Annotated in this window: 86 protein-coding genes and 7 tRNA genes; 46 read left to right on the forward strand and 47 right to left on the reverse strand. The window is 63.8% G+C overall.

Going from position 1 to position 96,396, the window contains the following annotated elements; translation table 11 throughout:
* Positions 1–90: 90 nt before the first annotated feature.
* The 4 genes from IH615_RS06445 to IH615_RS06460 all read right to left on the reverse strand — a co-directional run bounded on the left by IH615_RS06445 (position 91) and on the right by IH615_RS06460 (position 6,359).
* Complete coding sequence (locus IH615_RS06445; protein WP_291360899.1) at positions 91–879, reverse strand: ScpA family protein; 789 nt, start codon at positions 877–879, stop codon at positions 91–93.
* A 117-nt stretch (positions 880–996) separates the two neighbouring features.
* The gene (locus IH615_RS06450; protein WP_291360788.1) at positions 997–3,306 is read right to left on the reverse strand and encodes an SPOR domain-containing protein; all 2,310 of its coding nucleotides are present in this window, start codon (positions 3,304–3,306) and stop codon (positions 997–999) included.
* An 86-nt stretch (positions 3,307–3,392) separates the two neighbouring features.
* Positions 3,393–5,138: an arginine--tRNA ligase gene (gene argS, locus IH615_RS06455; RefSeq protein ID WP_291360789.1), complete on the reverse strand. Its 1,746-nt coding sequence runs from the start codon at positions 5,136–5,138 to the stop codon at positions 3,393–3,395.
* Between the two features lie 30 nt (positions 5,139–5,168).
* Positions 5,169–6,359 carry a deoxyguanosinetriphosphate triphosphohydrolase gene (locus IH615_RS06460; RefSeq protein WP_291360790.1) on the reverse strand — a complete coding sequence of 397 codons (1,191 nt, stop codon included), beginning with the start codon at positions 6,357–6,359 and terminating at the stop codon, positions 5,169–5,171.
* A gap of 93 nt (positions 6,360–6,452) precedes the next feature.
* Between IH615_RS06460 and IH615_RS06465 the strand changes: the two genes are divergently transcribed.
* The 4 genes from IH615_RS06465 to xth are packed head-to-tail and all read left to right on the forward strand — an operon-like array spanning position 6,453 to position 9,927.
* Positions 6,453–6,803, forward strand: coding sequence for an iron-sulfur cluster assembly accessory protein (locus IH615_RS06465; RefSeq protein WP_291360791.1), 351 nt, complete (start codon positions 6,453–6,455; stop codon positions 6,801–6,803).
* A gap of 58 nt (positions 6,804–6,861) precedes the next feature.
* The gene (locus tag IH615_RS06470; RefSeq protein WP_291360792.1) at positions 6,862–7,962 is read left to right on the forward strand and encodes a serine hydrolase domain-containing protein; all 1,101 of its coding nucleotides are present in this window, start codon (positions 6,862–6,864) and stop codon (positions 7,960–7,962) included.
* Between the two features lie 23 nt (positions 7,963–7,985).
* Positions 7,986–9,098, forward strand: a complete 1,113-nt coding sequence (locus IH615_RS06475) for a serine hydrolase domain-containing protein (protein WP_291360793.1) — start codon at positions 7,986–7,988, stop codon at positions 9,096–9,098.
* 49 nt (positions 9,099–9,147) lie between these two features.
* Positions 9,148–9,927 (forward strand): exodeoxyribonuclease III, encoded by a 780-nt coding sequence (gene xth / locus IH615_RS06480; RefSeq protein WP_291360794.1) that lies wholly within the window; start codon positions 9,148–9,150, stop codon positions 9,925–9,927.
* 175 nt (positions 9,928–10,102) lie between these two features.
* Here xth and IH615_RS06485 read toward each other — a convergent pair whose 3' ends face one another.
* Positions 10,103–10,912 (reverse strand): tetratricopeptide repeat protein, encoded by an 810-nt coding sequence (locus tag IH615_RS06485; protein ID WP_291360795.1) that lies wholly within the window; start codon positions 10,910–10,912, stop codon positions 10,103–10,105.
* Between the two features lie 629 nt (positions 10,913–11,541).
* Between IH615_RS06485 and IH615_RS06490 the strand changes: the two genes are divergently transcribed.
* Positions 11,542–13,392: an ABC transporter ATP-binding protein gene (locus IH615_RS06490; protein ID WP_291360797.1), complete on the forward strand. Its 1,851-nt coding sequence runs from the start codon at positions 11,542–11,544 to the stop codon at positions 13,390–13,392.
* Positions 13,393–13,408: 16 nt separating this feature from the next.
* Here the strand turns inward: IH615_RS06490 and IH615_RS06495 are convergent, their stop codons facing one another.
* The 6 genes from IH615_RS06495 to IH615_RS06520 form a co-directional block, all read right to left on the reverse strand.
* Positions 13,409–14,419: a CorA family divalent cation transporter gene (locus IH615_RS06495; protein WP_291360798.1), complete on the reverse strand. Its 1,011-nt coding sequence runs from the start codon at positions 14,417–14,419 to the stop codon at positions 13,409–13,411.
* Positions 14,420–14,429: 10 nt separating this feature from the next.
* Entirely contained in the window at positions 14,430–17,189 is a 2,760-nt protein-coding gene (locus tag IH615_RS06500) for a valine--tRNA ligase (protein WP_291360799.1), read from the reverse strand.
* 120 nt (positions 17,190–17,309) lie between these two features.
* Positions 17,310–18,044 carry a DUF2497 domain-containing protein gene (locus IH615_RS06505; protein ID WP_291360800.1) on the reverse strand — a complete coding sequence of 245 codons (735 nt, stop codon included), beginning with the start codon at positions 18,042–18,044 and terminating at the stop codon, positions 17,310–17,312.
* Positions 18,045–18,297: 253 nt separating this feature from the next.
* Complete coding sequence (locus IH615_RS06510) at positions 18,298–19,665, reverse strand: TolC family outer membrane protein (protein ID WP_291360801.1); 1,368 nt, start codon at positions 19,663–19,665, stop codon at positions 18,298–18,300.
* Between the two features lie 132 nt (positions 19,666–19,797).
* Positions 19,798–20,442, reverse strand: coding sequence for a protein-L-isoaspartate O-methyltransferase (locus IH615_RS06515; protein ID WP_291360802.1), 645 nt, complete (start codon positions 20,440–20,442; stop codon positions 19,798–19,800).
* Between the two features lie 219 nt (positions 20,443–20,661).
* A tRNA-Cys gene (locus tag IH615_RS06520) sits at positions 20,662–20,735 on the reverse strand.
* A 227-nt stretch (positions 20,736–20,962) separates the two neighbouring features.
* Between IH615_RS06520 and pcaQ the strand changes: the two genes are divergently transcribed.
* Complete coding sequence (gene pcaQ / locus IH615_RS06525) at positions 20,963–21,880, forward strand: pca operon transcription factor PcaQ (protein WP_291360803.1); 918 nt, start codon at positions 20,963–20,965, stop codon at positions 21,878–21,880.
* On the opposite strand, the gene IH615_RS06530 is transcribed toward pcaQ, so the two are convergent.
* On the reverse strand, positions 21,881–22,714 hold the full coding sequence (locus IH615_RS06530; protein WP_291360804.1) for a helix-turn-helix domain-containing protein: 834 nt from the start codon (positions 22,712–22,714) through the stop codon (positions 21,881–21,883).
* A gap of 86 nt (positions 22,715–22,800) precedes the next feature.
* Here IH615_RS06530 and pobA point away from each other — a divergent pair, with 86 nt between their 5' ends.
* The 4 genes from pobA (at position 22,801) to IH615_RS06550 (ending at position 26,093) form a co-directional block, all read left to right on the forward strand.
* Entirely contained in the window at positions 22,801–23,964 is a 1,164-nt protein-coding gene (gene pobA, locus IH615_RS06535; RefSeq protein ID WP_291360805.1) for a 4-hydroxybenzoate 3-monooxygenase, read from the forward strand.
* Between the two features lie 113 nt (positions 23,965–24,077).
* Complete coding sequence (locus tag IH615_RS06540; RefSeq protein WP_291360807.1) at positions 24,078–25,286, forward strand: benzoate/H(+) symporter BenE family transporter; 1,209 nt, start codon at positions 24,078–24,080, stop codon at positions 25,284–25,286.
* Positions 25,283–25,930, forward strand: coding sequence for a molybdenum cofactor guanylyltransferase (locus tag IH615_RS06545; RefSeq protein ID WP_291360808.1), 648 nt, complete (start codon positions 25,283–25,285; stop codon positions 25,928–25,930). Before IH615_RS06540 ends, IH615_RS06545 begins: the two co-directional genes overlap by 4 nt.
* Before the next feature lie 87 nt (positions 25,931–26,017).
* Positions 26,018–26,093 (forward strand) — tRNA-Asn (locus IH615_RS06550).
* Between the two features lie 59 nt (positions 26,094–26,152).
* Here the strand turns inward: IH615_RS06550 and IH615_RS06555 are convergent.
* Positions 26,153–26,377, reverse strand: coding sequence for a DUF2188 domain-containing protein (locus IH615_RS06555; RefSeq protein ID WP_291360810.1), 225 nt, complete (start codon positions 26,375–26,377; stop codon positions 26,153–26,155).
* 128 nt (positions 26,378–26,505) lie between these two features.
* Here IH615_RS06555 and IH615_RS06560 point away from each other — a divergent pair, with 128 nt between their 5' ends.
* From IH615_RS06560 to IH615_RS06585, 6 genes are all read left to right on the forward strand, one after another.
* Positions 26,506–27,717 (forward strand): MFS transporter, encoded by a 1,212-nt coding sequence (locus tag IH615_RS06560; protein WP_291360812.1) that lies wholly within the window; start codon positions 26,506–26,508, stop codon positions 27,715–27,717.
* 56 nt (positions 27,718–27,773) lie between these two features.
* Complete coding sequence (locus IH615_RS06565; protein ID WP_291360814.1) at positions 27,774–28,238, forward strand: SRPBCC domain-containing protein; 465 nt, start codon at positions 27,774–27,776, stop codon at positions 28,236–28,238.
* Between the two features lie 50 nt (positions 28,239–28,288).
* Positions 28,289–29,695: a deoxyribodipyrimidine photo-lyase gene (locus IH615_RS06570; RefSeq protein WP_291360816.1), complete on the forward strand. Its 1,407-nt coding sequence runs from the start codon at positions 28,289–28,291 to the stop codon at positions 29,693–29,695.
* Positions 29,696–29,889: 194 nt separating this feature from the next.
* Positions 29,890–30,933 (forward strand): cysteine synthase A, encoded by a 1,044-nt coding sequence (locus IH615_RS06575; RefSeq protein WP_291360818.1) that lies wholly within the window; start codon positions 29,890–29,892, stop codon positions 30,931–30,933.
* A gap of 72 nt (positions 30,934–31,005) precedes the next feature.
* Positions 31,006–32,457 (forward strand): cardiolipin synthase, encoded by a 1,452-nt coding sequence (cls, locus tag IH615_RS06580; protein ID WP_291360820.1) that lies wholly within the window; start codon positions 31,006–31,008, stop codon positions 32,455–32,457.
* 8 nt (positions 32,458–32,465) lie between these two features.
* A complete protein-coding gene (locus IH615_RS06585) occupies positions 32,466–33,182 on the forward strand; it encodes an alanyl-tRNA editing protein (RefSeq protein WP_291360821.1) in 717 nt (238 codons plus the stop codon).
* Positions 33,183–33,188: 6 nt separating this feature from the next.
* Here the strand turns inward: IH615_RS06585 and IH615_RS06590 are convergent, their stop codons facing one another.
* From IH615_RS06590 to IH615_RS06610, 5 genes are all read right to left on the reverse strand, one after another.
* Complete coding sequence (locus tag IH615_RS06590) at positions 33,189–34,220, reverse strand: transporter substrate-binding domain-containing protein (RefSeq protein ID WP_291360823.1); 1,032 nt, start codon at positions 34,218–34,220, stop codon at positions 33,189–33,191.
* Between the two features lie 112 nt (positions 34,221–34,332).
* Positions 34,333–35,133: an amino acid ABC transporter ATP-binding protein gene (locus tag IH615_RS06595; RefSeq protein WP_291360824.1), complete on the reverse strand. Its 801-nt coding sequence runs from the start codon at positions 35,131–35,133 to the stop codon at positions 34,333–34,335.
* 5 nt (positions 35,134–35,138) lie between these two features.
* Positions 35,139–36,236 carry an amino acid ABC transporter permease gene (locus tag IH615_RS06600; protein ID WP_291360900.1) on the reverse strand — a complete coding sequence of 366 codons (1,098 nt, stop codon included), beginning with the start codon at positions 36,234–36,236 and terminating at the stop codon, positions 35,139–35,141.
* A gap of 39 nt (positions 36,237–36,275) precedes the next feature.
* Entirely contained in the window at positions 36,276–37,814 is a 1,539-nt protein-coding gene (locus IH615_RS06605) for an ABC transporter permease subunit (protein WP_291360826.1), read from the reverse strand.
* 111 nt (positions 37,815–37,925) lie between these two features.
* A complete protein-coding gene (locus tag IH615_RS06610) occupies positions 37,926–38,942 on the reverse strand; it encodes an amino acid ABC transporter substrate-binding protein (RefSeq protein WP_291360827.1) in 1,017 nt (338 codons plus the stop codon).
* Positions 38,943–39,167: 225 nt separating this feature from the next.
* Here IH615_RS06610 and metC point away from each other — a divergent pair, with 225 nt between their 5' ends.
* From metC to IH615_RS06635, 5 genes are all read left to right on the forward strand, one after another.
* Positions 39,168–40,355, forward strand: a complete 1,188-nt coding sequence (gene metC, locus IH615_RS06615; RefSeq protein WP_291360828.1) for a cystathionine beta-lyase — start codon at positions 39,168–39,170, stop codon at positions 40,353–40,355.
* Between the two features lie 186 nt (positions 40,356–40,541).
* Positions 40,542–40,618, forward strand: a tRNA-Pro gene (locus IH615_RS06620).
* Positions 40,619–40,658: 40 nt separating this feature from the next.
* A complete protein-coding gene (locus IH615_RS06625; RefSeq protein ID WP_291360830.1) occupies positions 40,659–40,964 on the forward strand; it encodes an ETC complex I subunit in 306 nt (101 codons plus the stop codon).
* A gap of 69 nt (positions 40,965–41,033) precedes the next feature.
* On the forward strand, positions 41,034–41,777 hold the full coding sequence (locus IH615_RS06630) for a sulfite exporter TauE/SafE family protein (protein ID WP_291360832.1): 744 nt from the start codon (positions 41,034–41,036) through the stop codon (positions 41,775–41,777).
* Positions 41,778–41,811: 34 nt separating this feature from the next.
* Entirely contained in the window at positions 41,812–42,684 is an 873-nt protein-coding gene (locus IH615_RS06635) for a TraB/GumN family protein (protein WP_291360834.1), read from the forward strand.
* Positions 42,685–42,734: 50 nt separating this feature from the next.
* Here the strand turns inward: IH615_RS06635 and IH615_RS06640 are convergent, their stop codons facing one another.
* From IH615_RS06640 to IH615_RS06675, 8 genes are all read right to left on the reverse strand, one after another.
* On the reverse strand, positions 42,735–43,886 hold the full coding sequence (locus IH615_RS06640; RefSeq protein WP_291360836.1) for a Gfo/Idh/MocA family oxidoreductase: 1,152 nt from the start codon (positions 43,884–43,886) through the stop codon (positions 42,735–42,737).
* A gap of 123 nt (positions 43,887–44,009) precedes the next feature.
* On the reverse strand, positions 44,010–45,065 hold the full coding sequence (locus tag IH615_RS06645; protein ID WP_291360837.1) for a sugar phosphate isomerase/epimerase: 1,056 nt from the start codon (positions 45,063–45,065) through the stop codon (positions 44,010–44,012).
* Between the two features lie 143 nt (positions 45,066–45,208).
* The gene (locus IH615_RS06650) at positions 45,209–46,348 is read right to left on the reverse strand and encodes a Gfo/Idh/MocA family oxidoreductase (protein WP_291360838.1); all 1,140 of its coding nucleotides are present in this window, start codon (positions 46,346–46,348) and stop codon (positions 45,209–45,211) included.
* A gap of 1 nt (position 46,349) precedes the next feature.
* Positions 46,350–47,099: a sugar phosphate isomerase/epimerase gene (locus IH615_RS06655; protein WP_291360839.1), complete on the reverse strand. Its 750-nt coding sequence runs from the start codon at positions 47,097–47,099 to the stop codon at positions 46,350–46,352.
* Between the two features lie 185 nt (positions 47,100–47,284).
* Entirely contained in the window at positions 47,285–48,370 is a 1,086-nt protein-coding gene (gene ugpC, locus IH615_RS06660; protein WP_291360840.1) for a sn-glycerol-3-phosphate ABC transporter ATP-binding protein UgpC, read from the reverse strand.
* 4 nt (positions 48,371–48,374) lie between these two features.
* On the reverse strand, positions 48,375–49,304 hold the full coding sequence (locus IH615_RS06665) for a carbohydrate ABC transporter permease (protein WP_291360841.1): 930 nt from the start codon (positions 49,302–49,304) through the stop codon (positions 48,375–48,377).
* A complete protein-coding gene (locus IH615_RS06670; RefSeq protein WP_291360842.1) occupies positions 49,301–50,260 on the reverse strand; it encodes a sugar ABC transporter permease in 960 nt (319 codons plus the stop codon). The genes IH615_RS06665 and IH615_RS06670 overlap by 4 nt, the downstream gene beginning before the upstream one ends.
* A 114-nt stretch (positions 50,261–50,374) precedes the next feature.
* Complete coding sequence (locus IH615_RS06675) at positions 50,375–51,613, reverse strand: ABC transporter substrate-binding protein (RefSeq protein WP_291360843.1); 1,239 nt, start codon at positions 51,611–51,613, stop codon at positions 50,375–50,377.
* A gap of 227 nt (positions 51,614–51,840) precedes the next feature.
* Here IH615_RS06675 and IH615_RS06680 point away from each other — a divergent pair, with 227 nt between their 5' ends.
* The 5 genes from IH615_RS06680 to IH615_RS06700 all read left to right on the forward strand — a co-directional run bounded on the left by IH615_RS06680 (position 51,841) and on the right by IH615_RS06700 (position 54,383).
* On the forward strand, positions 51,841–52,917 hold the full coding sequence (locus IH615_RS06680) for a LacI family DNA-binding transcriptional regulator (RefSeq protein WP_291360844.1): 1,077 nt from the start codon (positions 51,841–51,843) through the stop codon (positions 52,915–52,917).
* Between the two features lie 58 nt (positions 52,918–52,975).
* Positions 52,976–53,052, forward strand: a tRNA-Arg gene (locus IH615_RS06685).
* Between the two features lie 110 nt (positions 53,053–53,162).
* Positions 53,163–53,456: a hypothetical protein gene (locus tag IH615_RS06690; protein ID WP_291360846.1), complete on the forward strand. Its 294-nt coding sequence runs from the start codon at positions 53,163–53,165 to the stop codon at positions 53,454–53,456.
* Between the two features lie 44 nt (positions 53,457–53,500).
* The gene (locus IH615_RS06695) at positions 53,501–53,932 is read left to right on the forward strand and encodes an acyltransferase family protein (protein WP_366484862.1); all 432 of its coding nucleotides are present in this window, start codon (positions 53,501–53,503) and stop codon (positions 53,930–53,932) included.
* 169 nt (positions 53,933–54,101) lie between these two features.
* A complete protein-coding gene (locus IH615_RS06700; protein WP_291360849.1) occupies positions 54,102–54,383 on the forward strand; it encodes a PilZ domain-containing protein in 282 nt (93 codons plus the stop codon).
* Here the strand turns inward: IH615_RS06700 and IH615_RS06705 are convergent.
* Positions 54,380–54,781 carry a metalloregulator ArsR/SmtB family transcription factor gene (locus IH615_RS06705; protein ID WP_291360850.1) on the reverse strand — a complete coding sequence of 134 codons (402 nt, stop codon included), beginning with the start codon at positions 54,779–54,781 and terminating at the stop codon, positions 54,380–54,382. The two genes, IH615_RS06700 and IH615_RS06705, sit on opposite strands and share 4 nt — an antisense overlap.
* Positions 54,782–54,966: 185 nt before the next feature.
* Here IH615_RS06705 and IH615_RS06710 point away from each other — a divergent pair, with 185 nt between their 5' ends.
* Positions 54,967–55,650: a hemolysin III family protein gene (locus IH615_RS06710; protein ID WP_291360851.1), complete on the forward strand. Its 684-nt coding sequence runs from the start codon at positions 54,967–54,969 to the stop codon at positions 55,648–55,650.
* On the opposite strand, the gene IH615_RS06715 is transcribed toward IH615_RS06710, so the two are convergent.
* Entirely contained in the window at positions 55,651–56,133 is a 483-nt protein-coding gene (locus IH615_RS06715; protein ID WP_291360852.1) for a DUF192 domain-containing protein, read from the reverse strand.
* 12 nt (positions 56,134–56,145) lie between these two features.
* Entirely contained in the window at positions 56,146–56,769 is a 624-nt protein-coding gene (locus IH615_RS06720) for a cold-shock protein (RefSeq protein WP_291360854.1), read from the reverse strand.
* Positions 56,770–56,944: 175 nt separating this feature from the next.
* On the opposite strand from IH615_RS06720, the gene IH615_RS06725 reads away from it, so the two are divergent.
* From IH615_RS06725 to IH615_RS06740, 4 genes are all read left to right on the forward strand, one after another.
* On the forward strand, positions 56,945–57,361 hold the full coding sequence (locus tag IH615_RS06725) for a VOC family protein (protein ID WP_291360856.1): 417 nt from the start codon (positions 56,945–56,947) through the stop codon (positions 57,359–57,361).
* A gap of 141 nt (positions 57,362–57,502) precedes the next feature.
* Positions 57,503–57,979: a D-Ala-D-Ala carboxypeptidase family metallohydrolase gene (locus IH615_RS06730; protein ID WP_291360857.1), complete on the forward strand. Its 477-nt coding sequence runs from the start codon at positions 57,503–57,505 to the stop codon at positions 57,977–57,979.
* Between the two features lie 71 nt (positions 57,980–58,050).
* Positions 58,051–58,125 (forward strand) — tRNA-Glu (locus IH615_RS06735).
* Between the two features lie 50 nt (positions 58,126–58,175).
* A tRNA-Glu gene (locus IH615_RS06740) sits at positions 58,176–58,250 on the forward strand.
* Positions 58,251–58,340: 90 nt separating this feature from the next.
* Here IH615_RS06740 and IH615_RS06745 read toward each other — a convergent pair.
* The 5 genes from IH615_RS06745 to IH615_RS06765 all read right to left on the reverse strand — a co-directional run bounded on the left by IH615_RS06745 (position 58,341) and on the right by IH615_RS06765 (position 65,602).
* Positions 58,341–59,576 (reverse strand): cyclopropane-fatty-acyl-phospholipid synthase family protein, encoded by a 1,236-nt coding sequence (locus IH615_RS06745; RefSeq protein WP_291360859.1) that lies wholly within the window; start codon positions 59,574–59,576, stop codon positions 58,341–58,343.
* A gap of 189 nt (positions 59,577–59,765) precedes the next feature.
* The gene (gene recJ, locus IH615_RS06750; RefSeq protein WP_291360860.1) at positions 59,766–61,556 is read right to left on the reverse strand and encodes a single-stranded-DNA-specific exonuclease RecJ; all 1,791 of its coding nucleotides are present in this window, start codon (positions 61,554–61,556) and stop codon (positions 59,766–59,768) included.
* Positions 61,557–61,731: 175 nt separating this feature from the next.
* Complete coding sequence (glpX, locus tag IH615_RS06755; protein ID WP_291360861.1) at positions 61,732–62,718, reverse strand: class II fructose-bisphosphatase; 987 nt, start codon at positions 62,716–62,718, stop codon at positions 61,732–61,734.
* 38 nt (positions 62,719–62,756) lie between these two features.
* The gene (locus tag IH615_RS06760; RefSeq protein WP_291360901.1) at positions 62,757–64,097 is read right to left on the reverse strand and encodes a homoserine dehydrogenase; all 1,341 of its coding nucleotides are present in this window, start codon (positions 64,095–64,097) and stop codon (positions 62,757–62,759) included.
* Positions 64,098–64,387: 290 nt separating this feature from the next.
* Positions 64,388–65,602: an LL-diaminopimelate aminotransferase gene (locus IH615_RS06765; RefSeq protein WP_291360862.1), complete on the reverse strand. Its 1,215-nt coding sequence runs from the start codon at positions 65,600–65,602 to the stop codon at positions 64,388–64,390.
* A gap of 457 nt (positions 65,603–66,059) precedes the next feature.
* Here IH615_RS06765 and IH615_RS06770 point away from each other — a divergent pair, with 457 nt between their 5' ends.
* On the forward strand, positions 66,060–67,382 hold the full coding sequence (locus IH615_RS06770; RefSeq protein WP_291360863.1) for a glycosyltransferase: 1,323 nt from the start codon (positions 66,060–66,062) through the stop codon (positions 67,380–67,382).
* A 14-nt stretch (positions 67,383–67,396) separates the two neighbouring features.
* Here the strand turns inward: IH615_RS06770 and IH615_RS06775 are convergent, their stop codons facing one another.
* From IH615_RS06775 to IH615_RS06795, 5 genes are all read right to left on the reverse strand, one after another.
* Positions 67,397–67,753: a VOC family protein gene (locus IH615_RS06775; protein WP_291360864.1), complete on the reverse strand. Its 357-nt coding sequence runs from the start codon at positions 67,751–67,753 to the stop codon at positions 67,397–67,399.
* Between the two features lie 100 nt (positions 67,754–67,853).
* On the reverse strand, positions 67,854–68,489 hold the full coding sequence (locus IH615_RS06780; RefSeq protein WP_291360865.1) for a hypothetical protein: 636 nt from the start codon (positions 68,487–68,489) through the stop codon (positions 67,854–67,856).
* A 99-nt stretch (positions 68,490–68,588) separates the two neighbouring features.
* Positions 68,589–69,071, reverse strand: coding sequence for a 30S ribosomal protein S9 (gene rpsI / locus IH615_RS06785; RefSeq protein WP_291360866.1), 483 nt, complete (start codon positions 69,069–69,071; stop codon positions 68,589–68,591).
* A gap of 1 nt (position 69,072) precedes the next feature.
* Positions 69,073–69,537, reverse strand: a complete 465-nt coding sequence (gene rplM / locus IH615_RS06790; protein WP_291360867.1) for a 50S ribosomal protein L13 — start codon at positions 69,535–69,537, stop codon at positions 69,073–69,075.
* Positions 69,538–69,878: 341 nt separating this feature from the next.
* Positions 69,879–70,940 carry a COX15/CtaA family protein gene (locus IH615_RS06795; protein ID WP_291360868.1) on the reverse strand — a complete coding sequence of 354 codons (1,062 nt, stop codon included), beginning with the start codon at positions 70,938–70,940 and terminating at the stop codon, positions 69,879–69,881.
* A gap of 77 nt (positions 70,941–71,017) precedes the next feature.
* Between IH615_RS06795 and IH615_RS06800 the strand changes: the two genes are divergently transcribed.
* Positions 71,018–71,224 carry a DUF2842 domain-containing protein gene (locus IH615_RS06800; protein ID WP_291360869.1) on the forward strand — a complete coding sequence of 69 codons (207 nt, stop codon included), beginning with the start codon at positions 71,018–71,020 and terminating at the stop codon, positions 71,222–71,224.
* Between the two features lie 9 nt (positions 71,225–71,233).
* On the opposite strand, the gene IH615_RS06805 is transcribed toward IH615_RS06800, so the two are convergent.
* The 3 genes from IH615_RS06805 to IH615_RS06815 are packed head-to-tail and all read right to left on the reverse strand — an operon-like array spanning position 71,234 to position 74,901.
* Positions 71,234–71,587, reverse strand: a complete 354-nt coding sequence (locus IH615_RS06805; protein WP_291360870.1) for a hypothetical protein — start codon at positions 71,585–71,587, stop codon at positions 71,234–71,236.
* A gap of 11 nt (positions 71,588–71,598) precedes the next feature.
* Positions 71,599–72,639 carry a polysaccharide deacetylase family protein gene (locus tag IH615_RS06810; protein WP_291360871.1) on the reverse strand — a complete coding sequence of 347 codons (1,041 nt, stop codon included), beginning with the start codon at positions 72,637–72,639 and terminating at the stop codon, positions 71,599–71,601.
* A gap of 6 nt (positions 72,640–72,645) precedes the next feature.
* Positions 72,646–74,901 (reverse strand): GumC family protein, encoded by a 2,256-nt coding sequence (locus IH615_RS06815; protein ID WP_291360872.1) that lies wholly within the window; start codon positions 74,899–74,901, stop codon positions 72,646–72,648.
* A 171-nt stretch (positions 74,902–75,072) separates the two neighbouring features.
* Between IH615_RS06815 and IH615_RS06820 the strand changes: the two genes are divergently transcribed.
* From IH615_RS06820 to IH615_RS06835, 4 genes are all read left to right on the forward strand, one after another.
* A complete protein-coding gene (locus tag IH615_RS06820) occupies positions 75,073–75,624 on the forward strand; it encodes a polysaccharide biosynthesis/export family protein (protein WP_291360873.1) in 552 nt (183 codons plus the stop codon).
* Between the two features lie 6 nt (positions 75,625–75,630).
* Positions 75,631–76,758: a glycosyltransferase family 4 protein gene (locus IH615_RS06825; protein WP_291360874.1), complete on the forward strand. Its 1,128-nt coding sequence runs from the start codon at positions 75,631–75,633 to the stop codon at positions 76,756–76,758.
* Positions 76,759–76,830: 72 nt separating this feature from the next.
* Entirely contained in the window at positions 76,831–78,354 is a 1,524-nt protein-coding gene (locus tag IH615_RS06830; protein ID WP_291360875.1) for an undecaprenyl-phosphate glucose phosphotransferase, read from the forward strand.
* An 80-nt stretch (positions 78,355–78,434) separates the two neighbouring features.
* Positions 78,435–79,637: an O-antigen ligase family protein gene (locus IH615_RS06835; protein WP_291360876.1), complete on the forward strand. Its 1,203-nt coding sequence runs from the start codon at positions 78,435–78,437 to the stop codon at positions 79,635–79,637.
* On the opposite strand, the gene IH615_RS06840 is transcribed toward IH615_RS06835, so the two are convergent.
* Together IH615_RS06840 and IH615_RS06845 are read right to left on the reverse strand one after the other, a co-directional pair.
* On the reverse strand, positions 79,634–80,605 hold the full coding sequence (locus tag IH615_RS06840) for a phosphotransferase (RefSeq protein ID WP_291360877.1): 972 nt from the start codon (positions 80,603–80,605) through the stop codon (positions 79,634–79,636). The two genes, IH615_RS06835 and IH615_RS06840, sit on opposite strands and share 4 nt — an antisense overlap.
* A 67-nt stretch (positions 80,606–80,672) precedes the next feature.
* A tRNA-Pro gene (locus IH615_RS06845) sits at positions 80,673–80,749 on the reverse strand.
* A 187-nt stretch (positions 80,750–80,936) separates the two neighbouring features.
* Here IH615_RS06845 and IH615_RS06850 point away from each other — a divergent pair.
* On the forward strand, positions 80,937–81,896 hold the full coding sequence (locus IH615_RS06850; RefSeq protein WP_291360878.1) for a sensor domain-containing diguanylate cyclase: 960 nt from the start codon (positions 80,937–80,939) through the stop codon (positions 81,894–81,896).
* Between the two features lie 12 nt (positions 81,897–81,908).
* Here IH615_RS06850 and IH615_RS06855 read toward each other — a convergent pair whose 3' ends face one another.
* Both IH615_RS06855 and IH615_RS06860 read right to left on the reverse strand, forming a co-directional pair.
* Entirely contained in the window at positions 81,909–84,008 is a 2,100-nt protein-coding gene (locus IH615_RS06855) for an adenylate/guanylate cyclase domain-containing protein (protein WP_291360879.1), read from the reverse strand.
* Positions 84,009–84,011: 3 nt separating this feature from the next.
* Positions 84,012–84,986 carry a helix-turn-helix domain-containing protein gene (locus tag IH615_RS06860; protein WP_291360881.1) on the reverse strand — a complete coding sequence of 325 codons (975 nt, stop codon included), beginning with the start codon at positions 84,984–84,986 and terminating at the stop codon, positions 84,012–84,014.
* Positions 84,987–85,033: 47 nt separating this feature from the next.
* On the opposite strand from IH615_RS06860, the gene IH615_RS06865 reads away from it, so the two are divergent.
* The 5 genes from IH615_RS06865 (at position 85,034) to IH615_RS06885 (ending at position 91,455) form a co-directional block, all read left to right on the forward strand.
* Positions 85,034–86,308, forward strand: a complete 1,275-nt coding sequence (locus IH615_RS06865) for an extracellular solute-binding protein (protein WP_291360883.1) — start codon at positions 85,034–85,036, stop codon at positions 86,306–86,308.
* Positions 86,309–86,410: 102 nt separating this feature from the next.
* Positions 86,411–87,304 carry a sugar ABC transporter permease gene (locus IH615_RS06870; RefSeq protein ID WP_291360885.1) on the forward strand — a complete coding sequence of 298 codons (894 nt, stop codon included), beginning with the start codon at positions 86,411–86,413 and terminating at the stop codon, positions 87,302–87,304.
* The gene (locus tag IH615_RS06875; RefSeq protein ID WP_291360887.1) at positions 87,301–88,176 is read left to right on the forward strand and encodes a carbohydrate ABC transporter permease; all 876 of its coding nucleotides are present in this window, start codon (positions 87,301–87,303) and stop codon (positions 88,174–88,176) included. Before IH615_RS06870 ends, IH615_RS06875 begins: the two co-directional genes overlap by 4 nt.
* Positions 88,177–88,188: 12 nt before the next feature.
* A complete protein-coding gene (ugpC, locus tag IH615_RS06880) occupies positions 88,189–89,268 on the forward strand; it encodes a sn-glycerol-3-phosphate ABC transporter ATP-binding protein UgpC (protein ID WP_291360889.1) in 1,080 nt (359 codons plus the stop codon).
* A 177-nt stretch (positions 89,269–89,445) separates the two neighbouring features.
* On the forward strand, positions 89,446–91,455 hold the full coding sequence (locus IH615_RS06885; RefSeq protein WP_291360902.1) for an aldo/keto reductase: 2,010 nt from the start codon (positions 89,446–89,448) through the stop codon (positions 91,453–91,455).
* A 156-nt stretch (positions 91,456–91,611) separates the two neighbouring features.
* Here IH615_RS06885 and IH615_RS06890 read toward each other — a convergent pair whose 3' ends face one another.
* Positions 91,612–92,505, reverse strand: a complete 894-nt coding sequence (locus IH615_RS06890; RefSeq protein WP_291360891.1) for an alpha/beta hydrolase — start codon at positions 92,503–92,505, stop codon at positions 91,612–91,614.
* 138 nt (positions 92,506–92,643) lie between these two features.
* Here IH615_RS06890 and IH615_RS06895 point away from each other — a divergent pair, with 138 nt between their 5' ends.
* The 3 genes from IH615_RS06895 to IH615_RS06905 all read left to right on the forward strand — a co-directional run bounded on the left by IH615_RS06895 (position 92,644) and on the right by IH615_RS06905 (position 96,160).
* Positions 92,644–93,363 (forward strand): WYL domain-containing protein, encoded by a 720-nt coding sequence (locus IH615_RS06895; protein ID WP_291360893.1) that lies wholly within the window; start codon positions 92,644–92,646, stop codon positions 93,361–93,363.
* 267 nt (positions 93,364–93,630) lie between these two features.
* Positions 93,631–95,586: a hypothetical protein gene (locus IH615_RS06900; RefSeq protein ID WP_291360895.1), complete on the forward strand. Its 1,956-nt coding sequence runs from the start codon at positions 93,631–93,633 to the stop codon at positions 95,584–95,586.
* A gap of 109 nt (positions 95,587–95,695) precedes the next feature.
* Complete coding sequence (locus tag IH615_RS06905) at positions 95,696–96,160, forward strand: hypothetical protein (protein WP_291360897.1); 465 nt, start codon at positions 95,696–95,698, stop codon at positions 96,158–96,160.
* The last annotated feature ends 236 nt before the right edge of the window (positions 96,161–96,396 follow it).

Genomic DNA, 96,396 nt, shown 5'->3' on the forward strand with positions numbered 1-96,396 from the left:
CATCGAGAGGCTCGCCTGACGCGAAAAGGATAGCTTCGAGCACACGCAGGTTGCGCTCCAGCACCTCGCTGCGATTGTCGGAAACCTCGCTCACGGCCGGTCCGCCTTGCGGCGGCGCATGAACAGCGGACCGAACGTCTCGGTCTGCCGCAGGTCGATCTGGCCGGTGCGGACCAGTTCGAGGCTCGAGGCAAAGCTCGAGGCGCGGATGGTGGCGCGCTCGGCCGGGGTGCCAAGATAATCGGCCAGGTAGTTGTCCATCGACACCCATTCGAAACTATCACCGATCAGGCGCTGGAGGATATCTCGCGCTTCCTGCAGCGACCACACAGTGCGCTGGATGGGCGAATAGTCGGTAGTGACGCCACGCTCCCGCTGGCCGGCATAGGCCTTGAGCAGGTCGTAGAGGGTGGCTTCCCAGAGGCTGGTGCGGTTGACCTCGATCGGCTCGGGCATGCCGCGGGCATAGACCTGGAAACCGAGACGCGGCCGGTTCATCAACTGGCTGGCGGCACGCCGCATGGCCTCAAGGCGCTTGAGACGGAACTGCAGCATGGCGGCGAGCATCTCGCCTGAGGGCTCATCGTCGGACGGCGCCTGCGGCACCATCAGGCGGCTCTTGAGATAGGCAAGCCAGGCCGCCATCACGAGATAATCGGCGGCAACTTCGATGCGCTTCTCGCGCACGGTCTCGATGAAGGCGAGGTATTGCTCGGCCAGCGCCAGGACGGAAATGGCGGCAAGGTCGACCTTCTGCCGGCGGGCCAGATCGAGCAGCAGGTCGAGCGGGCCCTCATAGCCGCCGACATCGACATACATGACATCTTCGGCCGCCGGCTCAGCGGGCGTGTCAAACCAGTCGGTCTGGGCAGTCGTCATGAACTCGGTGCCGCGCTGCAGATAGATGAGGCCATCCTTGGCCGCTGGGTTCACGGGCGTCAAGCGTCGGAGCCATGACGCGCAGGAATGTGCACCGGTCCCTCGGGACCGGCGCGACTACATCAGGACGCAATCGCCACCGGCGGCCACGACATTGGTGCAGATATTGCTGGCCGCTGCGGCGGAATCGGCCGGTACGCGAACGCGGTAGTAGATGCCGCGCGCACCGAGATCGACACGCTGCACTTCCATGTTGGCGCCGCCAAACAGCGGACCGAAACGGGCGACCAGGGCCTGGGCCGCCCGGCGCGCCTCCTCTTCCGTGCGCAACGAGGCCAGTTGGGCGTAGGCGGGCGCGGAATTGGGCAGTGCTTCGACTTCGACCGCCCCGGGGATGCTGACGGCCGCCGCCGGCTCGGCCGGGGTGGGCTCGGCCACGGCCTCGGGCTGAGTGGTGGCCGCAGGCTGGGCGGTGGGCAGTGCGCCCAGCGTCGATGCAGCAGGCGGCGGCGGCAACAGGTTGCCCGTAGCGGCCGGCGTTTCGACGGCGGCGTCAACGGGCGTGGCCGCAACGGTGGGGGCCGTGGACTGGACGAGACCGGCCGGGCGCTGCAGCGGCACTGGCGCAGTCTTGCCGGCGAGCAGATTGCCGGCGGCATCCACGGCGGGCACGGTGGAGCCAGGCTCGACGGGCGTGACGGTCGCGGCAGGGGCCGTCGCAGTTGTGTCGGGCGCAGGAGTCGCCGCCGCCGCGGGCGTGGCGGCCTCAGCACCGGCACTGGCCAGCAGGTCGGCGCTGGGGGCTGCGGCCCCGGGCACTTCGGGCACAACGGGACGATCCACCGGCAGAATGGCGCTGCCGGCAACGCTGTCGTCACCGCTGACAATGGTGCCATCCGGCCGGACGGTGACTGTCCGCACCTTGCGATTGGCCAGACCCTCTTCACTCAGATCGGCAGCGGCCGGCACCTGGGTGACTTCGTTGACGTCGGCCTGATCGCGCGACACGAGCTGTTCTTCGGCGCCGGGCACGACGCCATCAATCTCGTTGAACACGACGGATTGCTGGGCGGCGGTAGCATCAGGCTGCACCGCCGGTGTTTCCTTGGTGGGGCTCGCATCGGCGGTCAGCAGCGGTGCCGGGCCGGATTCAGGGCCCAAGCCAAGCACCCAATAGAGACCGAAGCCAGCCGCCAGCAGCAGTGTCACCGCCACCAGCGGGCCGGCGACGGCACGGGTCATGCCCAATGAGCGGCGCGGACGCGGCCCTGCAGCGGGCGCGGCAGATTCGAGTTCGTTCACCTCCGGCGCCTCGACCCAGCCAATCTCGACCCCGGTCGCCTCGGCGGCAGCCAGGATGGCTTCGTCAGCACCGGATAGTGCGCGTGGCGCAGGTGCCGGGCTCTCGGTGGATCGCGCAGTTGCTGTCGGCACAACCGGAGCCACGGGCGTGGCGAGCGTCCGCAGGGCCGGACTGGGCGCGGGACGCGCTTCAGCTGCCAGCGCGGCAGGCTCAACGGGAGTGTCGAATTCGACACGCATGGCGCGGCCGATCAGATCTTCGATCTCGTCTATCGGATCGCGGCCAAAGTCATTGTCCCGCGCGCGTGGTGTCGACGGCATCTCGACGGCAGGGGACGGCTGACGGAGCGACGGCTGCGGCACATCCGGGGTCGCGGTCGGGGTCGGGACCGCAGCGGGAGCCGGCGTCGGTTCGGTGAATTTGGACGTAGCAGGCTTGGTGCCAAGGCCAAAGACTGGCGGTACCTTGAAGCGGTCCTGCTCCGGCCTGGATACCGGCTGCAAATTCAGAGCGCGGAGCGCCGGGCGCGGCGACTGATCTTGACTACCAAGGTTGGGTACGACGGCAGCGGGGGTCCAGCCCGAACCGGGCTGCGGAGCCGGGCGCGCAGCGACAGGCGCGGGCGTCACCGCTGCCGGGGGCTCCATGGCAGGCTCGAATGCTGGCGCCGGCTCGGTCGAGAGTTCGGCGGCGATGAGATCGGCAATGCTGTCGTGATCGACCGTGGACTCGGCGGCAACCGCCGGCTCTACCGGCTTGGGAGCGGTCGCGGCAGGCGCTTCAACCGGCGCCGCTGTCTCTCGCTTGAGCGGGCCAAGGTCAAAATCGAAATGGAACGGTTCAGGCGCCGGTTCCTCAGCCTTGGGAGCGGCCGGCGCAGCGGCGGCAATCGGCGCCTGCGGCGGCGCTGCAGCCGGAGCCGTCGTGCGCGCAATATCGAAGTGGGGAACGGGCTCGGGAGCCGGTGCGTTATCTCCGCCTGGGATGCGAACGGAGAAACTGGGGGTGATCACCTCGGCCGGGCGGTTGCCATTTGCGTCCTGCGCCATGAGCTTGGCGAGCTCGGCGATCAGATCATCTGCGGCGTCGGATTGTCCGGCCATCGGCTGCGGTTTCGCTGTCATCAAGCAGCGCCCTCTAAATTACGACTTTTACTACGGAGCCTGAACTCAGACATCGTCGCGCGAGTCATCATAGTATTGCGCCCGAATTATGAAAGCTCCTCGGGGGCGGAGACGCCCAGAATTGCTAGTGCGTTGAGGATAACCTGACGCACGGCATCAACGAGCGCGAGTCTAGCCAAAGTCAGCATTGGATCGTCAAAGTTAACAAATCGTAACTGCGGGTCATCCTTGCCCTTGGCCCAGAAGCCATGGAAGGCCGCGGCGAGCTCATGAACATAGAACGCAATACGATGCGGTTCGTGGGCGACGGCCGCCGCGGCGACGGTGCGCGGCCATGCGGCAAGGACCCTGACCAGGTCCAGTTCAGCCGGCGTAGCGATGCGTTCGATGTCGGCTGCGGCCAGGGCCGACCGCGAGACATCGAGCGCCGGCAAGTCGCGGGCCGCGGTCTTGAAGATCGAGTGGGTCCGGGCATGGGCATACTGGACATAGAAGACCGGGTTGTCCTTGGTCTGCTCCTTGACCACGGCGAAATCGAAATCCATCGCCGCATCATTCCGCCGATAGAGCAGCATGAAACGGGTGGCGTCGGCGCCCACCTCCTCGACCACGTCGGCAAGGGTGACCAGGTCGCCGGAGCGCTTGGACATCTTGAACGGCTCGCCGTTCTTGAGCAGCCGCACGAGCTGGCAGATGCGCACGTCCATATCGGCGGCGTTGAGTGAGACAGCCTTGGTGGCCGCCTGCAAGCGCTTGACGTAGCCGGAGTGATCGGCGCCCAGCACGTTGATCATGTGCTTGAAGCCGCGCAGGAACTTGTTGCGGTGATAGGCAATGTCGGCGGCGAAATAGGTGTAGGAGCCGTCCGACTTGATCAGCGGGCGATCGACATCGTCGCCATAATCGGTGGCGCGGAACAGGGTCTGCTCGCGATCCTCCCACTCGTCCGGCGTCTTGCCCTTGGGGGCCTCGAGCCGACCCTCGTAGATCATGCCCATTTCGCGCAGCCAGGCGAGGGTGAGCTCGATATCGCCGCCGGCCCCGTGCAGCGTGCGCTCCGAGAAGAACACGTCATGGTGGATATTGAGCTGGGCGAGGTCGGCCCTGATAAGGTCCATCATGGCGGCCAGCGCCTTCTCGCGGGCGATCAGGGCAGCCTCATGCTCGGGCATATCGAGCAAGGACCGGCCATGTTCTGCCGCGAGTGCCTGCCCGACCGGGATCAGGTAATCGCCGGGATAGAAGCCAGAGGGAATTTCGATGGTTTCGCCCAGGGCCTCGCGGTAGCGCAGCAGGGCGGATCGGCCCAGCGTGATCGTCTGCCCACCAGTATCGTTGATGTAGTATTCCCGCGTCACTTCATAGCCCGAATAGGCCATGAGGGAAGCCAGCGTGTCGCCGAAGACGGCGCCGCGGGTGTGTCCGACATGCATGGGGCCGGTGGGGTTGGCCGAGACATATTCGATATTGACCGCCTCCCCCTGCCCCAGGGTAGAGCGACCATAGTCGTCGCCCAGCTCGGCGATGGAGCGCAGGACCTGATGCCAGATCGGCGCGGCGAGGCGGAAGTTGATGAAGCCCGGGCCAGCAACCTCCACGGAGGTCACGTCGGCATCGTGCCGGAAATGCTCGACCAGCGTATTGGCCACCTCGCGCGGGTTCATCCCCAGCGGCTTGGCCACGACCATGGCGGCATTGGTCGAGAGATCGCCATGGGCGGGATCTCGCGGGGGCTCCACCACGATACGGGCCAGCAGGTCCGCCCCGGCCTGGGGGAAGAGAACCTGCATGGCATTGCCGATGCGTGCGGAAAAGAGCGCGAAAACGTCCATGGTAGACCTGACTATTAAAGTGGGCCGGGGTTAACGGAAATCCGGGCGAGCGTCAAACAAGCGCTGGTATTCGTCGAGGGCATAGGGGTCCGTCATGCCGGCGATGAAATCGGCGACGATGCGCGCGAGATGGGCGATATCGGGCGCGGCGGCGGCGGCCACGCCCCAGCGGCCCGGCAGATCGCGGGTAGCGAGGTAGCGGGCGAAGAGATCGGTGACGACAGCCTCGCTCTGGCGCACCGGCACCATGACCGCCTCGTGGCGATAGACCCGCTCGAACAGGAAAGCCTTGAGGCCGCGCTCCGCCTGCGCGGCTGATGGCGAGAAAGTCACGAGCGTGCGGCCGGCATTGCGGACGTCCTCAGCCGTCTTGACGCCGGCTGCGGCGATATTGCCCGACGTGGTGGCGATGACATCCTCGATGGCGCGGGTGATGAGGCGGCGCTGGACTTCGTGCGCCTGCCGCTTGGGCGCGACGTCGGGATAAAGGGCCAGAACCTCGCGAACGATTGGGCCGGCCAGCGGCACGTCGGCGAGATCGGCAAGGACGATGAGGCCGGCGCGTAGGGCATCGTCGATGTCATGAGCATTGTAGGCGACGTCGTCGGCGATGGCGGCGGTCTGCGCCTCCAGCGAGGCGAAGCTGGAAAGGCGCAGGTCGGCAACCGCGGGGATGTCGTCGAGGCCACCAGGCAGGCCCTCCTGGGCATATTTGCCATAGGGGGTGCCGTCCGGATTGGTCAGCGGACCATTATGCTTGAGGATGCCTTCGAGCGTTTCCCAGGTGAGGTTCAGCCCGTCATGCTCGGCATAGCGGTTTTCCAGCCGCGTCACGACCCGCATGGCCTGGATATTGTGGTCGAAGCCGCCATAGGGCGCCATGGCGGTGTGCAGCGCGCGTTCTCCGGCATGGCCAAAGGGGGTGTGGCCCAGATCGTGGCTGAGGGCGATTGCCTCGGCCAGGTCTTCGTCCAGCCGCAGGGCGCGCGCCATGGACCGGGCCATCTGGCTGACCTCGAGAGTATGGGTCAGCCGATTGCGGAAGTGCCCGCCATATTGCAGGAAGACCTGGGTTTTGTGCTGCAGGCGCCGGAATGCAGTGGAATGGATGATGCGGTCGCGGTCGCGCTGGAACTCCGAGCGCGTAGGGCTTGGCCCGGTGCCGTTGACGCGGCCGAGAGAGTGTTCGGGCTTGCTGGCGTAGGGAGCGGTATCGCTCATCGGTGATGACAGCTCAGTTTTTTGGCCCTTTTCATTTCCGGCAAGAGTTACTATTTTAGCCTGACCGTTATGACATTACGTCGTGGAACTCTCATGACCGCAACCGCCCTAGCTTCAACCGATGTCGTGCTGACCGATCGCGCCGCCAAGCGCGTCGCGCGTATCCTAGCGAAAGAGCCGGAAGGAACGGTGCTGCGCATCTCGGTAGCGGGCGGTGGCTGCTCCGGATTCCAGTATGAATACAACCTCGTACAGGAAAAGCCGGCGAGTGACGACATCGTTCTGAGCAAGGGCGACGCGGTGGTGCTGATCGATTCGATGAGCCTGGAATTCATGGGCGGCGCCGAGATCGACTTCGTCGATGACCTGATCGGACAGGCGTTTCAGATCAAGAACCCCAATGCGGTGGCCTCCTGCGGCTGCGGCACCAGCTTTGCGGTCTGAGCCCGGTTGAAATCCTGACGCACAGGTCATAGCGTCCTCCGGCTTGTCGGAGGAAATCATGAGCATAGTGGAACGCGTGAACGCGGCAGTCGATGCCGCGCTGGGGCAGCGCATTGTCGGCTGCGTCATCCTGATCAACAAGGATGGCGAGGAAATCTATGCCCGTGCCGCGGGCCTCGCCGACCGCGAGGCCAATGTGCCGATGCAGCGCGATGCGATCTTCCGGCTGGCTTCGGTGACCAAGCCGATCGTGGCCACGGCCGTGCTGCGGCTGCTGGACCTGGGGCTTATCGGCCTCAATGACCGGGTGACCCGCTACCTGCCGTGGTTCACGCCGGCCAATCCCGATGGCAGTGTGGCCGATATCCGCATCCACCACCTGCTGAGCCATAGTTCGGGCCTGACCTATGGCAACCTGCCTGCCGATGCCAGCGGCGGACTTTCGGGTGTCGTCAACTCGCTCACCGAGACATTGCAGAACATTGCCCGGGTGCCGCTGGCCTTTGCGCCAGGCACCGGCTGGGATTATGGCACCAGCATCGATGTGCTGGGCGGTGTACTGGCGGCGATCAACGGGTCCAATGTCGAGGACGCGCTGGCCCGATACGTCACAGGCCCATTGGGGATGGCGGACGCACATTTCTACGTCACCGACCCCGCGCGGCTCGCGACGCCCTATGCCGATGGTACGCCGCCGGTGCGCATGGGCGAGCCGCATGGCATCTGGGACGCCGCCGGCACGACCGTCACCACCTTTTCGCCGTCGCGCATCTTCAACCCGGCCGCACCGCAGAACGGCGGCGCCGGCATGGCGGGCACCGCCGACGACGTGATGAAAATGCTGGAAGTCTATAATGGCAGGCCGGGCCTGCTCGAGCCGGCAACCGTGGCCACGGCTCTGGCCAACCAGATCGGCAACCTGTCGCGACGGGAGCAGGATGCCGGCAAGCGCTTCGGCTTCATCGGCGCCGTGCTGGAGGACAAGCAGGCGGCCAAGAATCCCGCGCCCGCGGGAACTGTGGATTGGGGCGGCGCGTGGGGGCATAACTGGGTCGTCGATCCGGCCAACCGGATGACGATCGTGGTGTGCACCAACACCACGTTCGAAGGCTGCAACGGCCCGTTCCGGGACGACATCCTGCGCGCGGTCTACGCCTGAACATCGGCGTCGGAGGAATGGATATGGAGACGCGTCTCGATGCGGTGGTGAAGCGTGCGCTGGCCGAGAACCGGATCGTCGGCACGGTGCTGATCGTGCGCCGGAACGGAGAGCTGGTCTATGAGACGGCGCAGGGCCTGGCCGATTGCGAAAGCGGCCGGCCGATGTCGCTGGATACGATCTTCCGGCTGTCATCGCTGACCAAGCCGATCGTCGCCGCGACGATCCTGGCGCTGGCGGATGCTGGCAGGCTCCGCCTCGACGACCAGGTCACCGATCACCTGCCCGATTTCCGGCCGCGGCTGGCGGATGGCGTGGCGCCCGACATCACCATCCATCACTTGCTGACGCATACGTCCGGGCTCAGCAGCGCCAGCATCCTGAGCGCCGATGAACAGGCAGCTGGTGTCAATCGCTGGCGACTGGGCACCGGCGAGATTTTCGACCGGCTTGCCGCACTGCCGCTGTTGTTTGCGCCGGGCGCGGGCTGGTCCTATGGGCCTTCGATCGATGTGCTTGGGGTCATCGCGGGCAAGCTGGTGGGCGGACTGCCCGAGGACGCCATCAGGCAATATGTAACCGACCCGCTACGGATGATCGACAGCCGCTTCGGCGTCACCGACCCGGCCCGGCTGGCCGCCGCCTATGCGGACGGGGCCAGCGGCCCGGTGCTGATGGGCGACCCGCATACAGTGCCCAACCAGTGGGGGAGTACCACGACCTTCGACCCCGGCCGGATTTTCGATGGGCAGGCCTTTCAATCGGGTGGCGGCGGCATGGCGGGCACCGCGCCGGACTTCATGACTCTGCTGGAGACACTGCGGACCGGCGGCGGGGATATTCTGCGCCCCGAGACGGTGGCCCAAGGCCTGGCCGACCAGACGCCACAACTGGTTCACGCCCAGGGGCCGGGCTGGAAGTTCGGCTATTTCGGCGCCTGGCTCGACGATCCGGCACTAGCGCAATCGCCAGCGCCGCGCGGCACCGTGCGCTGGGGCGGCATTTACGGGCATAACTGGTTCATCGATCCGACCAACGGCCTGTCGGTGCTGTCGATGAGCAATACCGGGCTTGAGGGAAGCGACGGCGCCTACCGGGACGAGGTGCGCAACGCTGTGTACGAGGCGCTGGGCTAGTTGCCCCCTGCCCGACCGACCGCTAGCCTGCGGGCAACGGAGACTCGTCATGCGCATCGCCACCTGGAACATTGCCGGCGTCAAAGCCCGGATCGAACTGCTGCTGAAGTGGCTGAGCGAGGAAAAGCCGGATATCGTGGTGCTGCAGGAGATCAAGACGGTCGATGAGGCCTTTCCGCGGCTCGAAATCGAGGCGCTGGGCTACAATGTCGAGACGCATGGGCAGAAGAGCTGGAACGGCGTGGCCATCCTGTCGCTGCTGCCGTTCGACGAAGTCACGCGCGGCCTGCCGGGCGATGACAGCGACGAACAGGCGCGGCTGATCGAAGGCGTGTTCTCGGTGGAGACAGGTGCCGTTCGCGTGTGCGGCATCTACCTGCCCAACGGCAACCCGGTCGACAGCGAGAAATTCCCCTACAAGCTGGCATGGATGCGGCGGCTCGAAACCTTCGTCGATGGCCGGCTTGCGCTGGAGGAACCGTTCATCCTGCTGGGCGACTTCAACATCATCCCCGCCCCGATCGACGCCCATAATCCCGAAGGCTGGTGGGGCGACGCGCTGTATCGGCCGGAGAGCCAGGAGCGGTGGCGGTCGCTGGTCAATCTGGGGCTGACTGACGCCCTGCGCTCGGTCACGTCGGAGCCTTCATACACATTCTGGGACTTCCAGGCCGGCGCCTGGCGCCGCAATGCCGGCATTCGCATCGACCACCTGATGCTGTCACCGCAGGCGGCCGACCGGCTGGAAAATGTCGTCGTGCACAAGGATGTGCGCGGCTGGGACAAGCCCAGCGATCACGTGCCGGTCGAAGGGGAGTTCAGGTTTTAGGGCTTTGGAGAGGGTAGCCTCTCCTAGATGGAACCTGATGCCGTTCTGACACCGGCCGTCACCCTCGGGCTTGACCCGAGGGCTCTTCACTTGCCGGTCCAAGGAAGTGCAACACCCTGGGTCAGGCCCGAGGGTGACGATCTATGGGCGGCGCCGGGCGGTGCTCACAAGACGCTCAAAATCCGGCGAACTGGGGCGCAATGCTCTGGGCCAGGGCGAAGGCTTCGGCCTGCTGTTCGGGCTGGGCGATGGAGACCGCACGGTTGAGCAGTTCGTCAATCCAGGCCGCATCGCCCGTGCCGGCGCAGCGCTCATGGGCGATGGCCAGCCACATCAGGCCCTCGACAGGCTGGGCCTCGATGCCGTCGACGCCGTTGAAGAGCATGTCGCCAAGCTGAGCCTGGGCTGGGCAATGGCCCTTGCGGGCGGCTAACGAGAACCAGCGCGCACTCTGCAGCGGGTTCACGCCCATTTCCTCTTCCTGCGTGTAGAGCAGGCCGACCCGATATTGTGCGTCTGCATCGCCGAAATAGGTGGCGGCATGCAGCAGCAGGGCATGGGAACGCTCCGCATCCGCCGGGATGCCGGCGTCGGGAAGGCCTTCCTTGTAATAATCGCCGACCTTGACGAAGGACTGGGCCACGATATCGGCCTCCACGCCCCTGGGCGCGGCGTCGGCATGCTGATTGGCAATCTGGGCGAAATAGCCGAAGGCCTTGACCGGGTCGCGGTCGACGCCTTCGCCATTCTCATACATGGTGCCGAGCTGCCACATGGCCATGGGCTGGCCGGCATCGGCAGCATCCTCAAGCGCGGCAAGCAGGTCGTCGCCGGAGACACCGCCACCAGCTCCATCGAGCATGTTGGCCATGTTCAGCGCCGCGTCGGCCGCGGTCTGGGCGTGCACGGGCAGGACCGACACCGCCAAGGCGAGGAAGGCTGCCGTTGTCACGGAAATCAGGGAATTGTCCCTAATGGTCCGCATCTTGCTCCTTTGTGCCTGCCTGCGGCAGGCGAACCTTGTTTGCGGAACCAGCCAACCCGGCTCCGTAGCGGCGCCGCGGCCAGGGCCGCGCTCCGGTCACCAGCTTTGCCCATGTGCGTTGACCGGGAAAGCGGACGTTAATAATTCGGTAAACTCCGTTTGTGACCGCATTCAGCCGGGCTCGTGGCGAACCGGAGGCATTGCCTTGATGGCAATAATGCAGGCACGTCGTCGTTTCACCGTACAAGGCCAACCATCCGCACGTCACCAGGGCGCGCCGACAGCCTCTGCTCAGCAGTGGGGGAGGAAATACGCAAGCGCGCGGCCTTACCACGTCGCCTACAGGCCATCCGCCCCCAGATGCCTATGCCGTCTCGTTTAGGGTGAGATTGTGGCGACAAACATCGCCAAATGGTTGCCGCAAGGCTCGGCAAAATCGATTCACAAACGTTGTTGCGGAATCGTCACAGACTCCGCCACGCGACGCCCACCATGGGGCCCTGATCTCGCCTGTGTGGTTGCCCTCACGAGCCAGACAGTCATACTCGGCCGACTGCGAACCAAGGAGCAAACCATGAAAACCCTGTCCATGACGAAAGGAGCACATCTTCAACAGGACATGATCGTTCATGCATTCGCGGATTCCCAAACCTGGGCAGTACACAAGCGCAAGCCGTAGCCCGCACTTTTTCAGACTTCCCGCCTGGCTGACCAGAGGCCGGGACACGAATACCGCCCGGGCGACGGCCCGCGCGCGAAAGTTTGTCGCCTATTACCAACCCTATGTTCCGCTGCTGCTGGCGGACCTCGCCTGCGCCGTGCTGGTGGCGGCCGGGGCAATCGCCCTGCCTCTTTGCGCCAGCTACATCACAGCGCGCCTGCCTGAGCTGGCCCAGAGCGACGATGCCATAATGCAGATCCTGGCCATGGGCGGGATCATGCTCGGCGTGTTCTTCGTCCAGTCGCTGGCGACATTCTTCGTCGACTATCAGGGACACGTCATGGGCGCGCGCATCGAGGCGGATGTGCGCAAGGAACTGTTCGAACACTGCCAGAAACTGTCGTTCGGTTTCTATGACCGGCAGCGCGTCGGCCAGCTGATGAGCCGCATCAGCAATGACTCACTGTGGCTGGGCGAACTGTTCCACCACGGACCGGAAGACCTCGCCATCGGGCTGCTCAAGTTCGGCGGGGCGATGACGGTCCTGACCATCATCGACCCGGTGCTGGCGGGGCTGATCGCCCTGCTCGTGCCCTTTGCGGTGCTCTATGCGCGGCACTTCAACAGCCGGATGAATGTGGTGCTCAAGACCAGCAAGGAGCGCATCGCCGCCGTCAATGAGCGGGTGGAAGACGCACTGGGCGGTGTGCGCGTGGTGCAGTCCTTTGCCAATGAGGCGGAGGAGCTGCGCCGCTTCGAGATCGAGAACCAGAGCTTCTTCGAGAGCCGCAGGGAGGGCTATCGCAGCGAAGCCCTGTTGTGGGTCGGCATGGATGGCTTTGCCCAACTGGTGACGATCATGGTGATCGTGGCCGGGGCGATCCGGATCCTCCATGCCGAGCTGACCGTGTCCGAGATGCTGACCTTCCTGCTCTGCGTTGCGGTGCTGGTGGACCCGGTGCGCCGACTCGATAACTTCATCCGCCTCTGGCAGGAGGGTGCGACCGGCTTCGTGCGGGCCATGGAACTGCTCGAGGAAGAGCCTGATATCGCGGACCGGCCCGGCGCGGTCGATATCGGGCGGGTGGCGGGCGCCATCAGTTTCCGGGACGTGAGCTTTGGCTATGGCGAAGGTCAGGGGCCGGTATTCAACCGGCTCTCGCTGGACATTGCTCCGGGTGAGTTCGTGGCCCTGGTGGGGCCATCGGGCGTGGGAAAGAGCACGCTTTGCGCCCTGATCCCGCGCTTCTACGAGATCAGCGGCGGAGCCATCACCATCGATGGCAAGGATGTGCGGGACGTCACATTGGCCTCGCTTCGCCGCAGCATCGGGGTGGTGCAGCAGGATCTCTACCTGTTCAGCGGCACCGTGGAGGAAAACCTGCGCTATGGCCGACCCGGCGCCACGGACCAGGAGGTGATCGCAGCAGCCAAGGCCGCCAATGCCCATGACTTCATCATGGCCCTGCCCCACGGGTACAAGTCCAGCATTGGCCAACGGGGCATGAAGCTATCGGGCGGCCAGAAGCAGCGACTGACGATCGCCCGGGCGTTTCTCAAGGACCCGGCCGTGCTGATTTTCGACGAGGCCACCAGCGCGCTGGACAATGAGAGCGAACGCGCCGTGCAGCAGGCTCTGCTGAGCCTGGCCAGGGGGCGGACCACCATCGTCATCGCCCACCGGCTTTCGACCGTGCGCCATGCCGACCGCATTCTGATGCTGACGCCTGAGGGTATCGGCGAGGAAGGCACGCATGACGAGCTGATGGCGGCCGATGGGCTCTATGCCGGGCTGCACAAGGTGTCGGCCAGCATATAGGCCGTGCGGCCGCCGCCTATAGCCAGCGGCGGCCGCGCATCCACCAGACGATGCCGAGTGAGAGAACGAACAGGGCCGCACAGACAGCCCAGAAGGCGTGCGGGTTATCGGCAAAGGGAATGCCCGCCACGTTCATGCCAAGCGCGCCAGTGAACAGCGTCAGCGGCATGAACACCACCGTAACCGCAGCGAGGATGAGCATGGTTCGGTTCATCTGCTCGGCGCGGGCGTCGATAATCTGTTCATGCACCAGCACGGCGCGTTCGGACAGGGCCTGCAACTCGTCCCCGATGCGGGCCGACCTGGCCGAAGCCTCGCGCAGGCGCAGACGGTCGCGGGGCGTAAAGTGGCTGAGGTCTTCGATCTCGAGCGTATTGAGCACGTCGCGCTGCGGCCAGACGATGCGCCGGAAGCTGATGAGATTGCGGCGCAGCTCGGCCAGGCGGGCGTTGGCCTTGGTATTGTTCTGGACGATGAGCGCCTCTTCGATATCGTCCAGCCGATCGCCCAGCATCTCGACCAGCGGCTCGAGGCGGTCGGCGGCGCGCAGCCCCAGCCGCGCCACTAGGTCGGCCGGCGTTGTTGGGGCGTGGTGGGAGGCCACCCATTTGTTGAGGCCCAGGAAATCGAGGATGTTGAGCTCGGACGCGATGATGACGCGGCCCTTCTCGATCCATAGCGTCAGCAATTGCCGACCGATATCATGGGGTTCGGCACCGGGGCGCGCCACGCGCAGGACCACCATGGCGCGATCCTCGATGACGGTGCAGCGCGAGCGGGCGCTGGGGACGGTCAGCAGGTCGGCATTGAACTCGCCCAGTTCCTGCTTGAGCCACACCTTGAACTCGGGCGACCTGGAATTGCCCGCGATGAGCTTGAAGCCGCGCACCGGCACCTTGGGCTCCTCGGCGGTCGGCTCGTGCCTGACCACGCCACCCTTGCCATCAAAGACCAGCACGGCGCCGACCCCGACCATGCCGTTGGCGACATGGCGGGCTGGCGGTTCGCGCGGGATGATGTCGTCCATGGCTTCCGACCTAGCTCAGGCGCTTGAGCGCTTCCAGGATGTAGTGACGACGTTCGATGGCGGCTTCACGACGAGCCTTCTGTTCCTCGATCACCTCTTCGGGCGCCTTGGCGACGAATTGCTCGTTGCCGAGCTTCTTGTCGATCTGGGCGATTTCGGCGTCGAGCTTGGTCACTTCCTTTTCGAGGCGGACCTTTTCGGCTGATATGTCGATGACGCCCGCCAGCGGCAGGGCCCAGGTGGCTTCGCCGACGACGAACTGGGCAGATTCGCCAGGGACGGTCGATTGCGGGGAGATTTCCTCGAGCCGGGCCAGGCGCGTGATCAGCGAGGTGCCGGCGACGAGGCGGCGCAGGGTGGTTTCCCCTGCCCCGACCACGACCATCTGCAGCTTGGCGCCGGCAGGGACGTTCATCTCTGATCGGACCGAGCGGACATTACTGATGACGTCGATAAGCCAGGTGAGGTCGGCGTCAGCCTCGGGGTCTTCGAGCCCAGCAAGGTTGGGCCAGTCGGTCAGGATCAGCATGTTGGCGCGCGGGGCGCCGAATTTGCCGGTTTCCACCCACAGCTCTTCGGTGACGAAGGGCATGAAGGGATGCAGGATCGTGAGGATCTGGTCGAGGGCCCAGGCGGCGGTCGCACGAGTCTCGACCTTGGCGGCTTCGTCCTCGCCCAGCAGCACGGGCTTGGCGAATTCGACATACCAGTCGCAGAAGGTACCCCAGACGAAGTCGTAGGCGGCATTGGCGGCTTCGTTGAACTTGTAGTCGACGATGCCCTGGGTGACGGCGGCGGCACCGCGCGCCGTGGCCCCTACGATCCAGCGGTTGAGCGGCAGCCTGTTGGCCTTGGGATCGTAGCCTTCGACGCGGCGGCACTCGTTCATTTCGAGGAAGCGGGCGGCGTTCCAGATCTTGGTGACGAAGTTGCGATAGCCCTCGACGCGCTGGATCGAAAGCTTGAGGTCACGGCCCTGCGCAGCCATGGCGGCGAGGGTGAAGCGGGTGGCGTCGGCGCCGTATTGGTCGATGAGTTCGAGCGGATCGATGACGTTGCCCTTGGTCTTGCTCATCTTCTGGCCCTTCTCGTCGCGGACCAGCGCATGCATGTAGACCGTGTGGAACGGCTCCTCATCCAGGAACTCAAGACCCATCATCATCATCCTGGCAACCCAGAAGAAAATGATGTCGAAGCCGGTGACCAGAACGTCGGTCGGGTAGTAGCGGCGCAGCTCGGCGGTGTCGTCCGGCCAGCCCAGGGTCGAGAACGGCCAGAGGGCGGAGGAGAACCAGGTGTCGAGCACGTCCTCGTCGCGCTTGAGGGCGACGGGCCGGCCATAATGGGCGGTGGCGAGCGACTGGGCCTCGGCTTCGTCATAGGCAACGAAGGCCTCGTTGTCCGGGCCATACCAGGCGGGAATCTGATGCCCCCACCAGAGCTGGCGGGAAATGCACCACGGCTTGATGTTTTCGAGCCAGGCGAAATAGGTGTTTTCGTATTGTTGGGGCACGAACTTGGTGCGGCCTTCGCGCACAGCCGCGAGCGCGGGCTGGGCGAGGATGTCGGCCTTGACCCACCACTGGTCGGTCAGGAACGGCTCGATGACGACGAGTTTGGACTTCTCGTCATGGGGGACCATGATCTTCTTGTCCTCGATGTGATCGAGGCCACGGGTGGGGTTTTCCTCCGCCAGGGCCGTCAGCCTGGCGACGATGGCCTTGCGGGCAGCGAAACGGTCGAGGCCGCGCAGGTCTTCGGGGATGAAATCGGCCGAGATGATCGCGCCGTTGGTGGTGAAGACGTTGATCTGCTCGAGATCGTTGCGGACGCCGACCTCGAAGTCGTTGAAGTCGTGGGCCGGGGTGATCTTGACCGCACCGGTGCCGAGGGTCGGGTCGGCATAGTCGTCGGCCACGATGGGGATGCGGCGGCCGACCAGCGGAAGTTCCACGAACTTGCCGACCAGCGAGGCGTAGCGCTCGTCATCGGGATGCACGGCAATGCCGCTATCGCCCAGCATGGTCTCCGGACGGGTGGTGGCGACGATGATGTAGTCGCGGGTTTCCCACTCGGTCGGCTTGCCCTCTTCGTCATGGGCGATGGGGAACCGGTAGGTGACGCCATCAGCCAGGGGATAGCGCAGGTGCCACATGTGGCCCTTGATCTCGATATTCTCGACTTCGAGATCGGAAATGGCGGTCTCGAGGCCCGGATGCCAGTTGACCAGGCGCTTGGCGCGGTAGATCAGGCCGCGCTTGTGCAGCTCGACGAAGACCTTGGTGACGGCCCGCACCATCTGGTCGTCGGCGGCACCCTGCTCGCCCATGGTGAAGCGCTCGCGGGAGAAGTCGGCCGAGGCGCCCAGGCGCTTGAGCTGGTTCATGATGGTGCCGCCGCTCTCGGCCTTCCATTCCCAGACACGCTCGACGAACTTCTCGCGACCCATTTCGCGGCGGCCGGGCTGCTGGCGCTCCATCAGCTGGCGCTCGACGATCATCTGGGTGGCGATGCCCGCATGGTCGGTGCCCGGCTGCCAGAGCACATCCTTGCGCAGCATGCGATTGAAGCGGATCAGGATGTCCTGGATGGTGTTGTTGAGCGCGTGACCGATATGAAGCGAGCCGGTGACGTTGGGCGGCGGAATGACGATGGTGAACGTCTCGGCGCCGGGTGCGGCCCCTGCCCCGGCGGCAAAGGCGTTGGCCTTGAGCCAGTCGGCATAGATGCGGCCTTCGACCGCTGATGGCTCATAGGTCTTTTCAAGCATTGGTCACTCGCAACAGCAGCGACCCGCCAGGATGATCATGGCGGGCCGGATAAACAGGTTGGCAGACTTCAAGCAAATGCGGGATGCGGGGTCAACTGGAACCGCGCAGCCCCGGGCCGATCACTCGCCGCGGGAGATGCGGGAGATTTCGCGTTCCACCATGCGCTCGACGACGGAAGGCAGGTTTTCGTCCAGCCATTCCTTGAGCATCGGGCGAAGCATGTCGCGCATCAGCGATTCGATGGTCGCACCGGTATTGCCGAGGCCGAGGCCGTTGAGCTTGGTGATGGAGCTGCGAACGGCCGCCTGGGTGGCCGGCTCGAGCAACTGATCGGCCATGTCGCTCGACAGCGTCGGATCGGGCAACGGCGCTGCCTGGGCAATGCTGGGCTGCGGGCGCGGAGCCGGTTGTGGCTGCGGCGCCGGCGCTGGCGCAACGAAGGCCTTTGGCGGTGGGTCGAAGGCAGGAAGTTCTTCCTCTTCGGCGGCAGCACCCATGTCGAAGGTGATGTCGTCGGGATCGACCAGTTGTGGCGCGGCGGCAACCGGCTCGTCGTCGACGGCGGTATCGGCCAGGATGGAATCGAAACTGAAGCCACCGACATCGTCGTCATCGCTCTTGTCAACGATCTGGCTGGGCGACAGCGCCAGCGGCTCGATATCGTCGAGCATGTCGCTCAGGTCGCGATCGAGCGATTCAGCCATGGGGCGAGCCGGAGTGGCCTGCATGGGGGGGGGAGCCGCCTGAATGGCCGGTCGGCGTGGCACCCCGGCAGCATCGTCATCGGCAATGATCTGCCGGATGGACGACAGGATTTCGTCCATTGAGGGTTCTTTTGGAGCCGGCTTGTTCATCAGTGCCTCTTACTCATGCGCCCGAACCAGTCCGCGGCCTCCGCCAATGCGGCCAAACCTGATTCGTCACGACTACCTTAACGCCAGCCGCCGCAATTAGGAATCGCCGCAGCGGGGCACAAGCCCATCTTCCACTAAAACTTGTGGCCGGGCATGACCCGGCCACCAAGTCTCGATTCAATGTGGACGCAAGGCGTTGCCGAAGCACGAAGGCGACCTGACGCAGTTTACCGAAAACCTGCGCGCGGGTCGATCATTCGGCGACGGTGCGCAATTCCTGCCAGACGTCTTCGACGGCCTGATTGTAGCGCACGGCAGACTTGACCTCGACGGCGAGGCCCAGATCGGTCGCCGTCAGGCGGCCCATGGCCGACAGCAGCGAGAACGTGGCGATGACCTTGTTGGTGGAGGCATTGATGAGCCCCTCGCGTGCGGTGGTCAGTTCGGCCTGGGCATTGAGGACATCGAGCGTGGTGCGAGTGCCCAGATCACGCTCCTGGATAACGCCATCGAGCACGGTGCGACCGGCCGACACGGCGGAGTTCGCCGCGGAAATCTGCGCATCGGCGCTCTGGATGCCGGCCCAGGCGGAAATGACCGCCTCACGGATCTGATCATAGGCAGACATGGCGTCCACCTCGGACTTGATCTGCTCGATATTGGCCTTGCGCACATTGGCGCCGATAGCGCCGCCCGCATAGAGCGGAATGGTGATCTGGAAGCCGATGGAGCCGCTGAGGCCGTCCTGCGGACTGCCACCGACACTGAAGCGACTGCCGACCGAGCCGGTAACCGACGCGGTTGGTCCGAACGCCGCCTGTGCAGCATCGGTGCCGGCCTGCGCAGCCCGAATGGCCGCCTTCGAAAGCAGGATCGCAGGATGGCCGGTCTCGGCTTGGGAAATGGCAGCTTGCAGGCTGGAGGGAACCAGCCGGCCGTAATTATGCGAGGAATCAAGGTTCTGCGGGGCTGCGCCGACGTAACGCTGGAACGTGGCCTGGCTGATTTCGAGGCTGCTCAGCGCCGCGCGATAGGCGGCGTCGCCCTGCGCCAGCCGGGCCTCGGCCTGGGCGACGTCGATGCGGGTGCCCTCGCCTACATCAAGACGATCGCGCGCCGACTGCAGCTGCGCCTGGAAGAAATTGACGTTTTCCTGACGCAAAGCAACCAGTTGCCGGTCGCTCAATACCGACATATAGGCCTGAACGACGGCGAGCAGCACATTCTGCTCGGTATTGCGGATTTGATACTCGGCCGCTTCAGCACCGGCGCGCGCTGCCTCGACCTGCGCGTCGGTCTTGAAGTTGTCGAAGATGGTCTGGTTGTAGGAGACGCCGGTGGTGAAACTGGTGCTGTCGACCCACTCAGTGCTGCCCGAAGCAAGGGAAAGACTCTGCGTCCCGCTCAGCGACGCCCCGATGGTCGGCCGTTTGCCGGCCTGAGCCAGGGCAACATTTTCCGCCGCTGACTTGGCGCTGAGCAAGGCTGCTTGCAGATCGGGCGCGTGATCATAGGCCACCGTCAGCGCCTGGGTGATCGACTGCGCCTGGGCCCCGCCCACCGACGCGGCCGCCAGCACCAAAGCCAGCGCACTGGCGACCAAATTTACGCGAAAACCCATGCCCGCCTCCGACGACCCCGAAACACTATGCGCGGCACATGGGGTACACAACCTGCCGCGACAATCCCTACCAGCACCCAAAGTGCGATTAACTCGCCTACGTGCCCCAAGGGCAACAGGACGACTATCGCGCTAAAATGTGAATTCCTCGTTCGGCCGCTGCACCAATGGCGGCAGGAAGGCATTGAACTCCGCGCGCGCCGTAACGCCGCGACCCGATTTTACAAAGACATGGGCCACCGAGACGGCGCCATTTCGAATCAAGGCAACCAGCCGCCCACCCTCGTTCAGCGCCGCGAGGAAGGCATCGGGGACACTGTCGAGGGCCCCCTCTACGATGATCGCGTCAAAGCGAGCCAGGCCCACTTGATCGATATCCCCGGCGACAATGCGCGCATTGGCCAGGCCAAGTGTGGCAAGGTTGGTGGCAGCTGTGGCAGCCAGGGCAGCGTCCTGTTCGAGCCCGGTGACCGAGGCGGCGAGGCCGGCAATGACGGCGGTGGAATAGCCCGAGGCCGCGCCGATATCGAGCACGGTGTCGTCGCTGGTGATTTCCGCGAGTTTGATCAGCTTGGCCAGCGTGGCCGGGGCCGCCATGAAGCGGCCGTTGCCCAGCCACTGGATATCGTCCGCATAGGCGAGCTCACGACGGCCGGGATCGACAAAATCCTCGCGCGGAATAGACCGCATGCAGGCCAGGATTGGCGCATTGGTGACGCCACCAGCCCTGAGCTGGCTCTCCACCATATGTGCGCGTGCGCGCTGGAAATCGACCATGCAGAGTTGCCCGCCCGGGTGAATTCATATGACGGACGTGAATATAGTCGGTGGCTGGACATGGCAAGAGCCGACAGGGAATATGCGATAATATGCAGGCGCATGAGGGGCATGCATATTCGCGGGTGACGGGATTGGACGGGCGGCACCAGCGGGCCGGTACGGCACCCCCGGGGCGCGCCCAGGTCGAAGATCACGAAACTCTGTCGCTGGGAATATTGGAGGCCTCGTCCGGAATTGAACCGGAGTACGCGGATTTGCAATCCGCTGCGTCACCACTCCGCCACGAGGCCTCACGTCCGCAGTACGTATTGGACGGCAATTGCTTATGCAATACCCCGCCTAACGGACAGTGAATTTTCTGAGTGGTGCGCGCCCGGATGAATAGCTGGCCCATCGCCAACCAAATGGCTAAAGATGATGGCAGTATAACCTGACACCCCGGAGTTGCCGGCCCACCGGCGCATCGCCTGGGGTAAAGCAGGCTGTTTCATAACCGGAGGTGCATGTGGCGCCGCGCATGATCGATCCCAGAATCAAGCTCCGCCACCTGGTATGCTTCCTCGAGGTGGCGCGGCTGAAGAGTGTGGGCAATGCCGCCGACCTGCTCCATATCAGCCAGCCGGCGGTGTCCAAGACCATCCAGGAACTCGAACAACTGCTCGGTGGCAGCCTGTTTGACCGCAGCAAGCGCAAGCTGTTCCTGACGCCGTTCGGGGAGGTGTTTAACCGCTATGCCTCGACCAGCCTTGCCGCCTTGCGCCAGGGCATCGACGTAGCGCGGGGGACGCATGAGGCCACCACCGTCAGGGTCGGGGCGCTGCCCACGGTTTCCGCCCGTATCCTGCCCGATGCGGTGGAGGCGTTCACGGCGACCGGCACGGGCGTTCATACAAGGGTGATCACCGGCCCCAACGACTACCTGCTCACCCTGCTGCGAACGGGAGACGTCGATTTTGTCATCGGGCGCATGACCGAACCTGACGCCATGGTGGGGCTGTCGTTCGAACACCTCTATTCGGAGCGCGTGGTGATGGCAGTCCGGCCCGGGCATCCCCTGCTGGCAGAACGGCCGTTCGAGCTGCCGATGATCGAGGCCTACCAGACCCTGATGCCGACGCCCAATTCGGTTATCAGGAACCTCGTGGACCGGATGCTGCTGGCGCACGGCATTACCCATTTGCGGGACGAGATCGAAACGGTCTCGAACGCTTTCGGCCGGGCCTATGTCCGCCAGACCGACGCCATCTGGATCATCTCGGAGGGCGTCGTGGCCGTCGATGTGGCAGAGGGCCAGCTGGCATTGCTGCCGGTGGATACCAGCGAGACTACCGGGCCCGTGGGCCTCACGACGCGGACCGACATGGTGTCCACCCTGGCCGCCGACAGCCTTATGCAGGCCGTGCGCGACGTTGCCGCCCGCATCCGCCGCGGATGACTATCGGTCGGCCTGCCGGCGAAATGTCAGGGGCGGGACGCCGAGGACGCGCTTGAGCATGCGGGTGAAGTAGGCGGGATCGTCATAGCCCAGCCCTGCCCCGATCTGCTTGATCGACAGGGTGGAGAACAGGAGTTGCCGCCGCGCCTCGAGGGCGATGCGCCGCTCGATCACGGTCAGGGCCGAAGCGCCCAGCACCTGCCGGCAAACCCGACTGAGATGGGTCTGGCTGATGCCGAGCGCATCGGCGTAGTCGGCGATGCGGCGCGTTTCGCGAAATTTCTCATCCACCAGCAGGCGGAAGGCGCCGACATGCACGCGAGCCCGCCCCTCAGATGCACCCAGGGAGGCCGGCAGGCTGCGGGCGCGGTGCAGCGCCACCTGCAGCAAGGTGATATGGGCGCGCATGGCCAGATCGTGCTGCTCGCCCGGGCGATCGGCTTCGGCGAGCAAGCCATCCAGCGCGCGATGAACCGGGTCGGTGCCCGTGGCGATCACGCCAGCGGCGAGGCTCTCCATGCCCTCGGCCATGTCACGCGCCATCAGCGTGACGATCACCCCCTCCACGTCCCGGCTGAAGTCGTAACCGTGCACCGTCAGGGCCGGCACGACCACGATTGCCGGGGGTGCCAGGCCGAACGCAGTGCCATCCAGCGTCACCTGGGCCCGCCCGCCGGTGAGGCTCAGAATCTGGAAGAACTGCTCGTGCCGGTGCGGCGCGATGCGATAGCGATGCAGCCGGCTGCGCGACTGGATGGTTTCCCAATGCAACCAGTCATGCTGCCGGTCACTGACCGCTTCTCCATAGAGCGCATATGTCAGAACACCTTTCATGTTCGGATAGTGCAAGCAATTGCGCCAGCTGTCCATTCCCGACTGCCCGGGGGCGGAGCATGCTGGCGCGAAAATGTGGAGGAACAATGCGTCATCAGGTTGTGATTGTAGGGGCGGGTCCGGCCGGCCTTATGCTCGGGCGGCTGCTCGAGCTGGCCGGCGTCGATGCCGTTATCATCGAGCGCAGGAGCGCTGACTATGTGCTGGGCCGCATTCGCGCCGGCGTGCTGGAACAGGGCAGCGTTGCACTCATGGACCGCGCCCAGGCCAGCCAGCGCATGCATGCGGAGGGGCTCATCCACCACGGCATTGAACTCAGCTTTGACGGCGACAGCCATCGCATCGACTTCTCGGAGCTGATCGGCCGGCAGGTCATGGTCTATGGCCAGACCGAAGTGACCCGCGACCTGATGGGCGTGCGCGAAGCGACCACGATCTACGAGGCCGAGGATGTGGCGCTGCATGACCTGGATGGGCGACCATGGGTCACATACACCAAGGACGGCCAGACGCACCGGATCGACTGCGACTTCATCGCCGGCTGCGACGGCTACCACGGAGTGGCGCGGCAGAGCGTGCCGCAGCAGGCGCTGACCACGTTCGAGCGGGTCTATCCGTTCGGCTGGCTGGGCGTGCTGGTGGACCGCCCGCCGGTGGCGGATGAGCTGATCTATGCCCATCACCAGCGCGGCTTCGCCCTGTGCTCGCAGCGCTCGCACAGCCGCAGTCGCTACTATGTGCAGGTGCCCGCCGACGAGCAGGCCAGCGCCTGGTCGGACGACAGGTTCTGGGACGAATTGCGGGCAAGGCTAGACCCGGCAACGGCCGAGGCGCTGCAGACTGGCCCCTCGATCGAGAAATCGGTGGCGCCGCTGCGCAGCTTCGTCGCCGAGCCATTGCGCTTCGGGAGCCTGTTCCTGGCGGGCGACGCGGCCCATATCGTGCCGCCTACGGGGGCCAAGGGGCTGAACCTGGCGATGAGCGATGTCGCCGCGCTGGCCGATGCCCTGATCGAGAATTTTGTCGAGAAATCGGCCGCCGGCATCGACGCGTATTCGGCCAAGGTGCTGTCGCGCATCTGGAAGGCGGAGCGGTTCAGTTGGTGGATGACCACCCTGCTCCACACCTTCCCTGAAACTGGCGCTTTCGGCCGGCGCATCCAGCGGGCGGAATTCGACTACCTGGCCGGCTCCCGCGTCGCCCAGCAGGGCCTGGCCGAGAACTATACCGGCGTGGTCACCTGGGAATAGCCGAGCCGCCGAAACGGTCTCGCACCCGGAAAATGCTCAGCGCGCGTGGTTTGGGCCTTCACCGGCAGGGCGGGCTTGCTTAGGTTGCTGCCGCAACCGAGCGGGGACAGGCAGTGAGTCAGTGGACGGAGAGCGGCGGCAGGCGGGAACTCCTGCAGCCGGTGATGGCGGGCGCGCTAGCGGCCATCGTGGGCTATGCCAGCACGTTCACGCTGGTGCTGGCGGCATTGACAGCAGGGGGCGCTTCGCCGCAGCAGGCCGGCTCGGGCCTCATGTCGGTGTGTATCGCCATCGGCATCCTCAACATCGTGGTCAGCGCGCAGGTCAAGCTGCCGGTGAGCTTTGCCTGGTCGACACCCGGGGCAGCGTTTCTTCTGACGGTGGGCGAGCCGGTGGGCGGATTTCCAGCCGTGGCAGGCGCGTTCCTCGTAGCAGCGGCGCTGATCGTGCTGACAGGCTTGATCAAGCCGCTGGCCCGCGCCGTTGGCGCCATTCCTGCTCCAATCGCCAATGCCATGCTGGCGGGCATGCTGCTGACCCTGTGCCTCGCGCCGATCACGGCGGTGGCACAGATGCCGGCCCTGGCGCTGCCGATCCTGCTGGCCTGGATCATCGGGCTGCGGTTCGCCAAGCGCTATGCCGTGCCGATCGCGGTGGTAGTGACCGGAATCATGCTGGCAACAACGACGCACCTGCCGCCGGGCGCGCTTGACGGCAGCTGGCCGAGCCTGGTGCCGGTCATGCCGGTCTTCACGCTGGACGCGATCGTGCGGATCGGGCTGCCGCTCTATGTCGTCACCATGGCGTCGCAGAACCTGCCGGGCCTCGCGGTGATGCGGGCCAATGGCTATGTGCTGAAGCCGGCGCCGCTATTCATCATCACGGGCCTCGCCAGCGGTGCCACGGCCCTGTTTGGCGGGCATAGCAGCAACCTGGCGGCAATCACGGCGGCGATCTGCGCGGGACCGGAGGCCCATCCCGACAAGGCGCGCCGGTGGCCCGCTCCCGTGTCGGCGGGCGTGGTCTATCTGCTGCTGGCGCCAGCGGCGAGCCTGGCGGCGGCATTCGTGGCGGCGTCGCCGCCGCTACTGATCCAGGCGGTAGCGGGCCTCGCGCTGCTGTCGAGCCTGACGGCGGCACTGTCGGGCGCCCTGGTTGCCGAGGAGACAAGGCTGCCGGCCATCCTGACCTTTGTCACCACGGCATCGGGCATCACCATTGGCGGCGTCGGGTCGCCGTTCTGGGGGCTGGTGGCCGGCATCGGCATGATTCTGCTGCTGCGTTTCGGCATCCGGCCTGAACCGGTCAGCACTGGCAAATGACCCTGCCCCATGCCGTGATCATCGCCGGGGGCCGGGGCGAGCGGCTGGGCGGCGTGCGCAAGGCGGATCTGCGGATCGGCGGCCGGCGGCTGGTGGACCGGGTCGCGGCAGCGCTGGGTACGGTCGACGGGCCGCTGATGATCGCCACCGGACCCGGCGACAAGAGGTTTCGCCTGCCGGCCGGGGCAGTCGCTGTTGCCGACCTGGACGCGCCTGTGGGCGGTCCCCTGGCGGGTCTGGCCGCGGCTGTCGAGGCGCTGCGAACGCGGGGCATCGGGACGGGCCTGCTGGTCACTGTTGCCGTAGATACGCCATTCCTGCCGGCAGATTTCGTGACAGTCATGAGTAAGGGACTGGGAAGCGCCGCAACTGCCTATGCCGCCTGCGGCGACCAGTTTCATCCGCCCAATGCCATCTGGCGCCTGGAGGCGCTGGCGACGCTGCCGGCACAGGTGCGGGCAGGCAGCGCGGCGCCCAGCCTCAAGGCGCTGCAGAAAATGCTGGGCGCTGCGCCAGTAGACTGGGCCAGTGTTGCGGGCGCGGACCCGTTCGCTAACGTCAACACTATGGATGACCTCATCGCCCTCGGGCGGATCGCGGGGAACCACGGGCCGTCACCACTTATTCACATGCCGGGCAATTGAGGGCTTGGCAAAGCAAATCAAGTCCGCTAAACGGACCTCGCTTCCCCATGGGAAGCCCGACAGGGCTCCCACGGGAGGCCTTGGTGTTCCGCGATAGCTCAGTTGGTAGAGCGTTCGACTGTTAATCGAATGGTCGCTGGTTCGAGTCCAGCTCGCGGAGCCAATTTCCTGAAATCATTGCACTTCTTGCAGCTGCCGGATGGCAGTGTCGGTCTGGCGACACTAGGTCCCCGGCCCATTAGTCTGACCGCTGCGCCAGACGGTTTCGGCTGTCACATCGGCGTCGCGAACCACCACCTCCACATCGGCGTTGCTGACCTTGCCGGCGGCCTGGATAGCGGCGCGGATGGCATCGGCCTTGCTCGTGAACGGGCCCGTCACATCGCCACGGAAGCTGAATTGCCAGACACTGTCGCGCTGCGAGATCACGAAGTGATTGTTGATCATGGCGATGGTTCTCCTGTTCAGGGAAACGCCGGTCCGTGCGGGGACGTTGCATTGCCGGCAAGCATTGCCAGAGGAGACGGAGCGCGCTAGGGGTGCGCCCATATTTCTGGCATTTTGGACTCCCCGTCATGGACGCCGTTTCGGCCAAGGCTGCACCCGCAGTGCAGCGGACATCGCTCGCTATTATCCTGGCGGTCAGCGCCTCGCATCTGCTCAACGACCTGATGCAGTTCCTGCTGCCGGCGCTCTATCCCCTGCTCAAGGACGCCTATGGGCTGGACTATATGCAGATCGGCCTGATCACGCTCGCTCAGCAGATGACAGCGTCGATTCTGCAGCCGCTGGTGGGGTATTACACCGACAAGCATCCCATGCCCTATGCACTGGCGGCCTCCATGCTGTTCGCGCTCGCGGGCATCATGCTGATCGCGACCGCGAACAGTTTCGGGCTGCTGGTCCTGGCCGCGATGATCGGCGGCGTCGGTTCGGCAATCTTCCACCCGGAGGCCTCGCGCGTGGCGCGGCTGGCTTCAGGCGGAAAACTGGGATTTGCGCAGTCGCTGTTCCAAGTGGGCGGCAATCTGGGTACATCGATCGGCCCCCTCGCAGCAGCCTATTTTCTCCTGCCGCGGGGCCAGGCCAGCACCGCCTGGTTCGCCATCGTCGCGGTAACCGCTCTGGTGATCCTGACGGCGGTAGGGCGCTGGTATGCTGCACACCAGCGGGCCCATTCGGGCAAGGCCGTGCTCAAGGCGGCACAGCAAATCCTGTCGCGGCGGCGGCTGACGGTGGCGTTCCTCGTCATCGGCGCCCTGCTGCTGAGCAAGTATGTCTATATTTCCTCGATCACCAGCTACTACAGTTTTTTCCTGATCGAGAAGTTCGGGCTTACCGCGCAGGAAGCACAGCTTTACCTGTTCCTGTTCCTGGGTGCGATCGCCGCCGGCACCTTCATCGGCGGCCCCGTGGGCGACCGGTTCGGGCGGCTGACCGTCATCTGGTGCTCGATCGTGGGCGCCCTGCCCTTCACGCTGCTGTTGCCGCATATGAACCTGTTCGGCACGGCGGCAGTCAGCGTCCTTGTCGGACTGATCCTGTCCTCGGCGTTTTCCGCCATCGTGGTCTATGCGCAGGAACTGGTACCAGGCAAGGTTGGCATGGTAGCCGGCTTTGTCTTTGGTTTTGCCTTTGGCGTCGGAGCCATCGGCGCGGCGGTGCTCGGGGCGTTGGCCGACCGGATCGGCATCGTGGCAGTCTTCGGTCTCTGCGGCTTCCTGCCGTTTCTGGGCTTTCTCACCATCTTCCTGCCGCGGCATGCGGAACTGCACCGGGCCGGCTGAGATTGAGCAATAGCCGCCCCATACAAAACTCAAACCCGCAACAGAAGGAGCCGGCAATGAGCAACGGCAATGGCATTGATCTCGATAGCGAAAGCCAGATCACGCTGACGCGGACCATCGACGCCAATATCGACGACGTATTCGCCGCCTGGACCGACCCGGCGCTGATCGAGCAATGGCAGGCCGACGAGGCCGAGCTCGATGCGTTTGAGGGTGGCGAATACAAGTTCACCACCTTTGGCGACGACGAGGACCCGGAAGACCATGTGGTCAGCGGGGAAATCCTGCAATTTGTGGAGAACGAGAAGCTGGTCATGTCCTGGGTGCATCAGGACGGCGAGGGCGAAGATGCCGAGGAGCTGATCTTCGTGCTCGAAATCGCCTTCAAGGCGCTGGGCGAGGATCAGACCCAGATCACACTCACCGAGCGCGGGCTGGCCCATTCGGACCCGGAATCCCGCATTTTCTCCATGGAGGCATGGAGCGCCGCGATGGAGCATCTGGCCGAGGTGATGGAGTAGGGTGAAACCATCTTGTGCTCCGGCTCGTATCGTTAGCCGGAGGCTACAGAATGGGTTCGACCTACATTGCATGGCTGCGCAACGACCTGCGCATTGCCGATAACCCGGCGCTGAGCGCGGCTGTCAAAGCCGGCGAGACCGTCGTTGCCCTCTATATCCACGAGACGACAAAAGGTATCCGTCCGCCCGGCGCCGCGGCGCGCTGGTGGCTGCAACAGAGCCTCGACACATTCGGCGCGGCCCTGGCGGAAAGGGGCATTACGCTGGTGGTGCGCGACGGCGACGCGCTGACCCTGCTGCCCGGCGTCGTTGCCGAACTCAACGCCAAAGCAGTGTTCTGGAACCGCCGCTATGCCCCTGGCGAACGCGACGCGGATACCGCGATCATGACGCGTCTCAAGTATGACGGCGTCGCCGTACGTTCCTTTGCCGGCAACCTACTCATCGAGCCTTGGGAAATCGCCACCGGTCAGGGCAAACCCTATTCGGTGTTTACGCCGTTCTGGAAAACGCTGCGCGAGATGGCGATCGCCGTGCCGCTCGGCAGGCCAGATGGCGGCGAGCCGATTGCCCACAAGCCGGCCGACGGGAGCTATCATGCCCCCGGTTGGAGCCGAAAGCTGGCGCAGCACTGGACCATCGGCGAGGCCGCGGCGCAGCAGCGGCTGGTCGCCTTTCTCGACGAGCAGCTGGATGATTATGCCCAGGGCCGGGACTTTCCCGGCAAGGATGCGACCTCCCGGCTCTCGCCGCATCTGCGGTTTGGTGAAATCAGCGCGCGGCAGGTTTGGCATGCGGCGCAGGCCATCGCCCATGCCGACCATCGGCGGCAGGCCGCGGTCGACAAGTTCCTGTCGGAGCTGGCATGGCGCGATTTCAGCTACCACCAGCTCTATCACCGGGACGATATTGCCAAGGTGCCCATGCAGCCCAAATATGCCGATATGGCGTGGCGGGATACGGGAACGGACCTCGCCGCCTGGCAGCAGGGGTGCACCGGCCTGCCCATTGTCGACGCGGGTATGCGCGAACTCTGGGCGACCGGTTATATGCAGAATAGGGTGCGCATGCTCACCGCGTCGCTACTGACCAAGAACCTGCTGATCGACTGGCGACTGGGGGAGCAGTGGTTCTGGGACTGCCTGGTCGATGCGGATGTGGCGAACAATCCGGCGAGCTGGCAATGGGTCGCCGGCAGCGGGCTCGACGCTGCCCCCTATTTCCGCATCTTCAATCCGGCGGTCCAGGGCGAACGCTTCGATGCCGATGGCGACTATATGCGGCGCTGGGTGCCGGAACTGGCCGCGCTGCCGGATGCGTGGATCCACCGACCAGCGGAGGCACCGCGGGAGGTGCTGCACAAGGCTGGGGTTGCCATCGGGGAAACGTATCCGAAACCGATTGTCGACCTCAAGGCCAGCCGATTGCGGGCGCTGGAAGCGGCGGGTGCGCTCTAAAGGACCTCGTGGTGAGCATGAGGGCCACTGCCGCGACATGGGTGGAATGATATTGCGCCGACCCGCGATAGGCGCGCTGGCGTTGCGCGGGAGGGCCGAATGGCGAAAAGCCGTGCCGCCAGAGGCGCTTATAGCTTGCGGGCGATTGGCGGGGCCCCTAGCATAGGCATTCCTCGCCCCTGCAGATTGCCCCTATGTCCAAGCACAAAGACCTGATCTCCGCCATCGGCAACACGCCGCTGATCCGCCTCAACCGGGTTTCGGCACTCACGGGTTGCGAGATCTGGGGCAAGGCCGAGTTCCTCAATCCGGGCCAGTCGGTCAAGGACCGTGCGGCCCTGTTCATCATCCATGATGCCGTCAAGTCAGGGGCGCTGAAGCCGGGCGGGACGATTGTCGAGGGAACCGCGGGCAATACCGGCATCGGGCTGACGCTGGTGGCCAATTCGCTTGGCTTCAAGTCGGTGATCGTCATCCCCGATACGCAGAGCCAGGAGAAGAAGGACGCGCTGCGCCTCTATGGCGCCGAGCTGATCGAGGTTCCGGCCAAGCCCTACAAGAATCCCAACAACTACATCAAGATTTCCGGCCGACTGGCCGAGAAACTCAATCGCGAACTGCCTGGCGGCGCGGTGTGGGCCAACCAGTTCGACAACACGTCCAACAAGCGCGCCCATGTCGAAACGACTGGGCCCGAAATCTGGCAGCAGACCAATGGCCGGATCGATGGCTTCATCTGCGCCGTGGGCTCGGGCGGCACGCTGGCCGGCGTTGCCGAGGCGCTGCGGTCGCGCAACCCTGACGTGAAGATCGGGCTGGCGGATCCCGAGGGCGCGGCGCTCTACAACTACTATGCCCATGGCGAGCTCAAATCGTCGGGTAATTCAATCACCGAGGGCATTGGCCAGGGTCGCATCACGGCCAATCTGGAGGGCCTGACGATCGACAATCCGTACCAGATTTCAGATGCCGAGGCCCTGCCCTACATTTTCGACCTGCTCGAGCATGAAGGATTGTGCCTGGGCGGATCGAGCGCCATCAACATCGCCGGTGCAGTGCGCATGGCGCGTGACCTGGGACCGGGCAAAACCATCGTCACGGTGCTCTGCGACTATGGCAACCGCTATGCCAGCAAGATCTTCAACCCAGAATTCCTGCATGGGAAGGGCCTGCCCGTCCCGGTCTGGATGGAAGGGCGCACGCCGATCGACATTTCCAGCGTGATCGAGCCCGAATAGGCCACCTACGCAACGGATTGTTCAATCGCCCTAGGCTGATAAAGTGGCGCCGCACGACTCTCCGGAGGCGTTTTGTACGGCATCGACGACATCTTGAGGGCGATCATCGCCGACCTGCATATCGTGGCGGCGATAACGGCGGCGTTTTACCTGCTCGCCCTGGTCTGCGCGGTGCGCGAGGTCATGAATTCACGCACCTCGCAGGGCTCCATCGCCTGGATCCTGGCGCTGGCGCTGCTTCCGTTTCCGACGACCCTGCTCTACCTGGTGATCGGCTGGAAGGCCTTTGACGACTATGCCACGGACCGCATCCGCAACGGCCGTGCCGCGCGGCCGCTGCGGGCCAAGGACCTGGCGCTGATCGACCGGGAAACCAGCCAGAAGTGGCCAGTGCAGGTGAAAGTGTCGGAAGTGCCGTTTCTCAACGGCAACGACGTCGAACTGCTGGTCGATGGCAGGGCGACGTTCGACTCGATCTTCGAGGGCATCGCCAAGGCCAAGGAATACCTGCTGGTGCAGTTCTATATCGTGCGGGACGACAGGCTGGGCCAGGAGCTGGCCGAGCGGCTGATCGAGCGCGCCAATGCCGGGGTCAAGGTCTACCTGCTCTATGACGATATCGGCAGCACGGGCATGCCCAAGCGCTACCGGGCCGAGCTGCGCAAGGCGGGAATCAAGGTGGCGGGGTTCAATCAGCGCCACAAGTTCCTGCGTGTCTATGGCCCGACGCGGATCAACTATCGCAACCACCGCAAGATCGTGGTGGTGGATGGTGAACACGCCTGGGTCGGCGGGCACAATGTGGGCGTTGAATATCTGGGCGAGAACCTGCGCTTCGGACGCTGGCGCGATACGCATGTGCGGGTATCCGGGCCGGCGGCCCTGGGCTGTGCCCTGCTGTTCCGCGAGGATTGGGAATGGGCCACCGGCGAAACTCTACCGTCCACTCCGCCAGATACGGTGGCAACCCCCGGGGACCAGTCGGTGCTGGTCATGGGCAGCGGGCCGGCCGACAAGCTGGAAGAATGCGCCATCGCCTTTACCGACATTATCGGCCGGGCGCGGGAACGGCTCTGGATCGTCAGCCCCTATTTCGTGCCCGATACCGATATTCGCACGGCGCTGTTTGCGGCCAAGCTGCGGGGTGTGGATGTGCGGGTGATGCTGCCCAACGAGCCCGACCACAAGACGGTCTGGCTGGCGAGCATCGCCCATGCCGACGCGATGATCGAGCATGGCGTATCGGTCTATCGCTACCAGGATGGCTTCCTGCACCAGAAGGTGGTGCTGATGGATGACCAGATCGCCACTGTCGGCAGCGTCAATTTCGACAACCGATCCTTCGCCATCAACTTCGAAATCACGCTGTGGTTTGCCGATGGGAAGACGGTTGCCGATGTCGAGGCCATGCTGGTGGAAGACTTCAGGCTCTGCCGCCAGGTCGACATGGCCGAGGTCAAGGGTCGGTCGCTGCCCATGCGCTTCCTGACCCAGGCCGCCCGCCTGCTCTCCCCCCTGCTCTGAGTATTGCCATGACCGAATTCCTGTTCCGCGACGACAGCTACCTGCCTTCGACAGAGGCCCGGGTGGTGGAGGTCACGGCGGATGGCGGCATCGTGCTGGATCGGACGGTGTTCTATGCCGCATCGGGCGGGCAACCAGGCGACCACGGGTCGATCATGCAAGCGGATGGCAGCGTGATTGCCATCGCGACCGCCGTACACCCGGAGGGTGACAAGACACGCATCGTGCATATGCCGGTGGAGGCGCAGGGCTCGCCAACAGTCGGCGAATTGGTGACGGCCACGATCGACTGGGACCGTCGCTACCGGCTGATGCGCATGCATACGGCGCTGCATCTGCTGTCGGTGGTATTCCCGTTTCCGGTGACCGGCGGCTCGGTGGGCGAGGACAAGGGCCGGCTCGATTTCGACATGCCGGAGGTGCCAGGTGACCTTGCGGGGCTGGAGGCCAAGCTCAACGAGATGGTCGCGGGCGACCATGCGGTGACGCAGGAGTGGATTACCGACGCCGAAATGGCCGCCAATCCGGACCTGATCAAGACCATGAACGTCAAGCCGCCCATGGGCCAGGGCCGCGTGCGGCTGATCCGCATCGGCGACGTGGACCTGCAGCCTTGCGGGGGCACGCATGTGTGCAATACGCAGGAAATCGGCAGGCTTGCTCTCGGCAAGATCGAGAAAAAGGGCAAGCAGAACAGGCGCGTAAGCCTGGTGTTTGCCAACTAGATTCCGCTACCGTACCGGCGCGGCGTAGAGCAGTCCGCCATTGCCCCAGAGGGCATTCTGCCCGCGCAGCAGCGCGGCGCCGGTCTGCGGGCCGAAATGGCGGTCGTAGAGCTCGCCGTAATTGCCGACGGCGCGGAGCACATCGGCCATGAAGGACGGCGTCAGGCCCAGCGCCGTGCCGAAATCGCCATCCACACCCAGGATGCGACGCACGGCCGGCGTGCGGGCTGCGAGCAGGGAATCGACGTTGAGCTGCGTGATGCCGACTTCCTCAGCGTTGATCAGGGTGAACAGCGTCCAGCGCACGATGTTGAACCATTGCGTATCGCCTTCGCGCACCACCGGGCCCAACAGTTCCTTGGAAATGCGCTCCGGCAGGATGCGATGGGCTGACGGATCGGGCAGTGCGCGGCGGATCGCCTGGAGCTGACGGCCGGAAGCTGAGACGACCTGGCAGAGACCCGCCTGATAGGCGACTGCCAGATCGGCCACGTCCTCATATGGGACCTCGGTATAGCTCGCCTGGTTGGTGAAGAAGAACTCGGCGACGCGCTCAAGCTCCTCGCCGCCATCGATGATGCAGACGCTGATATTGTCGAGTTCAAAAGCGGAGACCACCCCCATCGACTGGGGCACCAGGAATGCCTGGCCATCGAAGAACGCCGTGCCGGTATAGGCGGCGCCGTACAGGGTGTCGCGACGCTGGGTCCAGGGGCCACTGCGCGTCAACACGTCGACCATGCCGGTCTGCAATGGCGCGAAACGCGCCTCGCCGCGCAGCGAGCGGAATTCTATCTTGTCTGCATCGCCAAGTACGGCGGCCGCGATGCCGCGGCAAAGATCAACGTCAAAGCCCGACCAGCGGCCCTCACCATCCTGCTGGGCAAAGCCGGGAAGCGGATTGGTCGCCCCGCAGATGAGGAAGCCACGATCGCGCACCGTCTGCAGCGTCTGCGCGCCGGCCGGTACAGTGGCAAGCGTCAACGTGCAGGCAAGGCCTGCCACCAACGGCAGCAATCGCTTGAAAAAACGTGTCAAATCGGGTGGCTTCCCTGCCTTGCGCTCACATATTGGCAGCCGCATAGACCGGGTCAAGCCGGGAAGCGGATTGCCCTGTGCATTATCCCGCCAGGGCAATCCGGCTGCAGCCTCAGTGAAGAATCTGGCTGAGGAAGAGCTTGGTGCGTTCGTGCTGCGGGTTGGAGAAGAACGCCTCGGGTTCGTTCTGCTCGATGATCTGCCCCTGATCCATGAAGATGACGCGATTTGCCACCTGGCGCGCGAAGCCCATTTCGTGGGTCACGCAGATCATGGTCATGCCTTCTTCCGCCAGGGAAATCATGACCTCGAGCACTTCTTTGACCATTTCCGGATCGAGAGCCGAGGTGGGTTCGTCGAACAGCATGATCTTGGGCTGCATGCAGAGCGAGCGAGCGATCGCCACGCGCTGCTGCTGGCCGCCGGAAAGCTGGCCGGGATATTTGAGGGCCTGTTCGGGGATCTTGACGCGTTCGAGATAGTGCATGGCGGTCGCCTCGGCCTCGGCCTTGGGAATACCGCGGACCCAGATCGGCGCCAGGGTCAGATTTTCGAGGATGGTCAGGTGCGGGAACAGGTTGAAGTGCTGGAACACCATGCCCACTTCGCGGCGCACCTCGTCGATGCGCTTGAGGTCGGCGGTCAGCTCCGTTCCGTTGACGATGATCTGGCCTTCCTGATGCTCCTCGAGCCGATTGATGCAGCGGATGAGCGTCGACTTGCCGGAGCCAGAGGGACCGGCGATGACGATGCGCTCACCCTCCATCACCTTGAGGTTGATGTCGCGCAGCACATGGAAGTCGGAATACCACTTGTGCATGCCGATGACTTCGATCGCCACGTTGGTCGACGACACCTTCATGTGAGACGTGTCCACCGGACGATCGACGGTAGTTTCGGAAACCTGAGACATTGGAACTACCTCTTGTAGCCAGTATTGAGACGGCGCTCCATGTACATGGAGTAGCGCGACATGCCGAAGCAGAAGACCCAGAACACCATGGCTGCAAACAGATAGCCGGTGGTGGCTGTATTGGCGGACTGCCATTCGAGAGCGGTATCGTTTTTGGTCTTCACCGCCTCGAGCAGGTCCTTCATGCCCACGATGTAGACGAGCGACGTATCCTTGAAGAGCGAGATGAAGTTATTCACGATGCCCGGGATCACGTGCTTGAGGGCCTGCGGCAGGATGATGAAATACATCCGCTGCCAGTAGCCGAGGCCGAGCGACGCGCCGGCCTCGTATTGCCCGCGCGGAATGGCCTGGAGGCCGCCGCGCACCACTTCGGCCATATAGGCCGAGGTGAAGAGTGTAACACCCACCAAGGCCCTGAGCAGCTTATCCACCGTCGTGCCCTGCGGCATGAACAGCGGCAGCATGATCGAGGCCATGAAGAGAATGGTGATCAGCGGCACGGCCCGGATGAGCTCGATGAAGGCGATGCAGAGCGTCTTGATGACCGGCATCTTGGATTGCCGCCCCAGCGCCAGGATGATGCCCAACGGAAAGGAGCAGGATATGCCGACTACCGAGATGATCAGCGTGACCAGCAGGCCACCCCACTTTTCGGTCGGAATCGGCTTGAGGCCGAATACGCCGCCGGCCAGCAGGAAATAGCTGACGACGGGGAAGACCAGCAGGAACAGCACGGCATTGGTGCGCTTGAACGGCACCTTGGGGATCAACAGCGGAATGAGCAGCAGAGCGCCCAGGGCAAAGACGATGTTGGGACGCCATTGCTCGGGGATGTCGTAGAAGCCGTAGATGAAGAACTCCATCTCGCTGCTGATATAGGCCCAGCAGGCGCCGGCATTTTCCAGGCGGCATTCCTCGACGGTGCCGCCGGGACCAACGGCATGGCCGATGAAGAAGTTGTAGAGCGGCGGCACGATCCAGACCAGGAAGACCAGCCCAAGAATGGTCAGCACGCCATCCAGGGGGGTGGCGAACAGGTTCTTGCGAAACCAGGCCCCTACCCCGCTGGTGTTGATCGGCGCCGGTTTGGACGGGACCATGTCTGCACGAACGAATCCAAAATCTGTCATGGCGAGTTCCTACCGCTCCACCAGGCTGACGCGGGCATTGTACCAGTTCATGATCGCCGAGGTCAGCAGAGACAGGGTGAGATAGACCAGCATCACCATCGCAATGCATTCGATGGCGCGGCCGGTCTGGTTAAGTGACGTACCTGCAAAGACGTTGACCAGTTCGGGATAGCCGATGGCGGCGCCAAGCGAGGAGTTCTTGGTGAGATTGAGATACTGGCTGGTCAGCGGCGGGATGATGACCCGCATGGCCTGCGGCACGACCACGAGGCGAAGCCGGTCACCGTCCTTGAGACCCAGCGACTGCGCCGCCTCTGTCTGCCCGCGGCTCACGGCCTGGATGCCACCGCGGACGGTTTCGGCGATGAACGCCGCCGTATAGATGGTCAGGCCAAAGGCGAGCGCCACGAATTCCGGGGGCAATTGCAGGCCACCCACGAAGTTGAACCGCTGCAGCACCGGCACCTCGAAGACGAGGGTGGCACCGGTGAGCCAGTAGACCAGGCCCGGCACGCCGAGCGCGATCAGCACCAGCAGGGCGAGCGGGAAACGCGCTTCGCTGGGGGGGCGTGAAAGCGCGCCCACATAGCCGACGCGGGCAATGGTGAGCGCGATCATGGCGCTGAGGACCGACACCAGCAGGGAGGGCACCCAGGCGAACATGGCGCCGACTATGGTGTCGAGCAGCACGAAGGCGATCAGGAAGGTCAGCACTCCCCTCGAAATGGCCGCGAACCGCGTTAGCGAAAATGCGGCCAGCACGACTGCGACAACAGCTGCGACTAGGGGCGCATGCGACAGGGGGAAAGCCACGCTGAACAGTATGAACAGCGCAGTGAAGGCTACGAGGAAGGTGACGCATGCATCGGCCACTTTGCCGGCCAGCACGACCTCGCGCGGATATTTTCCGGTCAGGGTACGGACCCGCGTCGCCCAGATGCCCAGCGCGATGGCGCCGGCAAGCGCAAGGCCGAAGGTCACCAGCACCCAGGTGAATTCCTGGTCCGGCGTGGGTCGCGGCACCATCAGGCCACGCTGGTTGATGAAGATGTCGAGTGGCAAAGCCAGCGATTCGCGCACGGCGGGCATCGCCTTGAGAACGGCGAAATACCAGAAGAAGAGCTGCAGCAGCAGCGGGATGTTGCGGATCGTCTCGATGTAGATCGTCGCCAACCGCGCCACGATGAAGTTGCTGGAAAGGCGCGCTATGCCGATGGTGAAACCGAGCATGGTTGCCAGGATGATGCCGATGAAGGCGACCAGCAGCGTATTGGTGATGCCGACGAGAAATGCTTCCCAATAATAGGACCCGCGCGACCATGGCAGCAGGGAGAAGCTGATATCGAAGCCTGCGGTCTTCCACAGGAAGTCAAAGCCGGTCGTCTTGTTCTGCGCTGCAAGATTTGTCGCAGTGTTGCCAACGATCCAGGCAATGAACGTCACCAGCAGGACGGCGACGACGACCTGGTAGATGATGCCGCGGATTACCGGGTCGTTATAGAATGCAACCCTGGGGGCCGCAGCGGGCCCCGTATCAAGTGTGGTCATGTTACAGATGTCCCCGGGCCGTAACGGCCGTTCCACGCGTCTCTGCGATGCAAAGAGCGACGGAACAGAAGCGCCCGGCACTCCACTGGGGAGCGCCGGGCCTTGTTCAGTTTAGCGGATCGGCGGAGCGTACTGGATGCCGCCGTCGCGCCACAGGGCGTTCAGACCACGCTCAAGTCCGATCGGGGTTGCCGGACCAACGTTGCGCTCATACGATTCGGCATAGTTGCCGACGAGCTTGACGATCTGGTAGGCCCAGTCCTTGGTCAGGCCGAGCGGGGTACCAAAATCACCTTCGACGCCGAGCAGGCGCTTGATGGCCGGGTTGTCCGAGCCGAGCATCTCGTCAACATTGGCCGAGCTCACGCCCAGTTCCTCAGCTTCGAGCAGTGCGAAATAGGTCCAGCGGGCAATGTTGAACCAGGCGGAGTCACCGGCGCGGACCACAGGACCGAGCGGCTCCTTGGAGATGATTTCCGGCAGGATGATATGATCATCCGGAACGGCGAACTTGGAGCGTTCAGCGGCCAGGGCCGAGGAGTCAGTGGTGTACACGTCGCAGCGGCCGTCTTCGTAGGCCTTCACGACTTCGTCCTGGTCGACGAACACAACGGTGTTGAACTCGAGGTTATTGGCGGCGAAGTAGTCGGCCGCGTTCAGCTCGGTGGTGGTGCCCGATTCGATGCAGATGGCGGCGCCGCTCAGGTCGAGGGCAGAAGCAATGCCATCGGCCTTGCGGACCATGAAGCCCTGGCCATCATAGAACATGGTGCCCACGAAGCTGATGCCGAGCTGCGTATCGCGGCTCATGGTCCAGGTGGTGGTGCGCGACAGAACGTCGATTTCGCCGGCGGAGAGGGCGGTGAAGCGCTCCTGGCTGGTCAGCGAGGTATAGCGAACGGCGTCGGCGTCATTGAAGATGGCGGCGGCCAGAGCGCGGCAGTAGTCGACTTCGAGGCCGGTCCACACGTTGTTGGAATCGGGAGCGGAGAAGCCCGGCACACCGCCGGTGACACCGCACTGCACGTAGCCCTTGGCCTTCACGTCATCGAGAATGGCCGCCTGTGCCGTCGTCGCCGCGAGGCCCAGCGAGGCCGCGAGAGCGATCGTTACGAGCGTTTTTTGCATTGATATTGCCTTTTGTTTCCTGACCCTGTGTCCCGGAGCTCATCAGGCACTAGAGCCAGCGTCCCCGGTGGCACCGCCGCCTTTGTGTGGCGGTTGTGATGCTGCTAAGCATGCAAGCGTCTATTGAACCGTGCGTCAAGGGCTGATGGGCGCATGGGACAGCAAACCTGTCGCTTATTTAGACACACATACCCAGTTGACCGGATTTTGGGCATAGAGCTTAGTATGATTGACAATAAAAGCGGCAGCATTGCCGCCCCTTCCGTGGAAACAGTGCTGACCCACTCTGGCCGCGAGCCCGATGACCAGTTTGGTTTCGTCAACACGCCGGTTTATCGCGGCTCGACAATCCTGTTCAAAACGCTGGATGATATCGAGGCGCAGCAGCAGCGCTTTCTCTATGGCCGTGCCGGTAACCCCACGACCGAAGGTGTCGAGGCCATCGTTACTGAGCTCGAAGGGGCGTATCGCACGCGCCTGGTGCCGTCTGGCCTGGCGGCCATCACCATTGCGCTGCTCAGCTGCGTCAAGGCCGGCGATGACGTGCTCATCAGCGACAGCGCCTATGAACCGGGCCGCGTGTTCAGCGACGGTTTCCTCGCGCGCATGGGCGTGACGGCGCGCTACTACGACCCGCGAATCGGGGCCGGCCTGGCCGATCTGATGCAGCCCAATACCAGGGCGGTCCTGGCGGAAAGTCCGGGATCGCTGACCTTTGAGGTGCAGGACATTCCGGCGCTGGCCAGGGCGGCTCATGCCGGAGGCGCCAGGCTGATTGTCGACAATTCCTGGGCCAGCCCGCTCTATCACCGGCCCCTGGCGCTGGGTGCGGATCTGGTGGTGCATGCCGGCACCAAGATGTTCGTCGGCCATTCGGACGCCTTTGCGGGCACCATATCGACCACCGAGGCCGCCTGGCCGGAAGTGGAGCGGACCCGCGCGCATCTGGGCTTCTTCACCTCGGGCGACGACGCGTTCCTCGTGGCGCGCGGCTTGCGGACACTGGCGATCCGCATGAAGGAACACCAGGCGCGGGCGCTAGCCATCGCAACATGGCTGGAGCAGCAGGACGAAGTGGTGCAAGTGCTGCACCCTGCCCTGCCCAGCCATCCGGACCACGCCTTGTGGAAGCGGGACTTTACCGGGTCGGGGAGCCTGTTCAGCGTGCTGCTGGCCCCTGCCCCGCGGGCTTCAGTCGCGGCATTCGTGGATGGGCTGAAGCTCTTCTCCATGGGTTATTCCTGGGGCGGGTTCGAGAGCCTCTGCCTGCCGGTTAGGCTGGGGAAGAACCGCACCGCCCGACCGTGGACGGCCGAAGGAAACCTCTTCCGCCTGCATGTCGGGCTGGAAGGGATCGACGATCTCAGGGCCGATCTCGCGGCGGCGATCGAACGCTATGCCCGGGCGCGCTGAATGGCACGCGCGTGATGGCGTCGAGCGGGCGCGCCACGTTGCGCCCGTGAGGCCCAACGGCCGGCGTTTGGTGAGATCGAACAGGTGTGTTTCCGGGATAAGCGGCCCCGCCCCGTCAATAGTGTCCACAGCCGCATCGGGCTGCTTGCCCTTTGGAACCGAACACGGTAACGGAATGGGCGATCTCGGAGTGTAGCTCAGCCTGGTAGAGCACCGGTTTTGGGAACCGGGGGTCCAAAGTTCGAATCTTTGTACTCCGACCATCGCATCTTAAGCGTAAGCGCATCGTGTTGAGGACCTTGCATGACCGCCCGTATCTACCGCCCGGCCCGTAACGCCATGCAGTCGGGCAAAGGCAAGTCCAAAAGCTGGATACTGGTGCACGAGCTGGCTGAGTCCAAGAGCATCGATCCCCTGATGGGCTATACGACTTCGGGCGACACCCGCCAGCAGGTACGCCTGAGCTTCGACACCCAGGAAGAGGCAGAAGCCTATGCGCAGCGCAATGGCATTGCCTATTCGGTGCAGCCAGCGCATGACGCCACGCCCAAACGCGTGAGCTATCCGGACAATTTCCGCGCCGATCGCAAGACTCCCTGGACGCATTGACCCTGCTCCCACGTTGATTCCGCGAAGCGCCGCAAGCGATTGTGGCGCTTTTGTTTTTTGGAGCCGACCATGGAACTGTCGCTGCTGATCGTGCTGGCCGGGGCCGCCGCCGCGGGATTTGCCCAGGGTGTTTCGGGCTTTGCCTTTTCGCTGGTGGCGTTGTCGGTCTGGGCCTGGGCGGTTGAACCGCAAATGGCCGCGCCGATGGCCGTGTTCGGAGCCCTCACCGGGCAACTGGTCGCCCTGCCCTGGGTCTGGCGCGGCTTCGACCTGCGCAAGCTGTTGCCCCTGGTGATTGGCGGGCTGATCGGCGTGCCGCTGGGGGCATTCCTGCTGCAATGGCTCGACCCGGTCCTGTTCCGCTTCAGCCTTGGCCTGTTTCTCCTGGTCTATTGCCCACTGATGCTGTTGCTGCCGGCGGACTTCAACTGGCCGCATGGCGGGCGGCTCGCCGACGGTGCCTCCGGCTTTGCAGGAGGCGTGCTGGGCGGGTTGGCCGGAATATCCGGACCGGTGCCGACGCTGTGGACGACGCTGCGCGGCTGGGACAAGGACACCCAGCGCGGCGTGTTGCAGGCCTTCAATATCGCGATGCATATGGCAACCCTGACGGCCTACGCGCTATCAGGCGCCATTACCGGCGAGACGCTGGTGATGTTCGCCTGGATAACCCCGGCGTTGGCAATTCCCGCAGTGCTGGGCGTCCTGCTGTTTCGCCGGCTGGCCACAAGGACATTCCGCCGCCTGATTCTGCTGCTGCTCCTTGTGTCGGGGTTGACGCTGGTATGGGGTAGCGTGGCGCAGTGGCTGTAGTCGCGCCATACGTGCCGCCCACAGGAGAGCCACCATGACGCTGATCGCCCGCCGCCTGCTCGCCGCCATCGGGTTCTCGCTCGGCCTGGTTTCCCTGCCCGCCTTGGCGGCGCCTGCAATGTGGGAGATACGCGACGATGACAGCACCATCTGGCTGTTCGGTTCGTTTCACGTCCTGCCCGAAGGTACGGCCTGGCGAACAGGCCTGTTCGATCGAGTACTGACCGAAGCGGAGCAGGTGGTGTTCGAGGCGGACATACGACCCGCGGCCGTGGCGCAGATGGGCGCCGAGGCCTTCGTGCGCGGCGTCTATGTCGACGGCACCATGCTGACCGACAGGCTGGACGACGCCGTCGAAAGCCTGTTGCGCGAGAAGGCCGCGGCGATCGGCCTGCCCATGGGCTCGATCCTGGCCATGCGGCCATGGATGGCAACCAACACGATCACGATACAGGCCCTGGCCGCCGAAGGTTATCGTGCGGAAGGCGTTGAATTCGTGCTGCAACCCGACCTGCAGGAGGGGCGCCTCAGTTTTCTGGAGAGCGGCGGGCAGCAGCTTGACGTATTGGCCGGCGCCCCGGAGGACGAGCAAGTTGCCATGCTGGCAGCCACGCTCGAACAACTCGAGGCGCTGCCCAAGCTGATGGACAAGATGCTCGACAGCTGGGTGGACGGCACGCCCGAGGCGTTGGGCGATCTGTTCCTCATGGAAATGGGTGGCTTCGAGGAGGCGTTCCTCGATCGTCTGATCTACCAGCGCAACCGCAACTGGATGGTGCCGCTTGAGGCGATGCTGGCCCAGAACCAGGAAAACCTGGTCGTCGTGGGCGCGGCGCATCTGATCGGAGCTGGCAGCGTGCTCGACCTGCTGGAGGACGCGGGCTACGAGGTTGAGCGCATTCAATAAAAAGGGCGCCATGCGGCGCCCTTCTGCGTGCGGCTATGGTGCGATCGCGATCAGACGTCGCTGAGCTTGGTCCACTTGCCGTCGTTCTTGCTCGATTCGACCGAGGCCACGATGAACTGCATGCCTTCGACGCCGTCTTCGAGGGTCGGCAGCAGGCCTTCATAGGCAGCGCCGTCGCCGCGGATGATGGCGGCGAATTGGCTGTAGAGCGTGGCAAAGGCTTCCAGATAGCCTTCGGGATGGCCGGAGGGGATGCGCACATTCATGGTGGAAGCAGCATTGCCGGAGATGGCGCCGCCGCGGGTCAGCAACTGCTTGGGTTTGCCGAATTCGGTGAACCACATGTAGTTCGGGTTGTCCTGGCGCCATTCGAGGCCGCCCTTGTCGCCATAGACGCGGAGCTGGAGGCCGTTCTCGCAGCCGACAGCGACCTGGCTGGCCCAGAGCATGCCCTTGGCGCCGCCTTCGAAGCGCAGCATGATATTGACGTTGTCATCGAGCTGGCGGCCGTCGACGAACGCCGTCAGGTCGGCCGAGACTGCCTGTGTTTTCAGACCCGTGACGAAGCGTGCCAGGTTATAGGCATGGGTACCGATGTCGCCGATGCAGCCGCCGGCGCCGGAGCGGGCGGGGTCGGTGCGCCAGGAAGCCTGCTTGTTATCCTCGGCCGCCGGCTCGGTCAGCCAATCCTGCGGATATTCGGCCTGGACGACGCGGATTTTGCCCAGGCGGCCGGACTCGACCATTTCGCGCGCCTGACGGATCAGCGGGTAGCCGGTGTAGTTGTGGGTCAGCAGGAAGCGGGCGCCCTTAGCGGGCTTGATGGCGGCAAGCTTGCGGGCATCTTCCAGCGTGCTGGTGATCGGCTTGTCGCAGATGACATGGATGCCGGCTTCGAGGAAGGCCTTGGCCGGACCATAATGCATATGGTTGGGCGTGACGATCGACACGGCCTGGATGCCATCCGGACGAGCGGCTTCGGCGCGGGCCATTTCCTCGTAGGAGGTATAGATGCGGTCTTCGGCGAGACCGATATTGCGGCCGGATTCCTTGGCCACGTCGGGGCGCGACGACAGGGCGCCGGCCACCAGTTCGTAATCACCATCGATGCGGGCGGCGACGCGATGGACGTAGCCGATAAAGGCCCCCGTGCCGCCGCCGACCATGCCCAGACGAATGCGCTTTGCGCCGTTTTCAGCCATTGATGCCTCCTCAAGTCTTGTGTTGTAGCCAGCCCGGGAGGGTGGACGGGTTTGCGCAAGAGCGGCAACGCCCCCGCACCCCCACCCCTCCCCTCAAGGGGGAGGGGAGCCGACGTTCAGAGTTTAGCTCAACCCCAGCATCTTGCGATTGGCGGCCGTATCGGTGCCTGATGACGCGAAGTCGTCGAAGGCCTTCTCGGTGACGCGGATGATGTGGTTCTTGATGAACTCGGCGCCTTCGCGGGCCCCGTCTTCGGGGTGCTTGATGGCGCATTCCCATTCGAGTACGGCCCAGCCGGCAAAGTCATATTGCGCCATCTTGGAGAAGATGGAGGCGAAATCGACTTGGCCGTCGCCCAGCGAGCGGAAGCGCCCTGCCCGGTTGATCCAGCTCTGGTAGCCCGAATAGACGCCCTGGCGGCCGGTCGGATTGAACTCGGCATCCTTGACGTGGAACATCCTGATCCGCTCGTGATAGATATCGATGTAGTCGAGATAATCGAGCTGCTGCAGCACGAAGTGGCTGGGATCATAGAGCAGGTTGGCGCGCGGATGGTTGTTCACGCGCTCGAGGAACATCTCGTAGGTGACGCCGTCATGCAGGTCCTCGCCCGGATGGATCTCGTAGCAGACGTCGACGCCATTTTCGTCGAAGGCATTGAGGATCGGGGTCCAGCGGCGAGCCAGCTCGTCGAAGGCTTCTTCGACGAGGCCCGCGGGACGCTGGGGGAACGGGTAGAGGAAGGGCCAGGCAAGCGCGCCCGAAAAGGTCGCGTGTTCGGTGAGGCCCAGATTCTTGGAGGCCTTGGCGGCCCAGTGCAGCTGCTGCACGGCCCATTCCTGTCGAGCCTTGGGGTTGCCGTGCACCGATGCGGGCGCAAAGCCGTCGAGCATGGTGTCATAGACCGGATGCGCGGCGACGAGCTGGCCCTGAAGATGGGTCGAGAGCTCGGTGATGGCGAGGCCGTGCTTGGCGGCGGTGCCGGCCAGTTCATCGGCATAGGTCTTTGACGTCGCGGCCTTTTCAAGGTCGATCAGGCTGCCGACCCAGGTCGGGATCTGCACGCCCTTGTAGCCGTAATTGGCGGCCCAGCCGCAAATGGCGTCCAAGGAATTGAACGGCGCCGCGTCGCCCGCGAACTGCGCCAGAAAGATTGCCGGCCCCTTGATGGTGCGCATGTCGTTTCTCCTCGTGTGGGCGCTTCGCGCCTTGGTCTTTTGCCGCTTCATGCAAACAGGCGGCGGGTGTCCGCCGCCTGTCTGGCTCATTACATCGCAATGTTGACCGGCTGGTGATGCCTGTCAATGAGGTACGCACCTCATTACTTCAGCAGGGCCTGGGCCTGTGCCGGCGTAAGGGCCAACGGCCGTTCGCAGGTGGTCGACAAGGTCAGCACCTGGCCGCTTTCGCCGGCCTTGAGCAGGCTGGTCATCACGTCCACCGCATGCAGCGCGACATCGAGCCCGCAGCGGGCACGGTAGCCTCCATCGATGGAGGCCATCATGTCGGCGAGGCCGGCAGCGCGATAGTTGGCGCGCGGCTGGTCGGTATCGAGGCCCTGATTTGGCTTGCCGAAGGGATGATCCCAAGGGGTGACCTTGGAGCGTTCGCCGGCAATGTTGGCCGTGACCAGGTCGCCGCCGAAGAAGTTAGGATCGGGCACGAAGATCGAGCCATCGGTGCCGTAGAGCTCGATATTGTGGTGGCCATGAGCCGCCACATCCCAGCTGGCGCCGATGGTGACGATTGCGCCGGAGACGAATTCGAGCACGCCGTGGATGGTCGTGGGCGTACCCACCTTGACGAAGGTGCCCTTGTAGGGACCTTCGGCGGTCACTTCACGCTCTGATCGGGCCATATTGGTGAAGGCCGACAGGCGCTTCACCGGTCCGAGCAGGTGGATCAGGTCGGTGACATAGTAGGGGCCGAGATCGAGGATGGGGCCGGCACCGGGCTGGAAGAAGAATTCCGGATTGGGATGCCAATGCTCCATGCCGCGGCTCATGACATGCATGGTGCCGCTCATGATCTTGCCGAGCTGGCCGCTGTCGATGATCTCACGGGCCTGCTGATGAGCGCCGCCCAGGAAAGTATCGGGAGCAGAACCGACCTGCAGGCCACGATCGTCTGCAGCCTTCTTGAGCGCCATGCCCTCTTCGAGCGACAGCACGAAGGGCTTTTCCGAATAGGCGTGCTTGCCCGCCGAGACGATATCCATCGACACCGAATAGTGGGTCGCCGGGATCGTGAGATTCACGATCACGTCGATTTCTCTGTTCTTGAGCAACTCGTCGGGAGTCTGCGCCTTGACGCCGAATTCCTCGGCGCGCTTCTGGGCGGCGGCGGGGAGAATGTCGGCGACGGCGCGGACCTCGAGCCCCTTGAACAGGGGCGCGAGGCGCAGGTAGGCACTCGAGATATTGCCGGCACCCATGATGCCGACGCCAAAGGTCTTGGCCATGCTAAACTCCGTAGCCCTTGAGGGTTGCCATCGACGTCCGGGCAAAGCGAATGGCGTCGCTCGGCTTGTCATGCTCGAGAACGAAGTACTTCGCCTGCGTCTTGGCCTTCACTTCGGCAATGTAGTGCTTCCAATCCAGTGTGCCGGTGCCAACGTCGGCCCAGCCATCTTCATCTGCCTTCTCGCCAGCGGGGGCGATATCCTTGACGTGGACGGCGGTGATGCGGCTGCCGAACCGGTCCAGCCAGACCAGCGGGTCTTCATTGGCCTTGATGACCCAGGCCAGATCCATTTCCCACTGCGTGTCGGGGGAAGCCGCCAGGATCAGTTCCATCGGGGTCTTGCCGCTCGCATCCTTGGTGAATTCCCAATGATGGTTGTGATAGCCGAAGCCCTTGCCCGCCTTCTTGAAGGCGGCAGCGATCTTGCCGAGACCCTCGGCGAATTCCTGCCAGTCGCCGGTGCCGTTGCGATAGGCGTCAGAGGGCGGCGCCGGGCAATAGACGGTCTGGATACCGACCGTGTCGGCGATCTTGAGCGCGGCATCGGTGTCGGTCAGCTGACCATAACCCATATGGGCAGTCGGCATGGTCAGCCCGGCGGTCTTGAGGCTCTGCGCCAGCGCTGCGGGGTCGGCGAACTGGCCGCCCCAACCTTCAACCTGAGCATAGCCCAGCGACTTCAGCGTCTTGAGGGTCTCATCGAGCGAAGCTTCGTTGCGGGCGCTGTAGAGTTGGTATGAGAAGTCCATTTTGGCCTCTTGTAACGTTAGAATGGGCACTTGGCCCCGCAAATGGCGGGGTCTGAGCTAAAGATGTTCGATTGGTCTGTCGCGCATTACCGGCAGGCGCAATGCTTGAAAAGTAACATCGGCGGGCAAAGTCAGGCGAAAGCGGGGCGCCCGGAGGCGCCGCCGCGGAACGGGCATCGAATTAGTCAGAGACGGTTGGTCGTCTCCGAGTTGAAGATGGAACCACGAGCCGGGTCGAAGCCGACGACCAGCTTCTGGCCGACGGCCAGATGCACGTCGCTGTCGACGCGGAAGGTCACCGCCTTGCCGGCGATCTTGGTCCAGGCCAGCGTGTCGGAGCCCATGGGCTCGACAATCTCGATCTCGATTTCCTGCGTGAAGGGCATGCGCTTGACGTCGTCACCCAGCACGATGTGTTCCGGGCGTACGCCCAGCACCGCCTTGGTGCCGGCAGCAGCCGGCGTGGTGAACTCGTAGGTACCCACCGGGATCACCGTGCCGTCTTCGGCGGTGAAGGTGTCGCCGTTCAGCGTGCCATGCAGCATGTTCATCTGCGGCGAGCCAATGAAGCCGGCGACATAGAGATTGACCGGCTTGTTGTAGATGGTGTGCGGGTCGCTGAGCTGCTGGATGACACCATTCTTCATGACGGCGATGCGGTCGGCCAGCGTCAGGGCCTCGATCTGGTCGTGGGTCACGTAGATCATGGTGTTCTTCAGGCGCTGATGCAGCCGCTTGATCTCGACGCGCAGATCCGAGCGGAGCTTGGCATCGAGGTTGGACAGCGGCTCGTCGAACAGGAACACATCCACGTCACGCACCAGGGCACGGCCGATGGCTACGCGCTGGCGCTGACCGCCGGACAGTTCCACCGGCTTGCGCTGCAGCAGCGGCTGAATCTGGAGGATTTCGGCGGCGCGGGAAACGCGGCGTTCGATCTCGTCCTTCTTCATGCCGGCAACGCGCAGGCCGAAGCTTAGGTTACGCTCCACGGTCATCTGCGGGTAGAGCGCATAAGACTGGAACACCATGCCGATGCCGCGGTCCTTGGGTTCTTCCCAGGTGACATTCTTGCCACCGATGAAGATCTGGCCATCGGAGACGTCGAGCAGGCCGGCAATGCAGTTGAGCAGGGTCGACTTGCCGCAGCCCGAAGGCCCGAGCAGGACGATGAATTCACCCTGGGCGATGTCGAGGTCGAGATGCTCGAGGACCTTCACATTGCCGAAGTTGAGGGACAGATCCCTGATGGAAACACTGTGTTGCGTCATGGATTTAACCCTTCACCGCACCGGCGGCGATGCCGCGGACGAACCATTTACCCGAGATGAAATAGACAGCCAGCGGCACGGCAGCGGTCAGGATGGTCGCTGCCATGTGCACGTTGTATTCGCGCACGCCAGTTGTCGTGTTGACGATGTTGTTGAGCTGTACGGTCATCGGCATGTTTTCGCGACCGGCGAAGACGGTGCCGAACAGGAAGTCGTTCCAGATGCCGGTGACCTGCAGGATAACCGCCACGATGGTGATCGGCACGGCCATTGGCACCATGATCTGGAAGAATATCTGCCAGAACCCTGCCCCGTCGACGCGCGCTGCCTTGAACAATTCGGGCGGCAGGGCGGCGAAGAAGTTGCGGAACAGCAGTGTCAGGATGGGCATGCCGAAGATGGTGTGGATGATGATGATGCCCGGGAAGGTGCCGAACAGGCCGATTTCGCGCATGCCGATGATCAGCGGATAGATCACCACCTGGTAGGGTACGAAGGCACCGAAGACCAGCAGGCCGAACAGGACGTTGGCGCCCTTGTACTTCCAGAACGACAGCGCATAGCCATTGAGGGCCGCGATCACGATCGAGATGGCCGTGCCAACCACGGTGATCTTGACCGAGTTCAGGAAGCCGGGCTTGAGGCCGTTGCAGTCACGACCGGTACAGGCGGTGTCCCAGGCCTTGAGCCAGGGCTCGAAGGTGATCTGCTGCGGCCACTGGAAGATGTTGCGCAGCTGGATTTCCGGCATCGCCTTGAGCGATGTCACCACCATGACCCAGAGGGGCATGAGGAAAAAGAGCGCGGCCAGGATGAGGAACACATAGACGCCGACGCGGGCGATGGTCAGCGTTTTCGGCTTGGCGCCACGCGGACCGGCCTCGATGCGAGATCCGGTGACGGCGGAGGAGGCGAGCGTTTCCGTGGTCATCATGCCTTCTCCTTGACCTGGTTGGCGCGCCACTGCGCGAAGGCCTGCACGCCGAGCAGGACGATCACCGGCAGCAGCATCATGGTCGCGGCGGCCATGCCCAGGCCGACATTGGAGCGGTCGGTAATATGCTGGATGACGAAGACGGCGGGCATCTGGGTGGAGATGCCGGGGCCGCCCTGGGTCATGGCGACGATCAGGTCATAGACGCGGACAACGCCGACGCATTGCAGAATGAAGGCGGTGAGGATGGCGCCGCGCATCATGGGCAGCACGATGAAGAGATAGGTGCGCCAGGCCGGGATGCCGTCGATCTTGGCGGCCTTCCAGATTTCGCTGTCCACGCCGCGCAGACCGGCCAGCATGATGGCCATGGTCACGCCAACGCCGTTCCAGATGCCGGCGACGACGAGGCCGTAGATGGCAGTGCTGGAATTGACCAGCGGCGCGAAGGCGAACTCGGTGAAGCCCCAGCCGCGAACGGTGGCCTGAATGCCGTAGTTCGGATCGAGGATCCAGCGCCAGACCAGGCCCGTGATCACCAGCGACATGGCGAATGGATAGAGGAAAATCGAGCGGAACCAGTCTTCCGCCTTGATGCGCTGGTCCATGAACACGGCCAGCAGATAGCCGGCGGTCATGTTGGCAACGATCGAGAGCAGGCCGAAGAACCAGATATTGTTGACCGAGATCAACCAGCGGCCGGTGGACCACAGGCGAGCATACTGGTCGGTGCCCACGAAGTTCTCGGCGGCGAAGGCCGGGAAAATGCGGGAATTCGTGAACGAAAGCACGAATGAATAGATGATGCAGATGACGAAGACGCCGACAGCGGTGGCGATCATCGGCGTGGTGCCGACAATGGACATGAGCGTCGACAGGCGGAACGGCTTCCGCCCAGAGGACGAGGCTGCCTTGATGACAGCACCCCCCTCTTTGGCCGTAGCAAGCTGAGCCATGACGATTTCCCTTATGGGTCGATGTGAAGGGCGGTCCGACTCAGGCGCGACCAGTTTTGCCCCAAATGCAAACCGGGTGGCCCTTGATGGGTCACCCGGTTCGTCCACTATGGATTATTCAGCCGACGCGATGATGTCGACGAAGCGCTGCTGGATCTCCTCGACCGTCAGGTCGGGGTTGGACCAGGCTTCAGCCCACAGATCGTCCATCTGGCCGATCGAGTCCTGGGTCAGGTAGATGCCTGCGCCCTGGATCACGTGGTTCGGGTCCTTGAGGATCTCGAGGCCAGCCTTCATGCAATCGTCGGCGAGGGACATGTCAACGTCGTCACGCACCGGGAGCGAACCCTTGGCGTTGTTGAACAGGGCCTGGACCTGCGGATTGACCATCATGGAGGCCATCTTCAGCTGGGCAGCTTCAACAGCTGCGTCGTCCTGCTTGGGGAACAGGAAGATGTCGCCGCCGGTGTCGAGGTACGGCTGTTCAGCCGGGCCAGCGATACAGGCATAGTCGACACCGGGCTGCTCGCCGGCAACGGCGAATTCGCCACGAGCCCAGTCACCCATGATCTGCAGGGCGGCCTGGTCCTGGATCACGAGGTTGGTCGTGTCGTTCCAGGTGCGGTTGGCCGAACCTTCGTCGGTCAGGCCCTTGAGGCTCTTGAAGATCTCGATGGCATGCTTGACTTCGGGGCCACCGGCAACGTCGAGGTTGCGATCCTTGTAGATGGCCTCGTGGCCTTCCTTGCCGAGCTGGGAGAGCATGACGACGCCCATGGCGCCACCGATCTGCCAGGCTTCACCACCGATAGCGAACGGAATGATGCCCGCTTCCTGCAGCTTGGGAGCGGCAGCGATGAAATCGTCAAGGTTCTTCGGCAGCGGAACGCCAGCCTTTTCAAAGGCGGGAACCGAAGCCCAGGCCCACTGCCACGAGTGAATGTTCACCGGGACGCAGTAGATCTTGCCTTCGAATTCGCAGACTTCGAGAATGGCAGCCGGACGGATGAAATCGCGCCAGCCTTCCGAGTCGGCAAGCGGGGTCAGGTCGAGCAGCAGGCCGGCTTCGGCGAGTTCTTCGAACTGACGGCTGATGTTGAACTGAGCGGCGCCCGGAGGATCGCCACCGAGGGTACGCTGCAGCGTAGCCGAACGGGCGTTTTCACCACCGGCAATGGCGGTATCGACCCACTTGTCTTCGCCCAGGGCGTCGAACTCGCGAGCGAAAACCGAAACGGCGGCCTGTTCGCCACCCGACGTCCACCAATGGATAACTTCGACGTCCGCTGCATTAACAGCGGTGGAGCCGAGCAAAGCAGTTGCCATAGCGGCAACCACTGCAAACTTCTTCATAGGTTGTCCTCCCAACGATCACTTGGAGCGAAACGCTCCCGCGAAGCTGCCAGCCGCAAGGTTGCCTTCTTGTGAGACATCCCGAGCTGGCGGCGTGTAATCGATTGCATTTTCGGGTCCCGAAATCTCTGCAATCGATTGCATGAGTTTCGTACACGCCTTGCGCACCTGTCAAGATCGAATTAGACAGAATGGGTTACTGACAGCGAGAGGGGGCGCTGCCAGACATGAGTTTGGTAAAAAAAACGCCGACAATTCAAGATGTTGCGCGTTTCGCCAACGTCTCGACGGCCACTGTCAGCCGCGCCCTTTCGAGCCCCGAAAGGGTGAGCGAGCAGACCCGCGCGCGCATTTCAGAGGCGGTGCGCGTCACCGGCTATACACCCAACCAGTCGGCCCGCTCGCTGCGCCAGAAGACGGCCCGGACGATCCTGGTTGCCCTGCCCGATATCGGCAATCCGTTCTTCTCGGTGATCCTGGACGCGGTGGAGCGCGAGGCGGCGGCGCGCGGCTATGGCGTGCTGGTGGCCAACCGTTTCTCCGGGGGCGATTCCGGGGTGCGGATGCGCGACTATTTCATGTCCAACCGGGTGGATGGGCTGCTGCTGTTCGACGGGTCGGTCGATCTTGAACAGCTGATGATGCTCACCGGCGAGCCGACGCCGTTTCCGCTCATCGTGGTCTGCGAGGAAATTCCCAATGCGCCGTTCCACACGGTGAAGACGGACAACAGCTATGCGGCGGAGCAGGCGACCCGCCACCTGATCGAGCTGGGTCACCGCCGTATCGGCCATATCAGAGGACCTGATGGCAATGTGCTGACCGGAGAGCGCGAGGCCGGGTTCCGGCGGGCCATGCAGGCCGCCGGCCTTGAGGCGCGGCCGGAATGGATGCTGCCGGGCGCTTTTGACATGGATTCAGGGGTGGTCGCGGCGCAGCATTTCGTGCGTCTGGAGGCTCGCCCGACGGCGATCTTTGCGGCCAATGATGAAAGCGCCATCGGGTTCATTTCCGGCCTGCGCCAGCACGGGCTCGATTGCCCGGGCGATGTCTCTGTCGTTGGCTTCGACGACCTGGCACTGGCGGCGCATGTGTGGCCACCGCTCACCACGATGCGGCAGCCACGGGCGGCGCTGGGGCGGATCGCGGCTGGCGCCCTCATCGACGTGATCGAGGGCGAGCGGCACAGCCGGGTGCCCATGCATATGGTGCTGAGCTCTGAATTGATCGTGCGCGGCAGTACGGCCAGACCCCCTGCCCTCGTGGCGCCGCTCGCCACCCCGCCTGCCCTCGCCGCACGCTGATCGCCGCAACAAGGGCGTTTCCTTTGGGCAGAAATCGGGTAAAGGGGACACCTGCGCTGGTCCCGTAGCTCAGCTGGATAGAGCAGCAGCCTTCTAAGCTGTTGGTCGGGGGTTCGAGTCCCTCCGGGATCGCCAGTATTTCAACCACGTTTGGTAAATCCCGCCCTGGGGAAGTTGATTTACCGGGACGATCGATCGACAGCCAACCCGACATCTGCCACGTTGCCGCGACTGGAGATTTGTCTATGCCGCCACGATTTGCAAAATTGCTGCTTTCTGCCGCGCTCATCATGGGCGTTACCCAAGGCGTCATGGCCGAAACCTACCGCCTTGAAGTATCGGGGATCAGGCCATTCAAACTGTTTGTTGAAGGTGGCACTGTGCGTCGGCTCCCCACCGAAAATGGCAGCATCTATGAAGTCACCATGGAAGACGACCGTTGCGAGACCGTCGTAAGGGCCCAGATGCACGGGGACACGCTGCGCATCAATTACAATGTCTGTACCGGACAAGGCATCAGCATCGGCATGCGGCGGTAGAACCTCGGCATGTCTGAAGCCAGAAGTCCCGCCGAGAATCGATCCTGGCCGGGGCACTGCTTGCCGCGGTCTTTCAGCGGTATCCAGCCAAGGCTCTCATTTGGCCAGCCCTGGTCATGCTGGCTTCGCTCGCACCGTTCCTGCTCATCTATACCGAGACCGACCACCCGATCGAGCTGCTGTTGGGCTGGCGCGGGCTCGCGCTGACAGCAGCAACGATCGCTTTCGTGTGCGCGGCGGTCTATCTCAGGGAACCAGCCGGTTATGCCAGAGAGGCAGCGAAGATCGTCGGGGCCCTGAGTTACCCCATCTACCTGCTGCACCCGTTGGCCTATCTGGCTGTTGAGAAACTGGGCGTTGTCAGCACCTGGCCGAAACTGGCGGCGGCGGCGACCATGACCGTTGTCCTCTCGCTGATAGTCTGGCGGATTGTCGAGCTTCCGGCCCGTGAATTCGGACGCCGGGCGTTTCCTTAAGGGGAGATCCAGTCTGGCCTCGACGCAGGTGCGTGGTCCGTCAACCAAGCGCGACCTGGCCAAGGCTCGCTAAAATTGTGCGGACGCGGTTGGGGCGCCGCTAACGGCGTTTCGTCGCGGATAGCGGGGCTTAAGAATTCGGCAAGGCCCACCCCGCTAGCTGGAGGGTATGCGTGACCTTACTACCCTCTTCGCCGGCAAGTCGCCCCTCAAGCTCGAACGCCGCATCGCACCGCGCCGAAACACCGCCATCGAAGCTACGATCACCTTTGGTCACACTCGCCTTGGCTGCATTATCCGTAACGTTTCCGATACGGGTGCGAAGCTGGAAGTGGCCAAGGTTGCGGGTATTCCCGACATTTTCCTGCTGCATGCGCCCGGGCACCGGCCGCAGACCTGCCGCGTGGTCTGGCGGGCGCTCAAGGAATTGGGCGTGGAGTATCGGGACTAAAAGTCGAAGCCCATCTGGGATGCAGCCTTTTGCGGAGGTTGCGGCGCCGGGGCTTTAGGGGCCGCTGACGTCGCCACTGGCGTGGCTGCAACCCGGATGGCCTTGTCCGCCACCGGCCTCGTCTCCGGCTTTGTCGCCGCCCCCTGCACCGTGTCCAGCCAATCGCGCACCGGCTTCAGCCGTGCGGCATGCAGCGCGTAGCGATTTTCCCGCCCCGCCTTTTTCTCGCTGATCAGCCTTGCCTGCTTGAGCACACGCAGGTGGCGCGAGATCGCCGGGCGGCTGATGTCGAACGACCCAGCCAGTATGTGCACCGGTTGAGGCCCCTTGTGCAGGATTTCAATGATGCGGCAACGGGTTGGGTCAGCGAGAGCGACCAGGACGGCGATGGGCGGCATGGCGTATCCGTAAGGTTGTCCGCTGCAGTAGTAACGGTCGCGTTACGCGTCAAGTGCGGGCCTTGCGAGGCAACCGGTTATTCACCAGATGCGTTGAGGTGGGCTTTACGATGCCGTACCAATCCGACGGCCATGCAATAAACTGGTGACTTCCCGGCGCCACACTCGGGACAAGGAGCAGGCCCGTGCAGGAATCGGCGACCAAATATTCATGGTGGAGCCGCGAACAGCGGCCCTATAGCCGCGCCGAACTGGTGGTGGACGGCGCGGTCCATGTGTTCGGCCTTATCGTCGCCATCGCCGCGGGGTCGATCCTGCTGGCCTTTGCGATTCTTGAAACCGCGCCGGAGGTAGCCCCGGCCCTGGTGGTCTATGTCGGTTCGCTGGTGGCCGTGCTGGGCGTGTCGCTGGCCTATAATCTGTGGCCGGTATCGCCCATCAAGATGGTGCTGGCGCGGTTTGACCAGGCGGCCATTTTCCTGTTCATAGCCGGGACCTATACGCCGTTCCTGGCTGTGCTGGGCGGCACCACGACGGGCGTGCTGATGACGAGCTTCGTGTGGGGCGCGTCGCTGGTCGGGGTGGCGCTCAAGCTGATCGTGCCCGAACGCTTCGGGCGGCTGGCCATCGCTCTCTATCTCGCCATCGGCTGGAGCGGCATCCTGGTGTTCCAGTCACTGGCCCAGACGTTGCCAGCGACCACCTTGTGGCTGCTGCTGGCGGGTGGCGTCACCTATTCCCTGGGGATCGTCTTTCACCTGTGGGAAAGGCTCAAGTTTCAGAATGCGGTGTGGCATGTCTTCGTGGTGACCGGCGCCAGCCTGCATCTGTGGGCGGTGATCGACTGCATGGTCATCCACCGGCTGTAGTCAGTCCGCCGGCTTGCCCACCAATGCGTGTTCCATCGTGTCGCCCGGCTCGAGGCCGATCTCGACCGAGCGGCCGCCGGGGATTTCCAGCACAAACTGCACCGGCACTTCCGAGGGAATGGACGTGACGTCATGTGGCCGGGCGTTGACGTGAATGGTCTTCACCACCCCATCGGACCCCACGAAGATCATATCGAGCGGGATGAAGGTGTTGCGCATCCAGAAGGAAACCTCGCGCTCCTCCTTGAAGTCGAACAGCATGCCCGCATCGTCGGCGAGCTCCTGCACGAACATCAGCCCCTTGGCCCGGCTTTCGGGCGTATCGACGACTTCGACGTTGAAGCCATAGTCGCCGGTGGCGGTGTGGAGCACCAGCTTGCCCTCATCGCTGCAGGCCGCCAGCGGCAGGGCCACCATGGCGATAGCCATCGCTACCGCGGCGCGGCGGAGCACCGGGGCGAAGCCTTGGGCAAAGATGAACATAGAGTAGTGATCCTAGTGGGAGGACGGCGCGTCGCCCCAACCGTCGGGCCGAATTTCGGCGACCATAAGGCCCTTGGGGCCATTGCCGTAGCGAACCAACACATACTGGCCCGGCCGGAGTTCGGTGATGCCGAAACGGCGCAGGGTTTCCATATGGACGAACACGTCGGGCGTACCCTCGCCGGCCGAGAGGAAACCGAAGCCGCGGATGCGGTTGAACCACTTGACCTCGAGCCGCACCATGCCGGAGGTCGGCTCCACCACGACATGGGTGCGCGGCGCTGGCATCTGGGCGGGGTGGCGGGCGGTGGATTCATCCATCGAGACGATGCGGAAGGCCTGCAGGCCGCCGGGGCGATTGAGGGCCTCGACGACAATGCGGGCCCCCTCATAGGCGGTCTGGTAGCCGTCGCGGCGCAGGCAGGTCACATGCAGCAGCACATCGGGCATGCCATTGTCGGGTACGATGAAGCCGAAGCCCTTGCCGGCATCGAACCATTTGATGGCGCCGGAGACCTCGATGGTCGCATCGGGACCGGCTTCACCGGAGGACAGGGCATGGCCACGGCTCGCCGACCCTGCCTCTTCGGACAGCATCGCGGCATCATCGCCTTCGCCAGTGAACTTGGCCCCCATATTCCCAAAGCCCTTTTTTACTCGCCCCGCCGCCGCGAGGTACACCACAAGACACGAAGCACACTGTGTCCGATTCAAATGCAATTGTTAAGAGTCTGTTTGGAATTGCGCCGGTTGCGGCGCACGACAGGGCTTGATAGGCCACCGGTATCGATTTCGACAGGAGGAATGCACCGTGAAATACCTGCACACCATGGTCCGGGTGACCAATGTCGAGGACAGCCTGCGCTTCTACTGCGAGGGGCTGGGGCTGGAGGAGGTGCGCCGGAGCGAGAACGAGAAGGGCCGCTATACGCTGATCTTCCTGCGGGCGCCCGGTGACACGGGCGGCGAGGTGGAGCTGACCTATAACTGGGATCCGGAGGAATATACCGGCGGCCGCAATTTCGGCCACCTGGCCTATCGCACGGACGATATCTACAAGCTCTGCCAGCACCTTATGGATATGGGCGTCACCATCAACCGGCCGCCACGCGACGGGCACATGGCCTTCGTGCGCTCGCCGGACGGGATCTCCGTGGAGCTGATCCAGGACGGGTCCCTGCCCCCGCAGGAGCCGTGGCTGTCGATGCCGAACACCGGCAAGTGGTGATTCCGTGCTAGCGGATCGTTAACGCTTCGCTAACCCTTGTGCTTAGCCGGGGGTTAGCGAAACCGCTGGTATTTTAGCGACTTCACAGAACGGGCCATTGCCTGTTGCGTCCGCGCAACAGGCGGTCACTCGGAAGCCGCCATGCATACCACAACCCGCTCCATTGCCGCCCTCGTGGTCACCGTCTTCATGCTGGCGGCCTGTGCGCCGCTGGCGATGTTCGCCAGCTCCAGCGGCGCCGGCTATGCCGGCAAGCGCAGCGACTGGGGCACCTTCGTCTCGAGCCGCGAGGTCAACGCGCTCTGCATCGCCCCCAAGCTGCGCTTCCTGATCTGGGAATTTGAGGGTCACTTCGGCAAGAAGGTAATCATGAGCTCGGGCTACCGGGACGGCCAGCATAATTCGGCGGCCGGGGGCGCGGATAATTCCTATCACACCAGGTGCATGGCCGCCGATTTCTACATTCCCGGCGTCGACAAGGGCCAGCTCATCGCCTTTGCCATGAATACCGGCAGCGTGGGCGGGCTGGGCTGCTATCCGGGCAAGCAGTTCATCCATGTCGACGTGCGCGATCGCCCGCGCGGCTACAACCGGCCCGTGACTTTCTCGGGCTGTTAAAAAAATCCCGTTTGCGCCAACAAGGGGTTGCGCATCGGAAATCACCCAACTATACGACCACCAGCGCTTAGGCGCCCTTCGTCTATCGGTTAGGACGGCACCCTTTCACGGTGCAGAGAGGGGTTCGACTCCCCTAGGGCGTACCATTCCTACTTCAGTGGGAATGGCCTATACTAAGTTAGAAGTTCCTAGGTTCGCGGCCATCGTCTATCGGTCAGGACGGCACCCTCTCACGGTGCAGAGCGGGGTTCGATTCCCCGTGGCCGTACCAGGAACTCTTCCCTCAGTGTTTGTGACAACAACGCCGCTTCGGGCGTCGGCATCTGGTGGCGGGAGCTTGAGTCAGACAGCGAGCGGCGGCCTAAGCCGGCTTGCGATACTGATAGATCCCGACGTCGATCGAGCCTTCGGTGAAGCCCGCCTCGCAATAGCTGAGGTAATAGACCCATTTGCGCTTGAATTCTTCGTCATAGCCGAGCGGGGCGATCATCGGCCAGCGCTCGAGGAAGCGTTCGCGCCAGAGCTTGAGCGTACGGGCATAGCTGAGGCGGAAGGTTTCGACGTTTTCGAGCACGAGATTGTACTTGTCGCCGAACTCCTGCATCACCGTCTTGGTCAGCAGCATGCCACCGGGGAAGATGTAGCGCTGGATGAAGTCCGGACCGCTGCGATAGCCGTCGAAATCGGCCTCGTTGATGGTGATGGCCTGGATGGCGGCCGTGCCGCCGGGCTTCAGTCGATCGTGAATGGTCTGGAAATAGCTCGGCCAGTTGTCCTCGCCCACGGCCTCGATCATCTCGATGGAGCCGATATGGTCGTATTGACCCTCGGTGTGGCGATAGTCTTCGAAGACCAGGGTGGCATATTTGTCGAGGCCCTGCCGCGCCAGCCGCTCCAGCCCGAACTTGAGCTGTTCGGCCGACAGGGTGATGCCGCGCAGGTTGGCCTTGTAGTCGCGCGCCACGGTTTCGGCGAAGCCTCCCCAGCCGCAGCCGATCTCCAGCACCGAGGAGCCTTCGGTGATGCCAGCCATGTCAGCCACACGGTGATATTTGGCGAGCTGGGCTTCCTCCAGGCTCTGATCCCCCGACGTGAAGACTGCCGACGAATAGGTCATGGATGGATCGAGCCATTGGCCATAGAAGTCGTTGCCGAGGTCGTAGTGCTCGGCAATGTTCTTCTTTGAGCCTTCGAGCGTGTTGCGGCGCGACAGGTGATAATGCAGGTCGCCCGCGGCGCGTCGGAAAAACCCCGGATTGGCGTTCTCGAACATGTCGCGATTCTGCAGGAAGAAGCGGAACAGGGCCGTCAGGTCGTCCGCCTCGACATCGCCTGCCATATAGGCAGCGGCGAAGCCGACCGTGCCGCGCTGCATGGCCTCGCTCAGAACCCGGAAATTGTTGAGGCGCAGGATGGCGTGCTCGCCGGTCGACGGATTGCCGACGGTGCGCGTACGGCCATTGGGAAAGATGACGGTCAGGGCGCCGTGGCGGGGCTTGCCGATGAGCGCGACGCCAATGCGTTCGATTGCCCAGGAGGCAAAGCTGGTCCAGGGCGTTACGCCGGTATTGGTGTTGTCAGCTACTGACTTGGTCATCGTGCCGCTTGATCCAAATTAAAAACCTGGTGGCAGCGCTTGCGCGACCGCCTCAATCTGAGCATCGGTGGCACAGCAACAAGCGATGAAAAACAGCGCGTCTCAAGCATGCCCACCACCACACTCTAGCGGTGATAAATGGATATGCAAGCAGCAGTTTCAATAGGCTAGCGGGGGCCGAGCGGCGGGCTAGGCCTTGGGCCTGGCGAGGTCCGTCAGGCGGAATTGCACCTGCTCGCGGCCCTGGTAGTGATCGATGGAGAGCGAGCCGGCGAAGTGGAACGCGGAGTCGCCGTCGCGCAGCAGAGCATCGCCGATGGCGGTATTGGCGGCGCGGAAGGCGATGGCCTTGAGGCGGGCGCCATCTTCCGAGACCAGCGCGAAGCTGACATGGCCGCCCTTGCCGACGACCTGGGCGAACTTGGCGCGGTGGGCAGGAAAGGCGAAGACCGGGCCGGGATTGCCTGCGCCGAAGGGCCCTGCCCGCTCCAGATCATGCACCAGATCGAGGCTGGCGCCGCGCGCGGTCAACGCGGCGTCGACGGCAAGCGCCGTGGCAGCGCGGGCCGCGGTGACGTCGAGCGACAGCGCGTCAGCGAGGAAAGAGCGGAACGCGCCGAGTTGCCCCGGCTTGATGGTGACCCCCGCCGCCATGGCATGGCCGCCACCCTTGGCAATGAGGCCTCGCTCCACCGCCTCGATGACGGCGCGGCCGAGGTCGACGCCCGGCATGGAGCGGCCGGAGCCGGTGCCGGCGCCGTCCGGCCCGAGGGCAATGGCGAAGGCGGGGCGCTCGAAGCGCTCGCGCAGGCGGGCGGCAATGAGGCCGGCGACGCCCGGATGCCAGTTGGCGGAGGCAAGGACGAGGACCGGTGGCCCCTCGCCGCTGCCGATTTCCATCTCCGCGACGGCGGCGGCTTCTTCCACCGCCTCCACCTCGATGCGCTGCCGTTCGGAATTGAGTTCGTCGAGCCGGGCGGCGATGGCGAGGGCGTGATGCTCGTCGTCGATGGTCAGGAGTTCCGTGCCCATGGCGGCATTGCCGATACGGCCGCCGGCATTGATGCGCGGACCGATCAGAAAGCCGAGATGATAGGGGTTGATGGGTCCGCTGAGCCGCGCCGCCAAAGCGAGGGCCGCGATGCCCTTGTTGTCGCCGCGCCGGGCGACCTCCAGACCACGGACGACAAAGGCGCGGTTGAGCCCGGTAAGCGGAACCACGTCGCAGACCGTGGCCAGCGCCACCAGGTCGAGCAGCTTGAGCAGATCCGGCAGGCCGGTATCACCCCGATTGCGCAGCGTGCGGTTGACCGCCACCAGCACCATGAAGGTGACGCCGGCGGCGCAGAGATAGCCGAGTCCGGAGATATCGTCGGGGCGGTTGGGGTTGACCAAAGCCGTGGCGTCGGGAAGCTCGTGGTCGGAGAGATGGTGGTCGATGACCAGCACGTCGGCACCCCTGCCCCGCGCATGGGCAATTGGACCGTCACTGGTGGTGCCGCAGTCGAGGGTGATGATCAGCGTCGCGCCGGCATCGATCAGCTTGTCCATGGCGGCGACGTTGGGGCCATAGCCCTCGAAGATGCGGTCGGGGATATGCACCTGCGGCTCGATGCCGAAATGGCGCAGATAGCGCGCCATGAGCGCGCAGGAGCAGGCGCCGTCGACGTCATAGTCGCCGAACAGGGCAATGGACTCGTTGTCGGTAATGGCCCTGGCGAGCCGGTCGGCCAGCGCATCCATGGCCGTCAACGTGGAGGGATCGGGCATCAGCCCGCGAATGGTGGGTTCGAGATAGGCCTCGGCCTCGTCCAGGCCCACCCCGCGGGCGGCGATGACGCGGGCGAGAATTTCGGAAATGCCCGTGCGCTGCGAGATGGCAGTGGCTATGCGGGTGGTGGTGGCATCGAGCCGGTCGATCCACGCGCGGCCGGTAACCGAGCGGGAGACGTCGAGGAAAGGGCGCGGCGCATCGAGCATGGGGCAGAGGTAGGCGATTTGGGAGGTGGTGGGAAGAGCCGGGCGTGAACCAGCGGCACTTCAAAAACTGGATCGTCACCCTCGGGCTTGACCCGAGGGCGTTGCACTTCCCGTAACCCGGCAAGTGAAGAGCCCTCGGGTCAAGCCCGAGGGTGACGGCCGGTGGGGGGGAACGCTACCGTGCGTGCCTCGCCTTGATCCAGCGCACGGTCTGGCTCCAGGAGCGCATGACGATGGTGCTGGTCTGGACGGAATTGCGCCGCAGGCGGACGCCTTCGAGCAAGGTGCCGTCGGTGACGCCGGTAGCGGCCACCAGCACGTCGCCGGCGGCCAGCTCGCTCACGTCATAGATGCGGTTCGGGTCTTCGATGCCCATGGCGCGGGCGCGTTCGCGCTTGGGGGGCGTGTCGAGGATGAGCTTGCCCTGCATCTGGCCGCCGATGCAGCGCAGCGCCGCAGCGGCGAGGACGCCCTCAGGGGCGCCGCCGGAGCCGAGATAGATGTCGATGCCGGTATCCTCGGTATTGACCGCGTGGATGACGCCGGCAATGTCGCCGTCGCTGATCAGCTTGACGGCGACGCCGGTGGTGCGCAGTTCCTCGATCAGGCCGGCATGGCGCGGTCGGTCGAGCACGATGGCGGTAATTTCGCTCAGCGGCACGCCCTTGGCCTTGGCGAGGGCCCGGACATTTTCGGTGGCCGTCCAGTCGATATGGACGGTGCCGGGTGCATATTCGGCGCCGATGGCAATCTTGTGCATGTAGACATTGCGGGCGACGTTCAGCAGCCCGCCGCGCTCGGCCATTGCCAGGACCACGATCGAATCGGGCTGGTTCTTGGCGCAGAGGGTGACGCCTTCCAGCGGGTCGACGGCGATGTCGACTTCCGGCCCCTGCCCGTTTCCGACGGACTGGCCAATGAAGAGATCGTCGCACTCATTGGCTTCGCCTTCGCCGATGACGATGCGGCCGGAAATGGAGACGCGGTCGAGTTCGGCCTTCATGGCCTTGACGGCAGCCTCGTCGGCGGCCTGCTCGTCGCCCTTGCCGCGCCATTCGGCAGCCGCGATGGCCGCGCGCTCGGTGACGCGCACCAGCTCCAGGGTCAGGCTGCGGTGAAGATTGGCGGGGCTCTTGTCGCCCTCGACCTTGCTCAGCTTCATCTTGGTTCCCCCCGGGCCAGACTTGCCCGAGACGGGTGTCAGAGCGTTTCGATCCGGATCAACTGCGGTTCACCCACGATAAACCCGTCGGCGGCGATCTGCGCAAGCGATTCACGCACAGCCGATTCCAAAGTCTGTTGAGTGATCATCACCACGGTGCGGGTGGGCGAGCCATCCAGCGCCACTGCCTTAGCGTTCAAATCCGACCGCTGGATGACGGAGTCGATGGAAATGGCGTGCTCGGCCATGCGGCTGGCAATGGCGGCGAGAGCGCCGGGCACGTCCTTGGCGTTGAGGCGGATATAGTAGCCCCCGTCATGGGCGCGCATCGGGGCCTGCTTGTAGGGCAGCAGTTCCTCGCTGGGCACGCCAAGCGGCGGCACGCGCGTGCCGCGGGCGATATCGAGGATATCCGACAGCACCGAGGACGCCGTCGGCGGGCCGCCGGCGCCGGGGCCGGCCAGCAGCAGTTCGTGCACATGGTCGGTTTCGAGGGCCACCGCGTTCATCACCCCATCGACGCCGGCAATGGCGCTGCCCTTGGGCACGAAGGTGGGATGCACGCGCTGCTCGATGCCCTCATCGGTGCGCTGAGCGATACCGAGCAGCTTGATCTTGTAGCCCAGTTCGGCGGCCACCTTGATGTCGTGCTGGGTGATGCGGGAAATGCCCTCGACCCGGATCTGGTCGGGGGCGATCTCGTAGCCGAAGCACAGGGTGGCGAGGATCGAGAGCTTGTGGGCGGTGTCAAAACCCTCGACATCGAAGGTCGGGTCGGCCTCGGCATAGCCCAAAGCCTGCGCATCCTTCAGGCAATCGGCGAAACTGATGTCCTCGTTGCCCATGCGGGTGAGGATATAGTTGCAGGTGCCGTTCATGATGCCGAACACCTTGGCGATGCGGGCCGAGCCCAATCCCTCGCGCAGGGTTTTGATGACGGGGATGCCACCGGCGACAGCGGCCTCGAAGCCGAGCTGGGCGCCCGATTCCTCGGCCATGCGGGCCAGGGTCACGCCATGCTTGGCCAGCAGTGCCTTGTTGGCGGTGACCACTGGCCTACCGATTTCAAGCGCGGCCTTCACGGCCGCAAACGCGGGACCGTCTTCGCCGCCGATCAGCTCGACGAAGAGATCGATGCCGTCGGATTTGGCCAGTGCCACCGGGTCGTCGAACCACTCGAGGCCGGAAATATCAATGCCGCGGTCGCGGGAACGCGAGCGCGCGGCAACGGCCGTCACGACGAGCTGGCGCCCCAGTTTTTTCGTGAGTTCGGCGCCGTCCTTCTGGAGGATGCGGACGAGCGTGGCGCCGACATTGCCAAGGCCGGCCACGCCGACGCGCAGCGGCGCCTGGGTCTCGCCATCGCCGAAATCCTGCATGGCCTTGAGGATGCGGGCGCGCGTATCGGAGCGCGGTTCGCGGCCCTCGCGCAGGTCGAACACGAACAGCGGATCGCCCGCAACGGTGCGGCCAAACCGGGTCGGCGTCCAGCCGCGGGCGGAGATGAAGGATTCGACGGATTGGCGAAAGGAGGCGATGTCACTCATGGTGGCGCCATCTGCATAGGAATTCGCCTAGCCGTCAATAGGAGTGTGGTGTGGTTACCCGGTTTCGGCATGCCCTCATCCGGCGCTGCCGGATGAGGGATTAGTGCGAGACGGTGGGCGCGTTATCCCACCAGGGGAACCACGTTCCCGGCCCCGGTCTGGGAACCCAGCAGCTTCTTGATGTTGCGCGCCGCCTGGCGGATGCGCTGTTCGTTCTCGACGAAGGCGAGGCGGATATACTGGTCGCCATATTCGCCGAAGCCGACGCCCGGCGCGACGCCGACGCCGGTCTCCCGGATCAGCAGCTTGGCGAATTCGAGCGAGCCCAGATGGGCGAACTGGGCCGGGATGGGCGCCCAGGCGAACATGGTGGCCTTGGGCACCGGAATGTCCCAACCCGAGCGGCCGAAGCTCTCGACCAGCACGTCGCGTCGGTGCTTGTAGATCTTGCGCACTTCCTCGATGACGTCGTCCGAGCCATTGAGGGCCGCCGTGGCCGCCACCTGGATGGGGGTAAAGGCGCCATAGTCGAGATAGGACTTCACGCGCGCGAGCGCCGCGATCAGGCGTTCATTGCCCACGGCGAAGCCGACGCGCCAGCCGGGCATGGAATAGGTCTTGGACATCGAGGTGAATTCGACCGTGATGTCGATGGCGCCGGGCACCTGCAGCACCGATGGCGGCGGATCGTTCTCATCGAAGTAGATCTCGGAATAGGCGAGATCGGAGAGGATGAAGATGTCATTGGCCCGACAGTACTTGACCACCTCGGTGTAGAAATCGAGCGAGGCAGTATAGGCGGTTGGGTTGGCCGGGTAGTTCAACACCAGCGCGATGGGCTTGGGAATGGAGTGCCGCACGGCGCGATCGAGCGAGCGCATGAAGTCTTCATTCGGATCGGCGGGCATGGATCGGACGACGCCGCCGCTCATGATGAAGCCGAAGGAATGGATGGGATAGGTCGGGTTGGGCACCAGCACCACGTCGCCCGGCGCCGTGATGGCCGAGGCCATGTTGGCGAAACCCTCCTTGGAGCCCAGGGTCGCCACGACCTGCGTATCGGGATTGAGCTTCACGCCAAAGCGGCGGCCATAGTAGCTCGCCTGGGCCTTGCGCAGACCGGGAATGCCGCGCGAGGTGGAGTAGCGGTGGGTGCGGCCGTCCTTGACGGTCTCCTGCAGCTTCTCGACGATGTGCTGGGGCGTCGGCATGTCCGGATTGCCCATGCCCAGATCGATGACGTCCACGCCTTCGGCGCGCGCCTTGGCCTTGAGCGGATCGATATGGGCAAAGACGTAGGGGGGAAGACGGCGGATTTTATGGAAGTCGGCGCTCATGATTTCCTCGACGGTCCTTTTTGGGACCTGACTGGCCGCGACGCGCTGCAAATGCGCCACGCCTCACATTGAGGCCGTGATTATCGCGGAATTATGGTTGTGGACGGGTTAAACGGCCTGCTTGCGGCCGGAATATCGTGTTCGGCTCTTCCCTGCCCGAGATGGGCCAGATGGGAAGAGCTAACGGGCGTTTGCCGCCGCCACGAGGGCAGCGCGGGCGGTTGCAAGGGCAACGCCGGCGATTGCAAGGGCGACGCGGGCCACTGCACTGCCGGCGAGCGAGGCTCCAACCCTAGCAACAGTGTACAGAGACTGCATGTCCCTTGCCCTTCAGATGCGATTTTTGTAAAGGAAATCAGCTATCGACAGGCCGTTCATAAATCCTCCTCGGGGTATTGTAAATGGTCCGGGGGACGCCAACCTTCGGCTCCAGAGCGGTGTATGGTGAGGTAAGACTTTGAAGCGCATTGCCCTGGTGACGATCGGCACGCAAGGCGACGTTCAACCCTATCTGGCCCTTGCCATCTCCCTCAAGGAGCGCGGCTACTCGGTCGTCCTGGGGGCCTCCGAAGAATTCCAGGGCATGGTGGAAGGTTACGGCATCGAGTTCCACACGCTGGGACCTTCGATCCAGTCCTTCCTGACCCAGCAGCGATTCGAAAATGCGATGAGCCAGTCCATGCTCATCAACGGCCCATCCCTCTTGCGGCAGGGCCAGCAGATCGTCGATACGGCGGCGCGGCATGCCTGGCATATGTGCCAGGGCGCCGACATGCTTATCCTCAACATGAATACCAGCTTCGGCATCGACATTGCCGAGGCGTTGCATATTCCGGCCATCATGGTCGCCCTGCAGCCGCTGAACTCGACCAGCGAGTTCCCGCTCTGCATCTACTACGATTATGGTGCCGACTTCGGGCCCGCCTTCAACAAGCTGAGCTACACGGCCATGACCGTGCAGCAGATTTACTACAACCTGCCGCGCAACAAGCTGCGCCGCGAGTTGATGGGGCTGGAGGCGCGCAAGAAGGGCGGGTTTTTCCGCAATACCGACGGCACGGCACTGACGACGCTCTACCCTTACTCGCCCGTGGTCTCCCCGCGTCCGCGCGACTGGCCCAAGAGCGCCATCGTCACCGGCTACTGGAACCTGCGCGACCGCACCGACTGGCAGCCGTCGCCGGAGTTCCAGAAATTCCTCTCGGAGGGGCCGGCGCCGGTCTATATCGGCTTCGGCTCGATGCCGTTCGGGGCCGAGCGCAATACCAAGATCCTCAAGGAAGCGGTAAGCATGTGGGGCGGCCGCGCCGTGGTGGCCCGCGGCTGGGGCGGCATCAACCCACATGACCTGCCCGACACAATCTTCGCCATCGAAAAGGCGCCGCACGACAAGCTGTTCAAATATGTGTCGGCTGTCGTTCATCATGGCGGGGCCGGCACGACTTCGGCGGGCCTGCATCTGGGCCGGCCAACCTTCGTTGTGCCGCAGACGGTCGACCAGCCCTATTGGGGACGGCGCGTTTTCGAGCTGGGCTGCGGACCCAAACCCGTGCGCCTGCGCAAACTGACTTCGGAAATCCTCGCCGGCGCCCTGGCGGACCTGTCGACCAACCAGGATTACCGCCGCAACGCCGCCGATATTGCCGAACAGTTGCAGGGCGAAAACGGCACGGAAAAGGCGATCAAGGTCATCGAGCGGGTGATGGCCAACTACGTGCCGCGCGTGCCGAAGGTGAAGAAGACCAGGAAGATCAAGCCGGCGCTCAAGCTGGTCAGCTAGGCGCCGGCGCCCCCCTATTCCTTGCTGCAGACGATTTCGAGGTTGTTCCCGTCCGGGTCCAGCACGAAGGCCGCATAGTAGCTCGGGGTATAGTCGCGTAGCCCCGGAGCGCCGTTGTCCTTGCCGCCATTGGCGAGCGCCGCTGCATGGAAGGCATCCACCACGGAACGGTCGTCGGTCTTGAAGGCCAGGTGGATGTTGGAGCCGCCCTTGTCGTCGGCGCCGATCCAGAAATCGGGATAGTCGCGTCCGAGGCCTGCCGTGCCCGGATATTCCATCATCACGGTATAGCCGAGGGGTGCCAGGGCCGCCCGGTAAAAGGCCAGCAGGCCGTCAAACTGCTTGGTGCGAAGGCCGATATGGTCGAGCATGGGATGTCTCCGGTTTGGTTGTCCGGCCCGTGTGCCATGGGCTGCTGACAGGCTATGGCATGAGCGTAGCAGGGCGACCGCGCGAGACAAAAAAGGCGCGTTAGCGGGCGCGCATTGCCAGGGTGATGATTCCGGCGAGCAGCGCGGGCGCCAGGAGGGAAGCGGCGAAACCGGCGACGAGCAGGCCCATGCCCATATCGAACCACGCCATGGCCAACAGGGCCAGGCCGGCGGCGCCATAGGCGAGCCCCGTTGCCCGATGCACCACGCTCCAGGCGAAGTCGGAGCGCACGGGCCAGGGCATGCGCAGGCCGGCATAGGTGTGGCGCTCAGCCTCGAACAGCACCACGCCGAGCAACAGCAGCGCCGCGCCCAGGCCGAAAGCTGTCAGGCGGACAAAATCGAGGTCGGAGCCGATGCCGGACAGCAGCAGCCCGAGCTGGGTGGCGGTCACCACGGCCAACAGCAGCGTCAGGGCGGGATCGAGTATGTGCTGGGACTTGGCATACTGGTTTTTGGTCAGCGAACGCCCGAGCAGAAGGAAGACCGCCAGTAGTGCAACCTCGACGAGCGGAGCGACGAAGATGACCGCTCGCGGCCAGAGCCAGTCGGGCGTGCTGCCCTGCCAATGCGCCTGATAGACATGGTCGGCGGGAATGCGAAAGGCGGCAACCCCGGTAATGGCCAGCGTCACGGTCAGCAGCAGAAGGTGGAAACGGGTAATGAGAATCTGCATGGTCCGGACGGTTCAAAATCCACGGAGGCCAGAAGTGGGAAGCTCCAGACAAAAAGAAAGGGCCGGTTTCCCGGCCCTCTCCAAAAAACGATCCGAAGCTTAGCGCTTGGAGAACTGGAACGACTTGCGGGCCTTGGCCTTGCCGTACTTCTTGCGTTCGACGACGCGGCTGTCGCGGGTCAGGAAGCCGCCCTTCTTGAGGATCGGGCGCAGAGCGGGCTCGAAGTAGTTCAGCGCCTTGGAGATGCCGTGACGAACGGCACCGGCCTGGCCGGAGAGACCACCACCGGCGACAGTGACGACGACGTCGTACTGGTCGGTGCGTTCGGTCGCGACGATCGGCTGCTTGACGATGAGCTGCAGGACGGGGCGAGCGAAGTAGGTGGCGAATTCACGGCCATTGATGACCAGCTTGCCCTTGCCCGGCTTGATCCAGACGCGAGCAACGGCGTTCTTGCGCTTGCCGGTGGCATAGGCGCGGCCCTGGGCGTCGAGCTTCTGGACGTGCACCGGAGCGGTGTTCACAACCGGAGCGACAGTCGAGGTGCCGAGGTCTTCGAGGGAGTTGATGGTTTCGGCCATATTACTTCACCCGCGCATTCTTGGGATTCATCGCAGCAACGTCCAGCTTGGCCGGGTTCTGCGCTTCATGGGGATGCTCGGCGCCCGAATAGACGCGGAGGTTCTTGAGCTGGGCACGGGTCAGCGGGCCGCCCGGCATCATGCGGCGGACGGCGTTCTCGAGCACGCGCTCGGGGAAACGGCCTTCCAGGAGCTGACGAGCCGTCCGGTCCTTGATGCCGCCGGGGAAGCCGGTGTGCCAGTAGAACTTGTGCTGGTCCAGCTTGCGGCCGGTGAGCTTCACCTTGTCGGCATTGATGACAACGATGTTGTCGCCCATGTCCATGTGGGGGGTGAAGGTCGGCTTGTGCTTGCCGCGCAGGCGGCTGGCAATGATCGAAGCGACGCGGCCCACGACGAGGCCATCGGCGTCGATCAGGACCCACTTCTTTTCGATCTCGCTCGGTTTTGCCGAGTAAGTGCTCATGCTTGAATTCCCTAGATTTCTTGGGGCTTGCAGCCTTCATCCAAGGGAGAAAGCGGCACGTTCGGCGGCTCGTTTAGGGGGGATTCCTGATGTCGTCAAGGGGGTTGATTTTGTGACGTGAAATCAATGGGTTACTGTTGCGGTATTATATTACCGTGCTCCTCCGCTCCCGCCTCCTATCACTGCGTCATTCCCGCGGAGGCGGGAATCCACTCTTGCTGTTGGGGTCGAAGGGAAGAATGGATTCCCGCCTTCGCGGGAACGAGGTTGCGGATGGGTGGCAAGCCATATTCGGGGACGGAGCAAGGCCCCCTCACCCGGCGCTGCGTCCCGACCTCCCCCTAAGACGCCCGCCGCATATCGGCGATATAGGCCATCGTCACCCCCGCCAGCATGAAGGCCAGCGCCTGGTGGCCGACGGCCAGGGAGATTGGGACCGCGCTCAGCAACGTGGCGATGCCGAGACCGACCTGCAACAGAACCAGCGCGCCCAGGCGCGGCAGCCAGCCATGTATGCCGGCAAATCCGCCGGCCCTGTGCTGACGCCACAACATCAGCGCCACATAGGCCACAATGATGTAGGCGATGCCGCGATGGATGAACTGCACGGTCAGCGCATTCTCGAATAGATTGCGCCACAGCGGCTGCATCACGCCCAGGCCATTGGGGATGATGGCGCCGTCCATCAGCGGCCAGGTATTGTAGCCCATGCCGGCATCCAGCCCAGCCACGAAGGCCCCTGCCCCGATCTGGAGGATGATCAGCACCAGCAGAATGGTCGCCGCCCAGAGGTTGCGGCTGGCAACACGCCCGGCGACGCGTCCCGGCTCGAGCGAGCGCGGCACATAGACCAGCGCGATGAACAGCAGCGAGGCCGCGGTGAGATGCGCAGCCAGGCGATATTGCGACACCGAGGTCAGCTCGGTAAGGCCGGACGAGACCATCCACCAGCCCAGCGCGCCCTGGAAGCCGCCCAAGATGAACAGGCCGAATAGCGGCCAGGCCAGTTGCGGCGTGAACCGCTTCTGCACGAGGAACACCAGGAAGGGCACGGCAAACAGCACGCCGAGCACGCGACCGAGCAGGCGATGCAGGTACTCCCAGAAGAAAATGACCTTGAAGTCATCCACCGTCATCCAGGAATTGTTGACCTCATATTGCGGGATCTGCTGGTAGGCCTCGAACTCGGCCTGCCACTGAGCGTCATTGAGGGGCGGGATGGTGCCGGATATCGGCTTCCAGCTGGTGATGGAGAGGCCCGATTCGGTGAGGCGGGTAATGCCGCCGACGACCACCATCAGCAGCACGAAGGCGGCCATGCCATAAAGCCAGATGCGCACGGGGCGCAGCCGGTCGCCCGCTATGCGGGTCTGACTGAGTGCGGCGTTTTGGACTGATGTCACGGCGGTTTCCCGGTGTCGGTGGGCGAACGGGAGTGGTATGCCCGAAGCCAACGTCCCCGCAATAGGCGCGATGCCGCATGACCCAGCGCAGCCGCAAGGCTCTCGGAATAGTGTTGATCCTCGGCTCGATCGTGGCCTGGCTGTCCGTCTTCACGTCAGTCTACCTGGCGTTTCCTCCCGACCTGCCGATCTGGATCCTGATGCCCTATTTCATCGTGGCGGGGATGGGCTGGCTGTTCCCAGCCATGTGGATCATCCGCTGGATGGCCAAGCCGGACGCGTAGACCCAAGACCTACTTCATCGCGTGGTACCAGTTTCCCGCCCAGTCCCGATCCACCGTCTCGTCGGATTCCGACGTGAAGCCGACCCGGTCAACGCTGTCTGCCGGGTAGCCGCAATCAGCAACGATGCGCCGCATCCTGTCCGCGAAGGCGGCGTCCCCCAGCAGGCTGTCGCGCTGGGCATCGGTGGCCACGCAAATCCAGAAGGCGAGGCAGCTCGGATAGAGATCAATGGCGCCGAACGATGTGACCCTGGCGTCGGGAATTGCCCTGCGGACTTCGGTGGTAATGGCGATCTCGGCCCGCCTCACCGCTGCTCGCAGGAGGGGTTCCTCGCCAGCCATTGTCCTTCTGCCGTAATCCATCACCCTGCCTCCTACCCCGTCAGTCTACCCATGGCCGAGAAGATGGCGCCTGTCGCAAAAACATCGACATAGCGGCGGGACTGAAAGTATCCGTTGAGCGAGACGCGCGGCAAAGCATGCGGCGCCTTGGCGTGGCGGGCATAGAGGCCACCGGGGCGCGTGGTGACCGCCGACTTGAAGCCGAGCTCGCGCGCCAGGTCGAATTCGCGCTGGCCGGCCGAAAGCGGGCCGCCCAGCGGATAGGAAAAGTGCGCCGGACGCTGGCCGAACTGGGCGGCGATGATGTCGGCCGACTGCGCCATTTCGCTGCGCGCCTGCTCGATAGGCAGCTTGGCCAGCTCGTAGTGATGCACGGTGTGGGCGCCTATCGTGCAAAGCGGATCGCCGGCAAAGAGCCGCAGTTCCTGCCAGTCCATGATCAGCGTGCGACACTGCTTGTCGAGGTCATAGCCATAGGCGGTAGCGAAACTGCGGACTAGGTTCACCCGCTCGGCCTCGGGCATGCGCCGCATCTGCCAGTAGAGCGTGTCGAATGCCTCGCGCTTCTGCCCCACGGTGCGGGTATCGACATAGTCGGTTTCCCCCTCCGAGGTCATGGCGATGGCGTCCTGACGCGCGAGAATGTCCTCGATGGCCTGCCACCAGAGTTCTCCCACGCCATCGACCAGCGCGGTCGGCACATAGAGGGTGAACGGCGCCTCGTGGCGGCGCAGGATGGGCAGAGCGTGGCGGAGATTGTCCTTGTAGGCATCGTCGAAGGTCAGCACCACGAAGCGGCGGCCGGGCTTGGGCGCGGCGAGGCGCTCAAGGGCTTCGTCGAGACTGACGATATCGAGCTTGAGATCGCGCACACGCTCGATGACATAGTCGAGGAAAGCCGGCTGCACCTGCAGGATCGCATTGGGTGAGAAGTCGGCCGGCTCCTCGGGCAAGACGCGATGCAGGGTAAAGATCACCCCGCGCGAGGAGGACAGCGCCCGGAGCAGGCCCGGCAGGCGCGATAGCCACAGGGCCTCGAACAGCGCTCTGATGGCCGCATATTTGGCTGACATGACGGATCAGGCAGCGACGCGGGTGGGCGCGGCGACGATTTCGCAGCGATGGAAACCGGCGGACAACAGCTTTTCCCGCGTCTGACCGACGGCGTCGAAGTCATCGTCGCTGCCGGCGACGAGCACCAGGCGTCCGTCGAGGCTATCGAACAGTGGCAGGGTTGAGGTGGCCCCCACCCGGCCCGTCATCAGCACCACCACTTCATAGATATCGCCCAGCGCCTCCACCAGGGTCAGCGGCTTAGTCGAATTGCGATCGATGATGCGGCCCTGCCCCCACGGCACTTCGGCAAAACTGTTATCGGCGGATTTCTGCACCACGTCGCCGAAGCTGGCAGCATCGAGGCTGAGATCGGCAAGGCCGGGCTCGTCGCCCGCACGGGCACTGCCGGCATCGACCAGGGCCACGCTGAGGCCCCGCGCCAGGGCATCGGTGACGAGCTTTTCGGCCAGGATTTCGCAATCGGCATTGGCGGCATGCGCGGCCAGGATCAGCAGGTGGGTGCGGCCCAGCACCAGATCGGCAGTGAGGTCGGCAGAGGCGACGATGCCCGGCAGTTCCGCGGGCGCCGCTGGACGCCGCTCCGGGCGCGTCTGGACCGTTGCCGCCACCGGCTCCGGCGCGGGCTCTGGAGCGGACTCGCTGGCGCGGGTCAGGGTCTGGATGAAGCGCTCGACTTCCGCTGTCTGGTGCTCCTCCGGCATCGGCGCCGTGTCCATGTCCGCCGCGGGAGCATCCGGCACCGTCTCATCGAGCTCGGCTACTGGCTCTACCGGCTCGAGATCGCCGACCGGCTCTTCCCACCGCTGTTCCGGTTCCAGTTCCGCCTCGACGAAGGGAACTTCGTCGAGTTCGTCCTGGCTGCGCATGGTGTCGCGGACCGGCACGATGGCCCGCCCGGAAACCAGCTCGCCAAAGACGATAATGCCAACCTGGGTGGCGAGCGCCACGAGGCCAACCGCCAGGAGGATGAGCTGCGTCTTGGGCGAGGCGGGGGAAACAGAGGGCGCGGCGACGCTGACGACGCGCACATCGGGCAAGGCCGAACTGGACTGGATACGCGACACGGCTTCGCTGTGGCGCTGCAGGTAGCTTTCAAGCAGGTCGCGCTGCGCCTTGGCTTCGCGCTCGAGGCCATCGAGCGTCACGTTGTCCTGCGTCGCGGTGGAGGCGGAGGATTTGGCGCGGGTCATGTCGGCGCGCAAAGATGCCTCAAGGTCGGCCTCGATCTGCGCTTCGGCTTCGAGCGCATCGGCCACGCGACGGCCTTCAAGGCTGATCTGGTTGTTCAGTTCGGCGATCTGTGCGGTCAGCGCCTGGATGGTGGGGTGATTGCTGAGCAGCGTGGCCGAGCGCTGGGCTTTTTCGCCCTGCAGGCGCGCCTTCTCCTGGCTGAGCTGCTGGATAACGACGGATTCGCGGACATCGGCCACGCCATCGATGGGCTGGCCCTGCTCGATCATGCCGCGGATGAGCGCAGCCCGTGACAGCGCAGTATTCTTGCGCTCCTGGGCGGCGTTGATCTGGGCGGCGATGGTGGACAGCTGCTGGTCGGCAAGGCTGGTATTGTTGGAGCCGATGAACAGGTCGTTGTCGACCTTGAAATTGGCGACGGCGGTCTCGGCCGCGGTGACCGACACCCGCAGCTTGGCGATCTCGTCGGCCAGCCAACCAGAGGCTTCGGCGGTGTCGGACAGGGAAAGCTCGGCGCGACGGGCGACATGGGCATCGGCCACGGCATTGGCGATGTCGGCCGCCAGTTGCGGGTCGGTCGAGCGCACCAGCACCGAAATGAGCCGCGAGTCGCGCTCCTGGATGACGGTCAGGCGGTCGTAAAGCGCATTGAGCACCACCTCGTCGACGCTGACAGGCGTCGATTTGCGCCCGAGCAGCTGCGAGACGACAGCGAGCGGTGAGAAGCCTCCGGCGCCAGTGCCGTTGAATTCAGGAACCGAGCGCAGGCCCAGCTTGTCGACGACAGTCAGCAGCGTGTCGCGCGACTTGATCAGTTCGATCTGGCTGGAAACGACGCCGGCATCGCCGCTCGAGCTTGCGGGAGCCTGCTCACCAGCCGAGCGGAAATAGACGTTGCTGCGCGGCTCGACCAGGATGGAGGCCGAGGACTCGTAAAGGCGCGGCATGAACATGATGACGACGAGGGTAGCGACCAGAAGCGCGGCGGTAACGATCACCACGCGCGGCAACCGCTTGACCACGGCACCAAGCACCGCGCCGACATCGATCCGGGCGTCGCGTGCCATTTGCGACTCAAACGCCATTGCCATCCCTCGTTCTGCTGAGCGATCTATCGCCCCGACGTGGTAAGCAATCCGTTAACCCACTTGCAGATCGCAAGAATAACGGCGCCAGAGAAGGGATTTGTTAACCACGACCGCGCGACATTGGCACACCTTGAATTGCGCGGGATTCTCATGCGCTGGCTGCCCGTCCTCACAATCGCCCTGATGCTGCCACTGGCGGCATGCGCAACCACGCGCCCTGCGACCTACCTGGTGGAAACCAAGGGGCCGTACCAGCTCGACACCGGCGATACCGTGCGGGTCACCGTTTATGGCGACGCCGAACTCAGTGACAGCTACAAGATCGACGATAGCGGGGCGATCGCCTTCCCGCTGGTCGGCCCGGTGCAGGTGCGCGGCGTCACCACCAATGTCGCGGCCGGCCGGCTCGCCGCCGCCCTGGCCAACGGCTACATGCGCAACCCCGATGTTGCGGTGGAAGTGGCGGAGTATCGGCCATTCTTCATCCAGGGCGAGGTCAAGACCGCCGGCCAGTTCCAGTATGTCTATGGCATGACGGTCCGTGCCGCGATCAGCACCTCTGGCGGCTTCTCCGATACCGCCGATCGCAGTCGCGCGGTGGTCTATCGCCGCCAGGGCGACCAGATGGTCAAGGGCACGGTCGATCTCGACTTCCCCATTTATCCAGGCGACACCGTCGTCATTCTCGAACGCTGGTTCTGACGGACCATGGCCGAAGGCAAGCTGCGTGTCCTCCAGGTCATGCGTGCGCCTGTCGGGGGGCTGTTCCGGCATGTCGCCGACCTGACCCGCGCGCTGGCCGAGTCCGGTCATTCGGTGGGGCTCGTCGTCGACAGCCTCGCCAATGACGCGCAGACCGAGGGCAAGCTGGCGGCTCTGCTCCCATATGCAGCGCTGGGCATCCACCGCTTCCCCATGCCCCGGGTGCTGGGCGCGGGCGACCTCAGGACGCCCTTCGCGGTCCGCGGGCTCGCCCGCTCGCTCGATGTCGACATCCTGCATGGACATGGCGCCAAGGGGGGCTTCTATGCCCGCCTGGCGCGGATCGGCGGCAAGGCGGTGGCGCTCTATACGCCGCATGGCGGTGTACTGCACTTTTCGCGATCGTCCTTGTCCGGCCGGGTGTTTCACCGGCTGGAGCGGGCATTGATGGCGCAGACCGGCGCCATCATTTTCGAAAGTGCCTATGCGCAGGCAACCTATGCCGGGCTGATCGGTCAGCCCACCTGCCCCACCGAAGTCATCCACAACGGGCTTGCTCCGGACGAATTCGTGCCGGTGGCCCCCGCTGCCGATGCGGCCGATTTCGTCTTCGTGGGCGAATTGCGCGACCTCAAGGGCATATTCGTTCTGGCCGAGGCCTTGGTCGGGGTCACGCGCGCCGATGGCAGCCCGGCGACGCTGGTAATGGCAGGGGACGGCCCCAGCCGGGGTGAGTTCGAGGCCCAAATTGCCCGGCTGGGGTTGCAGCGCCGGGTCACGCTGCTGGGCGCACAGCCGGCGCGGCCGACCTTTGCCAAGGGACGCGTGGCCGTTGTGCCATCGCTGGCCGAGTCCCTGCCTTACGTCGTGCTCGAAGCGGCCGCCGCGCGGCTGCCTGTGATTGCGACGGCCGTTGGCGGCATTCCCGAGATCTTCGGCCCGACAGCGGCGCAGCTGGTTCCGGCGGGCGATCCCGCCGCCCTGGGCGCGGCGATGCAGCGGGTGCTCGATCACCCGCAGGTCGCCCAGGCCGAAATGCAGGAGCGCCTCGCCCATATCGAGAATCGCTTTTCGTTGGGTACGATGACGGCCAGCATCGAGGGGCTCTACCGCTCGGTATTGGCACGAGCTTAGGCCCGCAACTTCACCTGATATAAACCCCTTTGCGGCGACTATGCCGGGAACAGTTCTGTCCCGGTAGCGTCCATGTATCGAGTTGATCCCAAACAGGCCGTGCTGGAGCACGTATCCAAGCAGGCGGCGGCAGGCGAGGCCGGGCGCTCGCTGTCGGATCAGGCGGAGGCCATCATTGCCGCGCCGGTCGAGCGCCGCGTCTCGGGCGCCGTGGTCGCGGGTGTGGCGCAGGTGGTGGAATCCACGCTGCTGACCGTGCTGGGCTATGGTATCTATGCGTTTTCCGCCGAGCTGGGCTCACCGACCTTCTATGTCCCGGTCATCCTGGCCTCGTCCCTGCTGGCCAATGTGCTGTTCAATGCCGCGGGCGCGCACCGCATTGCGTCCTATCGGACCGTGTTCAACCAGATCGCCCGGGTCCTGATCAGCTGGACGCTGTTGATTGCGGTACTGGCGGCGGGCATCTACTTCTTCAAGGCCGGAGACCTGTTCGCCCCCGCCTGGCTGATCAACTGGTACATTGGCGGCGCCGTGTTGCTGGTCGGCTTCCGCCTGGGTCTGCGCACTCTGGTGAAGCGCTGGACCGCCCAGGGGCGCCTGCGTCGGCGCACGGTAATCGTCGGCGGCGGCAAGGATGCGGAAACGCTGATCGAGCAGATCAACGCCAGCGCCAGCAACGACATCATGCTGCTGGGGCTGTTCGACGACCGCATCGATGATCGCTCGCCCGAAACGGTCGGGGGCTATCCCAAGCTCGGCAAGGTCGCCAATCTCATCGAATTTGCCCGGCGCACGCCGGTGGACCTGGTGATGGTCTCCATGCCGCTATCGGCCGAGAAGCGCGTGCTCGACATGCTGACCCAGCTCTGGGTGCTGCCGGTGGACATTCGCCTGTCGGCGCATATGAGCAAGCTCAAATTCACCAGCAAGGCCTATTCCTATGTCGGCGATATCGCCGTGTTCGACATGGCCGACCGGCCGATTTCGGACTGGAACCTGGTCTTCAAGTGGGTGTTCGACAAGGTCGTGGCGCTGACGGCGCTGATCCTGCTGTCGCCTGTCATGATCGCCACGGCCATTGCCATCAAGCTCGAGAGCAAGGGGCCGGTGTTCTTTATGCAGAACCGGCACGGCTTCAACAATGAGCTGATCAAGATCTACAAGTTCCGCTCGATGCGCACCGACATGCTCGATGCCGGCGCGGCCAAGCTCGTCACCAAGGACGACCCGCGCGTCACCAAGGTGGGCAAGTTCATCCGCAAGACCTCGATCGACGAGCTGCCGCAGCTGTTCAACGTGCTCAAGGGCGAGCTCTCGATCGTCGGCCCGCGCCCGCATGCCCTGCAGGCCAAGGCCGAAAACCAGCTCTACTACGAGGCGGTCGAAGGCTATTTTGCCCGCCACCGGGTCAAGCCCGGCATGACGGGCTGGGCGCAGGTCAATGGCTGGCGCGGGGAAACCGACACGATCGACAAGATCATGCAGCGGGTGAACCACGACCTGCACTATATCGAGCACTGGTCGATCCTGTTCGACCTCTACATCGTGGCCATCACCCCGATATCGCTGATCTCCAAGAACGAGAACGCCTATTGAGCGCAGCCGGCACCCTTGATGGCGGTGGGTCGGAGGCCGGGTCCCATGGACTCGGCCTTGCCGTCATCAGGGACCGGGCCATGCGCTGGCTCGATTTCATGGTGGCCTTCTGGATCTTTACCGGCGGGCTCGTGCTGTTCGAGCCATCGCCCTATGAGCTGACCTTTCTGGCGGTGCTGCCGCTGGCCTTCGTGGCCGGCATGGGCCTCTACCGCTCGACCTTTGGCCTTTTCGCCATCCTCATCGGCTTCACGCCCTTTGCGCTGATCGCCTGTTTCCAGGTGCGCTTCAACCCGATCGGCGACGCGCTGCTGTTCTCCATCGTCACCATCTTCCTGCTGCTGACGGCCTATTTCATCGCCAATTATGTGGCCGAACAGACCGAACGGCGGATGCGGCTGGTCATGCGCGCCTATACCGCAGTGGCGTTGATTTCGGCAATCGTGGGCACGCTGGCCTATCTGGGCCTGATGCCCGGGGCCGATATCTTCCTGCGCTATGGCCGCGCCAAGGCCGCGTTCAACGACCCCAATGTCTTCGGCCCCTTCCTGGTGCTGCCGGCCATGTATGCGCTGCAGCGCCTGCTGCTGGCGCCGGGGCGCAGTGCCATCATAGCCGGTGGCATCTATATGGTGCTGTTCGTGGGCGTCTTCGTCAGCTTTTCGCGCGCGGCCTGGGGGCATTTCGCGCTGTCGTCGCTGATCGTGCTGGTGCTCTGCTTCTGGCTGGAAGCGGCGGCGCGGGACAAGGTGCGCATCATGATCATGTCGCTGCTGGGCGCAGCGATGCTGGTGGTGGCGCTGGCCGGATTGCTCAGCATTCCCCAGGTGGCCTCACTCTTCGAGCAGCGGGCGGCCGGACAGAACTATGATTCAGGCGAGACCGGCCGCTTCGGCCGCCAGGGCTATGCGTTCGAGCTGGCGCTGGATCATCCGCTGGGCATCGGCCCGCATGAATTCCGCAACCTGCGCATCATCGAAGAGCCGCACAACGTCTATGTCACGGTGCTGCATGTCTATGGCTGGGGCGGCGGCGCGTTCTACTATCTGCTGGTGATCCTCACGCTGTGGCGCGGCATCGCGGCGCTCACGCGCCCCTCCCCCTATCGCCTGATGATGATCCCGCTGGTGGCCACATTCGCCATGCTGGTGGGGGAATCGGCGATCATCGACACCGACCACTGGCGGCACTATTTCCTGCTGGTCGGGCTGATCTGGGGCATCTCGACCGCTATTCGCAATGACGAGCGCCGGGGCGTGCCGCGCCGGCAGATGCTGATCTAGGGCCAGATGGGCCCGCGCAGGTAGCGCTCGGCGAGTTGCGCCGTGCCATCGGCGAAGCCGCGCATATGCTGCTGGGCCAGCTTCGTGTCGGCATGCGAGCCGATCCAGGCCAGCAGCGCCATGCGGCGCAGCATGACCATGGAATCGATGGCGGCAATATCCTCATGCGACAATGACCGCACCGAAAGGTAGCCCTCGATCCACGCGGCCCTGAGTGCCGGAATGGCTGGATTGGTCTCGTGGAAGGAAATGGCGGCGGCAAAGTCATAAGCGAACCAGCAGAAGCCGCAGTCATCAAAATCGATCAGCGTGACCTTGTCGCCGTCAACCAGCAGGTTGCCGAGCCGCATATCGGCATGGATCAGCCCATAGCGGTCCGCGCCCGTGCCATAAGCACCAAGGCGCAGCCACAGGGCGGAATCCAGCCGGTCGAGCATGGCTCGATTGCTGTCGTTGACGCCGGGCGCCATGCGCCAGTCGCCCCAGGGCCCGTCGGAATCGAGAATCGTCGCCGCCTGCCAGACCTGCCGCTCAAAACCCGCGGGCCGCGGCCACGCCGTGACGTGGTTGTGCATTGTGGCCGCATAGCGGCCCAGTGTGACGAACAGGTCGCCCAGATTGCTATCGGGCAGCGGCTCGCTGCCCTCGATAAAACGGAACAGCACGGCCATGCGCTCGCCGCGCGGCGTGTCGAAGCGTTGCAGCAACTGCCCGTCGCGGCCGGGAACCGGCTCGGGAATGGACAGATCGGTATCGCGCCGCAGCGCCATGAGCCAGGCTAGTTCACTGTCGATCGATGCCCGGGACTGATAGCCCGTGCGGTGGACCCGCAGGGTGAAACTGCCCTGCCTGGGCGTATCGATCTGGAATGTCTGGTTTTCGGAGTGATTGATGAGTCGGGCGGCGGCGCCATCAACTTCATCCCACGATGACAATGCAGGCCCGACTTCACGCGCCGTCAATGGCATCGGCAAGGCTCCAGGCTGGCAGCGCGGCGCCTGCGGGCGGCATCGCTAGACTGAGAGGTGGGGAAGATGGTCGGAGCGGCCGGATTTGAACCGACGACCCTTTGTCCCCCAGACAAATGCGCTACCAGGCTGCGCTACGCCCCGACTGGTGCGGAGACATAGAGAAACGAGGGATTTGGCGCAACCCCGTTTTTTAGGAGAAATGGGGGATGGCAGAATTTGGGAGCTATCGCGCCGCGCCGTTCGGAACGTTGCGTTTACCCTGTTCCACTACCCTCAGAGCAGGAATTACTCCGCTCGGGGCGCTGGGCACAAAGCGACATGAGATGCCATGAGCGACCTGGACCTGTTTGCCGACGATACGGAAGCCGCCGAGGCGGCCACGCTCACCCAGCAAACGCTCGTCGATACCCAGCAGAACCTCGGCAAAATGCTGGAGCTCATGCCGATCGGGCTCCTGATTCATACCGAGCAGGGCATTGTCTTTGCCAACAGGCAGGCCTGCAGCTTTCTGCAAACCGGCTCGGACATGCTCAGGGGGCAGCACCTGCTCGACTATGCCTCGGCCGCCGACGCAGAAGCCATCTCGCAGGCCTTGAAACTGACCTTTGCTGACCCTGATGCGACCTGCGACACCGAATGCGCCGTCACGCGACCCGATGGCACCAGTCGCCTGATGAAAGTGATTACCAGCTCGCTTCCCTGGCCCGGCAATCCCGTGGTTCAGGTGTTGATGCAGGACATCACCGACCAGAAGAAGGCCGAGGTGTCGCTTCGCCAGATGACCATCACCGACGAACTGACGGGGTCCTACAATCGCCGCCATGCGACGTATGAGGCCAGTCTCTACCTGGAGGCGGCTTCATCGGGCGGGATGCCGCTGAGCGTGGCGATGATCGACATCGACCATTTCAAGCGTGTGAACGACACCCATGGTCACGATGCAGGCGACGCGGTGCTCAAGGCGCTGACGCGTCTTGCCCATGAGTTCCTGGCCACCAATACCAAGCTCGATTCGCCCCTCTTTGCGCGGTTTGGTGGGGAGGAATTCCTGTTCCTCCTGCCGGGAGCGGGCTCGCATACGGCATTCGCGCTGGCCGACGCCTTCCGGCAGCAAGTCGAGCGCCTCGCCGTCGACCTGCCAACGACAACGCTCAAGGTCACTATCTCCGCGGGAACGGCCACGTGTCGGAGCGGGGACACCAGCATCGACACCATGCTGAAGCGGGCGGATACGGCACTCTACGAGGCGAAGGCCAGCGGTCGCAATCGCGTGCATTCGTCCGATTGAAGGGAGCGGCCCTCAGGCAACCGACTGCAGCGGGGCGAAGTCGCCTGCGCGGTTCGCGCTGGCATCGTAGAAGTCGATAAGCCTGGGATCGATCGCCATGGCGAGTTCGCGGCAACGGTCCAGCGCGGCCCCTGCCCCGGCTGCGTCAGCCAAATCCGCCAGCAGCTCTTCATGGGCCGCAGCCAGGGCCGCAAAGGCGTCCGACTGCGCCAGTTCAGCGTCTCCTACCAGCAGGTGGATCGGCTCGGGTTGGCTGATGCCCTTGAGCACCACCGACCCGGCGGCGAGGAAGGCCAGCTCCGGCGCCGCCGCACGTGTCTCAGCGGTCACCAGGATGTCGTAGCAAACAGTCTTGCAGGCGCCCTCGATGCGGCTCGCCACATTGACGGTGTCGCCGATGCAGGAATAGTCGAAGCGCGCCTCGAACCCCATATTGCCCACCAGGGCCGGCCCGGTGGAGATGCCGATGCCGATGGCGATCGGCTCGACGACGGTGTGCCGGGCATTGAGGTCGCGCAGCGCCTTGCGCATGTCGAGCGCCGCTTCGCAGGCGTGGCGAGCGTGGCGCGGCACTTCCACCGGCGCATTCCAGAACGCCATGATGGCGTCGCCCATGAATTTATCGATGGTCCCCAGATGCGCGACAATGGCGGCGCCGAGGCCGGCAAACAGCCGGTTGAGCATGGCGACCAGCTCGGCCGGCGCCGTGCGTTCGCTGAGCGCGGTGAAATTGCGCACGTCGGAGAACATCACCGTCATGTCGCGCACGTCGCCGCCCAGCTTCAGCAGCCCGGCATCGGCCTCGATCTGGGTGAGCAGCGAGGGCTCGACATAGTGGGCAAAGGCCCGACGGATACGGCGCTTGTCGGCGTCTGTCACCGCGAAGCGGAAGAAGGCCATGGCGGCATAGACCACCAGCACGGCGAAGAGGGCGAAGCTCGCATCCACCAGAATGCCGAACTGGCTGAAGGCCAGCCAGCTGCCGGCGGTCGCCAGTGCGGCGATCATTATGGAAAACGCCAGGCCCACCAAGGGTCCGGTCAGCAGCAGGATCAGCACGACCGCCAGCCCGCTCGCGGCAATCACCAGCAGCTCGATCCCGCCCACCCAGTCGGCGCGCTGCAGGAAGGTGCCCGTCAGGATCTGCTCGATCGCCTGCAGGTGGATCGATACGCCGGGGACAGGCTCGCCCAGCGCGCTGGCCCTGATATCGAGCAGGCCGGTGGCCGAGGTACCTACCAGCACGATATGTCCGGCCAGCAGCGGCGCCAGCTGTGCTTGATCGTCGCCCAGAACCTGCGCCGCCGACACATAGGTCGAAGCCGGCAGTTCGCGGTAGTAGAGCCACATATCGCCGCTCGGGCCGGTGGGAACTTCGAGTGCGCCGATGCGCAGGCCGGCAACGGTCGGCGCGCCGGACGCGTCCCCCAGGACCACCAGGGTGGACACACCCTGCGCCACGCGCAGCGCTTCCACCGCCAGCGTGGGCAGCGGCGCGGAACCATTGGACCATAGCAGCGGCAGGCGGCGCGCCACCCCCGCCCCTTCGCGATCGAGGCTGGCGACGCCCAGGCCGGTCGCCGCCTCGGCGAGCAGCGGCAGCGGCGCGGCGACGCCATCAAGGCGTGGCAGGCTGGCGAGGGGATCGGTGCCGGTCATGGCAAAGCCGGCCTTGGGGCCCGGCGCAGCGATACCCGTGCCCACCCGGCTCATCACCAGGACGCTCGGGCCAGCGGCCAGCGCCCCGGCGAAGAGGGCGTCGTAATCCTCGCCGCTGCCCAGGATGGTCGATGGCGACAGCCGGTCCGGCTCGGGAAACAGAATATCGAAGACCACTGCGGCAGCCCCGAGTTCGGTCAGGCGGCTGGCGATAGCAGCCATGTCCTGGCGCGACCACGGCCATTGCCCGATAGCGGCGAGCGACGCCTCGTCGATATCGACGATCCGCACCGGCAGGCCCTCAGGCGCTTGTCGTGGCCGGATCTGCTGATAGGTATCAAAGGTCGTCTCGCGCGCCACCCGCACCGCATAAGGATCGGCAGCGCGCAACGCCACCAGGCCGACGACCACCGCGGTGCCGAACAGCAGGGCCGAGAGGCGCCGTTTCCACATGGGCTAGTTGATGCGCCCGGACGATGGCGTACGCAGGGTTACCGGCGCGCCGGGACGGCACCGGACATCACGGCGGAAATCGGTCGGCGACATGCCGGCAATCTTGCGGAATGACTTGTTGAACGCACTGAGCGAGCCAAACCCGCTGTCCATGGCCACCTGCAGGACATTTGCCTCTTCCTGCATCAGCAGGGCCTGCGCATAGCTCAGCCGCATGAGGTTGACATAGTCGTTTAGCGTCATCCCCGTGGTCTTCTTGAAGACGTTCATCGCGTATTTTGGATGGATATCTGCGGCCGAGGCGATATCGGCGGAATCGATGTCCTCGCGGAAATTGTCGGCGATGAAATCGCAAATGCGCACGACAATCGGTGAGGAATGGTGATCGAGCCCGACCACCGACTTCACGATATCGGCGGGCCCCGGCAACAGGGAATAGGGGTCGAAACGAATTCGCTCTATGCGCAGCAGCAGTTCATCCACCGCCATGCCGGCCTTCATCGGGTCGCCCGAGCGCGCATAGTCGTTCCAGCGGGCAAAGTTGAGCGTATCGGAGGCGTCGGTGGCCTGGGTGATCAGCGTGGCACCCTGCATCAGCTTGGACTGCACGTTCTGCGGCAGCCTCAGCCGAAAGAAATGGACCAGCGGCAGATGTCCACCGGCGTAGATCACGTTGTCGGCCGCGTCGTCCAGTTGGTGGGGCAAGCCACCCCAGAACAGAGCCAGGTCACCGGCACTGAGGCGAACTTCGTGGCCGCTCATTTTATAGTGAGCCCAGCCGCGCACGATGTAGTTCACCTCGACCTGCGCATGCCAATGAGGTGCCCGCATTACCGGCGGCGCCGCGTGAAACATCGACAGGACAGTCGGAAGTCGCTCCACCCCGTCGGGGCGGGGTTCGTAATAAACCCTTTCTGCTATCTTACTTTCCGCCAACTCCGCATGCCCTTTCGCATGGACGTATTGCACCAGAGGCATAGCTTAGGAAGCGCTCGACGTAAGAGCAAATGAAAAGGGAGGACTACATGATCCGCACAACTTCGCGGTGGCGCAACACGCTTTCTGTCGCACTCACGGGCATCAGCCTGTTCAGCGTCACGGCCGCCTCGGCCGGAGAAATCTCGGTCTGGGTCTGGGACAAGGCTTTCAACGGCGACACCATGCGCGAAGCTGGCGCGCTCTACACCGCGGACCATCCGGATGTGACGTTCAACGTCGATGACACTGCCAGCCAGGATGACATCCGCGCCAAGCTGCAGACGCAGCTGCTGGCCGGCAGCACCGAAGGCCTTCCGGACATCGTACTGATCCAGGACGATATCGCCCAAAAATACCTGCAGTCATTCCCCGGCGCTTTCGAGCCGCTGTCCGATTACATCGATATGTCGGTCTTCGCCCAGTACAAGGTGGCAGCTGCTACCCATGACGGCAAGTCCTACTCGGTGCCCTTCGATTCGGGCGTCACCGGCCTCTTCTACCGTTCGGACTTCCTCGAGCAGGCCGGCTTCACCGCTGCCGACCTCGAGAACATCACCTGGGACCGCCTGATCGAAATCGGCACCGAAGTGAAGGCCAAGACCGGCAAGCCGCTGCTCGACCTCGACCTCAACGATACCGGCGTCATCCGCATGATGATGCAGTCGGCCGGCGAGTGGTATTTCAACGAAGACGGCAGCCTGCACATCACCGACAATGCCGCCCTCAAGAAGTCGCTCGAGACCTATGCCAAGCTCTTCCAGGCAGATCTGGTGAAGCCCGTGTCGGGCTGGGCTGAATATACCGGCGCCTTCACCTCGGGCGAAGTGGCCGTGGTTCCCGTCGGCGTCTGGATCACCGCGACGATCAAGGCCAATGCCGATCAGTCGGGCCTGTGGGGCGTTGCCCCGATCCCGCGCCTCGACATGGAAGGCGCGGTCAATGCGTCCAACCAGGGCGGCTCGAGCTGGTTCGTGCTGTCGTCCTCGGACAACAAGGAAGAGACCATCGACTTCCTCAAGACCGTCTGGGCCGGCAATGTCGACTTCTACCAGGACATCCTGATCAAGCGCGGTGCCGTCGGCTCCCTGCTCGCGGCCCGTGAAGGCGAAGCCTTCAAGGCGTCGGATGACTTCTTCGGCGGCGCTCCGGTCTGGCAGAACTTCTCCACCTGGCTGAGCCAGGTCCCGAGCGTTGACTACGGCACCTTCACCGCCGAAGTCGACTCGGCCGTGCAGGCCCAGGTCCCGGGTATCATCGAAGGCGGCGACCTCGACGCCGCGCTCCAGGCCATCCACGACCAGGCCCAGCAGCAGATGCAGTAAGCTGCGGTCGCGGGCGAGACTTCGCCTCGACAACCGGGCGCCGCCATGCGGCGCCCGGCATCATTGGGTTTGATGACGTTGCGAGTTCGGGGAGGCTGACGATTGGCACAGGCGCGACTTGATCGCAGAGAGAATATCACCGGCTGGGTGTTCATCGCCCCTGCCCTGATCCTGCTCGGATTGTTCATGATCTATCCGATCGTCTGGTCGCTCTGGATGAGCTTCCAGGTCGGCAAGGGCATGAATCTCAGCTTTGGCGGATTCGCCAATATCCTGCGGCTGACCAAGGATCCGGTCTTCCTGAGGGCGCTGGGCAATACGTTCACGTTCTTCATCTTCCAGGTGCCGATCATGATCGTGCTGGCGCTGCTGTTTGCAGTGGCGCTGAACGATTCCACCCTGAAATTCCGCGGCTTTTTCCGCACGGCGATCTTCCTGCCCTGCGCCACGTCGCTGATCGCCTATTCCACCGTGTTCAAGTCGATGTTCGCCATCGACGGCGTGGTGAACCAGACGCTGATGCAGCTCCACCTCATCGGCGAGCCGATCTCGTGGCTGGGCGATCCGTTCTGGGCCAAGGTCCTGATCATCATGGCCATCACCTGGCGCTGGACCGGCTACAACATGATCTTCTACCTGGCGGCGCTGCAGAATATCGACCGCTCGATCTATGAGGCGGCGCGTATCGACGGCGTTCCCGCCTGGGCGCGCTTCCGCTACCTCACCATCCCGATGCTCAAGCCCGTGATCCTGTTCACGACCGTCATCTCGACCATCGGCACGCTGCAGCTGTTCGACGAGGTGGCCAACTTCACAGCCGGCACGGGCGGCCCGTCGGATTCGACGCTGACCCTGTCGCTCTACATCTACAACCTGACGTTCAAGTTCATGCCCAGCTTCGGCTATTCGGCGACCGTGTCCTGGGTGATCGTGGTGCTGGTCGGCATTCTGAGCTTCCTGCAGTTCCTCATCGCGCGCGACCGGAGGACGTCATGACCGTATCCTCGATGACCACAACCGTCGATCGGGCGGTTGCCCAGTCCAGGGTCCCGGCCAATCCGTGGGGCCTGGTGCGCCGCGCGCTGGTCTATGTCCTGCTGTCCCTGGCCGCCTTCGTCTCGATCTTCCCCTTCTACTGGATGGTGGTGGGCGCGACGAATACTTCGGCCGACATCATCAAGGGCAAGAGCTCGCTCGGTTCGGCCCTGATCACCAATGCGACGGCCTTCTTCACCCAGGTGGATGCGGTCAGGATTTTCTGGAATTCCGGCGTCATCGCCGTGGTGGCGACTGTCCTGACGCTGGCGATCTCGTCGCTGGCCGGCTACGGCTTCGAGATGTTCCGCTCGCGGGTGCGGGAGCGCATCTTCGGCTTCCTGCTGCTGCTGCTGTCCATACCCTTCGCGGCGATGATGGTGCCGCTGTTCGTCATGTTCAGCCAGGCCAAGCTGGTGAACACCTTCGCGGCCGTCATCCTGCCGACGGTGGCCTCTATCTTCATCATCTTCTATTTCCGCCAGACCACGAAGGCCTTCCCCACCGAGCTGCGCGACGCCGCCAGGATCGACGGGCTCAAGGAATGGCAGATCTTCCTCTACGTCTATCTGCCGGTGATGCGCTCGACCTATGCGGCGGCCACGATCATCGTCTTCATGGCGAACTGGAACAACTACCTCTGGCCGCTCGTCGTGCTGCAGACGGCGGAGAACAAGACCATCACGCTGATCCTGTCTGGCCTGACGGCGGCCTATACGCCCGATTACGGCCTGATCCTGTTCGGCACCGTTCTCGCCACCCTGCCCACCCTCGTCATCTTCTTCCTGCTCCAGCGCCGCTTCGTCGAAGGCATGCTGGGCGCGGTCAAATAAGGTTCAGAACCCATGAGCAGCCTGAAGCTTACGGACGTCCGCAAGACCTACGGGAAACTGGAGGTCATCAAGGGCGTCAACCTCGAGATCAAGTCCAAGGAGTTCGTCGTTTTCGTCGGCCCCTCCGGCTGCGGCAAGTCGACCCTGCTGCGCATGATCGCCGGCCTCGAACACATCACCGCCGGCGATCTCGAGATCGGCGGCCAGCGCATGAACGATGTCGATCCCAGCAAGCGCGGCATCGCCATGGTGTTCCAGTCCTATGCGCTCTATCCGCACATGACCGTGCGGGAAAACATGGGCTTTGCCCTGCGCTTTGCCGGGGTAGCCAAGGAGCAGATCGCCAGGCAGGTGGACGACGCCGCGCGCATCCTGGCGCTGGGGCCGCTGCTGGATCGCCTGCCCAAGCAGCTGTCCGGCGGGCAGCGCCAGCGTGTCGCCATCGGCCGGGCCATCGTGCGAAACCCGCAGGTGTTCCTGTTCGACGAACCGCTGTCGAACCTGGATGCCGAGCTGCGCGTCCATATGCGCATCGAGATCGCGCGCCTCCACAAGGAGCTGCAGACCACCATCATCTATGTGACGCATGACCAGGTCGAGGCCATGACGCTGGCCGACACCATAGTGGTGCTGCGCGATGGCATTATCGAACAGGTTGGCGCCCCGCTCGACCTCTACGACGATCCGGCAAACCAGTTCGTCGCCGGCTTCATAGGCTCGCCGCAGATGAACTTCCTGGCCGCCGTTGTCACCGAGAAGACGGCCGCCGGCACCACGGTGGCGCTGCCGAACCACGGCGGGGTTCGTCTCACCCTGCCCGTGACCGGCGGCAGCGTTGGCGACAAGGTGGTGCTGGGTGTCCGCGCCGAGCATTTCGGGCTGCCGGGCGCCGGCGATGCCGATCTCACGCTCAATATCGACGTGGCCGAACACCTGGGCTCGACGAGCTATGTCTATGCCAATGCCGGCGGCGAAGCGCTGGTGATCGAGCGCGAGGAATCGCGCCATGAGGCCAGCAGCGAGACCATCACCGTCTCGATCAGTTCAGGCAAGGCGTACCTGTTCGACAGCAAGGGCGCCCGCCTGCGCTGAACTTTAGGGTGGCCCGAGCCATCCCCATCCACGGCGCTTCCCTCGGGCTCGACCCGAGGGCCGCTCGCCACACGTGCCGCGCTGATAGAGGCCCTCGGGTCAAGCCCGAGGGAAGCGCGGCGTGTTTTGAGACATTGACGATAACTCCCCCGCCATGGCGGGGCATCAAGGACCATAATTATGACCGACCAAAAAATCCGCTGGGGCATTATCGGGCCCGGCAGCATTGCCAAGGCCTTCCGGGGTGGCGTCGCCGGCTCCAAGCACGGCGTGCTGGCCGCCATTGCCACGCGCGATCCCGGCAAGCCCAACCTGGCGACCGATTTCCCCGGCATCCGCGTTGTCCACGGCTATGAGGCCCTGCTGGCGGATCCCGAAATCGATGCGGTCTATATCGCCGTGCCCCATACCGGCCACGCCGAATGGGCCATCAAGGCCGCCGAAGCGGGCAAGCATGTGCTGGTCGAAAAGCCCTTCGCCCTGTCGGCCTTCGAGATCGACGCGGTGCTGCACGCCCATCGCAAGGCGGGCACCTTTGCCGGCGAAGCCTTCATGTACCGCCTGCACCCGCAGACGGCCAAGCTCGCCGAAATCATCCGCTCCGGCGCCATTGGCGAGGTGCGCATGATCCAGTCCAGCTTCGGCTTCTCGATGGGCAAGTTCCAGCCGCAGCATCGCCTGTTTGCATCCGACCTCGCCGGCGGCGGCATACTCGACGTCGGTGGCTACCCAGTATCGATGTCGCGCTTCATCGCCGGGGTGGCCATGGGCAAGCCCTTTGCCGACCCGGTCAAGGTTTCCGGCACGGCCAAGCTCAATGCCGAAGGTACTGATGACTGGGCTGCCGCCATTCTCACCTTCGAGAATGGCATCGTCGCCCAGGTCTCCTGCGCCGTGATGGCCAATCTCGACAACGTGCTGCGCATTCACGGCTCAGAAGGTCGCATCGAAGTGCCGGACTTCTGGTTTGCCGGCGGCAACCGCGACCAGGGCCTTGGCCGCATCGACATCATCAAGGGCGGCAAGACCGAGACCATCAGCGTCAACGAGACCGGCCACGTCTATTCCTTCGAAGCCGATGCGGCGGCCGAGGCCATCCTGGCCAAGCGGCAGGAACTGGCGGCGCCGGGCATGACCTGGGCCGATAGCCTGGGCAATGCCCGCGTGCTCGACGCCTGGCGCAAGGATGCCGGCATCGAATACTCGGTCGAGAAGTCCAGCAAGCGCGTCAATACGCTCGCCAATCGCAAGCTCGGCCCCAATACGGGCGTCATTCCCAAGCGGCCCATTCCAGGGCTGGGCAAGCAGGCTTCGGCCGTGGCGCTCGGCTTTGAGGACTTCAAGACCTTCGCCTCCGGCTCGATCCTGCTCGACGCCTTCTGGGAAAAGGGCGGCAACATCTTCGACACCGCCTTCGTCTATGGCGGTGGCTATACGGAAAAGCTGTTCGGCGAGTGGCACCGCAACCGCGGCACCCGCGAGGGCGCCGTGCTGATCGGCAAGGGCGCGCATAGCCCGCTCTGCTACCCAGATGTCATCGCCAAGCAGCTGACGGTGTCGCTCGATCGCCTGCAGACCGACTATGTCGATGTCTATTTCATGCACCGCGACAATCTCGACGTTCCGGTCGGCGAATTCGTCGATGCCATGGATGCCGAGGTCAAAAAGGGTCGCATCCGCGGGCCGTTCGGCGGCTCCAACTGGACCAGGGAGCGCTTCGACGAAGCCGTGGCCTATGCCGAGCGCACGGGCAAGACCAAGCCGATGGCACTCAGCAACAACTTTGCCCTCAGCGAAATGCTGGTGCCGATCTGGGATGGCTGCGTCACCGCCTCCACCGACGACTGGAAGGCGTGGCTAAAGCAGAAGCAGGTCACCAACTTCTCCTGGTCCAGCCAGGGCCGCGGCTTCTTCACCGACCGGGCCGGTCGCGACAAGACCGACAATGAGGAACTGGTGCGTTGCTGGTACAACGACAAGAACTTCTCCCGTCGTGACCGTGCCATCGAGCTGGCCAACAAGCTCGGCCACAACCCGATCCATGTGGCACTCGCCTTCGTGCTGGCCCAGGACTTCCCGTCCATCCCGCTGATCGGCCCGCGCACGCTGGCCGAACTCGACGACAGCCTCAAGGCCTTCGAGATCAAGCTGACGCCCGACCAGGTAAGCTGGCTCGACAACGGCTAACCCCTCCGAAAGGGCCCTGCGGGGCCCTTTCCTCTGTCTGACACTGCGGCATTTTGCGGACGGCCAGGAAAAGGGTGGCAAGGGGAAGGACTGGGTTCAAGCTCTTGGGATGAAAGCAGTCGCGAGTTGTATGGCTTATCTCCCCTGCCATAGCCATCAGGTGGCACTCTTCTGTGCCAGCCAGTTCAAGATCACCTGGTTGGTTTCCTCCGGCTTTTCTTCCTGGATCCAGTGGCCGCAGTCGAGGCTGACCACGTCCACATTGGGCACGAAGTCTGCCAGTTTTTCAGATTTCGGGATCACATCCCGGTCGCCATAGATCATGAGGGTGGGCTGATGGATGATTGGGTCCACGCCCGCCAGCAGGTGCCAGTTGCGGTCAAGGTTCCGATACCAGTTGATGCCACCGGTGAACCCCGATTTTTCGAATGCCGAGACGTAAACGGCCAACTCTCTGTCGCCCATCACGGGCTCGCCGAGTGGCGTTTCCGCTCTGGCCAGATTGATCATCGCCATGCCCGGCTCGGGTGCCTGGAGGGGCACGTTCTTTCGGTACAGGTTGCGAAGGAAGCGGGGTCCATTCTCGTCCAGTACGGCGTCCGCGACGCCCGGCTGCCGATTGAAGTGAACAAAGTAGTAGTCGCTGCCCAGGATCAGTTCCAGGAGCTCGATCCAGGGTGTTTCGCCACGCTCCTGGTACGGCAGGCTCAGATTGATCACCTTGTTGACGCGGCTGGGATGCAGCAGGGTCAGCCCCCAGACGACCATCGCACCCCAGTCGTGGCCGACAAAGGTCGCATCCTGGTATCCGTAGTGATCGAGGAGCGCGACGAGATCGCCCGTCAGGTGTTCGATATCATACTCCGTCACCTCTTCCGGACGGGACGAGTTACCATAGCCCCGCTGGTTTGGAACGATGACGTGGTAGCCTGCTGCGACAAGGGCAGGCACCTGATGGCGCCAGGAATAGGCATGCTCCGGCCAGCCGTGACAAAGCACAATGGGGTTTCCCTTGTTTTCTCCGCCTGCCTCGAAGACTTCGAGTTCCACCCCATTGACTGCGACAAGGGTGGGCTTGGGAAAGTCTGGTATATTGAGCATTGATTATTCGCCTTGCTAACATGTGCAGGCGCTGCCTAAAGGCGAATGGTGCCAAACTTTGACACCATTGAATGGCAGGGGTGCCGAATGACAGCTCGCCTCAGACAGGACGCCATCGTTCGCAGCCTTCGCCGCAACGGCACATCCACAATCGCTGATCTGGCAGCGGAAGTTGGAGCGTCCAGGCGCACGATATTGCGTGACATCAGCGCCCTGCGCGATGAGGGCTTCGTCATTCATTCCGAACCCGGTCGCGGCGGCGGTCTGCAACTTGATCCGCAATCGGTTCAGACCATGGCTCGGCTCTCGGTCGCCGAGGTCTTTGCGCTGCTCATCAGTGTTGCATCCATGCGGGCCGCCGGGAATTTGCCCTTCTCGGGTCTCGCAGATGCTGGACTTGCCAAGATCGAGAAGGCCCTGCCGCCGGACAAGTTGCGCGACTTGCGCCGGTTCCTGGGTTGCCTCTATATCGGGCAGCTTTCACCGCTGGTCGATATTTCGAACATGGGGGAAATGGACCCGGCCCTGCTCCCCGCATTTGAGACGGCATTCCTCCATAGGCGGCACCTGCGCATCCTCTACCGAGACGCAAAGGGCACCGTATCCGATCGAAATGTTGAGCCACAGGCCATGCTGATCTTGCCGCCACTCTGGTATCTGGTGGCCTGGGATCCGGCCCGCCAGGACTTTCGTCATTTTCGAATGGACCGGATCAGCCGGCCGGAGGTCGACGAAGGCACCACTTTTCAGCGGCGACACGTGCCGTTCGAGAATCACGTTCGCCCCGTTCGTGATTTATCCCGCTAAACGTCGCACCGTCAGCGTTTGAGACGCCGGCGTCGCGACTGGGGATGGCAGCTTTCAAAGAAGCCGTCTGGTACTGCGGCATTTGCGGACGGCCAGGAAAAGGAGTGGCCGGAACGGGGTGGGTTGCGGACCGGCGGCTTCTGGCGGTCACGATATGGATGCTGCCTTACCGGGCATATGACCGCTGGACTAACCAAGCCACTCCGAAACCATTGCAATCCACAGTGCGTACCGACAGACTGATTTGGGGTTGTGCTTGGGTGGACAATGGGTGAGCTGTTTGGTGCTGCAATAGGCACATTCTTCATCGGTGGTTTATTTGGTTGGCTGGTCCGCAAGCTGACTGGACAACCATTCGCCATTTCCGACGCGGTAGGGCTTGCGGGGGTAGTGACATTAGGCAGCCTTTCGGCTGCCGGTGGTCCTTCCTGGCTTCTTTACGCAGTTATGTCCTTCCCCGCCTACTTCGCACTTCAAAGGCTTCGTGATCACGGACCGCGAAGCGTCGCAGTTAAGACCGAGCGTATCCTTCCAACGATTGAGGAGTATCAGCCGCCAGCGAGCATGGAAGTAGCCGCGCAGATCGCTCTTGAAGAGGGCATTGCTCAATCGGTCCGGGAACAGTTCTTGCCCGTTGCGGAAGCAAAATCGCCCAGATCCAACCAACCAGTGAGTCGCAACTTTTTTGTGCGACACTGGAGGGGAGAGCTGTCCCTCCCCGTTTCATACTGGGCGATAAACTTCTGTACCTTCATCGCCAGCGCAGGGTTAGTGGCGGTCGTCAACGCGACACTAGTACCGTCCCGAGGCTACGAGCCTTCGTTGCTGCTCGCGGTAAACATCCTGACGTGGCTGACGTTGGCGCTAATTTTAGTGTGGCAAGTGGTCGGGCTGTGGCGTTCTGCTCGACGCCGCGCAATTGAACTTGGCAAACTACGCCGAAGTGCCTTTTGGCCCCTCGCCGCTCAATTGGCTGCAGTACTCGGGGTCCTTCAGTTCACCGCAACCTTCACTGCTACAGGAGCTCCCACCCTTACCGAGTTTTCCCGGATCGTTTTTCAAAACGACCCCGACATACCCGATGCAACGGTGACCGTCGCAGACGGCGGGAGAACGGTGAAAATTGAAGGCGGCATCAAGTATGGCCTGTCTCGCGAGGTCGAAACCGTATTGGATGCCAGTCCCTTGGTGACGGCCCTGGAACTCGACAGCTTGGGGGGTAGGATCGCTGAGGCGACAAAACTGTTCGACTTGGTTCGCTCGCGTCACTTGGACACTTTTGTCAGTGGCGAGTGCTCGTCGGCATGCACTCTAGTTTTCGCAGCCGGCGATAATCGCTTCGTTGATGCGGCAGGATTTTTGGGCTTTCACAGCGGTTCCTGGCCGGGCGCGACTGCCGCTGACATTGAAGAGATGAATGCCATGTGGGCCGCCAGCTTTGCGTCCGTCGGGATCTCGTCAGCCTTTCTCGAACATGCAATGGCGACGCCAAATACTGAGATGTGGTACCCCATTCATGACGAACTCAGGCAAGCGGGCGTACTTTCAGGCGACATAGCCAGCGTGCGGCACGTTCCCGAAGGATTTTCCGCTAGTGGCTCTATGGAAAGCGTTCGGCAGTCGATCTTGGCGCTTGGAACGCTCTATGAAGCCTTAGATAAATTCGCTCCCGATGCCGCATCAAAGATCTACGAGGCAGGCTCTCAATATGAGCTAGGCCTGATTACCGCTGAGAACTTCAGATCAGTGATTAGCCAGCAGATCGGCATGACGGTTCAGGCAAGAATGCCCAATTTGCGTGATGAAGCGCTGGTGGAGTATGCGTCATTCGCCGCTGAGCAATACGGCTACCTAAGACAAAATGATCCCGACGCGTGCTTTCGATATGCAGCCGGCACCGATCCGACTTTCGACATTTCTGCTCACCTCACGCCCGAACTTGTTCAACGCGACGTCGCTTTCAGCGAGCGAGCGATTAGGTCCCCAGTCATACCACGAGCGGTGTCGGGCAACCTTGACGCGAATTGGGATTTGGTTCGATCAATCATGCTCCTAACCGTATCCGACCAGCAAATGGCACTCTTAGCGCTGCCCACAGAAAGTATCCAAGTCGCTGACTACCCTAGCTACTGCTTGGCGTCTGAGGCGATGATGGATGCTATTTCGAGATTGCCGCCTGAACAGGCGGCACCGATAGTGCGTTTCCTGTTTGAGCAGCTCTAGGGCTGATCTGACGCTTGCAACGGCAGAGGCAACCGCTTGCTCATAAGTCCGACCCCATCCCGGGGCCATCAGCCGTTCACAATAAGCCAATTCGCCTGGAAACATATCGATGCCCCCACCATCCGGAGATACCGAGCGTCGCGCCAGTTGGAGGCTAAATTGGCTATCGAGTATTCAAGAGCTGGCCGATGTGGGCATGCAGAGGACGACGTGGCTGAACGCACACAGCGGAAACCGCCACTACTCGTTCGTTGAGTACGTCGAGAGCTACTTCAGCGACCTTGCTCTCTCCAAGGATGATGGAGGATACCCTGCCCGGATTGCTGACAACTTACTGAGCCAAGATGAAGCTGCGGCTGTCTCCCATTTCCACATCCTATTCGATAACTATGAGCCACGTACCGACAGGTTTGATCATCACGACATTCTAGCAGATCCGAATTGGCATCGTGTGGTTGAGGCGGCTCAAGCGGCGCAAGCCCTTCTTGCTACGATGATCGATCATCCGGGCGAGCGGGAGAGTTTGCTGCGGCCTTCCGTACACGCCCTGGCTGCCGCAGGAAGGGTCCATTGACTGCAGGTCCGCTTTTCGGAGACCAAACGTCGGGGCCGAACGACCGAAACGGGGTCGGTACCCGCCAGTTGAGAAAACTTATCCTCGCGCCACAGAACCTGCCGCATACTCCTTCCATCTTCACGGCAGAGCCGGTCATGACGAGTGATGACCGTGAAGACAGCCAGGGATGGGAGGTCGCTCCCATTGGGCGGGGGGAACTCGGCAGCTGCGCTTGCGACACAGCGTACCTGGCC

Origin of the sequence: Devosia sp., assembly GCF_014860165.1 — a bacterium.
Lineage (GTDB): Bacteria > Pseudomonadota > Alphaproteobacteria > Rhizobiales > Devosiaceae > Devosia.

Coding starts and splice junctions, on each gene's coding strand:
- IH615_RS06805 (WP_291360870.1), bottom strand. CDS start 71,587: ATGGATTACGGCAGAAGGACAATGGCTGGCGAGGAACCCCTCCTGCGA.
- IH615_RS06555 (WP_291360810.1), bottom strand. CDS start 26,377: ATGATCAACAATCACTTCGTGATCTCGCAGCGCGACAGTGTCTGGCAA.
- IH615_RS06840 (WP_291360877.1), bottom strand. CDS start 80,605: ATGCCATTGACGGCGCGTGAAGTCGGGCCTGCATTGTCATCGTGGGAT.
- IH615_RS06485 (WP_291360795.1), bottom strand. CDS start 10,912: ATGCGGACCATTAGGGACAATTCCCTGATTTCCGTGACAACGGCAGCC.
- IH615_RS06830 (WP_291360875.1), top strand. CDS start 76,831: ATGTATCGAGTTGATCCCAAACAGGCCGTGCTGGAGCACGTATCCAAG.
- recJ (WP_291360860.1), bottom strand. CDS start 61,556: ATGCTCGATGCGCCGCGCCCTTTCCTCGACGTCTCCCGCTCGGTTACC.
- argS (WP_291360789.1), bottom strand. CDS start 5,138: ATGGACGTTTTCGCGCTCTTTTCCGCACGCATCGGCAATGCCATGCAG.
- IH615_RS06515 (WP_291360802.1), bottom strand. CDS start 20,442: ATGGTCGATTTCCAGCGCGCACGCGCACATATGGTGGAGAGCCAGCTC.
- IH615_RS06675 (WP_291360843.1), bottom strand. CDS start 51,613: ATGAAGAAGTTTGCAGTGGTTGCCGCTATGGCAACTGCTTTGCTCGGC.
- IH615_RS06690 (WP_291360846.1), top strand. CDS start 53,163: ATGCCGCCACGATTTGCAAAATTGCTGCTTTCTGCCGCGCTCATCATG.
- IH615_RS06700 (WP_291360849.1), top strand. CDS start 54,102: ATGCGTGACCTTACTACCCTCTTCGCCGGCAAGTCGCCCCTCAAGCTC.
- IH615_RS06645 (WP_291360837.1), bottom strand. CDS start 45,065: ATGCGCACCATCAAGGGGCCGGCAATCTTTCTGGCGCAGTTCGCGGGC.
- IH615_RS06630 (WP_291360832.1), top strand. CDS start 41,034: ATGGAACTGTCGCTGCTGATCGTGCTGGCCGGGGCCGCCGCCGCGGGA.
- IH615_RS06625 (WP_291360830.1), top strand. CDS start 40,659: ATGACCGCCCGTATCTACCGCCCGGCCCGTAACGCCATGCAGTCGGGC.
- IH615_RS06495 (WP_291360798.1), bottom strand. CDS start 14,419: ATGGACGACATCATCCCGCGCGAACCGCCAGCCCGCCATGTCGCCAAC.
- IH615_RS06715 (WP_291360852.1), bottom strand. CDS start 56,133: ATGTTCATCTTTGCCCAAGGCTTCGCCCCGGTGCTCCGCCGCGCCGCG.
- IH615_RS06635 (WP_291360834.1), top strand. CDS start 41,812: ATGACGCTGATCGCCCGCCGCCTGCTCGCCGCCATCGGGTTCTCGCTC.
- IH615_RS06800 (WP_291360869.1), top strand. CDS start 71,018: ATGACCCAGCGCAGCCGCAAGGCTCTCGGAATAGTGTTGATCCTCGGC.
- IH615_RS06595 (WP_291360824.1), bottom strand. CDS start 35,133: ATGTCTCAGGTTTCCGAAACTACCGTCGATCGTCCGGTGGACACGTCT.
- IH615_RS06905 (WP_291360897.1), top strand. CDS start 95,696: ATGCCCCCACCATCCGGAGATACCGAGCGTCGCGCCAGTTGGAGGCTA.
- metC (WP_291360828.1), top strand. CDS start 39,168: ATGATTGACAATAAAAGCGGCAGCATTGCCGCCCCTTCCGTGGAAACA.
- IH615_RS06530 (WP_291360804.1), bottom strand. CDS start 22,714: ATGAAAGGTGTTCTGACATATGCGCTCTATGGAGAAGCGGTCAGTGAC.
- glpX (WP_291360861.1), bottom strand. CDS start 62,718: ATGAAGCTGAGCAAGGTCGAGGGCGACAAGAGCCCCGCCAATCTTCAC.
- IH615_RS06670 (WP_291360842.1), bottom strand. CDS start 50,260: ATGGCTCAGCTTGCTACGGCCAAAGAGGGGGGTGCTGTCATCAAGGCA.
- IH615_RS06665 (WP_291360841.1), bottom strand. CDS start 49,304: ATGATGACCACGGAAACGCTCGCCTCCTCCGCCGTCACCGGATCTCGC.
- IH615_RS06865 (WP_291360883.1), top strand. CDS start 85,034: ATGATCCGCACAACTTCGCGGTGGCGCAACACGCTTTCTGTCGCACTC.
- IH615_RS06765 (WP_291360862.1), bottom strand. CDS start 65,602: ATGAGCGCCGACTTCCATAAAATCCGCCGTCTTCCCCCCTACGTCTTT.
- IH615_RS06825 (WP_291360874.1), top strand. CDS start 75,631: ATGGCCGAAGGCAAGCTGCGTGTCCTCCAGGTCATGCGTGCGCCTGTC.
- IH615_RS06650 (WP_291360838.1), bottom strand. CDS start 46,348: ATGGCCAAGACCTTTGGCGTCGGCATCATGGGTGCCGGCAATATCTCG.
- IH615_RS06860 (WP_291360881.1), bottom strand. CDS start 84,986: ATGCCTCTGGTGCAATACGTCCATGCGAAAGGGCATGCGGAGTTGGCG.
- IH615_RS06835 (WP_291360876.1), top strand. CDS start 78,435: ATGCGCTGGCTCGATTTCATGGTGGCCTTCTGGATCTTTACCGGCGGG.
- IH615_RS06470 (WP_291360792.1), top strand. CDS start 6,862: ATGAGCATAGTGGAACGCGTGAACGCGGCAGTCGATGCCGCGCTGGGG.
- IH615_RS06575 (WP_291360818.1), top strand. CDS start 29,890: ATGTCCAAGCACAAAGACCTGATCTCCGCCATCGGCAACACGCCGCTG.
- IH615_RS06875 (WP_291360887.1), top strand. CDS start 87,301: ATGACCGTATCCTCGATGACCACAACCGTCGATCGGGCGGTTGCCCAG.
- pobA (WP_291360805.1), top strand. CDS start 22,801: ATGCGTCATCAGGTTGTGATTGTAGGGGCGGGTCCGGCCGGCCTTATG.
- IH615_RS06720 (WP_291360854.1), bottom strand. CDS start 56,769: ATGGGGGCCAAGTTCACTGGCGAAGGCGATGATGCCGCGATGCTGTCC.
- xth (WP_291360794.1), top strand. CDS start 9,148: ATGCGCATCGCCACCTGGAACATTGCCGGCGTCAAAGCCCGGATCGAA.
- IH615_RS06505 (WP_291360800.1), bottom strand. CDS start 18,044: ATGAACAAGCCGGCTCCAAAAGAACCCTCAATGGACGAAATCCTGTCG.
- IH615_RS06900 (WP_291360895.1), top strand. CDS start 93,631: ATGGGTGAGCTGTTTGGTGCTGCAATAGGCACATTCTTCATCGGTGGT.
- IH615_RS06450 (WP_291360788.1), bottom strand. CDS start 3,306: ATGACAGCGAAACCGCAGCCGATGGCCGGACAATCCGACGCCGCAGAT.
- IH615_RS06640 (WP_291360836.1), bottom strand. CDS start 43,886: ATGGCTGAAAACGGCGCAAAGCGCATTCGTCTGGGCATGGTCGGCGGC.
- rpsI (WP_291360866.1), bottom strand. CDS start 69,071: ATGGCCGAAACCATCAACTCCCTCGAAGACCTCGGCACCTCGACTGTC.
- IH615_RS06730 (WP_291360857.1), top strand. CDS start 57,503: ATGCATACCACAACCCGCTCCATTGCCGCCCTCGTGGTCACCGTCTTC.
- IH615_RS06760 (WP_291360901.1), bottom strand. CDS start 64,097: ATGCAGGATTTCGGCGATGGCGAGACCCAGGCGCCGCTGCGCGTCGGC.
- IH615_RS06460 (WP_291360790.1), bottom strand. CDS start 6,359: ATGAGCGATACCGCTCCCTACGCCAGCAAGCCCGAACACTCTCTCGGC.
- IH615_RS06745 (WP_291360859.1), bottom strand. CDS start 59,576: ATGACCAAGTCAGTAGCTGACAACACCAATACCGGCGTAACGCCCTGG.
- IH615_RS06600 (WP_291360900.1), bottom strand. CDS start 36,236: ATGGTCCCGTCCAAACCGGCGCCGATCAACACCAGCGGGGTAGGGGCC.
- IH615_RS06585 (WP_291360821.1), top strand. CDS start 32,466: ATGACCGAATTCCTGTTCCGCGACGACAGCTACCTGCCTTCGACAGAG.
- IH615_RS06610 (WP_291360827.1), bottom strand. CDS start 38,942: ATGCAAAAAACGCTCGTAACGATCGCTCTCGCGGCCTCGCTGGGCCTC.
- IH615_RS06895 (WP_291360893.1), top strand. CDS start 92,644: ATGACAGCTCGCCTCAGACAGGACGCCATCGTTCGCAGCCTTCGCCGC.
- IH615_RS06855 (WP_291360879.1), bottom strand. CDS start 84,008: ATGTGGAAACGGCGCCTCTCGGCCCTGCTGTTCGGCACCGCGGTGGTC.
- IH615_RS06680 (WP_291360844.1), top strand. CDS start 51,841: ATGAGTTTGGTAAAAAAAACGCCGACAATTCAAGATGTTGCGCGTTTC.
- IH615_RS06490 (WP_291360797.1), top strand. CDS start 11,542: ATGCATTCGCGGATTCCCAAACCTGGGCAGTACACAAGCGCAAGCCGT.
- pcaQ (WP_291360803.1), top strand. CDS start 20,963: ATGATCGATCCCAGAATCAAGCTCCGCCACCTGGTATGCTTCCTCGAG.
- IH615_RS06815 (WP_291360872.1), bottom strand. CDS start 74,901: ATGGCACGCGACGCCCGGATCGATGTCGGCGCGGTGCTTGGTGCCGTG.
- IH615_RS06510 (WP_291360801.1), bottom strand. CDS start 19,665: ATGGGTTTTCGCGTAAATTTGGTCGCCAGTGCGCTGGCTTTGGTGCTG.
- IH615_RS06500 (WP_291360799.1), bottom strand. CDS start 17,189: ATGCTTGAAAAGACCTATGAGCCATCAGCGGTCGAAGGCCGCATCTAT.
- ugpC (WP_291360889.1), top strand. CDS start 88,189: ATGAGCAGCCTGAAGCTTACGGACGTCCGCAAGACCTACGGGAAACTG.
- IH615_RS06560 (WP_291360812.1), top strand. CDS start 26,506: ATGGACGCCGTTTCGGCCAAGGCTGCACCCGCAGTGCAGCGGACATCG.
- IH615_RS06780 (WP_291360865.1), bottom strand. CDS start 68,489: ATGCAGATTCTCATTACCCGTTTCCACCTTCTGCTGCTGACCGTGACG.
- IH615_RS06605 (WP_291360826.1), bottom strand. CDS start 37,814: ATGACCACACTTGATACGGGGCCCGCTGCGGCCCCCAGGGTTGCATTC.
- IH615_RS06465 (WP_291360791.1), top strand. CDS start 6,453: ATGACCGCAACCGCCCTAGCTTCAACCGATGTCGTGCTGACCGATCGC.
- IH615_RS06570 (WP_291360816.1), top strand. CDS start 28,289: ATGGGTTCGACCTACATTGCATGGCTGCGCAACGACCTGCGCATTGCC.
- IH615_RS06705 (WP_291360850.1), bottom strand. CDS start 54,781: ATGCCGCCCATCGCCGTCCTGGTCGCTCTCGCTGACCCAACCCGTTGC.
- IH615_RS06545 (WP_291360808.1), top strand. CDS start 25,283: ATGACCCTGCCCCATGCCGTGATCATCGCCGGGGGCCGGGGCGAGCGG.
- IH615_RS06655 (WP_291360839.1), bottom strand. CDS start 47,099: ATGGACTTCTCATACCAACTCTACAGCGCCCGCAACGAAGCTTCGCTC.
- IH615_RS06775 (WP_291360864.1), bottom strand. CDS start 67,753: ATGCTCGACCATATCGGCCTTCGCACCAAGCAGTTTGACGGCCTGCTG.
- IH615_RS06565 (WP_291360814.1), top strand. CDS start 27,774: ATGAGCAACGGCAATGGCATTGATCTCGATAGCGAAAGCCAGATCACG.
- IH615_RS06475 (WP_291360793.1), top strand. CDS start 7,986: ATGGAGACGCGTCTCGATGCGGTGGTGAAGCGTGCGCTGGCCGAGAAC.
- IH615_RS06850 (WP_291360878.1), top strand. CDS start 80,937: ATGAGCGACCTGGACCTGTTTGCCGACGATACGGAAGCCGCCGAGGCG.
- ugpC (WP_291360840.1), bottom strand. CDS start 48,370: ATGACGCAACACAGTGTTTCCATCAGGGATCTGTCCCTCAACTTCGGC.
- IH615_RS06445 (WP_291360899.1), bottom strand. CDS start 879: ATGACGACTGCCCAGACCGACTGGTTTGACACGCCCGCTGAGCCGGCG.
- IH615_RS06820 (WP_291360873.1), top strand. CDS start 75,073: ATGCGCTGGCTGCCCGTCCTCACAATCGCCCTGATGCTGCCACTGGCG.
- rplM (WP_291360867.1), bottom strand. CDS start 69,537: ATGAGCACTTACTCGGCAAAACCGAGCGAGATCGAAAAGAAGTGGGTC.
- IH615_RS06810 (WP_291360871.1), bottom strand. CDS start 72,639: ATGTCAGCCAAATATGCGGCCATCAGAGCGCTGTTCGAGGCCCTGTGG.